At 68.1% G+C, this 115,343-nt stretch carries 94 protein-coding genes (1 of these 94 running past the window's edge); 57 read left to right on the forward strand and 37 right to left on the reverse strand.

Features of this window, described 5'->3' with window-relative positions; genetic code table 11:
* Positions 1-108 precede the first annotated feature (108 nt).
* Together BLS74_RS25955 and BLS74_RS25960 are read left to right on the forward strand one after the other, a co-directional pair.
* Positions 109-1,149, forward strand: coding sequence for an EscU/YscU/HrcU family type III secretion system export apparatus switch protein (locus tag BLS74_RS25955; protein WP_093110043.1), 1,041 nt, complete (start codon positions 109-111; stop codon positions 1,147-1,149).
* A gap of 41 nt (positions 1,150-1,190) precedes the next feature.
* Positions 1,191-12,188 (forward strand): LysM peptidoglycan-binding domain-containing protein, encoded by a 10,998-nt coding sequence (locus tag BLS74_RS25960; RefSeq protein WP_093110044.1) that lies wholly within the window; start codon positions 1,191-1,193, stop codon positions 12,186-12,188.
* A 16-nt stretch (positions 12,189-12,204) separates the two neighbouring features.
* On the opposite strand, the gene BLS74_RS25965 is transcribed toward BLS74_RS25960, so the two are convergent.
* On the reverse strand, positions 12,205-13,101 hold the full coding sequence (locus BLS74_RS25965; RefSeq protein ID WP_093110045.1) for a helix-turn-helix domain-containing protein: 897 nt from the start codon (positions 13,099-13,101) through the stop codon (positions 12,205-12,207).
* Between the two features lie 227 nt (positions 13,102-13,328).
* Here BLS74_RS25965 and BLS74_RS25970 point away from each other — a divergent pair, with 227 nt between their 5' ends.
* The 11 genes from BLS74_RS25970 (at position 13,329) to BLS74_RS26015 (ending at position 28,603) form a co-directional block, all read left to right on the forward strand.
* Positions 13,329-14,906 (forward strand): ABC transporter substrate-binding protein, encoded by a 1,578-nt coding sequence (locus BLS74_RS25970; RefSeq protein WP_093110046.1) that lies wholly within the window; start codon positions 13,329-13,331, stop codon positions 14,904-14,906.
* A 12-nt stretch (positions 14,907-14,918) separates the two neighbouring features.
* A complete protein-coding gene (locus tag BLS74_RS25975) occupies positions 14,919-15,929 on the forward strand; it encodes a M14 family metallopeptidase (RefSeq protein WP_093110047.1) in 1,011 nt (336 codons plus the stop codon).
* A gap of 19 nt (positions 15,930-15,948) precedes the next feature.
* Positions 15,949-16,926, forward strand: a complete 978-nt coding sequence (locus tag BLS74_RS25980; protein ID WP_093110048.1) for an ABC transporter permease — start codon at positions 15,949-15,951, stop codon at positions 16,924-16,926.
* A 40-nt stretch (positions 16,927-16,966) separates the two neighbouring features.
* The gene (locus BLS74_RS25985; protein ID WP_093110049.1) at positions 16,967-17,929 is read left to right on the forward strand and encodes an ABC transporter permease; all 963 of its coding nucleotides are present in this window, start codon (positions 16,967-16,969) and stop codon (positions 17,927-17,929) included.
* A 5-nt stretch (positions 17,930-17,934) separates the two neighbouring features.
* Positions 17,935-18,918, forward strand: a complete 984-nt coding sequence (locus BLS74_RS25990; protein ID WP_093110050.1) for an ABC transporter ATP-binding protein — start codon at positions 17,935-17,937, stop codon at positions 18,916-18,918.
* 3 nt (positions 18,919-18,921) lie between these two features.
* The gene (locus BLS74_RS25995; protein ID WP_093110051.1) at positions 18,922-19,995 is read left to right on the forward strand and encodes an ABC transporter ATP-binding protein; all 1,074 of its coding nucleotides are present in this window, start codon (positions 18,922-18,924) and stop codon (positions 19,993-19,995) included.
* Positions 19,992-21,779: an FAD-dependent oxidoreductase gene (locus BLS74_RS34555; protein ID WP_170855709.1), complete on the forward strand. Its 1,788-nt coding sequence runs from the start codon at positions 19,992-19,994 to the stop codon at positions 21,777-21,779. The genes BLS74_RS25995 and BLS74_RS34555 overlap by 4 nt, the downstream gene beginning before the upstream one ends.
* Positions 21,776-24,787, forward strand: a complete 3,012-nt coding sequence (locus BLS74_RS26000; protein ID WP_170855710.1) for an AMP-binding protein — start codon at positions 21,776-21,778, stop codon at positions 24,785-24,787. Before BLS74_RS34555 ends, BLS74_RS26000 begins: the two co-directional genes overlap by 4 nt.
* Entirely contained in the window at positions 24,780-25,718 is a 939-nt protein-coding gene (locus tag BLS74_RS26005) for a DMT family transporter (protein WP_093110053.1), read from the forward strand. The genes BLS74_RS26000 and BLS74_RS26005 overlap by 8 nt, the downstream gene beginning before the upstream one ends.
* On the forward strand, positions 25,715-27,520 hold the full coding sequence (locus BLS74_RS26010) for an FAD/NAD(P)-binding protein (protein ID WP_093110054.1): 1,806 nt from the start codon (positions 25,715-25,717) through the stop codon (positions 27,518-27,520). Before BLS74_RS26005 ends, BLS74_RS26010 begins: the two co-directional genes overlap by 4 nt.
* Before the next feature lie 141 nt (positions 27,521-27,661).
* Positions 27,662-28,603, forward strand: coding sequence for a helix-turn-helix transcriptional regulator (locus BLS74_RS26015; protein WP_093110055.1), 942 nt, complete (start codon positions 27,662-27,664; stop codon positions 28,601-28,603).
* A gap of 5 nt (positions 28,604-28,608) precedes the next feature.
* On the opposite strand, the gene BLS74_RS26020 is transcribed toward BLS74_RS26015, so the two are convergent.
* Positions 28,609-29,640 (reverse strand): aldo/keto reductase, encoded by a 1,032-nt coding sequence (locus tag BLS74_RS26020; RefSeq protein ID WP_093110056.1) that lies wholly within the window; start codon positions 29,638-29,640, stop codon positions 28,609-28,611.
* Positions 29,641-29,669: 29 nt separating this feature from the next.
* A complete protein-coding gene (locus BLS74_RS26025) occupies positions 29,670-30,857 on the reverse strand; it encodes an MFS transporter (protein WP_093110057.1) in 1,188 nt (395 codons plus the stop codon).
* 422 nt (positions 30,858-31,279) lie between these two features.
* Between BLS74_RS26025 and BLS74_RS26030 the strand changes: the two genes are divergently transcribed.
* The 10 genes from BLS74_RS26030 to BLS74_RS26075 all read left to right on the forward strand — a co-directional run bounded on the left by BLS74_RS26030 (position 31,280) and on the right by BLS74_RS26075 (position 41,290).
* Positions 31,280-32,200 (forward strand): LysR family transcriptional regulator, encoded by a 921-nt coding sequence (locus BLS74_RS26030; RefSeq protein WP_093110058.1) that lies wholly within the window; start codon positions 31,280-31,282, stop codon positions 32,198-32,200.
* Complete coding sequence (locus BLS74_RS26035) at positions 32,197-32,820, forward strand: paraquat-inducible protein A (RefSeq protein WP_093110059.1); 624 nt, start codon at positions 32,197-32,199, stop codon at positions 32,818-32,820. Before BLS74_RS26030 ends, BLS74_RS26035 begins: the two co-directional genes overlap by 4 nt.
* Positions 32,817-33,494: a paraquat-inducible protein A gene (locus BLS74_RS26040; RefSeq protein WP_093110060.1), complete on the forward strand. Its 678-nt coding sequence runs from the start codon at positions 32,817-32,819 to the stop codon at positions 33,492-33,494. The genes BLS74_RS26035 and BLS74_RS26040 overlap by 4 nt, the downstream gene beginning before the upstream one ends.
* Before the next feature lie 57 nt (positions 33,495-33,551).
* On the forward strand, positions 33,552-35,183 hold the full coding sequence (locus BLS74_RS26045) for a PqiB family protein (RefSeq protein WP_093110061.1): 1,632 nt from the start codon (positions 33,552-33,554) through the stop codon (positions 35,181-35,183).
* Positions 35,180-35,782: a PqiC family protein gene (locus BLS74_RS26050; protein ID WP_093110062.1), complete on the forward strand. Its 603-nt coding sequence runs from the start codon at positions 35,180-35,182 to the stop codon at positions 35,780-35,782. Before BLS74_RS26045 ends, BLS74_RS26050 begins: the two co-directional genes overlap by 4 nt.
* Position 35,783: 1 nt before the next feature.
* A complete protein-coding gene (locus tag BLS74_RS26055) occupies positions 35,784-36,326 on the forward strand; it encodes a methylated-DNA--[protein]-cysteine S-methyltransferase (RefSeq protein ID WP_093110063.1) in 543 nt (180 codons plus the stop codon).
* Between the two features lie 153 nt (positions 36,327-36,479).
* Positions 36,480-37,646: a DegT/DnrJ/EryC1/StrS family aminotransferase gene (locus BLS74_RS26060; protein ID WP_212733696.1), complete on the forward strand. Its 1,167-nt coding sequence runs from the start codon at positions 36,480-36,482 to the stop codon at positions 37,644-37,646.
* Positions 37,640-38,590 carry a glycosyltransferase family 2 protein gene (locus BLS74_RS26065; protein WP_170855711.1) on the forward strand — a complete coding sequence of 317 codons (951 nt, stop codon included), beginning with the start codon at positions 37,640-37,642 and terminating at the stop codon, positions 38,588-38,590. Before BLS74_RS26060 ends, BLS74_RS26065 begins: the two co-directional genes overlap by 7 nt.
* 74 nt (positions 38,591-38,664) lie before the next feature.
* On the forward strand, positions 38,665-39,870 hold the full coding sequence (locus BLS74_RS26070) for a multidrug effflux MFS transporter (RefSeq protein ID WP_093110066.1): 1,206 nt from the start codon (positions 38,665-38,667) through the stop codon (positions 39,868-39,870).
* A gap of 64 nt (positions 39,871-39,934) precedes the next feature.
* Positions 39,935-41,290 (forward strand): MFS transporter, encoded by a 1,356-nt coding sequence (locus tag BLS74_RS26075; RefSeq protein WP_244504006.1) that lies wholly within the window; start codon positions 39,935-39,937, stop codon positions 41,288-41,290.
* Between the two features lie 16 nt (positions 41,291-41,306).
* On the opposite strand, the gene BLS74_RS26080 is transcribed toward BLS74_RS26075, so the two are convergent.
* Entirely contained in the window at positions 41,307-42,728 is a 1,422-nt protein-coding gene (locus BLS74_RS26080; RefSeq protein WP_093110068.1) for an aminotransferase-like domain-containing protein, read from the reverse strand.
* Positions 42,729-42,797: 69 nt separating this feature from the next.
* Between BLS74_RS26080 and BLS74_RS26085 the strand changes: the two genes are divergently transcribed.
* The 8 genes from BLS74_RS26085 (at position 42,798) to BLS74_RS26120 (ending at position 54,810) form a co-directional block, all read left to right on the forward strand.
* A complete protein-coding gene (locus BLS74_RS26085; protein ID WP_093110069.1) occupies positions 42,798-44,186 on the forward strand; it encodes an FAD-containing oxidoreductase in 1,389 nt (462 codons plus the stop codon).
* Complete coding sequence (locus tag BLS74_RS26090; protein ID WP_093110070.1) at positions 44,183-45,787, forward strand: MFS transporter; 1,605 nt, start codon at positions 44,183-44,185, stop codon at positions 45,785-45,787. The genes BLS74_RS26085 and BLS74_RS26090 overlap by 4 nt, the downstream gene beginning before the upstream one ends.
* 147 nt (positions 45,788-45,934) lie before the next feature.
* Positions 45,935-48,460 (forward strand): hypothetical protein, encoded by a 2,526-nt coding sequence (locus BLS74_RS26095; protein ID WP_093110071.1) that lies wholly within the window; start codon positions 45,935-45,937, stop codon positions 48,458-48,460.
* Positions 48,461-48,480: 20 nt separating this feature from the next.
* Entirely contained in the window at positions 48,481-50,352 is a 1,872-nt protein-coding gene (locus BLS74_RS26100; RefSeq protein WP_093110072.1) for a GMC family oxidoreductase, read from the forward strand.
* A gap of 61 nt (positions 50,353-50,413) precedes the next feature.
* Complete coding sequence (locus BLS74_RS26105) at positions 50,414-50,845, forward strand: hypothetical protein (protein ID WP_093110073.1); 432 nt, start codon at positions 50,414-50,416, stop codon at positions 50,843-50,845.
* A gap of 13 nt (positions 50,846-50,858) precedes the next feature.
* Positions 50,859-52,157 carry a hypothetical protein gene (locus BLS74_RS26110; protein WP_093110074.1) on the forward strand — a complete coding sequence of 433 codons (1,299 nt, stop codon included), beginning with the start codon at positions 50,859-50,861 and terminating at the stop codon, positions 52,155-52,157.
* Positions 52,139-53,587 carry a Dyp-type peroxidase gene (locus BLS74_RS26115; protein WP_093110075.1) on the forward strand — a complete coding sequence of 483 codons (1,449 nt, stop codon included), beginning with the start codon at positions 52,139-52,141 and terminating at the stop codon, positions 53,585-53,587. The genes BLS74_RS26110 and BLS74_RS26115 overlap by 19 nt, the downstream gene beginning before the upstream one ends.
* On the forward strand, positions 53,584-54,810 hold the full coding sequence (locus BLS74_RS26120; RefSeq protein WP_212733697.1) for a catalase family protein: 1,227 nt from the start codon (positions 53,584-53,586) through the stop codon (positions 54,808-54,810). The genes BLS74_RS26115 and BLS74_RS26120 overlap by 4 nt, the downstream gene beginning before the upstream one ends.
* A gap of 4 nt (positions 54,811-54,814) precedes the next feature.
* On the opposite strand, the gene BLS74_RS26125 is transcribed toward BLS74_RS26120, so the two are convergent.
* The 5 genes from BLS74_RS26125 to BLS74_RS26145 all read right to left on the reverse strand — a co-directional run bounded on the left by BLS74_RS26125 (position 54,815) and on the right by BLS74_RS26145 (position 58,975).
* Positions 54,815-55,333 carry a nuclear transport factor 2 family protein gene (locus BLS74_RS26125; RefSeq protein ID WP_093110076.1) on the reverse strand — a complete coding sequence of 173 codons (519 nt, stop codon included), beginning with the start codon at positions 55,331-55,333 and terminating at the stop codon, positions 54,815-54,817.
* A gap of 431 nt (positions 55,334-55,764) precedes the next feature.
* The gene (locus BLS74_RS26130) at positions 55,765-56,472 is read right to left on the reverse strand and encodes a glutathione S-transferase (RefSeq protein ID WP_093110077.1); all 708 of its coding nucleotides are present in this window, start codon (positions 56,470-56,472) and stop codon (positions 55,765-55,767) included.
* Entirely contained in the window at positions 56,439-57,785 is a 1,347-nt protein-coding gene (locus tag BLS74_RS26135) for an MATE family efflux transporter (RefSeq protein ID WP_093110156.1), read from the reverse strand. Before BLS74_RS26135 ends, BLS74_RS26130 begins: the two co-directional genes overlap by 34 nt.
* A gap of 74 nt (positions 57,786-57,859) precedes the next feature.
* A complete protein-coding gene (locus tag BLS74_RS26140) occupies positions 57,860-58,420 on the reverse strand; it encodes a DUF2239 family protein (protein ID WP_093110078.1) in 561 nt (186 codons plus the stop codon).
* Between the two features lie 57 nt (positions 58,421-58,477).
* On the reverse strand, positions 58,478-58,975 hold the full coding sequence (locus tag BLS74_RS26145) for a hypothetical protein (protein ID WP_093110079.1): 498 nt from the start codon (positions 58,973-58,975) through the stop codon (positions 58,478-58,480).
* A gap of 94 nt (positions 58,976-59,069) precedes the next feature.
* Here BLS74_RS26145 and BLS74_RS26150 point away from each other — a divergent pair, with 94 nt between their 5' ends.
* From BLS74_RS26150 to BLS74_RS26165, 4 genes are read left to right on the forward strand one after another with little or no spacing between them, the layout of a single operon-like run.
* Entirely contained in the window at positions 59,070-61,424 is a 2,355-nt protein-coding gene (locus BLS74_RS26150; protein ID WP_093110080.1) for a Tex family protein, read from the forward strand.
* Positions 61,425-61,446: 22 nt separating this feature from the next.
* Positions 61,447-62,493, forward strand: coding sequence for an acyltransferase family protein (locus BLS74_RS26155; RefSeq protein ID WP_093110081.1), 1,047 nt, complete (start codon positions 61,447-61,449; stop codon positions 62,491-62,493).
* Positions 62,490-63,560 carry a patatin-like phospholipase domain-containing protein gene (locus tag BLS74_RS26160; RefSeq protein ID WP_093110082.1) on the forward strand — a complete coding sequence of 357 codons (1,071 nt, stop codon included), beginning with the start codon at positions 62,490-62,492 and terminating at the stop codon, positions 63,558-63,560. Before BLS74_RS26155 ends, BLS74_RS26160 begins: the two co-directional genes overlap by 4 nt.
* A 44-nt stretch (positions 63,561-63,604) precedes the next feature.
* A complete protein-coding gene (locus BLS74_RS26165) occupies positions 63,605-63,826 on the forward strand; it encodes a hypothetical protein (protein WP_093110083.1) in 222 nt (73 codons plus the stop codon).
* A gap of 4 nt (positions 63,827-63,830) precedes the next feature.
* Here the strand turns inward: BLS74_RS26165 and BLS74_RS26170 are convergent, their stop codons facing one another.
* From BLS74_RS26170 to nthA, 3 genes are read right to left on the reverse strand one after another with little or no spacing between them, the layout of a single operon-like run.
* Positions 63,831-64,196, reverse strand: a complete 366-nt coding sequence (locus tag BLS74_RS26170) for a nitrile hydratase accessory protein (RefSeq protein ID WP_093110084.1) — start codon at positions 64,194-64,196, stop codon at positions 63,831-63,833.
* Positions 64,193-64,855, reverse strand: coding sequence for a nitrile hydratase subunit beta (nthB, locus tag BLS74_RS26175; RefSeq protein ID WP_093110085.1), 663 nt, complete (start codon positions 64,853-64,855; stop codon positions 64,193-64,195). The genes BLS74_RS26170 and nthB overlap by 4 nt, the downstream gene beginning before the upstream one ends.
* Positions 64,852-65,463, reverse strand: a complete 612-nt coding sequence (gene nthA / locus BLS74_RS26180) for a nitrile hydratase subunit alpha (RefSeq protein ID WP_093110086.1) — start codon at positions 65,461-65,463, stop codon at positions 64,852-64,854. Before nthA ends, nthB begins: the two co-directional genes overlap by 4 nt.
* 84 nt (positions 65,464-65,547) lie before the next feature.
* On the opposite strand from nthA, the gene BLS74_RS26185 reads away from it, so the two are divergent.
* The gene (locus BLS74_RS26185) at positions 65,548-66,534 is read left to right on the forward strand and encodes a tripartite tricarboxylate transporter substrate binding protein (RefSeq protein WP_093110087.1); all 987 of its coding nucleotides are present in this window, start codon (positions 65,548-65,550) and stop codon (positions 66,532-66,534) included.
* Between the two features lie 9 nt (positions 66,535-66,543).
* On the opposite strand, the gene bla is transcribed toward BLS74_RS26185, so the two are convergent.
* Positions 66,544-67,422 carry a class A beta-lactamase gene (gene bla, locus BLS74_RS26190; protein ID WP_093110088.1) on the reverse strand — a complete coding sequence of 293 codons (879 nt, stop codon included), beginning with the start codon at positions 67,420-67,422 and terminating at the stop codon, positions 66,544-66,546.
* 85 nt (positions 67,423-67,507) lie between these two features.
* Between bla and BLS74_RS26195 the strand changes: the two genes are divergently transcribed.
* Both BLS74_RS26195 and BLS74_RS26200 read left to right on the forward strand, forming a co-directional pair.
* On the forward strand, positions 67,508-68,380 hold the full coding sequence (locus BLS74_RS26195) for a LysR family transcriptional regulator (RefSeq protein ID WP_093110089.1): 873 nt from the start codon (positions 67,508-67,510) through the stop codon (positions 68,378-68,380).
* Positions 68,381-68,439: 59 nt separating this feature from the next.
* Complete coding sequence (locus tag BLS74_RS26200; protein ID WP_170855712.1) at positions 68,440-72,705, forward strand: autotransporter outer membrane beta-barrel domain-containing protein; 4,266 nt, start codon at positions 68,440-68,442, stop codon at positions 72,703-72,705.
* 174 nt (positions 72,706-72,879) lie between these two features.
* Here BLS74_RS26200 and BLS74_RS26205 read toward each other — a convergent pair whose 3' ends face one another.
* The gene (locus BLS74_RS26205) at positions 72,880-73,665 is read right to left on the reverse strand and encodes a sulfite exporter TauE/SafE family protein (protein WP_244504000.1); all 786 of its coding nucleotides are present in this window, start codon (positions 73,663-73,665) and stop codon (positions 72,880-72,882) included.
* A 92-nt stretch (positions 73,666-73,757) separates the two neighbouring features.
* Entirely contained in the window at positions 73,758-74,894 is a 1,137-nt protein-coding gene (locus BLS74_RS26210) for an iron-containing alcohol dehydrogenase (RefSeq protein WP_093110092.1), read from the reverse strand.
* Positions 74,895-74,952: 58 nt separating this feature from the next.
* Here BLS74_RS26210 and BLS74_RS26215 point away from each other — a divergent pair, with 58 nt between their 5' ends.
* Complete coding sequence (locus BLS74_RS26215) at positions 74,953-75,903, forward strand: alpha/beta hydrolase (RefSeq protein ID WP_093110093.1); 951 nt, start codon at positions 74,953-74,955, stop codon at positions 75,901-75,903.
* A 7-nt stretch (positions 75,904-75,910) separates the two neighbouring features.
* Complete coding sequence (locus BLS74_RS26220; RefSeq protein ID WP_093110094.1) at positions 75,911-76,786, forward strand: YbgC/FadM family acyl-CoA thioesterase; 876 nt, start codon at positions 75,911-75,913, stop codon at positions 76,784-76,786.
* 10 nt (positions 76,787-76,796) lie between these two features.
* On the opposite strand, the gene BLS74_RS26225 is transcribed toward BLS74_RS26220, so the two are convergent.
* From BLS74_RS26225 to BLS74_RS26255, 7 genes are all read right to left on the reverse strand, one after another.
* A complete protein-coding gene (locus BLS74_RS26225) occupies positions 76,797-77,501 on the reverse strand; it encodes an ABC transporter ATP-binding protein (RefSeq protein ID WP_093110095.1) in 705 nt (234 codons plus the stop codon).
* Positions 77,502-77,514: 13 nt separating this feature from the next.
* Positions 77,515-78,231, reverse strand: coding sequence for an ATP-binding cassette domain-containing protein (locus tag BLS74_RS26230; protein ID WP_093110096.1), 717 nt, complete (start codon positions 78,229-78,231; stop codon positions 77,515-77,517).
* Positions 78,228-79,280 carry a branched-chain amino acid ABC transporter permease gene (locus BLS74_RS26235; protein ID WP_244504001.1) on the reverse strand — a complete coding sequence of 351 codons (1,053 nt, stop codon included), beginning with the start codon at positions 79,278-79,280 and terminating at the stop codon, positions 78,228-78,230. Before BLS74_RS26235 ends, BLS74_RS26230 begins: the two co-directional genes overlap by 4 nt.
* Positions 79,277-80,143, reverse strand: coding sequence for an ABC transporter permease subunit (locus BLS74_RS26240; protein WP_093110098.1), 867 nt, complete (start codon positions 80,141-80,143; stop codon positions 79,277-79,279). Before BLS74_RS26240 ends, BLS74_RS26235 begins: the two co-directional genes overlap by 4 nt.
* A 5-nt stretch (positions 80,144-80,148) precedes the next feature.
* The gene (locus tag BLS74_RS26245; RefSeq protein WP_093110099.1) at positions 80,149-81,375 is read right to left on the reverse strand and encodes an urea ABC transporter substrate-binding protein; all 1,227 of its coding nucleotides are present in this window, start codon (positions 81,373-81,375) and stop codon (positions 80,149-80,151) included.
* 46 nt (positions 81,376-81,421) lie between these two features.
* Positions 81,422-82,939: an amidase gene (locus tag BLS74_RS26250; protein WP_093110100.1), complete on the reverse strand. Its 1,518-nt coding sequence runs from the start codon at positions 82,937-82,939 to the stop codon at positions 81,422-81,424.
* Between the two features lie 122 nt (positions 82,940-83,061).
* A complete protein-coding gene (locus tag BLS74_RS26255) occupies positions 83,062-84,171 on the reverse strand; it encodes a substrate-binding domain-containing protein (RefSeq protein ID WP_244504002.1) in 1,110 nt (369 codons plus the stop codon).
* 128 nt (positions 84,172-84,299) lie between these two features.
* Between BLS74_RS26255 and BLS74_RS26260 the strand changes: the two genes are divergently transcribed.
* The 6 genes from BLS74_RS26260 (at position 84,300) to BLS74_RS26285 (ending at position 89,990) form a co-directional block, all read left to right on the forward strand.
* On the forward strand, positions 84,300-84,731 hold the full coding sequence (locus tag BLS74_RS26260) for a MarR family winged helix-turn-helix transcriptional regulator (RefSeq protein WP_093110101.1): 432 nt from the start codon (positions 84,300-84,302) through the stop codon (positions 84,729-84,731).
* 90 nt (positions 84,732-84,821) lie between these two features.
* Positions 84,822-85,550, forward strand: coding sequence for an alpha/beta fold hydrolase (locus BLS74_RS26265; RefSeq protein WP_093110102.1), 729 nt, complete (start codon positions 84,822-84,824; stop codon positions 85,548-85,550).
* Between the two features lie 36 nt (positions 85,551-85,586).
* Entirely contained in the window at positions 85,587-86,948 is a 1,362-nt protein-coding gene (locus tag BLS74_RS26270; RefSeq protein WP_093110103.1) for a cache domain-containing protein, read from the forward strand.
* The gene (locus BLS74_RS26275; protein ID WP_093110104.1) at positions 86,945-87,574 is read left to right on the forward strand and encodes a response regulator transcription factor; all 630 of its coding nucleotides are present in this window, start codon (positions 86,945-86,947) and stop codon (positions 87,572-87,574) included. The genes BLS74_RS26270 and BLS74_RS26275 overlap by 4 nt, the downstream gene beginning before the upstream one ends.
* A gap of 137 nt (positions 87,575-87,711) precedes the next feature.
* Positions 87,712-89,778, forward strand: coding sequence for a carbon starvation CstA family protein (locus BLS74_RS26280; protein WP_093110105.1), 2,067 nt, complete (start codon positions 87,712-87,714; stop codon positions 89,776-89,778).
* Complete coding sequence (locus BLS74_RS26285; protein WP_093110106.1) at positions 89,775-89,990, forward strand: YbdD/YjiX family protein; 216 nt, start codon at positions 89,775-89,777, stop codon at positions 89,988-89,990. Before BLS74_RS26280 ends, BLS74_RS26285 begins: the two co-directional genes overlap by 4 nt.
* Before the next feature lie 13 nt (positions 89,991-90,003).
* Here BLS74_RS26285 and BLS74_RS26290 read toward each other — a convergent pair whose 3' ends face one another.
* Positions 90,004-90,927: a CAF17-like 4Fe-4S cluster assembly/insertion protein YgfZ gene (locus BLS74_RS26290; protein ID WP_093110107.1), complete on the reverse strand. Its 924-nt coding sequence runs from the start codon at positions 90,925-90,927 to the stop codon at positions 90,004-90,006.
* 85 nt (positions 90,928-91,012) lie between these two features.
* Between BLS74_RS26290 and mltG the strand changes: the two genes are divergently transcribed.
* The 10 genes from mltG to BLS74_RS26340 all read left to right on the forward strand — a co-directional run bounded on the left by mltG (position 91,013) and on the right by BLS74_RS26340 (position 99,773).
* On the forward strand, positions 91,013-92,011 hold the full coding sequence (gene mltG, locus BLS74_RS26295; protein WP_093110108.1) for an endolytic transglycosylase MltG: 999 nt from the start codon (positions 91,013-91,015) through the stop codon (positions 92,009-92,011).
* Positions 92,008-92,631, forward strand: a complete 624-nt coding sequence (tmk, locus tag BLS74_RS26300; protein ID WP_093110109.1) for a dTMP kinase — start codon at positions 92,008-92,010, stop codon at positions 92,629-92,631. Before mltG ends, tmk begins: the two co-directional genes overlap by 4 nt.
* The gene (locus BLS74_RS26305; RefSeq protein ID WP_093110110.1) at positions 92,628-93,647 is read left to right on the forward strand and encodes a DNA polymerase III subunit delta'; all 1,020 of its coding nucleotides are present in this window, start codon (positions 92,628-92,630) and stop codon (positions 93,645-93,647) included. The genes tmk and BLS74_RS26305 overlap by 4 nt, the downstream gene beginning before the upstream one ends.
* Entirely contained in the window at positions 93,644-94,018 is a 375-nt protein-coding gene (locus BLS74_RS26310; protein ID WP_093110111.1) for a PilZ domain-containing protein, read from the forward strand. The genes BLS74_RS26305 and BLS74_RS26310 overlap by 4 nt, the downstream gene beginning before the upstream one ends.
* Positions 94,019-94,083: 65 nt before the next feature.
* Positions 94,084-94,890 (forward strand): TatD family hydrolase, encoded by an 807-nt coding sequence (locus tag BLS74_RS26315; RefSeq protein ID WP_093110112.1) that lies wholly within the window; start codon positions 94,084-94,086, stop codon positions 94,888-94,890.
* Positions 94,887-95,549, forward strand: coding sequence for an ankyrin repeat domain-containing protein (locus BLS74_RS26320; protein WP_093110113.1), 663 nt, complete (start codon positions 94,887-94,889; stop codon positions 95,547-95,549). Before BLS74_RS26315 ends, BLS74_RS26320 begins: the two co-directional genes overlap by 4 nt.
* Before the next feature lie 175 nt (positions 95,550-95,724).
* Positions 95,725-96,603: a tyrosine-type recombinase/integrase gene (locus tag BLS74_RS26325; RefSeq protein WP_093110114.1), complete on the forward strand. Its 879-nt coding sequence runs from the start codon at positions 95,725-95,727 to the stop codon at positions 96,601-96,603.
* Between the two features lie 10 nt (positions 96,604-96,613).
* Positions 96,614-97,810 carry an IS91 family transposase gene (locus tag BLS74_RS26330; RefSeq protein ID WP_093110115.1) on the forward strand — a complete coding sequence of 399 codons (1,197 nt, stop codon included), beginning with the start codon at positions 96,614-96,616 and terminating at the stop codon, positions 97,808-97,810.
* Between the two features lie 480 nt (positions 97,811-98,290).
* Positions 98,291-98,980 (forward strand): retropepsin-like aspartic protease family protein, encoded by a 690-nt coding sequence (locus BLS74_RS26335; protein WP_093110116.1) that lies wholly within the window; start codon positions 98,291-98,293, stop codon positions 98,978-98,980.
* A gap of 526 nt (positions 98,981-99,506) precedes the next feature.
* A complete protein-coding gene (locus BLS74_RS26340) occupies positions 99,507-99,773 on the forward strand; it encodes a hypothetical protein (RefSeq protein ID WP_093110117.1) in 267 nt (88 codons plus the stop codon).
* A gap of 3 nt (positions 99,774-99,776) precedes the next feature.
* On the opposite strand, the gene fba is transcribed toward BLS74_RS26340, so the two are convergent.
* The 10 genes from fba to BLS74_RS26390 all read right to left on the reverse strand — a co-directional run bounded on the left by fba (position 99,777) and on the right by BLS74_RS26390 (position 109,903).
* Positions 99,777-100,799, reverse strand: coding sequence for a class II fructose-bisphosphate aldolase (gene fba, locus BLS74_RS26345; RefSeq protein ID WP_093110118.1), 1,023 nt, complete (start codon positions 100,797-100,799; stop codon positions 99,777-99,779).
* A gap of 62 nt (positions 100,800-100,861) precedes the next feature.
* Positions 100,862-102,898, reverse strand: coding sequence for a transketolase (tkt, locus tag BLS74_RS26350; protein WP_093110119.1), 2,037 nt, complete (start codon positions 102,896-102,898; stop codon positions 100,862-100,864).
* 10 nt (positions 102,899-102,908) lie between these two features.
* A complete protein-coding gene (locus tag BLS74_RS26355; RefSeq protein WP_093110120.1) occupies positions 102,909-103,787 on the reverse strand; it encodes a phosphoribulokinase in 879 nt (292 codons plus the stop codon).
* Positions 103,788-103,820: 33 nt separating this feature from the next.
* On the reverse strand, positions 103,821-104,894 hold the full coding sequence (locus tag BLS74_RS26360; RefSeq protein ID WP_093110121.1) for a class 1 fructose-bisphosphatase: 1,074 nt from the start codon (positions 104,892-104,894) through the stop codon (positions 103,821-103,823).
* 15 nt (positions 104,895-104,909) lie between these two features.
* The gene (locus BLS74_RS26365; RefSeq protein ID WP_093110158.1) at positions 104,910-105,620 is read right to left on the reverse strand and encodes an HAD family hydrolase; all 711 of its coding nucleotides are present in this window, start codon (positions 105,618-105,620) and stop codon (positions 104,910-104,912) included.
* The gene (gene rpe, locus BLS74_RS26370) at positions 105,617-106,327 is read right to left on the reverse strand and encodes a ribulose-phosphate 3-epimerase (RefSeq protein WP_093110122.1); all 711 of its coding nucleotides are present in this window, start codon (positions 106,325-106,327) and stop codon (positions 105,617-105,619) included. The genes BLS74_RS26365 and rpe overlap by 4 nt, the downstream gene beginning before the upstream one ends.
* A gap of 1 nt (position 106,328) precedes the next feature.
* A complete protein-coding gene (locus BLS74_RS26375) occupies positions 106,329-107,081 on the reverse strand; it encodes an HAD-IA family hydrolase (protein WP_093110123.1) in 753 nt (250 codons plus the stop codon).
* The gene (gene cbbX, locus BLS74_RS26380; protein WP_093110124.1) at positions 107,078-107,986 is read right to left on the reverse strand and encodes a CbbX protein; all 909 of its coding nucleotides are present in this window, start codon (positions 107,984-107,986) and stop codon (positions 107,078-107,080) included. The genes BLS74_RS26375 and cbbX overlap by 4 nt, the downstream gene beginning before the upstream one ends.
* Positions 107,987-108,001: 15 nt before the next feature.
* The gene (locus tag BLS74_RS26385) at positions 108,002-108,421 is read right to left on the reverse strand and encodes a ribulose bisphosphate carboxylase small subunit (protein ID WP_093110125.1); all 420 of its coding nucleotides are present in this window, start codon (positions 108,419-108,421) and stop codon (positions 108,002-108,004) included.
* 24 nt (positions 108,422-108,445) lie between these two features.
* Entirely contained in the window at positions 108,446-109,903 is a 1,458-nt protein-coding gene (locus BLS74_RS26390) for a form I ribulose bisphosphate carboxylase large subunit (RefSeq protein ID WP_348272440.1), read from the reverse strand.
* 128 nt (positions 109,904-110,031) lie between these two features.
* Between BLS74_RS26390 and BLS74_RS26395 the strand changes: the two genes are divergently transcribed.
* A complete protein-coding gene (locus tag BLS74_RS26395; protein ID WP_093110127.1) occupies positions 110,032-111,006 on the forward strand; it encodes a LysR family transcriptional regulator in 975 nt (324 codons plus the stop codon).
* 14 nt (positions 111,007-111,020) lie between these two features.
* On the opposite strand, the gene BLS74_RS26400 is transcribed toward BLS74_RS26395, so the two are convergent.
* The 4 genes in view from BLS74_RS26400 to BLS74_RS26415 are tightly spaced (at most 58 nt apart) and all read right to left on the reverse strand, a layout consistent with a single transcriptional unit that may run on beyond the window.
* Positions 111,021-113,315, reverse strand: a complete 2,295-nt coding sequence (locus BLS74_RS26400) for a TonB-dependent receptor (protein WP_244504003.1) — start codon at positions 113,313-113,315, stop codon at positions 111,021-111,023.
* A 16-nt stretch (positions 113,316-113,331) separates the two neighbouring features.
* The gene (locus tag BLS74_RS26405; RefSeq protein ID WP_093110128.1) at positions 113,332-114,327 is read right to left on the reverse strand and encodes a tripartite tricarboxylate transporter substrate binding protein; all 996 of its coding nucleotides are present in this window, start codon (positions 114,325-114,327) and stop codon (positions 113,332-113,334) included.
* Positions 114,328-114,385: 58 nt separating this feature from the next.
* Entirely contained in the window at positions 114,386-115,264 is an 879-nt protein-coding gene (locus BLS74_RS26410; RefSeq protein ID WP_093110129.1) for an ABC transporter permease, read from the reverse strand.
* Positions 115,246-115,343, reverse strand: the final stretch of a protein-coding gene (locus BLS74_RS26415) for a type 1 periplasmic-binding domain-containing protein (RefSeq protein WP_093110130.1). Its footprint extends 1,081 nt past the window's final position; the window shows 98 of its 1,179 coding nt (coding positions 1,082-1,179); its start codon lies off the right edge, out of view; its stop codon occupies positions 115,246-115,248. The genes BLS74_RS26410 and BLS74_RS26415 overlap by 19 nt, the downstream gene beginning before the upstream one ends.

The raw sequence follows: 115,343 nt of genomic DNA on the forward strand, positions 1-115,343 counted from the left end.
ATCAGCTTTCGGTCTGCCTGTTCTCATCGCGGTATCTCCGTCCAAAAGATACTGCACCGGCAAGCAAGACTAATACCAGTTATTTGCAGGACAGGTCACTAGCAGGCCATGGCAGAAAAGAACCAGGACCCGACCCCGAAGCGCCTGCGCGACGCGCGCAAGCGCGGCGAGGTCGTGTTCAGCGCCGACGTCGCGTCGACGCTGGTGTTCGCGGTGGTGATCGTCGCGATGTGGATGGGCGGCGAGGCACTCTACAGCCTGCTGCGCGAACTGTGGCTGCACGCGACCAGCGCCACGCTGCTCGCCAATCCCGACCAGCGCTTCGGCGAGCTGCTGCTGCACACCGGCGAGGCGCTTTTGTGGGGCACGCTGCCAATCACGGCCATCGCCGCCTTCGCCGGCATCGTCGGCTCGCTGTTCCAGGTCGGCGGCGTGGCGGCCTGGGAGCGCATCAAGCCCGACGCCAACCGCATGAATCCGGCTGAGGGTGCGAAGCGCATCTTCTCCACGCGCAACCTCGTCAACCTCGTCAAGATGGTCGTCAAGACGATGCTGCTGGCCGCGCTGATGTACGTGGTGGTGCGCAGCTTCCTCGACACCGCGCTCAACCTCGGCTACATCCGCCCGCCGGCCATCATGAGCGTGTCGGCGCACATGGTGCTGATCGCTTTCGTCTGGGCGATGGTGATCTATGCGCTGATGGCGCTGGTCGACTATGCCCACGAGCACTACGAATTCATGAAGCAGCAGCGCATGTCGATCGACGACCTGCGGCAGGAATACAAGGAGGTCGAAGGCGACCCGATCAACCAGTCGCGGCGGCGCACGGCGCACTTCGAGGCCGTGTACGCGAGCCTCGCCGACCGCGTGCGCGGCGCCTCGGCGGTCATCCATTCGGCCCGCACGGCAATCGCGCTGCAGTACCTCGGCGAACACGACCTCCCGCGCGTCATCGCACGCGGCGAAGGCGAGGTCGCGGCGCAGATCCGCCGCTTCGCCGGCGAGGGCCTGGTGCCGACGGAGTTCGAGCCTTCGCTGGCCGATCGCCTCTACGACGAAGTGCCGGTAGACCAGCCGATCCCGCGCTCGCTCTATGCACCGGTGGCGAAGTTGCTGCGCTGGGCGCAGGGCGGGGACGCGGGCGCATGACGCCAGCGAAAACAGAACCGATCTGATAAGGAAAGCGAACGATGGCCCTCATGATGCTTCTGGACGGCGGCGCCGTATCCCGCACGGCGCAGCAGGCGGCCGCGAACCAGACCGCGCAGCAACAGCAGACGCAGCAGCCCGCGAACAGCAATAACACGGGCAGCAGTTCGGCGGCCGATGCCGCGGCGGCGCGCGCAGCGCAGCTTCAGCGGGAGCTCGAAGCCCTGCTGGAGGCGCTGCGGCGCGCCCAGGAGGCAGCCCGCGAGGCGCGCCGGCGCGAGGCCGAAGCGCAGGCCAGGCTGACGCAGGCGCGGCAGCAGCTCGAGGATGCGCAGGAGCAGGCGCGCAACAAACCGTCGGAGGCCAACAACACGGCCGCCCATTCGATGCAGCAGGGCTACGACCTCGCTGAGGCCAATGCGAAGAAGGAAACGGCGAAGCTCGCACTCGAGGACCGGGGCGTCGAGCTCGCCGAGGCGCGGGTCGCGCAGAAGGGGGAGCAACAGCAAAGCCCCGACGGTCGCACATCGGCGCAGACCGACCAGGAACTGAGGAGCGCCGAGGCTGCCTATGGCCGGGCCCAGACCACGTCCACGGCTGCGGACACCTACGCCCGGACGGAGCAGGAGGCCCAGCAGGCCGAGAACCACGCCGCATCGCTGGAACCGCCGCCCGGGCTGCCGGCCCAGGCCTACGGCAAGACGGACTGGGACGAGATCAATGCAGCCAGGAACGAGGCCACGCGCCTGCGCACCGAGGCGGACGCCGCGCGCGGCGAGTACGACGACACGCAGCAGACGGGTCAGCAGACCACGGCGCAGCAGCCGCTCCTGTTCACGACGACGACGGCCGCGACCTTCACGACCAGCTCCGGCACCGACGGCGTCACCAGCCCGACACTGCTGAGCTATGGCAACAACAACCTGCTCGCCCAGGTCTCCTACGGCGACGACGAGCCCGCGCCGCAATACCCGCTCCAGCCGCTGCTGCAGGTGTCGCCGTTCCCGCTGCCGGGTGCGCAAACCGGCTCCGAGAATCCCGTGGAGGGCCTCTATGCGCCGCCCGGCACGGAACAGGTGTCGGACACAGTCGCGGCCATCGCGCAGGGGAAGAGCGTGGAAGAGATCGCGAGGCAGCGCAATGTCAGTACCGACCAGATCATCTCCGAGGCCCGCGAGGCCGGCGTCGAGATCACGACCACCGCGGCGAACTCCGGCAACGGCGACGTACAGACCACCACCCTGAAGCAGGGCGATGTGGAGCTGAGCTACTACCGCGACTACCAGCACGATTCGCTCACCGTGCGCGGAAGCTACGACGACCCGGCCGCGCCCGGCGGCACCCGGACCATCGATGCCATGCAGGACAGCGACGGCCGCATCCATCACACGGTGGCCGACCCGCAGACCGGCGAGGACGTGTCGGTCATCACCGACTACGAGGAGGGCACCGAGACCCGCATCGACTTCGACGACCAGGGGAGGCGCGTCGAGACCACGACCGAGATGGGCGCTGGGCCGGTGACCTACGAGGTGAAGCCCGGCGACACGGTCGGCGAACTTGCCCGGGCGCAGGGCATGACCGAGGCCGAGTTCCTGGCGCTCAACCCGAACCTCGAGAATCCGAACCTGATCCATCCGGGCGACAAGCTGGTGGTCGCGACCTCGCCGACGACCGTCCGCGTCTTCAACGAAGACGGTTCCATCCTCGAGACCAGCACGACGGGCGACGGCAAGCAGCAGGTGGTCTACGTCTCGCCAGAAGGCGAGAGGGTCACCCTCGCCGGCGAAAAGAGCGAGCAGGAGACCCAGGTCGAGGACATCCGCAAGAGCATCTTCGAGGATGGCCTCACCGTCGCGCAGGTCGCGGCGAACCTGCAGATGAGCCAATCGCAGGTGCTGGCGCTCATGGAGCCGGGCACGGTGGACGTTCAGGAAGCGACTTCGGACAACGGCGACGTGCAGATTACGACGCTTTTCGATCCGTACAGCGGAGAAGTGGTGATCGAGCGCTACGACTACCAGCACGACAGCATGCAGCGCGAGACGATCGCGGGCGACACGGTCTTCGAGGTGCGCCAGTACGACCCCGAGACCGGAACGTTCTCCACCGTCGAGATGGCCGGCGGCGTCGGCTATGCGCAAAGCCTGGTCGACGACCGGCAGCAGACGGCGAATGGCATCGCGAGCGAGATCAGCGATCTGGACCAGGAGATCCGCCTCTGGCAGAAGATGGGCGAGGACGCCTCCGAGCTGTACGAACAACGCCGGGTGCTGAGCAGCCAGCTGGAAGACGCCCAGGCGGTGGTGGATATCCAGCAGGGCAAGGCAGACCAGGTGGCCACGGCCTCGGACAAGGCCACGGTGATCACGCTGGCGCGCGAGTTCTACGAGATCCAGACGAACACGCGCCCCGGCACCGAGGTGCACACCAAGTCGACCGAGCTCTTGAACGAAGCGCTCGGCCTGATCGACCAGCTCAGCGACATGAGCGTGTCGGCCGACACGAACGTGGACTTCCTAGAGGCCGACCGCGACCTGCAGAACGCCACCGCAGCCCGGGAAGAGGCCGATGCCGAGCTGGAGGCGCAGTACCAGCACTGGAAGGAGACGAGCTGGCTCTGGCCCGGCCTCGACGAAGAGCAGATCAAGGAGTGGAAGGAACAAGGCGCCGTGCCGATGGGCGGCTGGAACCGCGGCTACCGCACCGCGGAGGAAGCAGACGAGGCCGCGCGCAAGGAGTTCGCCCAGGCGCAGGAACTGTGGGACGAGGTGGACGACTCCGATTCGCGGCCGGAGCGGCTGGCCTGGCTGCGGCGCAACCAGGCGCTCGAGGACGAGGCGAATGCGCAGATCGCCTACGACGAGGCGGCGGGCGCCAAGGGCGATGCGGACATCGCGGTCCGGCAGCACGACATCGACGCGCTGCAGGAGGAGAAGGACGCCTGGGTGCGCGAGAACCCGGACGCCTACGCCGACGCCTTTCCGCGCCAGGACGAGCTCGATGCGGCCGAGGACGACGTGACGCAGCTCACCATCGGCGGCCTGCTGGGCCAGGACGACGCGAACTTCCAGCGCTACCTGCTGACCCTGCCCATCGGGCAGCGCGACACCGAGGAACGGCGGCAGGAGGCGCTGAAAACCTACCAGGAAGACAACTGGCGCGAGCAGCAGGAACTCAACAACCGGATCACCACGCTGAGCAATGCCCGCCGCCGTCGGTCGATCGACGCGTCGGCGGCCTACATCGAGCAGTGGGGCGCGAAGCATCCCGAGCTCTGGGCGCAGTACGAGGCGCTGGGCGAGCCCTCGCCGACCAGTTCGGTGCGGGCCGTCGAGCACCGTATGGAGCAGCGCGAAGACATTCTCGCGACACCGGCGGGAGAGCTGCTGCGCCCGGCCATCGAGGCGCAGCAGCAGGCCGAGTCCGAAGAGAGACGGATCAGCACCGAGGACCGGGCGCGCATGCAGACCGATCTCGATCGCATCAACAAGGGGATCGACAACCACAGCTTCGTGCGCGACGGGTGGTCGGCGATGTTCGGCGATACCGCCGACGATGCGCAGGCCTACACCGAGGACCAGATCGCGGCGGCGGAGCAGCTCGACGACGACCTGAACGCCGGCCGCATCACGCTGCAGGAGTACGTGGGCAAGCGCGACGCGCTGATGGGCGCCTACAACATCGATTCGGCCGACTGGGCCCAGCAGCTGCGGGATACCGACGAGACCTGGGGCACCATCGACACGGCAGTGCGCACGGTGCTCGCAGCGGGCGCGGCGCTCGGCGTCACGCTGGCGACGGGCAACATCTTCGCCGGCGCCGCCGCGGGCATGCTGGTCAATGAGGCCTACGACCTGGCCAATGACGTCGGCGCCATGGCGAACGGGCAGGCGCTGTCGAACGATGGCCACGTCTCGCTCATCGGGCTGGGTGCCGGCGCCATCTTCACGGACGACGTGACCGGCAAGGAAGTCCGCATGGCGCTGAAGGACAAGGTGATCGACGGCGCCACGAACCTGGTCACCGGCGGCGGCGTGGCCGCGGGCGTCAAGATGAGCGCGGCCATGACGGGCCGCGTCGTCGCGCGCGGCGGCACCTTGAACCTGGGCCAGCGCGCCGCGATCGGCGCCGGCAGCCAGGTCGTGGGGCAGGGCGTGGACGGTGCCGGGCGCGTCGGCGTCGACACGCTCCAGCTCGCGATCGAAGGCAAGCTCGGTACGCCCGAAGGCCTGGAGCGGCTTCGCAAGTCGCTCGCCAACGCCGGCATCAACGTGCTGTTCGCGCCGCTCGGCGGCAGCGTCTCGGGCGCGATCCGAATGGATGTGCTGCGGCCGGTGACGGGCGTCGCGCTGCAGGCCATGAACGACGGCGCCATGAACCTCGGCATTGCCGAGATTTCCGCGCTGATGCTCGAAGGCCGCCACATGAACACCGGCGAACTGGTAGCGGCCGGCATGGGCACGCTGCCCGGCACCATCACCAGCATCGCCTTCCATCCGCAGCGGATGGCGACGGCGCGCGGCTATGTCGGCCACCTCGGCGCGGACGACGGCGAGGGAAGCGGCGCGCAGCGCCCGTTGCGCGACGACGTCGTGAACGATGCGGCGGACGACACGGTGGTGCCGGCGAGCTTCCGCACGGATGACTCGGCCGACACGGCCGACGCGACGAACCCGGCCCGCACGGAGGATGCAGCGGACGTGGCGGACACGCCTGTGGCCACGTCGACCCCGGAGGCACCCGCTCAACCCGTGGTACCACCCGATCCGGACATCCCCGCACCTGCGAGCGTGACACCCACGGCGACGGTGCTCGTCGCCACCGCCGCCGCTTCGGCCGACAGGGTTCTGGCATCTGCAGAGGCGCCGGGCAAGCCGGATGCATCGGACGGCGCCGAGGGCGCAGATTCGGCAGATGGCGCCGACGGACGCAGCGACGCCGATGACGCGGACGGCGCGGACGGCGCAGACGGCACCGACGGCGCAGACGGCGCCGACACGGCGGGCGCCAGCCGCGACGAGCTGAGCGCGCTCGCGGCGAACCGCGGCAGGGGCTTCTGGCGCAGGTCGCGCGGCGTCGACGTCAATCTGATTCCGACCACGCCCGAGTTCAGCCGCCTGCGGCTCGCCATGGAGCGGCTCAAGGGCGTGCAGGATGTTCCGGTGGTGGCAGGCGCCAGCGTCGGCGTGCGCGTTCGCGACCCCGGCACGGGCCAGGAGAGTTCGCAGAACTGGCTGCTCGATGCCGACGGTCACACGCCGCTCGCGCCGAGCGAGGCGGCGCAGCGCATCGAGGCCGCGGGCGGCCTGCCCGAGGACGGATCGGCCGTGCTGATCCTGGGCTGCAATCTGTCGCCGGAATACCTCGGCCTCGTCGGGCAGCACCTGGGGCGCCCGGTGCTGACCAACGCGGAGATGGTGCACGTCTTCAACACCTTCCGCGGCAGCCGCATCGAGACCGGCCCCGCCTTCGAGCCCGGCAAAGCGCCGAGCCGCACGAGCGCGAAGTCCATCGACGTGCGCGCCATCCGGCAGCCGGATGGCGAGATCCTGGCCGATCCCGAACTCGTCAGCACGCACGCTCGGCACATGGCCCCAGCAGTGCTCGCCGATGCCGAAGCCGTGCTGAGGCTGTCGCCGGAGGGCGCGGGCATCTACCGCAGCCCCGACGACGGCACCACGATGTTCTGGGACGGCAAGTCGGCAGAGCCGGTCGCGCTCGACCAGGCCATGGGTAGCCAGCCGTTCCGATCGGGCTCCGGCGTCGACGCCCATGCGCTGGGCAAGGAATGGTGCGTCCTGGTCGCCAGGGGCGAGCCCGGCGCGTTGCGCGAACGTGTGGCGCTGCACGAGCAGCTGCATGCGATGTTCGAAAGCCACAGGCCCGGTTTCGGCGATGCGCACGTGGTGAAGATGCACGGGCCGATCGTGCTTCCTGACGGCCGCCCGGCGTTGGTCGCGCGGCGCGAGCCCGGCAGCACCCGCGACAGCTCCTACCGCCAGCAGGTCAGCACGCGCACCGGCCCTGATCTCGCGGAGATCATGCAGGTGCTCGATGACAGCGGCATGCAGGTCAGCGACCTGCAGTTCCTGCTGACCGCGGAAGGCAAGGTCATGGTGAACGACCCCCGCGCGATCTATCCGCGGGAAGAGGGCACGCGGCACGTGCGGGAACAGGACTACCGCTTCCTCGCGCGCGCCGTCAATGCGCACAGCGCGTCCTCCAACCCGAGCTGGCGCGTCGAGCTCGGCGAGGCGCATGGACTCGACGGCATCCATGGCCGAGTCAACACGACGGATTCGATGACGGCTTGCGTGAACATCTCGGTCACGATCGACCGCATGCTGAGCGCACCGGGCACGCGCATGTCTGCCGTGCCTTCGGATGCGAAAACGCTGGCGGATGTGCGAGGCCTCTACGGCGATCCGCCGATCAGGCGCTTCGACGACAGCGCGGCGACCATGGACCATCTGTCGCGCCTGCCGGACGGCTCGCGCGGCTTCGTGGTGCTGGGCGGCGACGCCGGCGACACCTCGCACATGATCAACTACGCGGTCCGCGACGGCGAGGTGGTGCTGATCGACGGGCTGTCGGGGCGCAACGCGTCGCGCTTCGACGCGCCGGTCGTCCACGTCATCGAGACGCAGAACGGTGCCCACCCCCGGGTGGACCACACCGTTCGCTCGCAGGACGACATTGCGCGAGCGCTCGCGCTCGCCGACGAGCCGCTGCCCGAGACCTGGCCGCAGGATCTGGTGGCCGGGCGGAAGACCCGTTTCGAATCGAACGGCGCGATGCGGCCGCCGCAGGTGGCCGGACCCGACTGGGCCGACGTCGCTGCCGAGGCGCCGCGCCTGATGGCCGACCAGGAGGCCGCAGCACAGGGCGGGCCGGCCGTGCAGCTGGCGCCGCACGAGCAGGCATGGCGGCAGTCCTTGTCCTCGGCCATGCAGAACAGCGTGTTCGTCGTGTCCCGTGTATCGGGCTACGACGGCGCGCAGGTGCGTGCCAAGCGACCCGACATCTTCGACAACTACACCGACGCGCAGGCCGCGGCGGCGCGGCTCGGCGGCGCGTATGTCCACCAGGTGCTGGCGCCGGCAGGCAGGAACCGGCTCGCGAAGGTCGGCCACGTGGAGCCTGCCGACCGCCGTGGCGCGACCTTCGTGTCGGCGGGAGGCGAAGTCCTCGGCGTCGGCATTCCGAACATCCATTTCCGGGAATGGCAAAGCGCCAATGCGCCAGCCGTTCACGGCGCACAGACAACGACCACGCCGCCGCAACAAGCCGCGACCACGCCGCCGCAACAAGCCGCGGCCACGCCGCCGCAGCCGGCCGCGGCCACGCCGCCGCAGCCGGCCGCGACCACGCCACCGCAGCCGGCCGCGACCACGCCACCGCAGCCGGCCGCGACCACGCCGCCCGCGGCCCAGCCACCATCGACCGGCCCGGCACCCGCGTTCCAGGGCTGGCAGGTGACCGCCACCTCGACAGGCTCGGTCGATTTCGACCTCATCATCGAAGGCAGCCAAAGCTTCACCGCGCCGCGGCCGGGTTACGCAGGCCCGGACAACGTGGCGAACTTCGATCCGCGGCAGCAGGCGACGCAGGCCGACGCCGACCAGACGGCGTACCTGGTCGGCGCCAACTCGCCCGACGGGCACCAGGCGCGCAGCGAGACACTGCGGTCCAGGCTCGCGAACTACCTGCGGGGCAGGGCACCGTCCGCCTTCGGCGCGCCCGACTACGTCGCGAAGCGCTACGCCATTCCGGATGACGCGAACCAGGTCCTGCAGGGCGGCGCCGAAGACAGCTTCGGCGCCAAACACGTCTTCGGCACCTTCAAGGAGGCACAGGCCGCCGCGCAGCAGATGGCGAGGGACAGGGGACGGGCGCAGGAAGTCGTTCGACTCGTGGATGCCAAGCTCGACTTGGCGGCGGGCGTGCGCAACCAGCGCTTCACCAACGGCCAGACGGACGGGATCATCTTCGTGAACGCGGACGGCTCGGTGAATCCGGTAAGCATCGCCAACCGTCACACGCCGAACCCGCACATCCCGAGGGCCGGCGACCAGTTCATCGACCCGCGCAACGACATGAGCGTCACCGCCAAGACCTACTCGTTCAAGCAGCGCTGGAAGGTCGGCCTCTTCTCCGCTGCCACGATGATCGGAACCGCCGGCGCCGCCTACACGGCGATGCGCTTCGGCGGCGCCAGCCTCGGCTGGTCGACCGCCGCGGGCGCCTCGGTCGCGACCTACGCCGGCACGCGCGACATGTTCCTGCGCTACGCCTTCGATGCCTTCCTTTACCGCGGGTTGGCCGCGGGCTTCAAGCAGGGGCTGAAGGTGCGCATGCAGAAGCATGCCTCGCCCGATCACGACAACACCTTCGCCCTGATCAAGGAGATCGCGGATCCCGACAGGCAGGAGGCCGCGCTGACCCAGCTCCGCACGCAGCTGGCCAGCGGCATCGCGCGCCGCGGCGGCATCGGCAGGAGCGACCGGGCCGCCAATCGCGCCGCGATCGAGACCTTGCGCAAGGATCCCAACGATGCCGCCGCACTGGACACCCTGACGGCCGCGGCCTACCGGCGCGCAGGCTTGCCGATGGTCGGCGCGCGCGGCAGGTTCAACCGCATACCTCCGCAGCTCAGGACCCAGTACGAGCAGGCGATGCAGGACATCCGCATCAAGCCGACCACGCCCGACGAGGTGCAGCGCGTCGCCGACGCCGCGACGCTGCTGGACACTGCCGCGCTGGTGCTGCGCGCGCAGCAGCAGGCCGGCCGGCTGCGCGGAAGCATGTTCGTGCGCAACGTGCCGCACGAGGATCGCCGGCGCTACAGGCAGGCCATCGATGCGCTCGCGCAGAACCCTGCGGACCCGCAGGCCATGCTGACGCTTCAGCTGGTCGGTCTGGACCGGGTCCAGCGGATGGCCACGCACTACCGCGGTTCGTGGCGAGGCATCCACAAGGCCGACCGCCACACGATCGAGCTGGAAGCAGAGACCTTGAGAACGAGGATGACGCAAATCCACAAGGAGCTCGGCGATGCGCTCGAGGCCAGCAGGACGGCCCACGCCAGCGATCCCGCGGCACGCGCGCGCGCCGACGACGCTGCCCACGCGGCCTATGCGCGCGACATGGACGACCTGAGAACGAACCCGCCGGCCTCGCACCAGGTGCTGGAGGGCATCGGCGACAAGCTCGCAACCTCCAACACGCCCGTGGGCCGCGCGCTGCTGTCGGCGCGCATCGCGAGCTTCGCGTGGAGCAACTCGGGCGCGACGCGCCTGGTGCTGGACCCGATCTACGACACCACCGCCTGGGTCGATGGGCTGACATCGGAGAAGGCGGTCGGGATGCCCGGGAGCATCTATTTCGCCTGGGCCAACAACACCGGCCTCGCCGCCTCGGTGGCCGCGAAGTTCGCGGAAGGCCAGAAGAACCGCCACGGCGTCGACCTGACCATCACGCACGATCCGGAAAGCCGGCAGAACCAGGTGCTGCGGACGCAGGCCCAGCAGCAGGCCCAGCAGCAGACGCCGGCGCAGGGCGCGGCAGCCACGCCGGCACCGGCGCCTTTCGTTCCCGTGGACCACAACGGCAAGCCCGTCAAGACCTACAAGAGCACCGAGAACCAGAACGTCGTCTGGCGCTGGATCAAGGGGATGGGCAGCGTCGAGGCGGCGACGCACAACGGCCTGGACATCAACGGCAACCCGCTGCTGAAGCCGACCAAGTTCGCGCGCCTCGCGCAATGGTCCTCATGGGGCGATGCCAACGGCCTGATCTACATGACGGCAGGGACCGTGATCGAGGGCGTGCAGGCTGTCTCGAACGGGCAGTATCTCCATGCGGCCCTGGTTGCGGGCAAGCTGGTTGGCGAGGTCATCTCCTTCCGCGGCTTGCAGCAGGACTACCAGGGCGAGCTGAGGAGCAGGCACGGAAAGGGCGCCGACGTCTATCACTCCGACCTCGTGCCGACTTTCAACGCGCCGCTGGGCAATGCCAAGCGTCCGGGGAGCAGCACCGCGGCACCGGCCACGAATGCAGCGCCCGGCGCGCCAGTGCCCGTGGTAGCGCCGAAGACCAAGCCTGATGCGGTGATCAGGAAAGGATTGCCTCCCATGGTCAAGCTGGCGATCGGCGTGCCGCTGATCGTCGGGTTCGAGGAGTTGTTGATGCTGTTGCGCGAGAAGGAGGACGCCGCGCGCAAGGCCGGGACGCCACCGCCGGTGCCTGCTCCCACGCCTGCACCGTCGCCAACGCCAACACCGAGTCCTACACCCACGCCGTCACCCACGCCGTCACCCACGCCGTCACCCACGCCATCACCGACGCCGTCACCGACGCCATCACCGACGCCGTCACCGACGCCATCGCCGACGCCGTCACCGACGCCATCGCCGACGCCGTCACCGACGCCATCACCGACGCCATCACCGACGCCGTCACCCACGCCGTCACCCACGCCATCACCGACGCCATCACCGACGCCATCACCCACGCCATCACCCACGCCGTCACCGACGCCGTCACCCACGCCATCACCCACGCCGTCACCCACGCCGTCACCGACGCCGTCACCCACGCCGTCACCGACGCCGTCACCCACGCCGTCACCGACGCCGTCACCCACGCCGTCACCCACGCCGTCACCCACGCCGTCACCCACGCCGTCACCGACGCCGTCACCGACGCCGTCACCCACGCCGTCACCCACGCCGTCACCCACGCCGTCACCGACGCCGTCACCGACGCCGTCACCGACGCCCCCCCTGGTCATGCCGCCTCGCTCGACAAGGCAACTGCTCGATGCGTCGTTCATGCTCTCGCCAGGCGCGCAGCCCTTGGCCGTATCGGAACTGCTTGCGACGACGCCCGAGGCGCCGACACCGCGCAGCGTCGGCTCGCCACCCCACGCCGCGCTGGCGCAGCTTTTCAACCTGGAGGGAAATCCGCGCTCGCCGGCCCCGGCCGAGCTGGCCGATCGCCAGGTCGAGCCGAGTTCGCAGACCCAGGTCGCCTGAGAGCCGCGACGGACGGCTATTCGACGATGCCGTTGCGCGCGGCCAGCGGCTGCAGCGCATCGAACGCCGAGAGCCGCCGGTACTCGCCGGGCACCACCGCGTAGGTGCTGAGGAAAGTCTTGTGCAGGTGGCTCTGGTCGCTGAAGCCGGCCGCGTGCGCCGCGTAGGTAACGCGCGCGCCGCCGGCGATCAGGTCGCGCGCGTACTCGATGCGATGGCCCACCAGCAACTCGTGCGGCGTGAAGCCCAACGCATTCCTGAAGCGGCGCTGCAGATGCACCGGATGCCAGCCGACTTCGCCCGCCAGGCCTTCCAGCGTGATGCGCTGGTGGAAGCCCGAGGCGATCGTTCGGTAGAGGCGATTCACCCGATCGTCGCCCGCATCGGTGAGCGCGAGTGGTGCGGCGCGCCCGTCGACCAGCGGTGGGTGAAGCGGGATCCATTGCGCGAGCCGGTCACGCACGAGCTGGCGGCCGGACGCAGCGGCATCGTCGCTTCCGCTGCGCTGCGCTTCGCGCAGCAGTGCATGGCACTCGATGAAGTCGCGCGCGGCCGAAGCTTGCGGAAAGAGCGCGATCTCCGCATCGCCTTCGACCGGCAGCGGCTCGCGCGATGTGTCCGGGGGATTGACGCAGCGCGCCACCGCGAAGCTGCAGTACATCGCATCTTCGCGCCAAGGCGTTGTGCGTGCCTCGACCGAGTGCCACACCTGCGGCGCGATGCGCATCAGCGTGCCCGGTGGCACGACCGTCACGCCCCGGCTGGTGCGCAGATGCAGCTCGGTGTCGGATACCGAGAGCGCGAAGCCGAAGTGCCGGTGCGGCCGGATCTGGCCCTGGCGAAAGCGGTTGGCGGTGAACTGCAGGCCCGCGAGCTCAGCGTCGCGCCAGTAGCAGGAGTCAACGAGTTCCATCGAAGGCCGAGTGCATTGCACCTTAAGAATTTACAAGGCGGAAAAGCCGCCCCTTGATAACTTCACAGGCGTCGATTGCGATGCAGTCGATACACCGATTCGAAGTGCACGAAGCATGCCAGTGCCGGACGAATCTGTGAAGCCGCGATGTCCAAAAACCCCCACGTCCGCGTGCCGGTTGCCGACGCTCGTGCGAACTGATCTTTTTTTGAGGACGGAGCAACCAGATGAGATGGAGACAAGGCGGCCTGCGCGGCCTTCTGTGCGCAGCGCTGTTCGCATTCGGCGCGGGCCTCGCGCATGGGCAGGAATTGCGCATCGGGCTGAGCAGCAACCCCAGCACGGTGGACCCGCACTTCTACAACAACGACGCGGTGAGTGCGGTGGTCAACCACGCCTACGAAACCCTGGTGGCGCTGGACCCCGACACCCGGTTGATCCCCGCGCTGGCCGCCTCGTGGCGCACGCTCGACGACACGACGTGGGAGTTCAAGCTGCGCGATGGCGTGAAGTTCCACGATGGCAGTGCATTGACGGCGGAAGACGTGATCTTCTCGCTCGACCGGCCCGCGACCATCACCAACAGTCCGAGCTCCTTCACGACCTACACGCGCAGCATCACCGGGAAGAAGGCGATCGATCGGCTGACCGTGCAGCTGACGACCGCGACGCCGTCGCCGCTGCTGCCCAACGACCTCACGCGCATCTTCATCGTGTCGAGGAAGCTGGCTGAGAAGGCGAGCACGGACGACTTCAACCAGGTCAGGCTCGACGCCGGCACCGGCCCGTTCAGGATCGTGAAGTTCACGCCGGGCTCGTCGGTGCAGTTCGCACGCTTCGACGACTACTGGGGCGCCAAGGCCGCGTGGTCCTCGCTCACGCTGCGCATGCTGCCCGCCGATTCGGCACGCATGTCTGCGCTGCTGTCGGGCGACGTGCAGCTGGTGGAGAACGTGCAGGCCAACCTGGTGCCGCAGTTTCGCCAGAACAAGGAACTCGCGGTCTTCGACAAGGTGTCGAGCCGCGTCATGTTCCTCTACACCGACCACCGCGACAGCTCGCCCTTCGTGACCGACAAGGAAGGCAAGCCGCTTCAGAAGAACCCGCTGAAGGACGCACGCGTGCGCCAGGCGATCTCGAAGCTGATCGATCGCAACGTGCTCGCCGAGCGCGTGCTCGACAAGCTCGGCGTGCCGACCGCCAACGTGGCCGCGCCCGGCATGTTCGGCTTCAATCCGGCATTGAAGCCGGAGGCGGTCGACGTCGCGGGCGCACGCAAGCTGCTGGCCGAAGCCGGCTACCCCGAGGGCTTCGGCCTCACCATCTTCGGCCCTAACGACCGCTACATCAACGACGAGCAGGTGGTGCAGACCATCGGCCAGATGCTCACGCGCGGCGGCATCGCGACCAAGGTGCAGGTGTCGCCGATGTCGACCTATATCGGGCGCGCGTCGAAGAAGGAACTGGGCTTCGGCCTGCTCGGCTGGGGCGTCGGCGGCGGCGAGCCCGCCGGCGCGATGCGCGGCCTGCTCGGCACGGCCGACAAGGACAAAGGCATGGGCGCCATCAACTGGAGCAGCTACAGCAATCCGCAATTCGACGCGCTTCTGACCGAAGCCATGCACACGGTCGACAACAAGAGGCGCGAGCAGCTGCTGCAGCAAGCCGCCGAGCTCGCGCTGAAGAAGGACTACGCGATCATCCCGCTCTACAACCAGGTGGCGACCTGGGCGGCGCGCAAGGGCATCGCTTTCGTGCCGCGCGTCGACGAGTTCACGCTCGCGTCGCAGGTCCGGCCGGACTGAGGCGGGCACGCGATGCTGCAGCAACTCGACCATCTGCCTTCCGGCTTCGCCACCGCCTCGGCGCGCGACCTGCATCGCGTGCTGCCGGGCCCGACGCTGATCCACCTGCCGGGCGAAGCGCAGTCGCCGCTCTTCGTCTCGATCCTGCTGCACGGGAACGAGGACGTGGGCCTGCATGCGCTGCAGTCCGTGCTGGCGACGCATGCGGCGAAGCCGCTGCCGCGCGCCTTGTCGATCTTCGTCGGCAACGTGGAGGCGGCCAAGGCAGGCGTACGCCGGCTCGACCACCAGCCCGACTTCAACCGCATCTGGACCTCGGCCCCGCCGGCAACGGAGTTCGAGCACATGGCCGCGGCCGTGCTGGAGGTCATGAAGCAGCGCGCGGTCTTCGCCGCGCTGGACCTGCACAACAACTCCGGCCGCAATCCGCTGTATTCCTGCTTCAGCGCGCTGGACGAGAAGCACCTGCGGCTGGCCCGCTGGTTCTCGCCGATCGGGGTGCTGATCCACGCGCAGTCGTCGCTCGGCGCTGCGTTCGCGCCACTGTGCCCGACCATCACCTGCGAGTGCGGCGAGATCGGCAGCGCGCAGGGGGTGGTGCAGGCCGCGCGCCTGATCGAACGCTGCCTGCAAGCCACGCCCGAGAGCTTCGGCGCCGAAGCCGAGGCAGCGCCGCTGGACATTTTCCAGGCCTATGCGGTGCTGAAGATCCCGGAATCGATCACGCTCTCCATCGACGGCGACGAGGCGGACATCCGGCTGCCCGCCGACATCGAGTCGATGAACTTCTGCACGCTGCAGGCCGACCGCGTGCTCGCCACCACCGCCGCACACCTGGCCATCGAGCCACTGCAGGTGCGCGGCTTCGCCGACGAGCCGATCGAAGGCCTGTTGCTGCGCGACGGCGCCGAGCTCCGGCTGAAGGAGGGCGCCATCGCCGCCATGCTGACGCGCGACGTGCGCGCCATCCGCCAGGACTGCCTGGGCTACCTGATGCAGCGCATCGCGCATCCGCCGGCCTGAACGAACCCACAGGACGCACATGCTCGCATTCGTGATCCGACGCCTGGCGCAGAGCCTGGTGGTCCTCTTCGCCATGTCGATCCTGGTCTTCGCCAGCGTCTACCTGATCGGCAATCCCGCGGACATCCTGATCAGCATGGACTCCGACCAGGCGGAGCGTGCGCGGCTCGTGGAATCCATGGGCCTGGACCGGCCGCTCCTGCTGCAGTACCAGCATTTCCTCTCGCGGGCGCTCCATGGCGATCTCGGGAAGTCCTTCGTGCACGGCGTGCCTGCCATCGCACTGGTGCTGGAGCGGCTGCCCGCCACGCTGGAACTGGCCTGCGTCGCCATGGCGATCGCGCTGCTGATCGGCATCCCGCTCGGCCTGTGGGCCGGTTTGCGGCCCGAATCGATGGCCGGCAAGGCCATCATGACCGGCTCGATCCTCGGCTTCTCTCTGCCCACCTTCTGGGTCGGCCTGATGCTGATCGTGGTGTTCTCGGTACAGCTCGGCTGGCTGCCCGCCGGCGGCCGCGGGCCGACGCGCGAGTTGCTGGGCCTGCAGTTGTCGATGTTCAGCGCCGAGGGCCTGCGGCACCTGCTGTTGCCGGCGGTGAACCTCGCGCTCTTCAAGCTCGCGCTGGTCACGCGCCTCACGCGCGCCGGCACGCGCGAGGCGCTGACGCAGGACTACGTGAGGTTCGCGCGCGCCAAGGGCCTGTCGCCCGTGCGCGTGGTCGGCGTGCACGTACTCAAGAACATCATGGTGCCGATCGTCACGGTGATGGCACTGGAGTTCGGCGCGCTGGTGGCCTTCGCGGCCGTCACCGAGACCATCTTCGCGTGGCCCGGCGCAGGCAAGCTGATCATCGAATCCATCGGCCTGCTCGACCGGCCGGTCGTGGTGGCCTACCTGCTGATCGTGGTGTCGATGTTCACCTTGCTCAACCTGCTGGTGGACATCGCCTACTCGGCGCTCGATCCGCGCGTGCGGTTGAGCGACCAGGCCGCCTGACGCGCAAGGTCCCCCCGAACTCCAACCACACACATCCACCATGAGCACTCAGTTTGCAACCCTGGGCGACGAGATCGGCGCACCCGCGCTGCCGGCCACGCGGCCCGCGAGCCCGCCGGCGGACTCGCCGTTGCGCATCTTCCTGCGCGAGTTCGCCGAGTCCAGGCTGGCGCTGGTCGGCGCGTTGGTGCTGCTGCTGCTGGTCGCGGGCGCCGCGTTCGCGCCCGTGCTCGCGCCGCAGAATCCCTACGACCTCGCGCAGCTCGACATCCTGGACGGGCGCCTGCCGCCAGGCTCGCCGAGCGCCGATGAAGCGTCGGGCCGCGTCTACCTGCTAGGCACCGACGAGCAGGGGCGCGACATGCTCTCCGCCATGCTCTACGGCCTGCGCATCTCGCTGGGCATCGGCATCGTCGCGACGCTGGCCGCGCTGTCGCTCGGCAGCATGCTCGGGCTGCTGGCCGCCTACGCCGGCGGGCGGCTCGACGCCTTCCTGATGCGCGTGGTCGACATCCAGCTGTCGTTCCCGGCCATCCTGCTCGCGCTGGTGCTGATCACGGTGCTCAAGCCGGGCATCGGCAACGTGGCGCTCGCGCTGGTGGCGGTGCAATGGGCCTACTACGCGCGCACCGTGCGCGCCGCCGCGCTGATCGAGCGCAGGAAGGAATACGTCGAGGCGGCGCACGGCCTGGGCCTCTCGGGCACACGCATCGTGTTCCGGCACCTGCTGCCCAACTGCCTGCCGCCGGTGATCGTGGTCGCCGCGCTGCAGGTGGCCAACGCGATCTCGCTGGAAGCGACCTTGTCCTTTCTCGGCATCGGTGTGCCGATCACCGAGCCCTCGCTGGGCCTGATGATCGCCAACGGCCAGCAGTACCTGCTTGCCGGCAAGTACTGGATGTCGCTGTACCCGGGCCTGATGCTGCTCGTGACCATCCTCGCCATCAACCTGGTGGCCGACCAGCTGCGCGACGTGCTGAACCCGCGCCTGCAGAAGCAATGAGTGCCATGACCTCTCCCACACTGGTCGTCGAGGGTCTCAGGACCGCGTTCTCCACCCGTGCCGGCATCGTCAAGGCGGTGGACGACGTGTCCTTCAGCGTGAAGCGCGGCGAGATCATGGGCCTGGTCGGCGAGTCCGGCTCCGGCAAGTCAATGACCGGCTATTCGATGCTGGGCCTCGTCGATCCGCCGGGTAGGGTGGTGGGCGGCAAGGTGCTGCTCACGCAGCGCAGCGGAGAACAGATCGACCTGTTGCAGCTCTCGCCGCGTGCGCTGCAGCGCGTGCGCGGCAACCGGGTGGCGATGATCTTCCAGGACCCGATGATGACGCTCAATCCGGTGCTGCGCATCGACACGCAGATGGTCGAGGCGATCCGTGCGCATCACGACGTGAGCGTCGGCGCCGCGCGTGAACGCGCGGCCGCAGCGCTCGCCGCGGTGGGCATCGCCTCGCCGCACGCGCGCCTGCTGGCCTATCCGCACCAGTTCTCGGGCGGCATGCGCCAGCGCGTGGCAATTGCGATCGCGCTGCTCAACCAGCCCGACCTCATCATTGCGGACGAGCCGACCACGGCGCTCGACGTCACGATCCAGGGCCAGATCCTGGCCGAGATGCAGGCGCTGTGCCGCGAGTCGGGCACGGCGCTGATCTGGATCACGCACGACCTCTCGGTGGTGGCAGGCCTAGCCGACACGGTCTCGGTGATGTATGCCGGCCGCATCGTGGAGCAGGGCGCCGTCGCGGACGTGCTCGAAGCTCCGAGCCACCCTTACACGCGCGGACTCATCGCGAGCGCGCCGTCGCGCAGCGTGCGCGGCCGGCCGCTCGCGCAGATCCCGGGCATGACGCCCTCGCTGCTCGCGCTACCCCCCGGCTGCGCCTTCCAGGAGCGCTGCGGCCGCCGCACCGCGGCCTGCAGCGCCGCACCGCCGCTCACGCAGCTGGGCGAGCGGCAACTGCGCTGCTTCCATCCCTTTCAGGCGGCCTGACGAATGCCAACCACTTCCTCCCTCCCTCTGCTGGAACTTCGCAAGGTCTCCAAGCGCTTCGTGAAGAAGCCCGATGCGGCGGCCCGCCTGGCGGGCCTGCTGGGCGCAAAGGTCGCCGACCAGACCGTGCACGCCGTCGACCTCGTCGACCTCGAGGTGCGCCGCGGCGAGGTGGTCGGCCTGGTGGGCGAATCCGGCTGCGGCAAGTCCACGCTGGGCCGCGTGGCGGCCGGCCTGCACGGCCTCACCGAGGGGGAGCGCTGGTGGCAGGGCGAGAACACCGCGGCGCTCAAAGACCGGCTCGGCAGCGCGGCCTGGCGGCGCCGGATGCTGGCCATCCAGATGATCTTCCAGGACCCGTACGCGAGTCTCAATCCGCGGCTGCGCGTTCAGCAGATCATCGGCGAGGCGCCGGTTGCGCACGGGATGATCGACGCTTCGAACCAGCAGGCGCTGGTGGCCGAGCTGATGCAGAAGGTCGGGCTGGACCCGCAGTTCATGCGGCGCTTTCCACACCAGTTCTCCGGCGGCCAGCGTGCACGCATCGGCATCGCGCGGGCGCTCGCGGTCGAGCCCGCGCTGCTGATCTGCGACGAGGCGGTCGCGGCGCTCGACGTCTCTGTCCAGGCGCAGGTGATCAACCTGTTCATGAAGCTGCGCGACGAGCTCGATCTCACCTATCTCTTCATCAGCCACGACCTCGGCGTGGTGCGGCACATCAGCGATCGCGTGGTCGTGATGTACCTTGGGCGGGTGGTGGAATCCTCGTCGGCAGAGGATGTGTTCGAGGAGCCGTTGCACCCCTATACGCAGGGTCTGCTGGAAGAGGCGCCGCGGCTGGAGGTGCGCAGAAAGACCTATGTCGCGATCCAGGGAGAGATCCCGTCCCCGATGAACCCGCCCCGAGGCTGCCATTTCCATCCGCGCTGCCCGCAGGCCTTGCCGCGCTGCGCGGAAGAAGTGCCGGCGCTGCGGAACGTGACGGCAGGCCGATGGGTGGCCTGCCATCGCGTGCAAGCCGACGAAAGCTGGCATGCCGTCGCCCCCCGGATGGCTGCGACCGAGAGGGCGCGGTGAAGATCGTGGTGATGTCCTGGCTCGCGCGCGAGTCGGTGGAGATCTTCCTGCGCAGCAACATCGTCTACCGGCCGGACCTCGCGGCCAGGCCGGCGCATGTGGCAGGCGATGAGCTGGCGCTGCTCGCGCCCGATGTCGTGATCGCGCGCGATGCAGACGGCGAAGCGGTCGCCGCGCTGCAGGCCTTGCTGCCGGACTGCCGCTTCATCGTCTGCCGCCTCGCAAGCGCGGCGCCGGCGCGCGACCTGCCGCAACCCGGCGCGCGCTGTGCGTGGGTTTGCGCCTCCACCTGGGAACGCGCGGAGTACGAGGCCTTCGTCCTGGCCGAAGCGCTTTGCCGCCCGCGGCACCGGCCCCGCCCGCCGGCGATCGGCGGACAGCCGGCGGACGTGATCCTCGTCGGTGCAGGCGTAGTCAATCTCGTGACGGCACTCGTGCTGTGCACGCACGGCTTCGATGTCTCGGTGGTGGAGCGCATGGCCGATCCGCTGGCCTCGGAGCACGAGCGGCCTCGCGGCGCCGGCGCCACCTTCGGCGGCAGGGATGCGCGGATCTTCTCGTTCAACGAGTCGCGGCAGCACCTCGCCTGTTCGCCGCGCTACACGCCGCAGACGCACACGCAGTTCCGCGCCAAGGTGTCGCAGGACGGCTGGCTATCGCGCGCGCCGGAACATCTTGGCGAGCGCGAGCGCCGATGGATCCGGCAGCTGGAGCAGGTGCCGCCGTGGGCCGCGCTCGCCTACGGCAACGACATCGTCGGCTTCAATCGGCAGAGCGCCGCGCGCTGGCAGGAGATCTTCAGCCTCCATCCCGAGATCCTGCAGGACGCGCACTACATCGGCCGGCTCCTGCGGGTCTATCCGGACCAGGCCTCCTTCGCCGCGGCGCGGACAGCCGAGGCGGAGATCGGCGCGCTGATCCGCACACTCGACCTGCGGCTCCTGCGCGAGGACGAGCCCGCATTGGCCGATGCCATCGACCGCGGCGCGATCGCGGGCGCGCTTGCCGTGCGCGGCTTCTCGCTCAATATCCAGCGCTTCGGCCGCAACCTGATCCGGCTGCTGCAGGAGCTGGGCGTGCGCTTCTCGTGGCAGCAGCAGCTCACGGCGATCCGGCACGACGGCGCCGGTGCGGTGAGCGGCCTGGTCATCGGCGGACGGCTCTGCCGCGCGCGGCACTACGTGATCTGTCCGGGCGCGCACGGCCGCTCCATCGAGGGGCGCAGCGCGGCGCTGGATGCGATCGGCGCGATGGTCGGCATGTGGGTCACGCTGCCGAACGACGGCATGCCCTTGTCCTCGCCGCTCAAGGTGCGGCGGCGCGGCTTCGGCAGCGGCGCGGCGGCGCAGGGTGCCAACATCGTGCCGGGGCGCGATGCGTCCGGCGCGCCGGTGCTGCATTGCAGTTCGGGCCACGGCTTCGTCGGCGTCGATGCGGCCGACGTGCGCGCAGCGGACCTCGAGGAGCTGGCGCGCTGCGTGATGCAAACGGCCGAGGACTTGTTCGGCGACAAGTTCCACCGCGCGCGCAGCACCGGCCTGATCGGCGCGACGCCGGCATACTGCATCCGTCCCTGGACGCCTTCCGGGCTGGGTCTGGTCGAAGTGCAGGACGCGGCGAGCGGCGGCCGTCTCGTCGTCAGCGGCGGCCACAACACGGGCGGCTTCGCCCAGTCGCCCGAAGTGGCGCGGGCGGTGCTGTGCGCACTGCAGGAGAGGCCGCATCCGATGCACGCGCTCTACCATCCGCGGCGCTTCGCGGACGTGTTCGAGGCGAGCGCATGATGCGTGACGCTGCGGCGCTCGCGGCACCGTCGCTGACGCAGCTGCTGGTCCACGGCTTGCGCCACGGCCATGCCGAGATGCTGGTGCAGGCCGATGCCTGTCGCGTGACGCGCAGCGAGTTCGAGCAGCGCGTCGTCGCGCAGATCGAGCGCTTGCGTGGACACGGCGCCAGGCAGGGGACGCGCGTGCTGCTGCACGGTGTCGCCACGCCGTCGCTCGTCGCGATGCTGGTGGCCTGCCTGCTCGAAGGCTTGGTGGTGGTGCCGGTCGACGCGACGCTGCCCGCGCAGCGCAAACAGGCGATGGTGCAGGCGGCAGCGCCGGCGCTCAGCTTCGACTTCACGCCGGACGAGGCCGAAGCCTCGTCCGGCACCCCCGGCCTCTGCCTGAGCGACATGGTCCTGCCGCAGGTGGCGCAGGACGCCCCGTGCTACGTCTTCTTCACCTCCGGAACCACCGGCCGGCCGAAAGGCATCGTCGGCCGGCGCGGCGGACTCGCGCACTTCCTGGCCTGGGAGGCGGGGATGCTGGGCCTCGCGCCGAGCGAGCGCGTCGGCATGCTCACGCGCCTGTCCTTCGACGTGGCGCTGCGCGACCTGCTGCTGCCCATCGTCGCGGGCGTCACGGGCTGCGTCCCGCCGCAGGGCGAGGTTCAGAGTCCCGCGCAGGTGCTGGAGTGGCTGGCAGACATGCAGGTCAGCGTGATGCACACGGTGCCCTCGCTCGCCCAGAGCTACCTGGCCGCGCGTCCTGCCGGCTTTCGCAACGATGTGCTGCGCCACACGCTCTTTGCCGGCGAGCCGCTCACCGGCGCGCTGGTCGAGCGCTGGCGCGCGGCCTTCGCGCGCAGCGCGGTGCACAACCTCTACGGTCCGACGGAGACGACGCTCGCCAAGTTCTGGGCGTTGGTCCCCCATCCCGCGCCCGAGGGCATCCAGTCCTGCGGCATGCCGCTGCCGCAGACCTCGGTGCGCATCGTCGACGAAGAGGTCGCGCCCGTGCCCGATGGGCAGCTCGGCGAGGTGCTGATCCGGACCGTCCATCGGTCGCTCGGCTACCTCGATCCGTCCGAGCCTGCCGCGCGCAACTTCGTCGAGCACGAGGGCGTGCCCGGCTACCTGAGCGGCGACCTTGGCTGGCTCGACGCGCAGGGCGCGCTGCACCTTCGGGGGCGCAAGGACCACCAGCTCAAGATCCTCGGCACGCGCGTCGAGCCGGTGGGCGTGGCAGCGGTGCTGCAAGCCCACCCGGACGTGGACGATGCCGCCGTGGTCTGCGTGACGGACGACGCCGGCGATGCTCGGCTGATCGCGTACTTCACGACCGCATGCGATGCCGAAGCCGTCCGCAGGCGCCTGCGACCCTACGTGGCCGAGCGATTGCCCGCGGCGGCGGTGCCGAGCCGGTTCATCGCGCTCGACGCGCTGCCCGTCACGGCCAACGGCAAGCTCGATCGATCGCGCCTGCCCGCGCCCGCGAGCGCCTCGCCCGACGCGCAGCCTCCCGAAGACGCGCTGGCGCAGGCAGTGGCCGACGCCATGGCGGCCGCGCTCGGCGTGGGGCAGGTCGGGGCGGCCGACGACTTCTTCGCGCTCGGCGGCGATTCGCTGGCCGCGATGCAGCTGTGCGTCGAGCTCGAAACGCGCTCGGCACTGCATCTGCAGCCCGCGGACTTGCTGCATGCACCGTCGCCGAGCGAGATCGCGAACCATCTTCGCGCGCATGGCAGCAAGGCTCCCGAGCCCATTCCGGCCGCGCCGCGCACGACCTGGTTCGAACTCAGCCCGCAGCAGCGCCGCTACTTCCGCACCTTCTGCGCAGGCGGCAATCGCAACTGGTGCAATATGGTCGCTGTCTTCGACCTGCCGCCCGCCACCGGCCGCCATGCGCTGCAGCACGCGCTCGCCGAGATCGCGCTCAAGCACAACAGCCTGCGCCTGCGCTTCGCCCAGGACGAGCGCGGCACCGTGATGCAGTCGATCGATCCGGGCTCTGACTTCGACGTGCGCGTCTGCGATCTGAGTGCCAAAGCGCACGCGCGCCTGGCCTCGACGATCGAAGCCCTGCGCATTGCCGAGGGTGAGCAGGCGATCGCGCTCTTCGGCGTCGGCCCCATGTTCCGTGCCACGCTGCTGCTGCTGCCGGACGATGCGCGCAAGCTCCTGTGGACGGTGCATCACCTCGTGAGCGACGGCACCAGCCAGGGTCTGTTCGCGCAGGAGCTCGCTGCGCAGCTGGCCGGCGACAAGATCGAGGTGCCGCCGTCCTTCAGGGACATGGCAGCATCTGCGCAGTGCAGGCCGGGCCTGGATGCGGCGCGCGCGTACTTCCGTGCGCTGATGAGTCCGCCTTACGCGCACCGCTACGTACCGCCGATGGTCGAGTGCGCCGATCCGCAGCGCTGCCTGGCGCTCGAGACATCGCTGGAGGCACCGCTGCGCGCCATGCTGCACAGCGCAGCGCGCCGGCAGCGCTGCACGCCCTACGTCTTCTTCGTCGCCGCGTATTTCCGGCTCGCGGCCTCGCTCGCGCGGCGCGAGGACATCGCCATCGTCACGCCCCTGGCGGGCCGCGCCCATCCGCAGATCGCGCGCGCCATCGGCGACTTCATCAACCTCGTGCCGCTGCGCCTGATGCAGGTTCACGGCATGCCGCCGCGCGAGCTCCTCGCTGCGGTCCGCGCGCAGATCGAAGGCGCCGCCGCGCACCAGGCCTGGCAGTTCGACGAGCTGCTGGACGACCTGGGCATCGCCTTCGACCCGGACCGCAATCCGCTGACCGGCTTCTCGCTCAACTTCATGCCGAACAAGGCCACCGGTTCAGCCGCGACGCTGCGGCATGCCGATCGCGGCTACCGGCTCAAGTACGACCTGCTGTTCCTGGTGCGCGACCACAGCGATGTCACGAACCTCGAGATCCAGTACCGTGCCGGCCTCCTGTCGCCAACCGCGGTGGAGCGCGTGGCCGAGGACTACAGCCATCACCTGGAGATGCTTTGCCATGCCTGAGGCAACGAAGCCGCCGCCGCCCGCGGAGTACGCCTTGCTGCTGGTGCTCGCCACGCTGTGGGGCGGCTCGTTCACGCTCATCAAGGTGGCGCTCGCGGATTACCCGCCGGCCTCGCTGGTCGCGCTTCGCGTCCTCATCGGCGGGCTGGTGCTCGCAGCGCTGGCGGCCGCCAACGGCCTCGCGTTCCCGCGCAGCTTGCGCCGCTGGGGCGAGCTCTTCGTGCAAGGCCTGCTGCAGGGCGCGCTGCCCTTCACGCTGATCAGCTGGGGCGAGCTGCACATCGCAAGCAGCCTGGCTGGCGTCATCAATTCGACGGTGCCGATGTTCGCGTTCATGCTGTCGGTTTTCGTGCTCGGCTCGGCGCCCTTCGTGCCGCGCAAGTTCGCGGGCGTCGTGCTGGGGCTGCTCGGCGTGCTCGTGATCGCCGGCGTGGAGGCAATCGGCGCGCTCGAAGGCGCGAACCTGCTCGCGGTGCTGGCCGTGCTCGGCGCGAGCGTGTCCTATGCCTGCGGCGCGGTTTTCGGCCACCGCTTCGACGACCAGCCGCCGCTGGTGACGGCGGCGGCCTCGCTGCTGTGCGGCAGCATGCTGATGGTTCCGATCAGCCTAGCGGTGGACCGGCCATGGACCCTCGCGCCCGGCCTCGAGACCACGTTGGCTGCGCTCGGTCTGGCGCTGCTCTCGACCGCACTGGCCAGCGTGATCTTCTTCCGGCTCATCCGCACGCTGGGCTCGGTGGCCACGACCAGCAATGCCTACCTGCGTGCGCTGGTCAGCGTGCTGCTCGGCGTCTTCTTCCTGTCGGAGCCGCTCGGCTGGAACGTCGTGCTGGCCGCGGCGCTGATCCTCGGCGGCGTGGCCTTGATCACCTGGAAGGGCGGGACAGCGCCGCCCGCCGGCGCCGCGCAAGGGCAGGGCGCGCGTTCATGACGATTGAACTCGCCATCGTCGGCGCCGGGCCCTGGGGCGTGGCCGTGCTGGACCGCCTGGTGACGACGGCGCGGCGGCGGCCGGAGCTGCAGGTCGCGGTGAATGTCATCGATCCTGCCGGGCCGGGACCGGGCGTGCACCGGCCGGAGCTGCCTTCGTTTCTGCTCCTCAACACCGTGTCGGGCCAGATCGACAGCTTCAGCGCCTCCCACTTCGGCGAGGCACCGCTGCCCGGCGCCGCGAGCTTCGTGGAATGGCTGCGGGCGGCGCGCGGCATCGATGCCGATCCCCACGGCTTCCTGCCGCGGGCGCTCTTCGGCGAATACCTGCGCCACGTGGTCGAGGTGCTGCAGAGGCAAGCGCCTTGCAACCTCGCGCTGCGCATGGTGCGCGCGTCGGTGTCGGAGCTCTCGCTCGCGGCCAAAGGCCGGGTTCGCGTCGTGCTCGACGACGCTTCTTCGCTGACCGTGGACCACGCATTCGTCTGCACCGGCCACGGGCTCGCGGATTCGCCTGACCCGCCGCCGAGCGTGGCAGCGATCGCCGCCTATCCGGTTGCCGGACTCGAGCGCATCGAGCCCGGGAGCGCCGTGGGCATTGCCGGCATCGGTCTCGTGGCCGTCGATGTCGTGGCGTCACTCACGCATGGCCGCGGCGGGCGCTTCATCGAGGGCGGCGACGGTGCGCTGCGCTACCTGCCCAGCGGCAGGGAGCCCGTGATGTACGTTCACTCGCGCACCGGCACGCCCTTCGCATGCCGACCCGCGGTGCCCTTGGATCTCTCGACCGTGTATCGCCCACTCTTCTGCACCGAAGCGCACCTCGCCGTTCGACGCGCGGTGCGGGGCAGGGCGGGCCTGCAGCTCGAAGAAGACGTGCTCGCACCGATCTGCGCCGAGATGCGGTCTGCCTACCTGTTCCGCGCGCTGGCGATCGCGCAGGGCGAGCAGGCCGCCGCGGCGTGCCACGAAGCGTTGTCCGCGCTGGCTTTCTCCGACGTGCGCGAGGCGTGCCTCCATCGATGGCCGGCGATGGCGTCGTTCTGCCCCGAGCAGCTGCTGATGCCCGACCCGCACGCCAGCTGGGATTCGGCCGCCGCCTTTGCTGCCGGCTTCGAAGAGCGCCTGGACTTCGACGTGGCAGAGGCACGCAAGGGCGAGGCGGGCAGTCCGTACAAGTACGCCTTGGAGATGCTGCGCGTGCTGCGGCCTTTCATTCGCGAGGGCGTGGAGTTCGATGCGCTCGCACCGGCCTCGCGACGCCTGTTCCACGGCCGCGTCGCGCCGCGCATTCAACAACTGGTGGTCGGCCCGCCGGTGTCGCGCGGCCGGGAGTGGCTGGCGCTGATGCGATGCGGCCTGCTGCGGCCGGAACTCGGGCCGTCGCCGGCGATCGAGCGCGATCCCGCGCGCGGCTTGTGGCGCGCGCGCAGCCGCGTTTTCGACGCGCCGCTCGTGAGCGTCCTCGAACAGTGGGTGGAAGGCCGCGCCCCGAAGCCCGTGCCGGAGCGCGATGGGCCTTCTCTTCTTTCGGCGATGTTTCGCTCGGGCCTGGTTGCCGCGACGCCCGCGTCACCGGCCTGCATCGACCGGTCGGGCCATCCGATCGATGCGACCGGCCTCTCTGTGCGCGCGATCACGCTGCTGGGCGTGCCTGTGGAAGGCAACAGCTACTTCAACCATTACCTTCCGTCGCCGCGCAGCCGCGCACGTGCTTACGAAAGCATTCAGATCGCCATCGACGAGCTGCTTTCGAGGCAGCCCGCACCCGTGGAAGGCGCGTCGCTCGGCGTCGGAAGCTAAGAATTTACAAGGCGCCGTCACGGGCGTTTGGTAATTTGCGTTGAGGAGAAGAGCTCCGGTTTCGACACGATATCTGGAAGCCCTTGCGGGCTGGATCACCATGAAATCTATTCACGCCGAACGCGCGTCGAGGTGCCACCGATGATTCTTTCGTCGTTGCTGCAGCGCGCCGCCGCTTCCTCGCTCGATCCCGATGCGGATCTCGCGCAGCCCGGGCGCGACCCGCGGCCCGAGCTCGAGGGACCGCAGCCGCATCTCTACGCGGACGAGGACCTGTCGGTGATGCCGTCGATGGTCAGGGGCCGCGCGGAGCCGTCGGGCATCGTCGGCGAGCTGGTCGAGGCGGGCGATGTGGAGGCACGCGCGCGCCTCGTGCGCGGCCTGCTGCACCAGATCGGCTTCGAGTGGCTGGGCTACGGCGCCGTCACTTTCATGGCGGGGCGCCTGTGGCCGCTGAGTTTCTTCACCAGCTATGCCAACGCCGGGTGGATGCGGCGCTACTTCGCGCACCGGCACAACCAGGTCGACACGCGGCACCAGGATGCGCCGGCCTCGAGCCTGCCGCTGGTCTGGGACGTCGACCAGCTGGAGGCACAGTTCGACCGCTCCGATCGTCCGGCCCAGTGCCGGCAGTTCATCGAGGACCTGCATGCGAGCGGCATCCGCAGCGGGCTGTTCCTTCGCCTCGCTTCGCCCACTCACGTCAACGAGCACACGCTGATCAGCCTCCTGTCCAGCACGCCCGGACGCGAGTGGATCGACGGCGGCGTGACGGGCCGTGCGCTGCTGCTCAGCCTGAGCGTGCATGAGTACCTGTCGCGCCATGCGCGCCTGCCGGCGGCGCCGGCGGCGGCACGCATCGACCTGTCGCAGCTCTCGCCCACGCAGCAGTACATCCTCGAACACCTGCTGCAGGGCCGCAGCGACAAGGAGATCGCCTACCGCATGCAGCTGTCGGCGCACACGGTGGATTACCACATGCGCCAATTGCGACGGCGCTTCTCGGCGCGCAACAGGGTTCAGCTGGTGAAGGCCGCGACGCAATCGCAGTTCGGCGAGAGCAACTTCGGCACGGTCGGATAGGCGGCTCAGACCGGCGCCGGACTGCGCTCCGCGAACTGCCCGTTCCAGTAAGGGTAGTAGGGGTAGGGCGGCGTGACCGCGCTGGCCGCATCGAGTCTCTCGACCTGCTCCGTCGTGAGCTGCCAGCCGAGCGCGCCCAGGTTCTGCTTGAGTTGTTCCTCGTCGCGCGCGCCGATCAGCACGCTGGCCACGGTGGGACGCTGCAGCAGCCAGTTGAGCGCGATCTGCGGCAAGGTCTTGCCGGTTTCCTCGGCCACCTGGTCCATCGCATCGACCACGCGGTACAGGCGCTCGTCGACCACCGGCGGCGCGAAGCCGGCGGTGTCGTGCAGCCGGCTGCCCGCGGGCAGCGGCTGGCCGCGCCGGATCTTGCCGGTCAGGCGGCCCCAGCCCAGCGGGCTCCAGACGATCGCGCCCACGCCCTGGTCGATGGCGAGCGGCATCAGCTCCCATTCGTAGTCACGTCCTACCAGCGAGTAGTAAGTCTGGTTCGCGACGTAGCGCGAAAGGCCCAACCGGTCCGACGCGGCCAGCGACTTCATCAACTGCCAGCCCGAGAAGTTGGAGACGCCGATGTAGCGCACCTTGCCCGCGCGCACGAGGTCGTCGAGCGTGCCGAGCACCTGTTCGACCGGCGTCATCGCATCGAAGGCGTGCAGCTGCAGCAGGTCGATGTAGTCGGTGCCCAGGCGCTTGAGCGCGGCGTCGGTGCCGGCGATCAGGTGATGGCGCGAGGAGCCGACGTCGTTCGGCCCGTCGCCCGCGCGCAGCGAGAGCTTGGTCGAGAGGATCACCTTGTCGCGCCGGCCCTGCACCGCGGCGCCGAGGATCGATTCGGAGGCGCCGCTCGAGTACACGTCGGCGCTGTCGAAGAGGTTGACGCCGGCCTCGAGGCAGATGTCGACAATGCGGCGCGCGCCGGCGACGTCGGTGTTGCCCCAGGCGCTGAAGAGCGGGCCCTGGCCGCCGAAGGTGCCGGCGCCGAAGCCGAGGGCCGGCACCTTGAAGCCGGAGTTGCCGAGATAGCGATGTTCCATGACGAGTCCTTGCAGTTGGAATGAATGAGTCAGGTGCGTGCGGGCGCGCAGGCTAGCGGCAGCTCGCGCCGGTCGAGCGCACGGCTCCAGAGCGCGATCGCGAGGCCTGCCAGCGTCAGCAGCGCGGCGACCCAGCCGAGTGCGCCTAGCCCCGGGCCGCGGTCGATCACCATGCCGCCGACCCAGGCGCCGAGCGCATTGCCGAGATTGAAGGCCGCGATGTTGAGGCTGGACGCCAGGTTCTGCCCGGCGCCGGATGCCTTCTCGAGCACGCGCAGCTGGAGTGGCGCGACCGTGGCGAAGGAAGCGATGCCGAGCAGGCCGACGAAGAGCGCCGCCGTCACGCCCGAGTGGAGCGCCGGCTGCATCACGGCCAGCACCACGGCGAGCGCCACCAGCGTGCCCAGCACGGCCGGCATCTGCGCGCGGTCGGCCAGCTTGCCGCCGAGGATGTTGCCCACCGCGAGGCCGCCACCGAAGAGCAGCAGGATCGGCGACACCGCCGCTTCGGACAAGCCGGTGATGCGGGTCAGCAGCGGCTGGATGTAGGTGAACACCGCGAACACGCCGGCAAAGCCGAGCACCGTCATCGCGAGCCCGAGCAGCACCTGCGGCCGGGCCAGCACCGCGAGTTCGTCGGCGAGCGAGGCGGGGGCCTGCTTGTCGGCGGCCCGATCGCGCGGCACGAAGACCGCGAGCACGGCGAGGGCGAAGACGCCGATCAGCGCCACGGCCCAGAAGGTCGAGCGCCAGCCGAACTGCAGGCCCAGCCAGGCGCCGGCCGGCACGCCGAGCATGGTCGCGGCCGTGAGGCCGGTGAACATGATTGCGATCGCCGAGGCGCGCTTTTCCGGAGCGACCAGTCCGGTGGCAACGACGGAGCCGACGCCGAAGAAGGTGCCGTGCGCGAGCGAGGTGATCACGCGCGCGGCCATCAGCATCTCGTAGCTGGGCGCCAGCGCACAGGCGATGTTGCCGAGCGTGAAGATCGCCATCAGCGCGAGCAGCACGGTCTTGCGCGGCACGCGGCGGGTGGCGATGGTGAGCAGCGGCGCGCCGACCGCCACCCCGAGCGCATAGCCCGAGATCAGCAGGCCGGCGGCCGCGATGGAGACATGAAGATCCGCCGAGACCTGCAGCAGCAGGCCCATGATGACGAATTCGGTGGTGCCTATTCCGAAGGCACCGGCGGTGAGGGCGAGGAGGGCGATGGGCATGATGCCTCGTACTGTGCGGGCATCGGCTTGCCTTGACTAGGATGGCAAATGGACAAGCATTGGTGAGTTGAAGTCACGAATGCGAAACTCGAAGGGCCGTCCTTCCGCATAATGCAAAGCCTGTATGGAAAGGAGCAGATGCCTTATCGAACCGTTGAGCTCCAAGAGGCTTGCAACACCCTGCCTGAGCTCGCATCGCGCGCACATGCAGGCGAGCCCAGTTTGCTCATCCGACACGGAAAGCCCTACGCAGCAATTGTTTCGTCTGATGTACTCATGAAGGCGCGAGCACGCCCGTGTTTCTTGCGCTTGCGCGGTAGCGGCAGGGGGTTCTGGAGCGAGTCTCCTGCGCGAGCTATCGATGCTGCCCGCGCTGAGTGGAACTGAGCGGCTGAGGCTGCTCGAAGAGGAACGCACCTGACATGCCCCGCATCGAGGTCAACCGCTCCGGCGAGATGGAAGCCTTCGTCCAGGTGGTCGACCGCGGCAGCTTCTCGGCCGGCGCGCGCGTGCTGGGCATGACGCCTTCGGCCGTCAGCAAGCTGGTCGCGCGGCTGGAGGCGCGGCTGGCCACGCAACTGGTGCACCGCTCCACGCGCAAGCTGCAGCTCACGCCCGAGGGCCAGAACTTCTACGAGCGCAGCGTCCGCGTCCTGGCCGACATGGACGAGGCCGAGCGCTGCGCCGCGGCCGGCGCCGCGCCGCGCGGGCGCGTGCGCATCAACGCCAGCATCTCCTTCGGCCACCGCCTGCTGATGCCGCTGGTGCCGCGCTTCCTCGAACTGCATCCGCAGGTGACGCTGGACATCGTGCTGACCGATCGCGTGGTCGACCTGATGGACGAGCGCACCGACATCGCGATCCGCTGGGGTCCGTTGCCGCCGTCCGACCTGGTGGCGCGCCATCTCTTCGACACGGGGCAGGCCATCGTCGCTTCGCCCGCGTACCTGGAACGCTACGGCACGCCGCGCACGCCGCAGGAGCTGGAAGCGCACAACCGCATCGGCTCCAGCTACCACCGCAGCGCGCCCGACTGGCCGCTCGTGGTCGACGGGCGCCCGCTCGACATGCCGGTCGTGGGCTCGGTGCGTGCCGGCGATGGAGAAACACTGCGCCGGCTGGTGCTGGAAGGCGTCGGGCTGGGCCGGCTCTCGCTCTATCACATCCAGCCCGACATCGACGCCGGCCGCCTGGTGCCGGTGCTGGAGGAATTCAATCCGCGCGACATGACGCCGGTGCATGCCGTCTACCTCGGCAAGCCCGGCCGGCTGCCGGCGCGGGTGCGCGCCGTGCTCGACTACCTGTCGGCGCGGCTCGCGGACAATAGCCGTTCACGACCATGAAGGAAGTTCCCGACGCCATCGTCTGCGAGGGCTGCGACGCGGTCTACCGCCGCACGCCGCTGCGCCCGCGCGAAGTCTCGCATTGCGCCCGCTGCGGCACCGAGCTCGACCGGCATGCGGGCGACCAGGGCGCGCGCGTGCTGCCGCTCACGGTGGCGAGCCTGATCCTGTTCGCGATCGCCAACCTGTTTCCGATCGTCGAGATCGAGTTGCGGGGCCTCAGCAGCGAGACCACGCTGGCCGGCGCGGTGATCGTGCTCAGCACCGAGGGCATGTCGGTGGTGGCGCTGCTGGTGCTGGGCACCACCATCCTCTTTCCCTTGCTGCAGCTGTGCATCCTGTTCTATTTGCTGGTGCCGATGGCGCGCGAGCGGCGGCCGGCCGGCTTCGGCGTGCTGGTGCGGATCCTGCAGTCGCTCAGGCCGTGGGGAATGATCGAGGTCTTTCTGCTCGGCGTGCTGGTGGCCATCGTCAAGCTCTCGAGCCTGGCGCAGGTGGTGGCCGGACCGGCGCTGTGGGCCTTCATCGGCCTCACGGTGCTGCTGACGGCGGTGCTGTCCTTCAACCCGCGCACCTTCTGGGAAATGGCCTTCGAGCCGCGGCCGGGGCAGAAGGCATGACGGCAACGGCGCCGATCAGGACGGCGGCGCAGCTCGGGCTCTTGAGCTGCCACCACTGCGGCACGGTCTGGCAGGGCGCCGCGGAGAGCGAAGCCTGCGCGCGCTGCGGCACGCACCTGCATCGCCGCAAGCCTCACAGCATCCAGTGCACCTGGGCCTTGCTGATCGCGGCCTGCATCATGTACGTGCCGGCCAACCTGCTGCCGGTGATGATCACCAAGAGTTTGCTGGGCACGCAGTACGACACCATCCTGAGCGGCGTGATCTACTTCTGGGTCTCCGGCGCCTACGGGCTGGCGGCGATCATCTTCATCGCCAGCTTCCTGGTGCCGCTGTTCAAGCTGACCGCGCTGATGCTGCTGGCTTACATGGCCCAGCGGCACCGCCCCGCCGGGCAACTCGAACGCGCGCGGCTCTATCGCATCCTCGAGGTGATCGGCCGCTGGTCGATGCTCGACGTCTTCGTGGTGTCGCTCTTGGCCGGCCTGGTGCGCATCCAGGGTTTTGCCGAAATCACCGCCGGCGTCGGCATCGCCGCCTTCGGCGCGGTGGTGGTGCTGACGATGCTGGCCTCGCTGAGCTTCGATCCGCGCCTCACCTGGGACAGCGAGGACGTCATGAACGAAACGGCGCCCGCACACGACATGCACGCAAGAAACGAAAGAACCGCATGAGCGCTGCGGCCGCTCCAAGCAAGCTCGCACCGCAGTGCGAAGCACGAAGGTACTCCAATGAGCGATGAAGACAAGACGTCGGCGCCCTCGCTGGCCGAACCGGTCGTCGTGAAGCGCCGCAACTGGCTGCCCTCGCTGATCTGGCTGATTCCCATCGTGGCGGCGCTGGTCGGCATCGCGCTGGTCGCGCGCATCCTGCTCGATCGCGGGCCCGAAGTGGTGCTGACCTTCAAGACCGCCGAGGGACTGGAGGCCGGCAAGACCGCGGTCAAGTACAAGGACGTGCAGATCGGCACGGTGCAGACCATTCGGCTGGCCGGCGACCGCTCGCATGTGCGCGTGCTGGTGCAGCTCACGAAAGAGGCCAAGAGCTTCACCGCCGAGGACACGCGCTTCTGGGTGGTGCGGCCGCGGCTCGACACCTCGGGCATCTCGGGCCTCGGCACCTTGCTGTCGGGCGCCTACATCGGTGCCGACGCCGGCAGCTCGAAAGAGACGGCCGGCGAGTTCACCGGACTCGAGGTGCCGCCGATCGTCACGCGCGATGCCTCGGGGCGGCAGTACCTGCTGCGCGCCCGCGACGTGGGCTCGCTCGACATCGGCTCGCCGGTGTATTTCAGGCGCATCAAGGTGGGCCAGCTGGCGGCCTACGAGCTCGACGGCGACGGCCGCGGCGTTACGCTGCGCGTGTTCGTCAATGCGCCCTACGACAAGCTCGTCGGCGTCAACACGCGCTTCTGGCATGCGAGCGGCTTCGACGTGGAGCTGAGCGCGAGCGGCGTCAAGCTGCGCACCCAGTCGCTGGCCACCGTGCTGCTGGGCGGCATCGCCTTCCAGGCGCCCGACGATGCGATGGGCCCGGCAGCGCAGGAGAACGCCGCGTTCACGCTGGCCGCCGACGAAACCGCGGCGATGAAGGCACCGGACGGGCCCTCGCAGACGCTGCTCTTGTACTTCAACCAGTCGCTGCGCGGCCTTTCGCCGGGCGCGGTGGTCGACTTCCGCGGCGTGGAGATCGGCGAGGTCAAGTCCATCGGCGTCGAGTTCGATCGCCAGGAGAACCAGTTCAAGATGCCGGTGCTGATCCAGGTCTACCCCGATCGCCTGCGCCGCGGCGCGGGCAACGAGCCGGACGAGTCGCGTTACGCGCAGACGGAGCGCCTGCGCTTCCTGGTCAACAAGGGGCTGCGGGCGCAGCTTCGCACGGGCAACCTGCTCACGGGCCAGGTGTACGTGGCGCTCGACTTCTTCCCGAAGGCGCCGCCGGTGAAGATCAACATCAACCAGAACCCGATCGAGATGCCGACGGTGCCCAACAGCCTGGACGAGATCCAGGCGCAGATCGGCGAGATCGCGAGCAAGCTCAACAAGGTGCCCTTCGAAGAGATCAGCGCCGATCTGCGCAAGACTCTGGCTACGCTCAACAAAACGCTCGGCAGCGCCGAGCAGCTTGCAGGCCGGCTGAACAACGATGTCGCACCCGAGATGACGGCCGCCATGAAGGATGTGCGCAAGACGCTCAACGCCGCCGACAAGACGCTGGCCGACGATTCGCCGCTGCAGCAGGACATGCGCCAGACGCTGCAGGAAGTCACGCGCGCGGCCGGGTCGCTGCGCATCCTGACCGACTACCTGGAACGCCACCCCGAATCGCTGATTCGCGGCAAGCCGGAGGACAAGAAGAAATGAGAACGACAAACACCCAGGCGGCGGCCTTGCTCGCTGCCGTGCTGCTGGCGGGCTGCGCCAGCACCGCGCCGCAGTACTACAGCCTGGCCGATGCGACGCCGGGCGCGATGCCCGCGTCGGGCGCGGCGCCTGCCTTCGTCGAGCTCGCGCCGGTGGCCATGCCCGAGCGCTTCGCGCGCCCGCAGCTGGTGGTACGGCAGAAGGCCGCCATCGACGGGCCGCAGGTCGACATCCTCGAAGAGCACCGCTGGTCCTCCTCGTTCGAGAACGAACTGCGCGACGCCTTGAGCAGCGGCATCGCGGGCCGCCTCGGCGCTGTCGATGCAACGAAGAGCGGATCGCCGCGCGGCCAGGCCGTGACGCGCATCGCGGTGCAGTTGCGGCAATTCGATGCGGTGCAAGGCAGGCGCGTCGATGCCAGCTTCAGCTGGACCGTGCGCCGCGGCGATCAAGGACCGTCGCTCGCTTGCCAGCTGTCGCTGTCGGAGCCGGTCGAGGGTGGCGGCATCGATGCGCTGGCACGCGGCGCCCAGCGCACTACGGCGAAGCTGGCCGACGCTATCGCACGCAGCGTGACGGCGAACGCCTGCCCGGGTTGAGATGAACGACACCGGTTTCGCACTGTTCGACACTGCCATCGGCGCCTGCGGCATCGCCTGGGGTCCGCGCGGCATCGTCGGCGTGCAGTTGCCCGAGGCCGGGGAGGGCGCGACGCGAGCGCGCATGCTGCGGCGTTTTGCGCAGTTGAACGAGACCGAGCCGCCGCCCGAAGTGCTGAGGGCGACGGCCTCGATTCGCGCCCTGATGGCGGGCGAGCCGCTGGACCTGGCGGAGATCGTGCTCGACTACGAGGGCGTCTCCGACTTCCATCGCCGCGTCTACGAGATCGCACGCCGCATCGTGCCGGGCTGCACGCGCAGCTACGGCGAGATCGCCGCCGAGCTCGGCGACAAGGGCCTGGCGCGCGCCGTCGGCCAGGCGCTGGGCCACAACCCTTTCGCGCCGGTGGTGCCCTGCCATCGCGTGCTCGCCGCCGGCGGAAAGCCCGGCGGCTTCTCGGCGCACGGCGGCGCGACGGCGAAGCTCAAGATGCTGATGATCGAAGGCGCAAGGCCGCAGAGCGATACCGCGTCCTTGTTCTGAAATACCGCGCAACTGCCATGGCAAGGCGAGCAGTTGTCCGACATCACATACTGTTAAGGGTGCGACATTTCGTACTAGTGTTCGACTCAAGAGCAGAAGCATTTGTCCGCGTAAGCGGGGGACTCGATGCCGATACGAAGCAAGGACAATTTCTTGGTCTTCGGTTCCCCGAAGATCGAAGAGGACGAGATTCTGGAGGTCGAGGCGGTCATGCGATCGGGCTGGCTCGGCACAGGTCCGCGGGTGGCGCAGTTCGAGCATGAGTTCGGCCTGTACCGCGGCGCCGCGCATGCCGTTGCGCTGAACTCCTGCTCCGCCGCCCTGCATCTTTCCTTGCTGGCCTCCGGCGTCGGGCCGGGCGACGAGGTCATCACCACGCCGCTGACTTTCTGCGCAACGGTCAATGCCATCATCCATACCGGAGCGACGCCGGTGCTGGCCGACATCGATCCCGACACGCTGAACATCGATCCGGCGCAGGTGCGCGCCAAGTTGAGCAAGCGCACGCGAGCCATCGTGCCGGTTCATTTTGCAGGGCGGCCCTGCGAAATGGACGAGCTGATGTCGCTGGCGCGGCAGTATGAACTCAAGGTCATTGAGGACTGCGCGCATGCCATCGAAACGCAGTACCACGGCCAGAACGTCGGCACGATCGGCGACTTCGGCTGCTTCTCGTTCTACGTGACCAAGAACGTCGTCACCGGCGAGGGCGGCATGGTCCTGGCACGCAAGGAGGAGGACGCCGCCCGCATCAAGGTGCTCGGCCTGCACGGAATGAGCAAGGACGCGTGGAAGCGCTTCGGCGACGAGGGCTACAAGCACTACTACGTCGTCGAAGCCGGGTTCAAATACAACATGATGGACCTGCAGGCGGCGATCGGCCTCAAGCAGTTGGCGCGCGTGGAGGCCTACTGGCAGCGGCGCAAGGCCATCTGGAAGCGCTACGGCGACGAACTGGCGGACCTTCCGCTGGCACTGCCCCCGAAGCCGGCGCCGGACACGCGCCACGCGCACCATCTTTTCAACGTGCAGATCGACGCGGCGCGTTGCGGCATCTCGCGCGACGACTTCCTCAACGCCATGACGGCGCAGGGCATCGGCGTCGGCGTGCACTACCTGGCGCTGACCGAGCATCCCTACTATCAGCAAAACTTCGGCTGGCGGCCCGAGGACACGCCGCATGCCACGCGCGTGGGCAGGCGGACCGTCTCGCTGCCGATCTCGGCCAAGCTGAGCGATCAGGACGTCGGCGACGTGATCTCCGCGGTGCGGCTGATTCTGGAGCAGCATGCAGCGCTGGCATCGGCTGCGCCGTGTTGATCTCCATCCTCATCCCGGCCTACGCGCGGCCGGAACAGTTGAGTGAGGCGCTGGAAAGCATCGCGCAGCAGGACCGCTCGCTGATCGGCGAGATCATCATCGGCGACGACAGTCCGCGCTCCTACTGGGCAAGCAACCAGGCGGTCATCGCTGCGAGCGGCCTGGCGGAGCTCATCGAATATCTGCCGAGCGAGCCGTCCAAGGGGACCTACCCCAACCAATGGTTCCTGGCTTCGCGGGCGAAGTTCGACCATCTGCTTTTCCTGCACAACGACGACCAGCTTTGTCCCGGTGCACTGAGCCTGCTGGCGAATGCCTGCGTCAGCGAGACCGATCCGCGCGCGAAGCTGTGGTTCGGCACGCACCTGATCATGGACGCGGCGGGCGTGGTCGACCCCGAGCGATCCGCCGCCAGCGACCAGTGGTTCGGCAGACAGGGCCCGGGCGCGACGCGGCCGGTGTGGGAGTGGTGCCTGACGGAATCCATCCCCCCCGATGCCTTCCTGGTGGAGAGGGCGACCTATCTGCAATACATGCGCGGCGAACGCGACGGCAACGTGGGGGACTGGGCTTTTTCGGTGCGTCTGGCCAACAGCGGCGGCTGGGCGCGCTTCATTGGGCAAACCGTGTCCCGCTACCGGGTGCAGGCCGGATCCGTCACGAGCGCCGGGCGCGGCGTCGACGCTCACCGGGCCTACGAGCTGGCGCGCGAGTTGCGCGTGCCCCCCGAAATGGAAGCCGCGAAGCGCAAGCGCTTCAACCGATACATGCTGGTGGTGGCCGTGCGCTATGCGCGGGATGGCGAACGCATGAACGCATGGCGAGCCTTCCTTTCGCCCGATGTTCCCTGGCGGGAGAGATTTTCGCTTCGCGCGGGCCTGGTGCTCTCGATGCTGCTGACGCCGCGGCCGCTCTGGCTCTGGGCGCTGCACTACAAGACCTGAGCGGCGCCATCGCTAGCACAGCGCGCGGCATCGTGCTGCGCAACGCCCATTGCCTCCTTGGAGACAATGAGCGCATGACTTCATCGCGCTTCTTCAAGATCGCGCTCGTGCTGGGCCTCTTGTCGGCCATCGGCCCGTTCGCGATCGACATGTACCTGCCCGCGCTGCCGGAGATCGGCGCGAGCCTCGGTGCCGGCATCGGCCCGGTGCAGATGAGCCTGACGGCCTTCTTCATCTCGCTCGGCGTCGGGCAACTGCTGTACGGGCCGGTGTCGGACATGGTGGGACGCAAGCCGCCGCTGTACTTCGGGCTCGGGCTGTTCGCGCTGGCCAGCATCGGCTGCGCGCTCGCGACCGACATCCAGACCCTGATCGCGCTGCGCTTCGTGCAGGGCCTGGGCGCCGCGGCCGGCATGGCGATTCCGCGCGCGGTGGTGCGCGACCTGCACACCGGCAACGATGCGGCGCGGCTGATGTCCTTGCTGATGCTGGTGTTCAGCGTGTCGCCGATCCTGGCGCCGCTGGCCGGCAGCGGCGTGATCGCCTTCGCCGGCTGGCGCGGCGTGTTCTGGGCCGTGATGCTGGCCGCCGTGGCCGGCCTCGCAATGATGAGCGTGATGCTGAAGGAAACGCGGCCGGCCGAAGAGCGGGTGGAAAGCAGCCTGGGCAGCGCGCTTCGCGCCTACGGTGTGCTGATGCGTGACGCGCACTACCTCGGTCTGGTCTTCATCGGCGCCTTCGCGATGGCCGGTTTCTTCACCTACCTGGCCAACTCCTCCTTCGTGATGATCGACCACTACGGCCTTTCGCCGACGCTCTACAGCCTGGCCTTCGGCATCAACGCCGCTGCGTTCTTCGGTGCCGCGCAGCTCAACGGCGCGCTGTGCGAGCGTTTCGGCATCGTGCGCGTGGTCAAGGCCAGCGTGAGCGCCTGCGGGCTCGTGATGGCGGCGATGTTCGCCTACTACCTGGCCGGCGGCGACCGCCTGGCGGTGCTGATCGTGCTGTACTTCGTTGCCAGCGGCTTCATGGGCTTGGTCATTCCCACCACCTCGGTGCTGGCGCTCGAGAAGCACGGCGCGATCGCCGGCACCGCATCGGCCCTGCTGGGCACGCTGCAGATGCTGACCGGCGCGGTGGTGATGGCGGTGATCGGCCTGTTCACCGACGGCCGGCCCTTGCCGATGGTGACGGGCATGGCCGCCGGTGCGCTGATCGCGGTGGTGTTGACATGGTTCACGCTCGGCGGTCGGCAACCGGCGCCTTATGCGGCGCGCTGAGCCGGTGACCGGCACGCCAACACCCGTGCTCGACGGCCTGCCGCTGCCGCAGCGCCGGCACGCGATGCTGGTGATCATTCTCGGCATCGCGGTCGCGGTGCTCGACGGCACCATCGTCAACCTCGCACTGCCCGGGATCGCGCGCGAGCTCCATGCCGATCCGGCGCATGCGATCTGGGTGGTCAACGCCTACCAGATCGCCACGCTGGTGATGCTGCTGCCGCTGGCCTCGCTCGGCGACCTGGTGGGCTACCGGCGCGTCTACCTGGTGGGCATGGCGCTGTTTGCCTTTGCCTCGCTCGGCGCCGTGCTGGCCGATTCGCTCGCGACGCTGATTGCGGCGCGCGCGGTGCAGGGGTTGGGTGCGGCCGGCATCATGAGCGTCAATGCGGCGCTGGTGCGGCTGATCTATCCCAGGGCGCAGCTCGGCCGCGGCATGGCGATCAACTCGATGGTGGTGGCAACCGCGTCGGTGGCGGGGCCCTCGGTGGCGGCCGCGATCCTGTCGGTGGCTTCCTGGCCCTGGCTGTTCGCGCTCAATGTGCCGCTGGGTGCGCTGGTGCTGGCGCTGGGTTTCCGCGCACTGCCGGCCAATCGCGTGGCGGCCGCGGCCGGCGCGCGCTTCTCGTTCGTCGACGTGGCGCTCAACGTGCTGATGTTTTCGCTCATCTTCATCGGCGCCGACCGGCTCGGCGTGCGCAGCAGCGACGCAGGGCAGGGCGCGCAGCCCATCGCCTGGGCGCTGCTGCTGGCGGGCGCGGCGGTGGGCTTCGTCTACCTGCGGCGCCAGCGCGCGCTGGCCGTGCCGCTGTTTCCGGTCGACCTGCTGCGCATTCCGGTGTTCGCGCTCTCGATGGGCACCTCGGTGGCGGCCTTCTGCGCGCAGATGCTGTCCTTCATCGCGCTGCCCTTCCTGCTGCTCGACACCTACGGCCGCTCGCATGTGGAGGCCGGCCTGCTGATCACCGCCTGGCCGCTGGCGATCGTGGTGATGGCGCCGATCGCGGGCCGGTTGATCGGCCGCTATCCCGACGGCCTGCTGGGCGGCATCGGCCTCGGCCTGCTTGCGGTGGGCCTGACGCTGCTCGCGGCGCTGCCCGCACAGCCAGGCAATGCCGACATCGTCTGGCGCATGGCGCTGTGCGGCCTGGGCTTCGGCCTGTTCCAGTCGCCCAACAACCACACCATCGTGACCTCGCCGCCCGCGCATCGCAGCGGCGCCGCGAGCGGCATGCTGGGCACGGCGCGGCTTACGGGCCAGACCCTGGGCGCCGTGATGCTGGCCGCCATCTTCAGCGTCTGGGGGCCGCACGACGGCAAGGGCCAGGTGATCGCGCTGGGGCTGGCCGCCTGTTGCGCGGCGGTGGCGGCGGTGTGCAGCGCGTTGCGCACGCGCGAACCCAGCGCCCGCCACGCCTGAGCGGCGCTCCCTTGCTTCAGCGCCGCGCAGCGGCCGTGACGATGCGCCCCAGCGTTGCCACCGCCTGCTCGCTGGGCGCATCCCATGGATGCCCGTAGTTGAGACGCAGGCAGTTCGCGAAAGCGCGCTGGGCCGAGAAGATCGGTCCCGGCGCAATGCTGATGCCTTGCGCGAGCGCCTCGCGGTGGACTGCCAGCGCGTCGACCTCGGGCGGCATCTCGATCCAGAGGAAATAGCCACCCGCCGGGCGCGTGGCGCGGGTGCCGGACGGAAAGTGCTGCGCGATGGCCTGGGCGTAGGCGGCCTGCTGGTCGGCCAGCGTGCGGCGCAGCTTGCGCAGGTGCTTGTCGTAGCCGCCTTTTTCGAGGTAGCTGGCCAGCGCGGCCTGCGCCGGTGCGGAGGTGCTGAGCGAAGTGCCCAGCTTCAGGCGGGCGACCGCGCGTGCCAGGCGCCCCGGTGCGGCCCAGCCGATGCGCCAGCCCGGCGCCAGGCATTTGGAGAACGACGAGCAGTGCATGACGATGCCCTGCGTGTCGAAGGCCTTCGCCGGCGGCGGCCGCTTGTCGCCGAAGTAGAGCTCGCCGTAGACATCGTCCTCGATCAGGAGCACCTCGTGACGCGCCAGCAGTTCGACCAGCGCCTTCTTCTTCGCATCCGGCATCAGGCTGCCCAGCGGGTTCTGGAAGCCGGTCATCAGCCAGCAGGCCTTGAGCCGATGGCGCAGGATCGCGCGCTCCAGCGCGTCGAGCTCGATGCCTTCGCGCGGATGGGTCGGGACCTCTATGGCCTCCAGCCCGTTGCGTTCCAGCGCCTGCAGCGCGGCATAGAAGGTCGGCGATTCGATCAGCACCGCGTCGCCCGGGCGCGTCGCGGCCTGCAGGCACAGGTTGAGGGCTTCGAGCGCGCCGTTGGTGATGACGATCTCGTCCACGGGAACGTGCACGCCGTCGGCCAGGTAGCGCCGCGCGATCTGCCGGCGCAGGCGCGCATTGCCGGGCGTGAGATCGTCCACCGCGCTCCACGGGTCGAGCTGCTGCGCGCTGGCGGCCATGACCCGGCCCAGCCGCTGCAGCGGAAAGAGCAGGGGACTCGGGAAGGCCGAGCCCAGCGGCACGACTTCGCGCACCATGGTCGATTCGAGGATCTCGAACACGCGCTCGCTGACGTCGAGCGAGACCGCATCGTCCTCGGGTTGCGACGAGGCCTCGGGTTCGGGAGGCCGCTGTCCCGCGCCCGCGGCCACGTAGTAGCCGGAGCGTTCGCGCGCGCGCACGAGCCCTTGCGCCTCCAGCAGGTAGTAGGCCTGGAACACGGTGGAAGAACTCACGCCGCGGCTGGCGCGGGCCTGGCGCACAGAAGGCAGGCGGTCGCCGGGACGCAGCACGCCGGCGCGGATGGAGTCCGCCATGTCGGCGGCCAATGATTCGTAGCGCTTCATGCCGCTTTGGTTATCTGCATTTCGCATCTATCCTGAGTGTCCTGTTTCCCTGATTGGAGCAGCATCCAAATGAGCGAGAGATACGATTCCATCGTGATCGGGACCGGGCAGTCCGGGCCTTCATTGGCCGTGCGCCTGGCGCAGGCCGGCCGCAAGACCGCCATCATCGAGCGCAAGCTGTTCGGCGGCACCTGCGTCAACACCGGCTGCATCCCCACCAAGACCTTGATCGCGAGCGCGCGGGTCGCTTACCTGGCACGCCGCGCGGCCGACTTCGGCGTGATGGTCGAGGGCTTGCGCGTCGACATGGCGCGCGTCAAGGCACGCAAGGACGCCGTGGTGCGGGCCTCCAACCAGGGTGTGGAGCAATGGCTCAAGGGCACGCCGAATCTCACGGTCTACCAGGGACATGCGCGCTTCGAAGGCCCGCGCACGGTCCGGGTCGGCGACGCGCAGCTCGAGGCCGGCGAGATCTTCATCGACGTCGGCACGCGGGCACATGTGCCGGACCTTCCCGGCCTGGGCGAGGTCGACCATCTCACGAACGGCGCCATGCTCGAGCTCGACACCTTGCCCGAGCACCTGGTGGTGGTCGGCGGCAGCTACATCGGCCTGGAGTTCGCCCAGATGTACCGGCGCTTCGGCGCCCGCGTCACCGTCGTGGAGATGGGCCCGCGGCTGATCTCGCGCGAGGACGAGGAGGTGTCGGCGGCGATCCGGGAGATTCTCGAAGGCGAGGGCATCGAGGTCCGGCTCAACGCCAAGTGCATCACGCTGGCACGGCGCGGGCGCGGCATCGGCGTCGGACTCGACTGCCAGGACGACCCGCACGAGATCGAGGGCTCGCACCTGCTGCTCGCGGTCGGACGCCGGCCGAACACCGACGATCTCGGCCTCGACCAGGCGGGCGTGAAGACGGATGCGCGCGGCTACGTCACGGTCGACGAAGAGCTGCGCACCAGCGTGCCGGGCATCTGGGCGCTGGGTGACGTCAATGGCCGCGGCGCCTTCACCCACACCTCGTACAACGACTACGAGATCGTGGCGGCCAACCTGCTCGACAACGATCGCCGCCGCGTCTCCGATCGCGTGCCCGCCTATGCGCTGTACATCGATCCGCCCCTGGGCCGGGCCGGCATGACCGAGCGCGACGTCATGCAGGACGGACGCCGCGCGCTCGTTGCCAGGATGCCGATGAGCCGCGTCGGCCGCGCGAAGGAGCGCAGCGAAACGCAGGGCTTCATGAAGGTCCTGGTGGACGCTTCGAGCCAGAAGATCCTCGGCGCCGCGATCCTCGGCATCGAGGGCGACGAAGTCATCCACTCGATCCTCGACGTGATGGTCGCCGGCGCACCGTACACCGTGCTCCAGCGGGCGATGCACATCCATCCGACCGTCTCGGAATTCATTCCCACACTGCTGGGCAAGCTGGAGCCTCTGGGAGCGCTCGCCTCATGACGCAGATCGGCAAGCCGCCGGGCGACGACACGCTGATCCGGCACGGCTGCGAAGCGGTGCCGTGCCCGAAGGCCTCCAAGCCCTGGGTGCTGGCCGCGGCGATCGTCGGATCGAGCATGGCCTTCATCGACGGCACGGTGGTGAACGTGGCGCTGCCCGCGATCCAGAACGATCTGCGCGCCACGGCCTTTCAGGCGCAATGGGTGGTGGAGTCCTATGCGCTTTTCCTCGCCGCGCTGCTGCTGGCGGGCGGCGCGCTCGGCGACCGCTTCGGACGGCGGCGCATCTTTGCCCTCGGCGTCGTGATCTTCGCGCTGGCCTCGATGGGCTGCGCGCTCGCGGGCAGCGTGCAGCAGCTCATCCTCGCGCGCGCCGTGCAGGGCATCGGCGGCGCCCTGCTGGTGCCTGGCAGCCTGGCGCTGATCAGCGCCTCCTTTCCCGAGAAGGAGCGCGGGCGTGCGATCGGCACCTGGTCGGGTTTCAGCGGCATCACGGCCGCGGTTGGGCCCGTGCTCGGCGGATTCCTGGTCGACCACTACTCGTGGATCTGGGCCTTTCTCGTCAATGTGCCGATGGCCATCGCGGTGCTCCTGATCGTATGGCGTCATGTCCCGGAAAGCCGCGGCAGCGCTGCCGATGGCGAGCTGGATTTCTGGGGTGCAGCACTCGCCACCGTCGCGCTCGGCGGCATCGTCTATGCGTTCATCGAAGCGCCCACGCAGGGCTGGAACTCGCCGGCCGTGCTGGGGGCGCTGGCCGCGGGCCTCGCGGCGAGCGCGGCCTTCGTGGTGGTCGAAGGCCGTGTCCGATCGCCGATGCTGCCGCTTTCGCTCCTGCGCATCGGCAATTTCGGCGGCGCCAACCTGCTGACGCTGCTGCTCTATGCGGCGCTGGGCGGCGGGCTCTACTTCTTTCCGCTCAACCTGATCCAGGTGCAGGGCTACTCGGCCACGGTGGCCGGCGCGGCGCTCCTGCCCTTCATCCTGATCATGTTCGCGCTCTCGGGCTGGGCCGGGCAACTGGTGGACCGCTTCGGCCCGCGGCTGCCGCTGGTGGTGGGCCCGGCCATCGCGGCGGCGGGCTTTGCGCTGTTCGCGGTGCCGGGCGTCGGCGCCAGCTACTGGACCGCCTTTCTTCCGGCCGTGGTGGTGCTCGGCTTCGGCATGACGATCACGGTCGCGCCGCTCACCACCACGGTGATGAACGCGGTCGGGCCGGATTCGGCGGGCATCGCCTCGGGCGTCAACAACGCGGTGTCGCGCGCGGCCGCGGTGCTCGCGATCGCGGTTTTCGGCGTGGTGATGGCCTGGGCCTTCGATGCGATGCTGGCCCAGGGCCTGCGCGAGGCGGGCGCGTCGGCGGAGACCCGCGCCTTCTTCGAAGACCAGCGCAGCAGGCTCGCCGGCGCAGAGATGCCGCCGGGCATCGACGCGGCCGCTGCCGCGGCGCTCAAGAAGGCGGTCGCGGAATCCTTCGTGGCCGGGTTCCGATGGGTCATGCTGCTCAGCGCCGGCCTGGCGCTGCTGAGCGCACTGAGCGCCTGGATGATGATCGGCCGCGACCCCGATCGCTCGGCTGTTCCCGCCTCTGCATCCCGATAGCGGGTTAGCGCGCGGCGTCTTCCATCGGCTTCGGCCTACGTCCTTTGCGTTAGCGCGCATGGCCGATAGGCAAAGCACTACCCCGCATCGACACTGCGCCTCGTGTTTGCCCATTCACCGACGTTGTCGGACGCAGGAGGAATGGCAATGATCCAAAGTTGCTGGGACGCCGCGAAGTTGTTGCCGCTTGTTGCCTGCATGCTGCTCGCGGCATGTTCCGACGCGCCGCGGCCCGGTGAGGTGTTCGATGAGGCGAAGCAAGCCGGCCGCGATGCGGCCTCGTTCCCGCATGCCTCGGAGCCTTACTTCCGCGACATGGACGGCGGCATCGCGCTCTCGCCCGAGGAGGAGAAGGGGCGCAACATGTGGCTGGTCTGGAGCGGCGGCAACGACCGCTTCTGGACCCAGATGACCGACTACACCTTCGGTGCCTTCGACCTGCTGAAGGTGGTCAGCACCCATCCGAGCCTCGGCTACTCGCGCGCCAGCCGCTGGGAATATTTCGGCCTGGTCAACGAGCCCTGTTTCCAGCCTGCCACCGGCCCCGACAAGAACCGCCGCGGCCTGTGGCTCGACATGCGCAGCAAGGACTGCGCGCCCGACCCCTTCGAGAACGAGAGCAAGTACCCCGGCGTTGCGATCGGTTCGCGCGGCAAGCCGCTCGGCGACGGCAGCACCCAGCCGGTGGGCTCCTTCTACGGCTGGGGCACCGGCATCGCCGGCCTGCGCCTCTTTCCCAACCCGGCCTTCGACGAGAAGGCGGCCAAGGAATGGGACGCCGAGAAGTACTACACCGACCCGAACTACTACAACCGCAAGGATCTGGTGCGGCCCTACCGCGTGGGCATGTCCTGCGGCTTCTGCCACATCGGGCCCAGCCCGGTGAAGCCGCCGGCCGATCCGAACAACCCGAAGTTCGAGAACCTCAGTTCGTCCGTCGGCGCGCAATACATGTGGGTGGACCGGCTCTTCATCTACAACGCCAACAAGCCCGAGGGCCGCAAGAATTACATGTACCAGCTGGCCCACACCTACCGGCAGGGCACCATGGACACCTCGCTGGTTTCCACCGACAGCATCAACAACCCGCGCACCATGAACGCGGTCTACGACTTCGTCGCGCGCCTGGAGATCGCCAAGCGCATCGGGCAGGAAAAGATCGACGGCGGCGAGCTCGACAACAAGCAGTTCAACGACTATGTGACGAGCGGCCCGCTGACCGAATTCTTCAACAAGTCCGAGGCCACGGTTCGCACGCCCCATGTGCTGAAGGACGGCGCCGATTCGGTGGGCCTGCTGGGCGCGCTCAACCGGGTCTATCTCAACATCGGCCTGTTCAGCGAAGAGTGGCTGCTGCACTTCAATCCGGTGGTCGGCGGCAAGACGATCAGCCCGATCCCGATCGTCACCGCGCAGAAGAATTCGAGCTACTGGCAGGCGACCGAGGCGGGCACGCCGAACACGGCGCTGTTCTTCCTGAAGGGGGCGAAGCCCGATCGCCTGAAGGACGCGCCAGGCGGAGACAAGTACCTCGCCGCCGGCGATACCACGCTGGAGCGTGGCAAGGTGGCCTTCGCCGACACCTGCGCGCGCTGCCATTCGAGCAAGGCGCCGTTGCCGCCGCCCACGCTCGAGCTCACGGCCGGGAAATGCGCCGGACCCGGCTACGTCGATTGCTTCAAGCGCTACTGGACCTGGACCCAGACCGACGACTACAAGGCGCAGATGCGCAAGATCGTCCAGGCGCCGGACTTCCTGAAAGACAACTACCTTTCCACCGAAGCCCGCGTTCCGGTGACCCTGCTGCGCACCAATATCTGCAGTCCGCTCGCGACCAACGCGATCAAGGGCAACATCTGGGACAACTTCTCCTCGCAGACCTACAAGAGCCTGCCCTCGGTCGGCACCGTCACGCTGCGCGATCCATTCACCGGCGAGCTGCGGCCCTACGCCATGCCGGGCGGCGGGCGCGGCTACACCCGCGTGCCCTCGCTGATCAGCGTCTGGTCTACCGCGCCCTTCCTGCTGAACAACACGGTCGGTCCCTTCGACAGCAGTCCTTCGGTCGAGGCTCGCCTGAAGGTGTTCGAGGCCTCCATCGAACAGATGCTGTGGCCCGAGAAGCGCGAGCGCGATTCGGAACTCGGCGGCAAGGCGGTCGGCTTCATCGACCGCACCACCGAGCGCAGCACCGTGACCGTGCCGATCGGCTTCGTGCCCGAGGCGATGCAGCCCCTGCAGGGCCGGCTGCATCGCTGGTTCCCGTGGCTGGTCGAGCAGGACGGCGACATCGTGCTCGGGCCGATTCCGAAGGGTGTTCCGGTGGCCTTGCTGGCCAACCTCAAGCTGCGTGCGGAGGGCGATGGCTTCGGCGAAAAGGCCTCGCATGTGCGCGACGTGGGCGAGCTGCTGATCAAGCTCAAGCTCGCACTCAAGAGCGCGCCGGACGGTGCCTCCGACGAGCAGCTGCGCGAACACTTCGCCAGCCTGCGCGGCCCGATGATGGAGCTGAGCAAGTGCCCCGACTTCGTGGTCAACCGCGGCCACTATTTCGGCACCGCGCAGTTCAACCGGCAAGAGGGCTTGAGCGAAGACGAAAAGGCTTTCGGCCGCGAGCCGGAGCTCGGCGACGACGACAAGCGCGCGCTGATCGCCTTCCTCAAGACTTTCTGAACATCACCTGCGCCGAGGCCATGTCCGATGCCGAATCAGCTGCCTGGGACTACGTGATCGTCGGCTCGGGTGCCGGCGGCGGCACGCTCGCGGCCCGCCTGGTCGAGGCCGGCATGCGCGTCTTCCTGCTCGAAGCTGGAGGCGATCCGCGCGCGGCTGCCGAACGCCTGCCCGAGGACTACGACGTGCCGGCCTTCCATGCCTTCGCCTGCGAGAACGCGGCAATGAGCTGGAACTTTCGCGTGCGCCACTACGCCGACGAAGGCCGGCAGGCGAAGGATTGGAAGTACGAAGCGGGGCAGGGCGTGCTGTACCCGCGCGCGGCCGCGTTGGGCGGATGCACCTCGCACAACGCGATGATCTTCATGCTGCCGCACGATGCCGACTGGAACCACGTCGCGCAGCTCACCGGCGACCGTTCCTGGCGCGCCTCGCGCATGCGCCGCTATGCGCGGCGCGTCGAGGACTGCCGCCACCGGCCGGTATGGCGAGCCCTGCGTCATGTGGGGCTCGATCCGACCGGACATGGATGGGGCGGCTGGCTGCGCACCGAAAAATCGATCCCGCTGTCGGTGCTGGGCGACGAGGGCCTGGTGCGCGTGCTGCGCGACACGGCCAGCGTCTTCACGAGCAGCCTGCCCACGCCCTTGCTCAGCACCCTGCGCTGGCTGCGCGGCGGACTGGGCGACCCCAACACGCGCCGCCTGCGGCCGGGCAGCTTCGAAGGCATCTGCTACACGCCGCTCGCCACCTCGGAGCACCGGCGGGCCGGCGTGCGCGAGCGGCTGCTCGATGTGGCGGCCAGGCATCCGGGCCGCTTGCAGCTGGAGCTCGATGCGCTGGCCACCCGCGTCCTGTTCGACGCCGACGGCGCGGCTTGCGGCGTCGAGTACCTGAAAGGCAAGCGGCTGTACCGGGCCCATGCGGCACCCAGCAGCGCAGAAGGCGTGCGGCGCGACGTGCGCGCGCGGCGCGAGGTGATCCTGTGCGGCGGCGCATTCAACACGCCGCAGCTGCTGATGCTGTCCGGTATCGGCCCGGCCGCCGAACTGGAGGCGCACGGCATTCCGCTGCAGAAGAACCTGCCCGGCGTCGGCCGCAATCTGCAGGACCGCTACGAGGTCGCCGTCACGCACCGCATGCGCGAACCCTGGGAGGTGCTGGAGGGTGCGCGCTTCGATCGCGACGACACGCTGTGGCGCCACTGGCACGAGGAGCGATCGGGCATGTATGCCTCGAACGGCGCCGCGCTCGGCGTGGTGAGCCGCTCGGCCACGGCCGATCGGACCGGACAGGAGCCCGACCTCTTCTGCATGGCGCTGCTGGCAGGCTTCGAGGGCTACTTCCCCGGCTTCTCGAAGCGGGTTCGCGATCAGCCGGACCAGCTGACCTGGGCCGTGCTGAAGGCGCATACGCTAAACCGCGCCGGCACCGTGCGCCTTCGTTCGGCCGATCCGCGCGACACGCCGCTCGTGAACTTCCACTACTTCGAGGAAGGCGACGACCAGGCGGGCGAGGACCTGCGTGCCGTGGTGCAGGCGATCCGCTTCGTGCGCCGGATGACGGCGCCGCTGCTCGCCAAGGGATGGATCGCCGAGGAGCTGGCGCCGGGGGCGGCCGTGCAGAGCGACGAGGCGCTGGCCGACTACGTGCGCAACACGGCATGGGGCCATCACGCTTCGTGCTCCTGCCCCATCGGCCCGCCTGAGAAGGGCGGCGTGCTCGACAGCGCCTTTGCCGTGCACGGCGTGCCGCGGCTGCGTGTGGTCGATGCCTCGGCCTTCCCGCGCATACCCGGTTTCTTCGTGGCGGCCGCGGTCTACATGATCGCGGAGAAAGCGGCCGATGCGGTGCTGCGCACAGCGATGCGCACACCACTTTCGGCAAGTTGACGGCCTCCCGACCCAGGGCCGACACTCTGTGAACGACGGGTCTTCAACGAGGGGAAAGACCATGGCCTATGACGTACAGCAACTGCTCGACATGTCGCAAGAGAAGCTCGACGAGCTCTTTCGCGCCAGCCCGCCGGGCGACATTCCCTCGGGCGAAGCCGAGGGCACCGCGATCATCGCGCCCGGGACCCGCTACACCGAGTCCATCGCCAAGATGATCAACTTCTTCGGATGGCAGGGGAAGGTGTTCGATGCCGAGAAGGGCGTGCTGAAGAACAAGGTCAGCCCCTTCGGCGTGCAGGCCATCGTGGCCAAGGTCTACAAGGGCGACAGCTGGCTGGACCAGAAGGAGTGCATCGTGCTCGACTACTCCGAGACCTCACTGGTGGCCCACTGGATCCGCGACGAGATCCGCCTGATCTCTCCGGGCTTCTATCTCGGCAAGGTGTACTGGGGCAAAGAGCGGCTGATCGATTTCTGCCTCAAGTTCTAGCGACGCCGATGCGGTGACTCCCCAATCACACTTCATGGTGGTCGCAGCCATCGCCCCCGGCCGCGAAGCCAGCCTCCGGAAACTGCTGGCCACCATGAACGTGAGGCCCGGTGTGGTCGACCCGGCCAATGCGCTGCTGCCTTTTGCTGCCTTCCCGCGATTGCATTTCGCGCGCTTCGCCGTGCTTGGCGATGCGACCATGGCCGACCTCGAGGTCTTCGGCCTGCCGCGGCCCAGGCTGCCCATCTATCTGGTGTTCATGGGCGACTGCGACGGGCCCGGACGGGAGCAGCTGGCCGAGCTGGTGCAGCGCGCCGGCGAGGGTCTGCGCCGCATCTTCTCGCACTGCAAGGCCCTCGATCCGCGCGACGATCTGCTCGACTGGCTCATCGAACACGACCGGCCGGTGGCTGCGCCCTACGTCAACTGGATCGGGCGCACCGTGCAGCAGACCCGCGAAGAGAGCGCATTGCAGCGCGCCTTGTCGGCGCGGGTGCCGCGCGGCGTGACCGACGCCGCCGTCGATCCGCAAACGATGCGGCGCCAGCTGCTGGCCTTCGCGCGCGCCGAGCAGGCCGCCGGACGCCTGGTGCTGACTCCGCCCGCGCAGACGCCGCTCGACTGGCAGATCCGCAATCTCCTCCATGCGATCGGCCTGCCGCTCGCCGGGCTGGTACTGCTGCCGTTGCTGATCGTGCTGCTGCCGGTCTTCCTGGTGCTGCTGCGCCGCCACGAGAAGCGCGACCCCGAATACTGTCCGCGGCCGCGCGCAGCCGCCGTGCGCGAGATGCAGGAGCTCGAAGACCACGACCTGAGCAACAGCTTCACCGCGCTCGGGCCGGTCAAGCCGGGCCTGTTCCGGCGCTGGCTGGTGCAGCTGCTGCTGGTGCTGATCGCCTACGCCTGTCGCCATGTGTTCGGCCGCGGCCACCTGGGGCGCGTGCGCACCATCCATTTCGCGCACTGGGTCTTTCTCGACGACAAGACCCGCGTGCTGTTCGCGAGCAGCTACGACGGCAGCCACGAAAGCTACATGGACGACTTCATCAACAAGGTCGCATGGGGCCTCAACCTGATCTTCAGCAACGGCTTCGGCTGGCCGCGCACCGACTGGCTCATCAAGGGCGGCGCGCGCCATGAGCTGCGCTTCAAGTACTACCAGCGCGGCCACCAGTTGCCGACCCAGGTCTGGTACAAGGCCTACCCCGGCCTCACGCTGGCCGATCTGGACCGCAACCGGCGCATCCGCGAAGGCTTCGAGCGCGTGGAGATGAGCGATGCGCAGGTGCTCGCATGGCTGAGGCTGCTATGAGCATCGAGTTCGAAGACATCCAGGGCCTGGTGCGCTTCGGCTACAAGCACCTGACGCAGGCCTGCTTTCTGCTGCTGCGCATCCGCGATGCCGGGGCCGCGCGTGCCTGGCTCGCGAACGCGCCGGTCACCAGCGCCATCACGCGCAAGCCGCCGCCCCGGACCGCCGTGCAGATCGCCTTCACTTGCGCGGGCCTGCATGCGTTGGGCGCTGCGGAGGACATCGTCGAAGGCTTCTCGGCCGAGTTCCTGGCCGGCATGAGCAGCGACGAGAGCCGCGCGCGGCGGCTCGGCGACCTCGGCGCGAACGACCCCGCGCGCTGGCAGTGGGGCGGCGCGCAGGACCGCATGCCGCACGTGCTGGTGATGCTCTATGCGGTGCCCGGCGAGCTCGACGAGTGGCTGCGGACCATCCGTGCGCAATGCGAGGCGGGCTTCGAGCAGTTGGACTGCCTGAGTACCTCCGACATGGACGGCGTCGAACCCTTCGGCTTCGTCGACGGCATCTCGCAGCCGCGCATCGACTGGGAGCGAGAACGCGCGGCGCACGACGAGGAACAGTTCGAATACACCAACCTGTCGTGCCTCGGCGAGTACCTGCTCGGCTATCCCAACGAGTACGGCGCCTATACCGATCGGCCCCTGCTGGACCGCGCGCGCGATCCCGCGGCGCTGCTGCCGCGCGCCGAGGACGACGCGGACAAGGCCGATCTCGGGCGCAACGGCAGCTACCTGGTCATGCGGCAACTGCGCCAGGACGTCGAAGGCTTCTGGCGCTTCGTCGACGGCCAGGCCGGCGGCGACGCTGCCTTGAGCGAGAAGCTGGCCGAAACGATGGTCGGCCGCACCAAGAAAGGCAAGCCGCTGGTGGAGGTGTCCGGCGAGACGGACGATCTCAATGCCTTCACCTACGACGGCGATCCCGAAGGCCTGCGTTGTCCCTTCGGTGCGCACATCCGCCGCAGCAATCCGCGCAATGCCGATCTGCCGCCCGGCTGGTCGGATCCGATCTCGCGCCTCGTGCGCAGGCTTGGCTTCGGTTCGGACGCGCTGCGCAACGACCTGATCGCCTCGACGCGCTTCCACCGGCTGTTGCGCCGGGGCCGCGAGTACGGCGGAGCCCCGGGCGAAGACGTGGGACTGCACTTCATCTGCCTGGGCGCCAACATCGCGCGCCAGTTCGAGTTCGTGCAGGGCGCCTGGCTGGCCGGCACCAAGTTCGACGCCCTGCCCGGCGAGGGCGATCCGCTGCTCGGCCATCGCCTGGCGGGGGCGGACGGCATGCCGACCGATGGCTTCTCGATACCCGCGGCCTCGGGGCCCGATCGGCGCCTGACGGGTCTTCCGCAATTCGTGACCGTGCAAGGCGGTGCCTATTTCTTCCTGCCCGGCATCCGTGCCTTGCGCTATCTGTCAAAGGTGCAGCCATGAATTCGAATGTCAGCCGTCCCGCGCCGCGGGCCAACACGGGTTCTTTGCTGAAGAATTTCATCAGCGATTCGGGCCTGGCCCTGCTGCGGCTGGAACGCAGGTTCGACCCCTTCGTTCGCCCGGCCTTCGACGCGGTGCTGCGCGATCCGCTCGCGCGCCTGACCACGGCGCTGATCAACAGCCGGCGACCCGACGAAGGACTCGCGATCGCGCAAGAGAAGCTCATGGTCGACGAAGAGAGTTTTACCGACTCGATCGTGCGGAGCTTCACCCGGCAGATGGGCGACCTCTGGAAGCCCGGCGGCTTCGAGCGCGGCGGCAACACCAAGACGCAGGGCATCGTGCGCGGCGAGTTCACCGTGCACGAGGACATCCCCGAGCACATGAAGCGCGGCATCTATGCCAGGCCCCAGACCTTCAGAGCCTGGGTGCGCTTCTCGGGGCCCGGCCCCTACATCACGCCCGACATCGACGACGTCGGCTTCATGAGCATCAGCATCAAGCTCCTGGGCGTGCCCGGCCCGAAGCTGATGGAAGAGGAGAAGCACACGCTGGACATGTTCGGCGTCTCCACGCCCACCTTCGTGACGCCCGATGCCAAGGCCAACGCGGCGCTGCAGATCGAAAGCGTGAAGAACGCGCAGATCTTCTACTTCGTCAACTTCCGCGACTCGCACGTGCTGGACCTGATCATGCAGTCGCTCTTCATCAAGACGCAGTCCAGTCCCTTCGAGGCGCCGTACTTCAGTTGCGTGCCCTACCTGATGGGCGAAGGCCAGGCGATGCAGTACTCGGTTTGGCCGAAGACGAAGAAGCGCACGCCGATCCCGCGGCTGCCGCTGCGCCCACCGGACGACTACCTGCGCCAGGCCATGGTGGCTTCGCTGGCCGAGGGCGACGTCGAGTTCGACATTCGGCTGCAGATGCAGACCGACCCGCATCGGATGCCGATCGAGAACGCCGGCGTGCTGTGGCCCGAGAAGCTGTCGCCGCGCATCACGGTGGCCACGCTGCGCCTGCCGCGCCAGACCTTCGATTCGCCGGCGCAGATGGAATTCGCGAAGAGGCTCTCATACAACCCGTGGCACACGATTGCCGAGCATCGGCCGCTGGGCAACCAGAGCCGCGCGCGCAAGAGAATGTACTGGGAGCTTTCGCAGCTGCGGCACCGGATGAATGCGGTGCCGCATTTCGAGCCTACGGGGGATGAGGTGTTCGAGTAGGCCGCTACTCCAGTCCGTCCTTCTTCATCTCGGCCAGCGCCCAGCCCTTGTGGGAGGTGAAGAAGAACAGCCGCCACTTGCCGCCCTCGAAGCGCCAGCGGCTGAAGCTCGGATCGCTGACGTCCTCGCGCTTGTATTTGCCATCGGTCTTGGGCGGAATCAGGCCGACATGGCGCAGCACGACGCTGGCGGTGCCGTCGGGCATCATGCGCACGCGTTTCACCTCCCATTTCAGGTCGGTGTTCTTGACGTCGTATTCGAAGGTGGTCTTCACCGCCTTCTTGCCTTTCATGCGCTCGTAGAAGTCCTGCGCTTGCGTGAACCAGACGTCATCGGTCATCAGCGCCAGCCAGGCTTTCACGTCGTGCCGGTTCCAGGCCTTCTCGAACTCGGCGATAGTGTCGCGCAGCGTGGCTTCGGTGCCGGCCGCCTGGGCCTTCTTCGCGGGTTGCGCGCGGGCGCCGCCACCGATCGCCAGCACCGCGGCTAGCGCCCCGATCAGGAGGGTGCGTCGCTTGTTCATGGCCGGTACCTCCTGACGCAAGCATGGGCGAGAGCGCAGTCTTTTTCAACTGGCCGGCCATTGCGGCCGCAGGGCAACGGCGCTAGCTTAGCTAGATTGCATCACGTCGACAACGCGACGTGCGACCTTCGATGAGGAGGCTCACCATGGCGATGCGCTTGGTTCTCGCCCGTTTCCGCCCTCTGGCGGGTGCCTTGCTGGGGCTGACGCTGGGTGCCCCGGCCACGGCCGCCGCGCCCCCGGAGGGTCGTGCGAAGTGCGCGGCCCGTTCGCAGGGCAAGCTTCATGCGTGGTGAACGTCCAGTTCTCGCCCAAGGCCAAAGGCGCACGGGCGGGCAAGCTCGAGTTTCTTTTTGCGCCCCCGCCGCCGGTTTGACGCCGCAGAACCGCGTCACAGCCCTGACCGGCGCAGGCGTGGCGCGCTGATCGCTTCAGGAAACCGGCAGGCTCTGGCCGGGAAAGGCGATGCCGGGCTGTCCGGCCCGCCAGGGCGCGTACTTGGCCATCACCTGCGTGAACACCGGCGCATCGAGCCGCGCGGCCAGCCAGGCCCGCAGCCGCGGCCAGGGCTGGGCCTCGAACCAGGCTGCATCGACCTGCGCGAACTGGCGCACGAACGGCGCGATCGCGATGTCGGCGAGCGCTGCATGCTCGCCGTGCAGACAGCGCGTGACGACAAGCCGGGTCTCGAGCCGCATCAGGAAGAGGGCGCCCTGCGCGCGATGCGCCTCGCCATCGGCGCCCGGATGCCGCTCGGGGTACTTGTAGCCGTCGAGATGCCGCTTGAACTCGCCGTCGCATTCGGCGACGAGCGCAAGCATCTCGTCCAGCGTGGCGCCTTCGGCTTGCAGCCAACCTTCGGGGTCGTTGCGCCGCAAGGCCCACAGCATGATGTCCAGGCTCTGGTCGATCACCATGCCGTCTACGTCGACCAGCACCGGCACCGTGCCCTTGGGCGATGCAGCCAGCAGCTCGGCCGGCTTGTCGCGCAACACGACCTCGCGCAGCTCGCAGCGCTGGCCGCTCGCGGCGATCGCCATGCGCGCGCGCATCGCATAGGGGCAGCGGCGGAACGAATAGAGCACCGGCCGCGTGCTGCCTGCGCTCAGATCAGCCTGCGGAGCGTCTTCTTGCGCCATGCGAAGCGGTAGTAGCTGGCCTGCAGCGTCAGCATCGCGATGAAGGCCACCGGGTAGGCGATCCAGATGCCGTTGAGCCCCATGCGATGGCTCAGCCACCAGGCCACCGGCACCTCGATCAGCGCGATGCAGAAGATCGAGATCGCGGTCGGCACCAATACCGAGCCGCTGGCGCGCATGATCCCCGACAGCGCCGCGCCCATGCCGAAGATCACCGTGCTCCACAGCATGATGTGCAAGAGCGTCTGCGCCACCTCGATCACCGGCTCGCTGGTGATGAAGAAGCCCATCAGCGGGCGCGAGAACAAATAGCCCAGCAGCACCAGGCCGCCGGTCAGCACCAGGTTCATCTGCAGCGCGGTGCGCGTGATGGCGCCCAGGCGCTGCGCCTGGCCGGCGCCGATGGCCTGCGCGCCGAGGATCGAGGCGGTGATCGCGATCGAGATCGCCGGGAACTGCACATAGGCCACCACCTGGTTCACCGCGCCGTAGGCCGCGGTGGCGCTCGAACCGTAGGCATTGACGAAGGACAGCAGCGCGAGCTCGGCCAGCGAGACCACGATCATCTGCACGCCGGTGGGCACACCGACCTTGAGCACCGCCTTCAGCAGTGCCGGCCGCACGCGCAGGTGCCGCACGAAGTCGGCGTCCGGCGCGAGCGGACTCTTCGTGCGCCGCAGGTGAAAGGCCAGCCAGGCGGTCGCGACCACGAAGGAAATCACCGTGGCCCAGGCGCCGCTCGCCACGCCGAGCATCGGCAGGCCGAACCAGCCGCGGATGAGCGCAGGCGTGATCATCAGGCCGAGCACCGTCGAGATCATCAGCGTGTAGAGCGGCGTCACCGTGTCGCCCACGCCGCGCAGCATGGCGGTGGAGAGCAGGAACACGAACAGGCCCGGCATCGCGATCAGGATGATCCGCGCGTAGGCCGTGGCATCGGCCAGGATGTCGGGCGGCGTGCCCAGCGCTGTCAGCATCGGCTGCGTGAAGGTGCCGCCGAAGACCGCGACGGCCAGCGCGAACAGCACGCCCACGGTGAGCGTGGTGCCGGCCACGGCGCGCGCCTTCTCGGGCTCGTGCGCACCCCAGGCCTGGCCGATCAGCACCGAGGCGCCGGCGCCGAGGCCGATGGTGAAGGCGATGAAGAAGAACATCACCGGAAAGAAGCTCGACACCGCCGCCAGCGCGCCGACGCCGATCATCTGCCCCAGGTAGACGTTGTTGAGCGTCCCCGAGAGCGACTGCAGGATGTTGCTGAGCAGCATCGGCGCGAGGAAGAACAGGAAGGTCTTCCACAGCGGGCGCGAGGCCATGGCCGCCGCACGCGGGTTGAGGTGCGGGGCCGGTGGCACCGGTTCGGCGACCGTCGTCGCGGGCGTGTCGCCGTTCATTGGGCGCTCCAGGCGTTCGCCGCCAGCTTGTGCAGATGCAGGCGCACATCCTCGGGCCAGGGCGCGACGAGCTCTTCGAAGCGCGCACGGTCGCCGGCGAACAAGGCGCGCGTCGATTCCTCGAAGCCGGGCAGGTTGCCCGCGATCGCGGTCATGAAGCGGTAGGTGGCTTCGCGCGCCGCGCGCTCCGCATCGCGGTCGGCGTGCACGCGCCGCGCCTCGTCGATCAGCCGGCGCAGCGCCACCGAGGCGCCGCCGGGCTGGCGGTTGAGCCAGTCCCAATGGCGCGGCAGCAGGGTGACTTCGCGCGCCACCACGCCCAGCTTGGGGCGGCCGACGCCGCGCGTCGCGTGTTCATCGTGTTTCGTGTTTTCGGACACGGTATTGGCGGATTCGCGCAAATCGAGATCGAGCTGCTCGCCCGTGCTGTCGTCGAACACGAAAGGCGGCGGCTCGTCGGCGCGCGCACGCAGCAGGGCGATCACCTCGGCGCGCGGGCCGGCAGCGATGCGCCTGAACCCGGCGAAGGCGGTGAGGGTGGATTCGGAAGAAGGCATGGCGGCGAATAATACCCGGACAAAACGAGTTATGCAATCTACCCGGGTGAAATATTCTCAGGCCGTTCGGCGCAGGCTGCGCCACCAGCGGCGGGCGCCGTTTTTCAAGCGCCGGGCGGCGCGCCAGGGCGCGCTCTGGCGCACGAAGCCGAGCACGCGATCCTTCCACTGCTTCCAGCGCGGATACCAGCGCGCGAACAACGGGATGCGCATCAGCGCCGGCTCGACCAGCTGGAACAGCCGGGCCACGACCGCGGTGCCGGCCAGCTTGGCGCCCACCAGCAGCAGCACGGCGCTGGTGGCATGGCCGCGGCCCAGCAGGAAGAGCGCGAGCAGCTTGAGCGGCAGCAGCATCAGCACCGGCACCAGGAACACCAGCAGCGCGCCCCAGGGCGGCAGGGCCTGCACCGCGCGTTCGAGCCGCGCCCACAACGGCAGGCGGGCCAGCCGGGCAGCCAGCGCGGCGAGCGGCTCCCAGCCCCATTCCTCGAACAGCAGCAAGGGGACGAGGAGGGCGGCAGCGAGTGCGCGCAGGAGTTTCTTCAAGATACGCATGGCCGGGGCATTGTGACCCCAGGCCCTATGGCAAACTTCCGCGCTTTACCCGCAAGGCGCCCACGGCGTCGTCAGCCAGGGACCCCCCTCAGACATGCAGAAAATCATTCGCCAGCTCGCGGCCGAGATCAAGGTCGGCGAGCACCAGGTGAAGGCCGCGATCGACTTGCTCGACGGCGGTGCCACCGTGCCTTTTATCGCGCGCTACCGCAAGGAGGCCACCGACGGCCTCGACGACATCCAGCTGCGCGAACTCGAGGCGCGTCTGTCGTACCTGCGCGAGCTCGAAGAGCGCCGCGCCGCGGTGCTGAAGAGCATCGAGGAGCAGGGCAAGCTCACGCCCGAGCTGCGCGCCGCCATCGACGCCGCGCCGACCAAGCAGGAACTGGAAGACCTCTACCTGCCCTACAAGCCCAAGCGCCGCACCAAGGGCCAGATGGCGCGCGAGGCGGGCATCGAGCCGCTGGCCGACAAGCTCTTCGCCGACCCGACGCTGAACCCCGCCGAGGAGGCCGCGGCCTTCGTCAAGCCGGCTGCGGACGGGCTGGACTTCTCGACCGTTCAGCTCGTGCTCGACGGCGTGCGCGACATCCTCTCCGAGCGCTGGGCCGAAGACGCGGCGCTGGTGCAGCGGCTGCGCGAATGGCTCTGGGCCGAGGGCCTCTTCAAGTCCAGCCTGATGGCCGGCAAGGACGAGAACAACGCCGACATCGCCAAGTTCCGCGACTACTTCGACTACGACGAGCCCATCGGCCGCGTGCCCTCGCACCGCGCGCTGGCCGTGTTCCGCGGCCGCGCGCAGGACATCCTCGATGCCAAGCTGGTGCTGCCCGTCGAGCCCGAGCCGGGCAAGCCGAGCATCGCGGAGGGCAAGATCGCATTGCACTTGGGCTGGAGCCATGCAGGCCGCCCGGCCGACGACCTGATCCGCAAGTGCGTGGCCTGGACCTGGCGCGTGAAGCTCTCGCTGTCCACCGAGCGCGACCTGTTCACCCGGCTGCGCGAAGAGGCCGAGAAGGTCGCGATCAAGGTCTTCGCCGACAACCTGCGCGACCTGCTGCTGGCCGCGCCGGCCGGCCCGCGCGTGGTGATGGGCCTGGACCCGGGCATCCGCACCGGCGTCAAGGTCGCGGTGGTCGACGCCACCGGCAAGCTGGTCGACACCGCCACCGTGTTCCCGCACGAACCGCGCCGCGACTGGGAAGGCTCGCTGCACACCCTCGGCAAGCTGTGCGCCAAGCACGGCGTGAACCTGATCGCGATCGGCAACGGCACCGCGAGCCGCGAGACCGACAAGCTGGCGGGCGACCTGATCAAGCTGCTGGCCAAGATGGCGGCTCAGGCGGGGGCGCCGGAGATGAAGGTCGAAAAGGTGGTCGTGAGCGAGGCCGGCGCTTCGGTCTACTCCGCGAGCGAATTCGCCTCGCAGGAAATGCCCGACGTCGACGTCAGCCTGCGCGGCGCGGCGAGCATCGCGCGCCGCCTGCAGGATCCGCTGGCCGAGCTGGTGAAGATCGACCCCAAGTCGATCGGCGTCGGCCAGTACCAGCACGACGTGAACCAGAGCGAGCTCGCGCGCACCCTGAGCGCGGTGGTGGAGGATTGCGTGAACTCGGTCGGCGTCGACCTCAACACCGCGAGCGTGCCGCTCTTGTCGCGCGTCTCGGGCCTGTCGGCCGGCGTGGCCAAGGCGGTGGTGCGCTGGCGCGAGGCCCACGGCGCGTTCGCAACGCGCAAGCAGCTGCTCGAAGTCAGCGGCTTCGGCGGCAAGACCTTCGAGCAGAGCGCGGGTTTCCTGCGCATCCGCGGCGGCGCCAACCCGCTCGACCTGACCGGCGTGCATCCCGAAACCTATCCGGTGGTCGAGCAGATGATCGAGAAGACCGGCAAGCCCATCACCGAACTGATGGGCCGCGCCGAGATGCTGAAGACGCTCAAGCCCGAGCTGTTCGCGAACGAGAAGTTCGGCGTCATCACGGTGAAGGACATCCTCGGCGAACTCGAGAAGCCGGGCCGCGACCCGCGCCCCGACTTCAAGGTGGCGCGCTTCAACGACGGCGTCGAGGACATCAAGGACCTGGTCGAAGGCATGGTGCTCGAAGGCACGGTGAGCAACGTGGCCCAGTTCGGCGCCTTCGTCGACCTCGGCGTGCACCAGGACGGCCTGGTGCATGTGAGCCAGCTCTCGCACAAGTTCGTCAACGATGCGCGCGAGGTCGTGAAGACCGGCGACATCGTCAAGGTCAAGGTGATGGAAGTCGACGTGGCGCGCAAGCGCATCGGCCTGTCGATGAAGCTCGATGCGGCGCCGGCGCGGCGCGACGGTCCGCGCGAGAACCGCTTCGAAGGGGCAGGGCGCGGCCAGCAGGGCCCACGCCGCGACAACGCGCTGCAGCCGGCGGGGCAGATGGCCAGCGCCTTCGCCAAGCTACAGGGGCTGCGCAAGTAGCGGGCCGAACCCGAGGAGCCTCATGCCGGACACGCACAACACGGTCGATCGCGCCGGCACGCGCCTGGATGGTGCCGCTGTCCCTGCTGCCACCGCTGCCGCCGCCGGCGTGCGCGACCTGCATGCGGACTGGCTGAAGGCCGCCGCGATCGTGGGGGTCGTCTGCATCCACGCGGGCCTGCCCTTTCACGACGTGTTCCGTTTCGGCGTGCCGGTGTTCGTCGGCCTCTGGGCCTTCTATCTGGAAAAGGCGCTTTCTCGCCGGCGCCCCGAAACGCATGCGCGCTTCCTGGTGCAGCGAATGGTCGAGCTGGCCGTTCCGTACCTCGCGTGGACCTTGCTCTACATCGAGAAGTTCTACGCCTCGCGCTGGTCGGCCACGCCGCTGCACACCATCGTCGGCGGCTGGTTTGGCGGCTATGGATGGTCGGGGCAGTACTACTTCGTCATCCTGTTCCAGCTCACGCTGCTTTTTCCACTGCTGCGGCGCTGCGTGGCGCAGGTGCCGACCCTGCCGGTGATCGTCGCAGGCGTCGCGCTCAACGTGCTCGCCGGGTACTGGCTCCTCGACCACCGGTGGATCGGGGCCGTCGGCGACCGGCTCTTCATCTACTGGATTCCCTATGTGGTCATGGGCATCGCGCTGGCGCGCGGCCAGTTCCGCCGGACGCCGGGGCTTGTCATGGCGGCCGTGCTGTTGCTGCTCGCAGCGCCCTTCGAAACCGAATCTCCCAGCGAACACTCCGCCTACCTGGCGTCGACCGTGACGATCGCTTCCCTGCTGCTTCTGGTTGCCGCCGTTGCGGCCGATCGCGCGGCGCCTGCTCGCTCGAATCCGGGCCTGCTGGCGCGGGCCGTGGCCTTCGTGGGGAGGAATACCTTCGCGATCTTCGTCGGCAACGTCGCGATGCTGGAGGTGCTGAAGAGCACCGGCTTCACCGCCTCCGCGGTGTCGCGTGCGGGCCCCTTCGGTTTGCTCGCGGTGGTCGCCGCGACGCTTGCCGGATGCCTTTGCATCGGCTGGCTGCTGAAGAGGCTGGGCCAGGGCATCCTGGTCGGCAAGCCGTGAAAGCGCTGCGCATCCATGCCGGCCCGCTCGCGCGCGAACACATCGCCCAAAACGGCCTGCATCCGCAGGATGTGCGCACCATCCCCGGCGCGGCCGGCGGTCCCAAGGGCCTGATCCTCGGGCCCATCGATCGCTTCCTGTTCGGCGAGTGGCTGCCGCAGTCGACGCAGCCCATCGATCTGGTCGGCGCCTCGATCGGCGCCTGGCGGCTCGCCAACGCCTGCCTCGACGATCCGAAGACTGCCTTCGAGCAGTTCGAGCACGGCTACATCCATCAGCATTTCGACGTGCCGCCGGGCCAGAAGCGCATGACGGCGAAGCAGGTCAGCGCGCAATTCGGCGAAGGGCTGCGCAACTTCTACGGCGGCCGCGCCGGCGAAGTGCTGCGCCATCCGCGCTACAAGCTGCACGTGATCACCTCGCGCGGGCGCCATATCCTCGGGCGCGAGGGCAGGGCACGCACGCCGGTCGGCTACCTGGGGGCGTTCATCACCAACAGCGTGCACCGCAAGAGCCTGGGCGCCTGGCTCGAGCGCGTGGTGTTCTCCAGCGCCGGTGCGGCGCTGCCTTTCGCCACGCGGGACTTTCGCACGCGGCAGGTCGAGCTCAGCGACGCCAACTTCGAACTCGCGCTGCAGGCCTCGTGCTCGATCCCCTTCATGCTGGAGGCGGTGCACGACATTCCCGGCGCGCCGCCCGGCGCCTACTGGGACGGCGGCATCACCGACTACCACCTGCACTTGAACTACAGCAACACCGACGGCGTCGTGCTGTACCCGCATTTCCAGAAGGCGGTGGTGCCGGGCTGGCTGGACAAGGGACTCAAGTGGCGTCACAAGCCCACGCGTTTTCTCGAACGCACGGTGGTGCTGGCGCCGGACCCGGAATGGGTGCGCAGCCTGCCGAACGGCAAGCTGCCCGATCGCAACGACTTCGTGCGCTACGGCAACGATGCGCCGGCACGCATGAAGGCGTGGAGCACCGCGGCGCAGGAGGCGCGCCGGCTGGCGGACGAGCTGGCCGAGTGGCTGGAGCGCGGCGACGCCGGCTGCGTGCTGCCGCTTTGAGGGCGGCTAAAGTCGGGCTAGCATCAATCCCGGAGGATCCCCCCATGAACGTAACCCGCATCGTCGGCCTCATCCTGATCGTCGCCGGCATCGCCGCCATCGGCCTGGGCGGCTTCAGCTTCACCAAGGAAACCCATCAGGCCAAGATCGGACCGATCGAGCTGACGGTGAAGGAAAAGCAGGACGTCAACTTCCCGACCTGGGCCGGCGTGGCCGCGATCGTGGTGGGCGGGGCACTGCTGGTGTTCGGCGGGAAGAAGGGCTGAGCCCTCAGCCCAGATCCTGCTCGCGCAGTTCGATCGCCTGCCCATGCGGCGTGCGATCGGCCGCGCGGTCCCAGGCTCGCTGGTAGCGCGTCAGTTCATCGGCGGAGCTTGCGCCTTTGCGAGCCACCAGCGTCTCCAGTGCGGCGAGCCAATGACGGTAGTAGGTGTCGCCGAGGTCGGCATCGCCGGCTGCCTGCGCGGCACCGATCTGCTGCGCCAGCGCGTCGGCCCATTCGGGCCAGGTGAAGAGCCCGCGCTGGTGCAGCGAGACGGCCAGCGCAAAGGCATGCGCCTCCCACGGTTCGCGAAACACCGGCTCTGCGCCGTCCACGCGCATGCCGGGCAACAGCGGTGTGGTCGAGGCGCTCATGCGGCCTCCGTCAAATAGCTTTCCCAGGCATCCACCGACACGCGCAGTCCGGGTTCGGCCTCAGCGCCCCACAACTCGGCACCGTCGAAGACCACGGTGTAGAGCCATTGCGGCTGCTCGCCCAGGCCCTGCGCGTGCGCATCGGCGAACACGTGCATGCCGTGCAGGCGTTCGATGGTGCCGAGCTTGCCCTGCACATAGCCGGGCAGGCGAGTGTGGTGGTCGACATGGCCCGCGCGCGTGCGCACCTGCTGGCCGAGGGCGAATCGCGCAGGTGCAGTCGCCGGGCGCTCGGTTGCGGAACCCTTGGCCAGCGCGGCCGGCACGTCGGCGGCATGCAGCACGCGCCGGATGGGCGCGGCCGCATGCAGCATGCGCCCGGCAGCGATTTCATCGGGCAGGACCTGCGAACGCTCGGCCATGAGCATCTCGAGCGCGGCGAGCCAGATCTGGTAGTAGCTCAGCCGTGCGTAGGCCGGCAGGGTTTCACGTGCGCTGCGGCTGGCGTCGATGTTCCAGGAGCCGGTGGCGCCCATCGCGAGCGTCAGGGCCAGCGCGCGCGGCTCCCAGCCGGCGTGGAAGAGTTCGCCTTCGGGCTCGGGCACGATGGCGCCGGGCATCTCGCGTCCGCCGAGATCGGCATGCGTGGCGTACGTCATGGCGCAGTCTCCGGGCTGCTGGCCAGACCGGTGCCGATCATCGAATCGCGCGTCACCAGATCGGCCAGTGCCTCTTCGCCCCAGCCTTCGGTGCCGGCCGGCCGCTGCGGGATCACCAGGTAGCGCACCTCGGCCGTCGAGTCCCACACGCGGATCGAGGTCGAAGCGGGCAGCTCGACGCCGAACTCGGCCAGCACGCCACGCGGATCCTTGACTGCACGCGAGCGGTAGGGCGCGCTCTTGTACCAGGTGGGCGGCAGGCCCAGCACCGGCCAGGGGTAGCAGCTGCACAGCGTGCAGACCACCATGTGGTGCTGCGTGTCGGTGTTGGCCACCGCCACCATGTGCTCGCCCTGGCGGCCGGTGTAGCCCAGCGAGGCGATCGCCGCGGTCGCGTCCTCCAGCAGCCAGTCGCGAAAGGCGGGATCGGTCCAGGCCTTGGCAACGACGCGGGCGCCGTTGCGCGGACCGATCTTGGTCTGGTAGGTGTCGATGAGCACGTCGAGCGCGGTGGGGTCGATGTAGCCCTTCTGCGTCAACACCGTTTCGAGCGCGCGCACGCGCAGGTCCATTTCGCCGAGCTCGCTGTGGTCGTGGTCGTGTGCCATGCGTGCATGCTAGCGCGGAGGGCAAACCCTGAGGGGGTTGTCGTGGCGGCCTTCCAGAATCGTCGCTCCACCGGAGACCCTTCCATGCCGCAAGCCTCGTTGTCCCGCCGTGCCTTCAATCTGTTGTCCGCTGCGGCCGCGGCGTCGGTCGCTGCGCCTTCTTTCGCGCAAACCGCCTGGCCGAACAAGCCGATCCGCATCATCGTGCCGTACACGCCCGGCGGCTTCACCGACCAGATGGCGCGGCTGGTGCAGACGGGCCTTTCGACGCGGCTCGGCCAGCCGGTGGTGATCGATAACAAGCCCGGCGCCAACAGCCTGATCGGCGTCGATGCGATCGCCAAGGCGGCGCCCGACGGCAGCACCTTCGGCGTCGTGATCGCGGCCTATGCGGCCAACACCACGCTCTATCCGAAGCTGCCCTACGACCCGAAGAAGGACCTCACCGGCGTCTCGCTGATGGGCATCTCGCCGCTGCTCGCGGCAGTCAACAACGACGCGCCCTTTAAGACCGCGAAGGAGCTGATCGACTATGCGCGCGCGAACCCGGGCAAGGTGAGCTTCGGCTCCTCGGGCAACGGCTCGGCCGCACACCTGACCACCGAGCTGTGGAAGTCGCTGACCAAGACTTACATGATCCACATCCCGTACCGCGGCGCGGTGCCGGCGCTGACCGACCTGATGGGCGGGCAGATCCAGCTCTTCTTCGATGCGCCCACCGGGCTCATCAACCAGGGCAAGGCCGGCAAGGTGAGGCTGATCGGTGTGGCCAGCGACCGACGGCTGCCCGCGGTGCCGGACGTGCCCACCTTCATCGAACAGGGCTTCGCGGGCTTCACCGGCAGCACCTGGGCCGGCATGCTGGCGCCGGCAGGCACGCCGCGCGAGATCGTCAAGCGCATGTCGGACGAGGTGGCGCGGATCATCAAGAGCGACGAGACCCGCGCCAGGCTCGATGCGATGGGCACCTTCCCGGCCGGCAGCACGCCCGAGGAGCTCGATGCCTTCATCGACGCGGAGACGGCCAAGTGGGCCCGCGTGATCAAGACGGCGGGCGTGAAGGCGGATTGAGACGCGGCCTCAGGAGCCCTTCGTCGCCCATTCCGCGGCCACCGCAGCCACGGACGCCAGTGCGCGGTTGCGCACCGCCGCCGGTGCCCTTGTCTGCGTGAGATAGACGGACAGAAGGATCGGCGCACGTCCCGGCGGCCGCAGGATGGCGACGTCGTTGGCGCCGTTCTCGCCCGAGCCCGTCTTGTCCCCCACCTTCCAGTCCGCCGGCACGCCGGCGCGTATGCGCTCGTCGCCGGTCTTGTTGGCGTCCAGCCATTGCAGCAGCTGGGCGCGCGAGGCGGGCGACAAGACATCACCCAAGAGAATCTTTTGCATGCTGCGGGTCATCGCGGCCGGCGTGGTGGTGTCGCGCGGATCGCCCGGCCGGCCTTCGTTGAGCGCGGGCTCGGTGCGGTCGAGCCGCGTGTTCGTGTCGCCGATCGAGCGCATGAACGCCGTCAGGCCCGGCGCGCCACCGAAGCTCGCGAGCAGCAGGTTGCCGGCCGTGTTGTCGCTCAGCGTCATGGTGGCTTCGCACAGTTCGGCCACCGTCATCCCGCCGGCGCCGACGTGCTTCTCAGTCACCGGCGAATAGGTCACCAAGTCGCCCGGCCGAATGACGACGCGGCGTTCCAACTGCTCCTTGCGCCGGTCCACTCGGGCCAGAACGAGCGCAGCGGCCAGGAACTTGAAGGTGCTGTTCAGCGGGAAGCGTTCGTCCTCGCGGTGCCCGGCGCGCCGGCCGTTGGCGGTGTCGAGCACGCCGACGCCGAGCCGGCCGCCGCTGGCTTTTTCGATGTCTGCCAACTGCTTCGAAAGGTTGCTGGCCCCTTCGGCCCGGACGCCGAGGGATGCGGCGGCCAGCGAGACGAAAAGGGTGCTTGTGAATTGCCGTCGATGAATCATGGGTGCTCCTGAAAGGAAGCGACTTTCGGCCATCCGATGCTGCGGCACAAACGATAGTATTTGCTGTCTCGCACAAGAAAATCTTATGGCGCGTACCCATCTCCCTCTCAACGCGCTGCGCGCTTTCGAATCCTCCGCACGCCACCTGAGCTTCACGCTCGCCGCCGCCGAGCTGAACGTGACGCAGGCGGCGGTCAGCCAGCAGGTCCGCGGCCTCGAGGCGCGGCTCGGCGTCACGCTGTTCAGGCGCCTGCCGCGCGGGCTGGCGCTCAGCGACGAAGGCCATGCGCTCTTGCCGGTGCTGGCCGATGCCTTCGGGCGCATGGAGGCAGTCGTCCAGCAGTTCGACAACGGCCATTTCTTCGAGGTGCTGACGGTGGGCGTGGTGGGCACCTTCGCGGTCGGATGGCTGCTGCCGCGGCTGCGCCTGTTCCAGCAGAGCTGTCCTTTCATCGACCTGCGCCTGATGACGCACAACAACGTGGTCGACCTGGCCGGCGAGGGGCTCGATTTCGCGATCCGCTTCGGCGATGGCACCTGGCAGGGCCTGCAGTCCGAGCACCTGCTGGCGGCGCCGCTCGCGGTGCTGTGCACGCCGGCCATCGCGGCGCGCATCGCGCGGCCGCACGACCTCGCGCACGAGACGCTGCTGCGCTCCTACCGTCCCGACGACTGGCCCGGCTGGTTCGCCGCGGCCGGCGTCGCCTGTCCGGCGATCCGCGGGCCGGTGTTCGACTCGTCGCGGCTCATGGTCGAGGCCGCGATGCAGGGCGCCGGCGTCGCGCTCGCACCGGCCTCGATGTTCGAGCGCGAGCTGGGCGAGGGCCGGCTGGTGCGGCCGCTGGCGATCGAGGTGATGACCGGAAGCTACTGGCTCACGCGGCTGCGCTCGAAGGCGCCGAGTCCCGCGATGCAGGCCTTTCGCGCCTGGCTTTCCCGCGCCGTTCTCGCTGGCTAAACGAACGCTTCGCGGCCACACTGGCGCCCGAACAAGCAAAAGAACGGAGGGGCGCCACCGTGATCAAGTCCTGCTCGGCTTTTCGCGCTTCGCGACGTGCTTCGCGCGCAGTGCTCTTCGACGCAGCCTTGCTCGTCGCCGCACTGTCTGCGACTTTCGCGCGCGCAGCCTCCTTGACCTGGGACGCCAGCGGCCTCGCGGCCACCACTTCGACGGCGACAGATGGCGGCGGAACCTGGGACACCACCACCGCCCGCTGGAACAACAACGCCACCGACCTGGTGTGGAACAACGCGGCGGGCGACCTTGCCATCATCGGCAACAACAATGGCGCCGGGGGCGTCCTGAACCTCGCCACGCCGATCACCGTCGGAGGCCTGGTCTTCAACGCACCGGCAAGCGGCAGCTACACCCTGAGCGGCAGCACGCTCACCCTGTCCGGCAACCGGACCGTCACCACCAACGCCAACGCGACGATCGGCTCGGCGCTCAGCGTGGCCGGCACGCTGACGAAGGACGGTGCAGGAACCTTGACCCTCACAGGCGGTGGCGCGGTGAGCGGAGCGACCACGGTGGCGAACGGCACGCTGGTGTTTCAAGGCCCCACCACCAGCTCGCCGTCCTATGTCATCTCTTCCGGTGCGGTTCTGGAAGCCAACGTCGCTTCTGGACTTCGCGACTGGGCGGTTACCACCTCCTTCAGCGGCACGGGTACCTTGCGCAAGACCGGCGCAGGAACGATCCGCTGGGGCTTGCTGCCGGGTACTTTTGCGCTGGGCCGAGGCGCCCTGATCGACGTTCAGCAGGGGACGTTCATTGGCGGCAGCAACGCCAACGAAAACTGGACGGCCAATCTCTCGGACCTGCGCGTCGCTTCGGGCGCCGTATTCAGCGGCGTGGAAGCCAATGTGCGCGTCAACGTCCTGTCGGGCGCCGGCACGATCATGTCCGGCCTGAACGGTGCGGGCTACAGCCAATTCACCTTCGGCGTGGACAACGGCAGCGGCACGTTCGACGGTGTGCTCTCCGACAACGCTTCTTTCCGCGGCAACTACCACAAGGTCGGCTCCGGTACCCAGGCCTTCACCCAGGCCAATACCTTCTCGGGGCAACTGCTCATTGGCGGCGGCGTGCTCTCGGTGTCTGCCGTCAATCAACTGGGCACCGGCACCGGCACCAACTACCTGGCGATCCAGAACGGCGCCACCCTGCGCTACACCGGTACCGGCGGCGAGACCTCGACGCTGCGCGACCTGTACTGGAATTCCGGGGCTGCCACCATCGAAGTCACAGCCGCCACCGGGGCCCTGACGCTCGACATCAGCGGCGGTGTGCGCAATCAGGCATTCACCAAGTCCGGAGCCGGTCAGCTCATCCTGAGGAAGACCACTGCGATCAATGAGTTCAAGAACAGCCCGCTGATCGTCAGCGGCGGGATTCTGGAGTTCAACCAGGCCAATCCGGGCGCCATCACCCGTTTCGGGGGCGTGGTGACCGGTGCCGCGGGAACGCAGATCAGGGTGTCCGGCAGCGGCTATGTCGGCAACGACGCGCTGACCTCCAACTGGAGCGCCAACCTTGCGAGCCTGGATGTGGGAAGCGGCGCCTCGTTCGACCTGCGCGGTGAGGGCATCACGGTCGATGCGTTGACCGGAGGCGGCACGGTCGCCAACAGTTTCGTCAGCGGCGTCGAGACCCTGGTGGTCGGCATCAACGGCGGGTCCGGTACCTTCGACGGCACCATCCGTCAGACCGCCCCGACAGGATTCGTGACGACGGGCAATCCGATCGTCGGGCTCACCAAGACCGGCGCGGGCACCCAAACCCTGACTGGCATCAGCAGTTACTCCGGGGGCACGTCCCTGAACGGCGGCACGCTCTCGGTGGCGCAAGACGGCAATCTGGGCGCGGCGGCCGGGGTGCTCAGGTTCAACGGCGGCACGCTCAGGACCACGGCCGATTTCTCCACGGCACGCGCGACCACCCTCAACGCCCAGGGCGGGACCATCGAAACCCAGATCGGCACGCTGACACATGCGGGCCTCATTGGAGGCGCCGGCGCCCTCGCCAAGACAGGTGCTGGAAGTCTGATCCTTACCGGCGCCAATACTTTCGCAGGCGGCACGACGATCACGTTGGGTACGCTGCAACTCGGCAACGGCGGCACCACCGGCAGCATCGTGGGCAACGTGGCGAACAACGCGAAGCTTGCCTTCAACCGTTCGGACACTTCGACCTTTGCCGGCGTGATCTCGGGTACCGGCACGGTGCTGCAGATCGGCGCCGGCACGACCGTGCTGACGTCCGCCAACGCCTACAGCGGCGGCACCACGATCGCAAGCGGCGTGCTGCAGATCTCGAGCGACGCCAATCTCGGCGCGGCGGCCGGGGTGCTCGATTTCAACGGCGGCACGCTCAGGACCACGGCCGATTTCTCCACGGCACGCGCGACCACGCTCAACACCCCAGGCGGGACCATCGAGACCCAGGTGGGCACCCTGACACACACGGGCCTCATTGGAGGCGCCGGTGCCCTTGCCAAAACAGGTCCAGGCGCTCTCATCCTGACCGGCAGCAACACCTATGCGGGCGGCACCACCATCACGGCCGGCACGCTGCAACTGGGCAATGGCGGCACCACCGGCAGCATCGTGGGCAACGTGGCCAACAACGGCGCACTGGTCTTCGACCGCTCGAACGTCCTCAGCTTCTCCGGCGTGATCTCGGGCACCGGTTCCGTCTCCCAGATCGGCACGGGCACCACGGTGCTGGCGGGGGCGAACACCTATACCGGCCCCACCACGGTGAGCACGGGCACCTTGCAAGCGGGTGCGGCCCATACCTTCAGCGCCGCCTCGGCCCACACGGTGGCCGCGGGCACAACCCTCGATACGGCCGGCTTCAACCAGCGAGTGGCTGCACTGGACAACGGCGGCACCGTGAGCCTCGTCGGCGCTGTCGCGGGCAGCACGCTCACGGTCGCCGGGGCCTACCTTGCCCATAGCCTCCTGAGACTGGGCACCGGCCTGGCCGGCGGCACCAGCGTGAGCGACAGGCTGGTGCTCGACGGTCCTGGGGCCAGCGCGAGCGGCAACACCACGATCCAGATCGCGAACCTGGCAGGGCTGGGCGCGCTCACCACGGGCAACGGCATCGAGGTGGTGAGCGGGCGCAACGGCGCGACCACCACCGCGCAGACCACGAAGAGCGCCTTCGGCCTGGCCAACGGCCATGTGGACGCCGGCGCCTACGAGTACCGGCTCTATGCGGCCGACGCGCTGGGCGCGGGCGAGAACTGGTACCTGCGCTCGACCGCACCGGCCGCGCCGCCGTTGGGTGCTGTACTGCCATCCGTGACGCCTACCTCGCCCGCGGTGCAGGTGCCGACCTACCGGGCCGAGGTTCCCCTGCTTGCGGCCCTGCCGGCTCAACTCAGGCAGGCCGATTTGGCGATGCTGGGCAACCTGCATCGGCGCATCGGCGACGAAACCAACGCCTCCATCCGGCGCGCCTGGGCCCGCGCGGTGTACGCCGACCTGGGCATTCAGCAGCCCGGTATCGCCCAGGTCCTGACCGATGGCCATGTGAGCGGCCTGCAGGCCGGCACCGACCTGTGGATGAGCGGCGACTGGCGCGCGGGTCTCTATGTGGGCTACCTCGATGGCAGCGCCGATGTCACAGGCAATGCGCGCGCTCTGATTGCGCGGGTGGGCAGCAACAGTTTGCAATCTCGCTTCCTGGGCGCCTATGCGACCTGGATGGATGCGAGCGGCCTGTACGTGGACAGCGTGCTGCAAGCCGGCAGCCAGCGCTACACCGTGCGCCCGGACATCAGCCCGAGCATCTCGGGCAAGGCCAGCAGCTTCGCCGCCTCGATCGAAACGGGCAAGCCCTTCGCGCTCAACGAGCGCTGGAGCATCGAGCCGCAGGCGCAGCTGATCTATCAACGCCTGCGCCCGGACGACACGACGCTCAGTGGTGCGCAGGTGCGCCACGATGCAGCGGACGGCTGGATCGCCCGCCTGGGCGTGCGCGTCAAGGGTGACATCGCGACCGGCGCCGGACGGCTGCAGCCCTACGCGCGACTGAACATGTACCGGGCGAGCTTCGGCGACGACGTGGTCGGCTTCATCGGCCCGGCGGGCACGACGGCGATTGCAAGCGCGGCCGGTTACAGCGCGGCCGAAGCGGCCGCAGGAGCGACGCTGGCGCTGACGCCGGCCACCAGCCTGTACGGCGAGATCGGCCACCTGTGGAACATCGGCGGCGACGCCACCGTCAAGTCCTCCGTGCAGGCCTCCCTCGGCATCAAGCTGCGCTGGTAGCGCAGAAGCCGACGCCCCCTACATCGAGGCTTCGAGCATCTGAACTTCTGATGCACCTCCTGCGACGGTCCGCATGCGCATATCCCGCATCTGTCGCTCCAACGGCACGCACTGCGGCCAAGAAGGCAGACGTCGTATCGAAATTCATTGTTCTTACTCCCTGTGCACAAAACGCTAAAGCAAGATGCGTATGCCGGCGATCGCGAGGAACACCGAGAAAACGCGTTTGAGCGTGTCTACCGGGAGTCTGTGCGAAATCAACGCTCCCAGCGGCGTGAAGGCAAGGCTGCAGATCGATATGCCCAGCCATGCCGGCCAATAGATGTAGCCGACGCTATGAGCAGGAAGATCGGCTTGCCCCCAGCCCGCGACCACGAAGCCGATCATCCCGGCCAGGGCCAGCGGAGCGCCGCAGGCGGACGCTGTGCCAACAGCGGACTTCATGTTCACGTTGCACCAGGCGAGAAAGGGCACGACCATGCTGCCGCCGCCGACGCCGACAATGGCCGATGTCCAGCCGATCAAGCTCGCGGTGGTCGTGGTTCCTAGCACACCGGGTAGCACTCGCTGGGGTGAAGGCCGCAGTGAAAAAGCCATCTGCACCGCGAGGATCAACAAGAAGACGCCGAATGAGATCCGCAAGACCCGCGCCGGGAACAGTCCCGACATGAGCCCGCCGATCACCGCGCCGATCACGATGCCGGGCGCGAGCCTGCGAACCAGATCCCAGCTGACCGACCCACGGCGGTGATGGGAAATCGCAGATGAGATTGAGGTGATGACGATCGTGGCAAGCGAAGTGCCCAACGCCATATGGACCGCAACGGCGGGAGCGAGGCCCTTGTGGTGAAAGATGTAAAGAAGCCCGGGCACCACCACTTGACCGCCCCCGACCCCGAGCATTCCCGACAGCAACCCGGCTCCTATGCCGAGCAGCACATACAGTGTCCACACATCCACTTGTCGCCCTCCCTATTTTTTGGGCGCACTATACCTTTGCGAGATCGGGGCGTAACGCGTCATCGCCTTGGCCGCTGGCTGGGCCGGGCCCCCTACATCGAGGCTTCGAGCATCTCGCGGTAGTCCTCGCGCGTCGCGACGCGCGGGTTGGTCTTGTGGCAATGGTCGGCCAGCGCGCCGTCGATCACCTGCTCGAAGATGGCAGGGGTGACACCGACCTCGGCCAGGCCCTTGGGCAGGCCGAGCCGCGCGTTCATGTCGCGGATGGCCGTGCCGAGATCGCCGGCCGAGTCGAGGTGCATGGCCTGCGCCATGCGTTGCAGGCGCTGGTCCTTCTGCACCGATTCCGCACCCGCGTTGAAATGGATCACGGCCGGCAGGAAGAGGGCGTTGAGCGTGCCATGGTGCAGGCGCGGGTCGATGCCGCCCAGGCTGTGGCTCAGCGAATGCACGCAGCCCAGTCCCTTCTGGAAGGCCAGCGCGCCCTGCATCGATGCGCTCATCATGTTGAGGCGCGCCTCGCGGTCGCTGCCGTCCTTGGTGGCGCGCTCGATGTAGGCCCAGGCGCGCTGCAGCCCGTCGAGGCCGATGCCGTCGGCCGGCGGATTGAAGGCGGCCGACATGAAGGTCTCCATGCAGTGCGCGATGGCGTCCATGCCGGTGGCGGCGGTGAGCCGCGGCGGCAGGCCCAGCGTGAGCTCGGGATCGCAGATCGCGGCCTTGGGCATCAGCGACCAGCTGTGGAAGCCGAGCTTGCGATGGTCGTCCACGATCACGATCGCGCCACGCGCCACCTCGCTGCCGGTGCCGCTGGTGGTGGGCACCGCGATGATCGGCGCCACGCGCTCGGTGATCTTCGGCGAGCCGCCTTCGACGGTGGCGTAGGTCTTGAGCGGTCCCTCGTGCGTGGCCGCGATCGCGACGCCCTTGGCGCAATCGATGGCCGAGCCGCCGCCGACGGCGATCAAGCCGTCGCAGCGCCCTTCGCGGTACATCGCGGCAGCGGCGCGCACGGCGGCCTCGGTAGGGTTGGACGGGGTCTGGTCGAACACCGTGACCGGCAGCTCGCCGAGCGCATCGAGCGCTTTCTGCAGCACGCCGGCCGCGCGCACGCCGGCGTCGGTGACGACCAGCGGCCGCGTGATGCCGACGCGCGCGCACTCGCTGCCCAGCAGCTTGACGGCGCCGAATTCGAACTGGATCTGGGTGAGGTACTGGATGAGGGCCATGGGGTGTGAACGGTACGATGCGGGCCTTCCAATTTAACAACTGCCGCCTCTCTTGCCCATGAGCCAAACCCTTGCGCCAACGCTGACTCCCAAGATGGCCGGCGTGGTCGACCGGATGGCGCGTGCCCATCAAGCGCCGTTCTACACCCTGACGCCCGTGGAGGCCCGGGCTGCCTACGAGAAGGGCGCCGGCGTGCTCGAGGTGCCGAAGCCGCAACTCGAACGCATCGAAGACTTCACGCTGCCCGCGCGCGACGGCCATGCGCTGCCGGCGCGGCTCTATGCGCCCTCGCGCGCCGTGCTGCCGGTGCTGCTGTTCTTCCACGGCGGCGGCTTCACGGTCGGCAGCGTCGCGACCCACGACACGCTGTGCCGCGTGCTGAGCCAGAAGAGCGGCTGCGCGGTGATCTCGCTCGACTACCGGCTGGCGCCCGCGCACAAGTTCCCGACGGCGTCGAATGACGCATGGGACGCGCTGCAGTTCGTCGCGAAGCAGGCTGACGAACTGGGCCTCGACGGCACGCGCATCGCGGTCGGCGGCGACAGCGCCGGCGGCACGCTGGCCGCGGTGTGCGCCATCCTTGCGCGCGACGCCGGCTTGCCGCTCGCCTTGCAGATGCTTTTCTATCCGGGCACGACTTCGCACCAGGACACGGCTTCGCACCGGCGCTTCGCGGCCGGCCCGCTGCTCGACGAGCCGCTCATCACCTGGTTTTTCGCCCAGTACCTGAACACGCAGGCCGAGCGCGAGGACTGGCGCTTCGCGCCGCTCAACGCCGAGGACGTGGACGGCGTCGCACCGGCCTGGATCGGCCTGGCCGAATGCGACCCCGTGGTCGACGAGGGCATCGCCTATGCCGACAAGCTGCGCGCGGCGGGCGTGGCGGTCGATCTGGAGATCTACCGCGGCGTGATCCACGAATTCGTCAAAATGGGCCGCGCCATCCCCGAGGCGCTGCAGGCGCACGCCGACGCGGCCCGCGCATTGAAGGAAGCCTTGCAACCATGAGCACCCCATGAGCACCGAGACCCAGCACAAGAAGACCGACTTCCGCTTTTTCCACCGCCTGCGCGTGCGCTGGGCCGAAGTCGACATGCAGAAGATCGTCTTCAACGCCCACTACCTGATGTACTTCGACACCGCCATCGCCGACTACTGGCGCGCGCTGGCGCTGCCCTACGAGGAGGCGATGAATGCGCTCGGCGGCGACCTCTACGTGCGCAAGGCCACCATCGAATTCAACGCCTCCGCACGCGTGGACGACATGCTCGAGGTCGCGATGAAGTGCGTGCGCGTGGGCAATTCGTCTATCGTGTTCCACGGCGGGCTGTTCCGCGGCGACGAGCTGCTGGTGAGCTGCGAGCTGGTCTACGTGTTCGCCGATCCGGCCACGCAGACCTCCAAGCCGGTGCCGCCGCTGCTGCGCGAGATCTTCACCGCCTACGAGGCCGGCGAGACGATGCGCGAGGTCGCGACCGGCAGCTGGGCGCAGCTGGGCGAGGGCGCCGGCGCAGTACGTCGCAGCGTCTTCATCGAGGAGCAGCGCATCCCCAAGGAACTCGAGTGGGACGAGCACGACGAGACCGCCGTGCATGCGGTGGCGCGCAACCGCATCGGCCAGGTGATCGCGACCGGGCGGTTGATCGCAGACGCCGATGGCCTGAGCCGCATCGGCCGCATGGCCGTGCACCGCACCCTGCGCAGCGGCGGCCATGGCGCCGCCGTACTGCGCGCGCTCGAAGAAGCTGCCAAGGCGCGCGGCGACCACGAGGTGGCGCTGCACGCGCAACGCAGCGCCGAAGCCTTCTACACGCGGCTCGGCTATCTGCCGCACGGCGATCCCTTCGAGGAAGCGGGCATCGCGCACATCGAGATGCGACGCAAGCTCTAAAAAAAGCTTCTCAGCCGTGTACGCCGGCGTACTGGCTCATGATCTCCAGGTCGCCCAGGTGCTCGCGCGGGATCTCGCCGCCGATCTGGCCGCGCTTGATGACCAGCACGCGCTGCGAGACCGCGGCGATGAAGTCCAGGTTTTGCTCCACCAGCACGATGGTGAGCTTCATGCGCTTGCGCAGCGAAGCCAGCGTCTCGGCGATCTCTTCGATGATGGACGGCTGGATGCCTTCGGTCGGCTCGTCCAGCAGCAGCAGGCTGGGCTTGCCGGCCAGCGCGCGCGCCAGTGCCAGCAGCTGCTGCTCGCCGCCGGAGAGCGAGCCGCCCGGCCGGTCGAGCAGCGGCTTCAGGCGCGGGAAGTGTTCGAGCAGGGATTCAACATGCGCGAGCGACTTCTCGCCGGTCTTGACCAGGCCCATGCGCAGGTTGTCCATCGCGCTCAGCGTCGGGAAGATCTGGCGGCCCTGCGGCACGTAGGCCATGCCGAGGCGCGCCCGGACGTTGGGCGCCATGCGGGTCACGTCCTCGCCGGTGAATTCGACCGTGCCCGCCGTGGCGTGAAGCGCGCCGATCAACGTGCGCAGCAGCGTGGTCTTGCCCATGCCGTTGTGGCCGAGGATGCCGATCGACTCGCCGGCTGCGATGGACAGCGTGATGTCGTGCAGCACGGGGATTGCACCGTAACCGGCGCAGAGACCGCGGGTCTTTAGCATGGGCAAACAGGTCCTAGTGCGGTTTCTTGCCGAGGTAGATCTGCTGGATCAGCGGGTCACTCATGATGCGGTCCGGCGAGTCTTCCTTGATGATCGCGCCTTGGTGCAGCACGGTCACCTTCTTCGCGATCATGCGGATGAAGTTCATGTCGTGTTCCACCACCACGAGCGCGTGGCGCTGGTTGATCTCGAGGATGAGTTCGGCCGTGCGCGCCACTTCGCCGTCGCTCATGCCGGCGGCCGGTTCGTCGAGCAGGATCAACGGCGGGTCGGCGGCGATTACCACGCCGATCTCGACCCACTGCCGCAGGCCGTGCGCGAGCACGCCGGCCAGGGCGTCCTTGTAGGCCGTCATGCCGACGCGCTCCAGCGTCTCGCGGGTCACGCACTCGGCCTGCCGCGCGCTGTTGACGCGGCGCGCCGAGAGCCAGATGTTCTCCCACACGCTCAGGCCGTTGAACAGGCTGGGCACCTGGGTCTTGATGCCGATGCCCAGGCGGCCCGGGTCGTGGGCGCGCATCCTGGAGATGTCCTGTCCGCGGAAGAAGATCTGCCCCGAGCTGGGTTTGACCTGCCCGGTCAGCAGCTTGAAGAAGGTGCTCTTGCCGGCGCCGTTGGGGCCGATCACGCAGCGCAGCTCGGTCTCCGCCAGCGTGAAGTTCACATCACGCGTGGCATGCACGCCGCCGAAGCGCACGTTCAGGTTGCGGGTTTCGATCAGCGGGGTCACGTGCGGGCTTCCTGTGCCTGCGGCAGCGCTTCTTCGCGGTGCGGGCGGCGCGGGCGGTGCTGCAGCAGCCAGTCGATGACCAGGCCGAGGCTAGGCACGATGCCCTTGGGCACCATCAGGACGAACGCCATCAGGATGGCGCCGAGCACCAGGTTGGCGTTGAAGGTCTGCTGCGTGCCGATCTGCGTGGTCAGCCACTGGATCGCGACGCAGCCGACCACCGGGCCGATCAGCGTGCCGAGGCCGCCGACGATGACCCAGATGATGATCTGCGCCGACTGTGCGAGGCCGAAGATCGTCGGGCTGGTGAACGCGCCCCAGTTGGCGAACAGGCAGCCCGCCAGCCCGGCGATGGCGCCGCCCAGCGTGAAGGCGAAGAGCTTGTAGGCGCGGGCGTCGTAGCCCAGCAGCAGCACGCGCTGCTCGTTCTCCTTGCTGGCGATGATCACGCGGCCGATCTTGGAACTGATCAGCACGCGCAGGCCGAGGTAGACCACCAGCAGCGCCGCCATCGACAGGTTGAACATGCCGCGCGGCGTGATGACTTCGTCGAGGTTGCCCGGCGCGTTGAGCGGCGGGATCGCCGGGATGCCGTTGAAGCCGCCGAGCGGCGCGCTGCCGATCTTCCATTCCGGCCCTGCGGTGGAGTTGATCAGGTTGAACAGGATCAGCGTCACGGTCAGCGTGATCACGCCCATGTAGACGTCGGACAGCCTGCCGTAGAAGATCACGTAGCCCAGCAGCGCGGCGAACAGCGCCGGCAGCACGATGGCCAGCAGAAAGGGCACGCTGCTGTCGCCCATGTTGATGACCGCGATCGCATAGACGTATGCGCCCAGGCCGAAGAAGGCCGCCTGCCCGAAGCAAAGGATACCGCCGAAGCCCCAGATGAAGCCCAGGCTCACGCCGAGGATCGACATCACGACGTAGATCGTGACCTGCAGCAGCATGAAGTCGTCCAGCACGCCGGGCAGCCCGAACAGCAGCGCGATGCCGATCAGCAGGCAGGCTGCCGCGCTCACCCACGATTGAGCGAATTTCTGGCTCACAGCGATCCCTTGAAGAAGCGTCCGGTGATGCCCTGCGGCAGCAGGCGCAGCATGACGATGGCGGCCAGCAGCAAAGCCACTTCGCCGATGACCGGCGTGGCGAGGAAGGTGCTGACCTGGTTGATGAAGCCGAACAGCGTGGAGGCGCTCACGAGGCCGGCCAAGATGGCCGGGCCGCCGCCGATCACGGTGATGAAGGCCTTGGCGACAAAGGCCGCGCCCATGGTCGGTACCACGCCGGTCAGCGGCGCCATCAGTCCGCCGGCCAAGCCGGACAGCGCCGCGCCCACCGCGAAGGTCACCGAGTAGACCTTGCTCGGGCTGATGCCCAGCGCATCGGCCATGGCGGGGTTCTGCATGGTGCCGCGCGCGATCAGGCCGAGCTGGGTGCGCGTGAGCACCCAGCGCAGCGCCGCCGCCAGCACCGCGGCCACCGCGATGATCACCAGCGTGTAGCCGCTCACCGAGTAGCTGCCGATCATGAAGCTGCCGAGCGGCGCCGACACTCCCGCCGTGGTGTTGCCGGCGATCGAGGTGACGATGCCCACCAGCAGCAGCGACAGGCCCCAGGTGGCCAGCATCGTGTCGACCATGCGGCCGTACAGGTGCCGGATGAAGAGGCGCTCCAGCACGATGCCGACCAACCCGACCGCGATCGGTGCCACCACCAGCACTGCGATCCAGAGGTTGATGCCGAGCCCGATCGACCAGATGGTGCCGTAGGCTCCCAGCATCATGAATTCGCCGTGGGCCAGATTGATCACCCGCATCATCCCGAAGATGACCGCCAGCCCGGCGGAGACGATCACCAGGCTGGCGACGGCATAGAGCACCTGTACGGCGACGACGGCGACAAGATCCATGGCACTCAGAGCTTGATCACGTACTGCTGGTTGTCCTTCGGGTTCTTCACGAGGTTGCAGACCGCGCTGGTGTCGCTTGGCTGCTGCTGCTCGAACGTCTTGACGATCTCCAGCTGCTTGTTCTTGACCTCGGCGATGCTCACGTTGAGCACGCAGTGGTGGGTGGCCGGATCGAGCGAGACCTTGCCGCTGGGCCCCTGGATCGAGATGCCGGATTCGAGCGCGTCGAGCAGCTTGTTGCGGTCCAGCGTGCCGGCCTTCCTGACGCCCTCGGCCCAGAGCTTGAAGCCCTGGTAGGTGCCCATCGCGAGCTCGGTGATGTTGGGGTAGTCCTTCCCGAAGCGCTTGTAGAAGCGCTCCTTGAAGGCCTTGTTGTCGGGCGAGTCGAGGTTCTGGAAGTAGTTGTAGGAGACCAGGAAGCCGTCGGTTTCGGCCGGCGACAGCACGATGTGCTCGTTGCCGCCGGCAAAGGTGGTGGAGGCCAGCGGAATCTTCTTCTGCAGCCCGGCCGCGGCCCATTGGCGATAGAACGAGATGTGCGCGCCGCCCACCAGCGCCGACACCACCATGTCGGGCCTGGCGGCCTCGATCTTGGAGATGGTCGGGCCGAAGTTGGTCACGTCGAGCGGAAAGAAATCGATGGAAGCCACCGAGCCGCCGTTGTCCTGCACGAACTTCTTCACCCACTGCGAGGTGATCTGGCCGTAGTTGTAGTCGGCCGCGACCACGTAGACTTTCTTGCCCCACTTGGACATCGCATAGGGCACCAGCTTGGCGACCGTCTGCGCCGGCGTCACGCCGGTGCAGAAGGTGTTGCGGTCGCACACGCCGCCTTCGTACTGCGTGTTGTAGAAGTAGACGGTGCGGTAGCGGTCCAGCACCGGGCGGATCACCTCGCGCGAGGCCGAGGTGATGCCGCCGTGCAGCACCGCGACCTTGTCCTTCAGCGCCGCCTGCTGCGCGAACTGCGCGTACATCTGCATGTTCGACTGCGGGTCGTAGCTCATCAGCTTGAGCTTCTTGCCAAGCAGGCCGCCGGCGGCGTTCTGCTCCTCAACGGCCAGCGTCAGGCAGTCCGCCATGGGCTTGCCGTAGATGTCCAGCCCGCCCGACAGGTCGTGGATGCTGCCGATCAGCATCTCGTCGGCGGCCAGCGCGGCCAGCGGAAGCAGGGGGCCGGTGGTGCCGGCCAGGGTCAGGCCGGAGGCCTTGATGAAGGAACGTCGGTCCATGGTGCTTGAACTCCAGGCAATGAGTAAAGAGTGGGAAGCAGGGGGATCAGATCGACTTCCAGTCGCCGGCTTGCTCGAAGGCATAGGCGGCGCGGTAGATCGTGGACTCGTCGTAGTGCTTCGCGACCAGCTGCATGCCGACCGGCAGGCCGTCGACCAGGCCGCAGGGCAGGCTCATCGCGGGGTGGCCGGTGATGTCGAACGCGCAGGTGTTGGGCAGGACCTCGAAGGCGCGCTGGATCACTTCCTCGATCGGCGCGCCCGGCTTCGGGATCGGCGTCGAGGTGATGGGCAGCGTCGGCATCAGCAGCAGGTCGACGTCCGCCAAGGCGGCGTCGTAGGCCTGCGCGAGCTGGCGCGACAGGTTCTGGGCCTTGGCGTAGTAGTGGCCGCGATAGTGCTTGATGAAGTATTCGCCGAGGATCATCGTGATCTTGAGCGTCTCGGACAGCTCGTCGGCACGCTCCTTCCAGCCAGCGTGATGGTCGACCATGCTGGTGACGTAGAGGCCCTTCCAGTTGAAGCCGTGGCCGTTGTCTTTCATCATCTGCTGCGTCGCGCCTTCGGCGGCGATCGGCAGCCAGATGGCCGGACCCACGCTGTGCATCGGCACCGAGATTTCCGACACGCTGGCGCCGAGGCGGGTGAACCATTGGGCGGCCTTGCGGACCTTGTCGTTGACCGCTTCGCTGGATTGCGGCCATCCGAAACCTTCGGTGACGATGCCGATCTTCAGGCCCTTCACGCCTTCCTTCATCAGTTCGGTGTAGGGCTTCGCCGTCTGGCCCGCATGCTGGCGCGGGTCGAGCCCGTCGGGGCCGGCGAGGACTTCCAGCATCAGTGCGTTGTCGCTCACGCTGGCCGTCATCGGCCCGGTGTGGTCGATCGTCAGTTCGATCGGCATCACACCGGTGTAGGGCACCAGGCCGTGCGTGGCCTTCATGCCGTAGATGCCGCAGAACGAGGCCGGCATGCGAATCGAGCCGCCCTGGTCGCCGCCGATCGCCATGTCGACCTCGCCGGCGGCCACCAGCGCGGCCGAGCCCGACGAGGAGCCGCCCGCCGAGTAGCCCGTGCGATGCGGGTTGTGCACCGGGCCGGTGGCGCTGGTGTGGGAGCCGCCGGAGAAGCAGAAGTACTCGCAGACCGCCTTGCCGACGATGGTGGCGCCGGCGTCGAGCAGCCGGGTCGCGACCGTGGCGTCCACATTCGGCACATAGCCTTCGAAGGTCGACGCGCCATTCATCATCGGCACGCCGGCCAGGCAGACGTTGTCCTTGAGCACGACCGTCCTGCCCAGCAGCTTGCCGCTGGCGGCGCCCTTGACGGTGGTCTTCACATACCACGCGCCGTACTTGTTTTCTTCGCCCGTCGGGCGGTAGCCGGGCGTGCGGGCATAGCTCACCTGCGGCAGGAAATCGGGCATCTCGTCGACTACATCGTAGGCGTCGAAGTTGCCTTGCAACAGGGTGTTGTAGGTGCTCAGTTGCTCGGGCGAGAGATGGATGCCGAGATCCAGGGCGACCTGGTCGAGCTGGGCGAGGGTGGGGCGTTTGACTGCCATGGCGGACTCCGTGAATAAGACGTCGATCGGCAGTCAGTGTGGGAGATTTTATTTTCCTGGTCAAGCATTTTGCTTGCCTTGGAAAATAAAAAAGGGATCGGAATCCCTCTGTGGCACGTTATTCAAAGGCGCGCGATCACCTTGTAGTGGTGGCCTTCGGCCTGGGCGAGATAGATCGGCACCTTGCAGGCCTGGCCGCCGGCGTACACGGCGCCGCGCGCGCTGCGGTAGTGAAAGGGCTCATCGCCCAGACGGCGGAAATCGGTCCAGGGCGCGGCCTCGCGCCCCAGCAGTTCCGCGAGGAAGTGCACCCCTTCATAGGTCGACTGGCCGAAGGTGTTCAGCGTCGGCGCGCGTTCGCCGAAATGGCCGTAGTAGCGCTCCTTGAATGCGAGGTTGTCGTCGGTGTCGAGCGTGGCGAAGTAGCCGCAGGCGACATAGAGGTTGTCGGTGTTGTCGGCGCCGATTCCCAGCAGTTCGTTCTCGCCGATGGCGCAGGACAGCCGCACCATGTCGCGCGCCAGCCCTTCGCGCCCGAAGGCCCGGTTGAACTCGATCGCGTCCTGGCCGATCAGCGAGAGCAGCACCGCATCCGCACGGCTTCGGCGCAACTGCGACAACACCTCCGCGTAGTCGCTGGTGCCCAGGGGCAGGTACCTTTCGCCCACCACCGTGCCGCCCGTCTCGGCGACGTAGTCGCGGGCCATCGCATGCGACACATGCGGCCACACGTAGTCGTTGCCGATGAACATCCAGCGCTTTGGCCGCTGGTGCCGGCCCAGCCATGCGATGGCCGGACGCAGTTGGCTCGCCGTGGTCTCGCCGATGGCAAACACCCCGGGCGTGTGTTCCCCGCCTTCGTACAAGGGCGTGTAGACGAAGGGTAGCTGTCCGCCGACTGCCGCCAGGATGCGTTGCCGCACGGCGCTGGTGTGCATGCCGATCAGCGCATCGACATCGTCGTTTTCCACCAGCTCCAGGAGCGTGCGCTCGAGGTCCGGCGCATCGTCCGCCGCGTTGATGGTCAGCAGCTGGCAGGCCTGGCCGTTGATGCCGGCGCGCTGGTTGAGCTCGGCGACGGCCAGCCGCGCCGATGCCAGGGCGGAAGGCCCCCAGATGCCCACCGTTCCGCCCAAGGGGACGCACAGGGCGATGCGCAGATCGTGCTGCGGTGGCCTGCGCGGGCGTGCGGCGAATCCCATCGGGCCCGGACTTGCGGATATTGACGCCATGAGTTGCTCCAGGGGGTGCACCAAGATGGCGCCGGATGACCAAACGCCACGCAGCATGCACCGATCCTTTCCAAGGAAATAGATCGGTCCTAAAATAAGCGCCTGCGTTCCGACTCGATGCACTAACCATGCCCACTGAAAACATCTCCAGTTACCTGGCATTCCTGCTGGCCTCGGCCAACCGGCAGATGCGCATCGGCCTGGCGCAATCCATCGCCGCCGAAGAAGTGACCGAAGAGCACTGGCGCATCCTCCAAGTCCTGTCGGACGAAAAAGGGCGTTCGATGGGCGAGCTGGCGCAGGCGGTGCTTCTGAACCATCCGGCGCTGACCAAGAACATCGACAAGCTGGTCAACCGCGGCCTGGTGCTGCGCGCCGCCGACAGTGTGGACAGCCGCAAGGTCGTTGTCTACATCAGCGATCTGGGCCTGGAGACCGTGGCGCGGCTCAAGGCCAGCGTGGATGCTCATCATGGGGCCATCGAGGAAGCACTGGGCCCGCGCAAGACACAGCAGCTCAAGCGGCTGCTGGAGCAGTTCATCGAGGATTCGGCTTCCTGAGCGGCGCAGACCACGCTGCCGGGAATACCCCGTGGCAGATGGTCCGTTCACCAACCAATATTCCGGCTTCCTTTTCTTCGAGGGTTCAGCATGGCCAATTTCGTTCTGGTTCATGGCGCCTGGCATGGCGGCTGGTGTTGGCGCGAGACGGCGCAGGCATTGCGCGCGGCCGGGCATACGGTGTTCACACCCACGCACACCGGCGTCGGCGAGCGCTTCCACCAGTCGGCGGAAAACATCACGCTCGAGACGCACATCCGCGACGTCTGCGGCTGCATCGAATGGGAAGAGCTGCAGGACGTGATCCTGGTCGGCCACTCGTACGGCGGCATGGTCATCACCGGCGTGGCCGACCGCATGAGCGACAAGGTGCGTTCGCTGGTCTACCTCGATGCCTTCGTGCCCGAGAACGGCGACTCGCTCAACGGCCTGCTGTCGAAGGCGCTCGCGCCCGAAGTGGCGGCGCAGTTCCTGAGCGCTTTTCGCGGTACGGCGCTGTCCGGCAACAGCGGCCTGATGCAGCCGATTCCGGCCGAAGTGTTCAACGTCGTGCAGGCCAACCGCGCCCGCGTCGACCGCCTGTGCCGGCCGCAGGCGCTGGCGACCTTCGAGATGCCGCTGCTGCTCACCGGCGCCGTCGACACGATCGCGAGCCGGCTCTACATCCTGGCCGATGGCTGGGATCCGAGTCCGTTCCGCTATTTCGCGGCCAAGGTCGATGGCGCGCCCGGCTGGCGTGTCCTGAAGATGCCGGTCAGCCACGACGTGATGGTCGACATGCCGAGTGAACTCGCCGCGGAGCTTCTGAAACTGGCTTGAAAGCGCGAGCGACAGGGGTGGTAGTCTTGCCGCCCCATGAATCTCCGCACCAAGATCGTTGCGCTCGCCGTCGCGCCGCTCCTGATCGCGCTGGTGCTGGTGGCGCTCGCAGTGCGCCACCAGGAGCGCGACCTGGCACAGCGTGAACGCGCCCTGATCGAGCAGACCTACATGGCACAGCGGCGCAGCGAACTGCGCAGCTATGTCGAACTGGCCGTCAGCACCGTGCGGCCGCTGTACGACGCAGGGCTGGACGACGAGGCGACGCGCACCGAGGCCCTGCGCCGGCTTGCCGCGCTCGACTACGGCGACGACGGCTACTTCTTTGTCTACGACCTGCAGGGCCGGTCGCTCATGCACTCGCGCCAGCCCGACCTGGTCGGCCGGAACCTGTGGGAGCTGCGCGATTCGCAGGGGCGCTTCACGATCCAGGACCTGCTCGCGCGGGCCCGCGCAGGCGGCGGCTACGTCGAGTACCAGTGGCGCAAGCCCTCGAGCGCGCAGACCGCGCCCAAGCTCGGCTACGTGACGGCGCTGCCGCGCTGGAACTGGATGGTCGGCACCGGCCTGTACCTCGACGACATCGAGGCGACGATGCAGACGCTGGACCGGCAGGTGAGCCTCAACGTGACCACCACCATGCTGTGGATCGCCGGCATCGCCGCGCTGTGCCTGGGTGTGGTGAGCGCCACCGGCCTGCTGCTGAACCTGAGCGAGCACCGCATTGCCGAAGCCAAGCTGCGGCTCCTGGCGCGCCAGGTCGTGCAGTCGCAGGAAGAGGAGCGTGGCCATCTCGCGCGCGAGCTGCACGACGGCACCAGCCAGACGCTGGTGTCGGCCAAGCTCTTGATCGAATCGGCCGTCGATGCGCTGGAGCGCGCGCAGCAGAACGCGCCGCCGGCGCTCGGCAAGGCCCTGCAGCGGCTCAACGAGTCGCTCGCCGAAGTGCGGCGCATCTCGCACCGGCTGCGGCCGGCCTTGCTCGACACGCTGGGGCTGCCGGCCGCGCTCGAGCGGCTTGCGGCCGAGTTCGGCGAGGAGGGCGCTGTCCATGCGGCGGTCGCCGTCGAAGGCTTGCCGCGCGAGCTGACGGAGGAAGTGAAGACCGCACTGTTCCGCGTGACGCAGGAAGCATTGACCAACGTGCGCAAGCATGCGCAGGCGCGGCAGGTGCGCATCGCGCTCGATTTCTCGGACGATCGCGTGCGGCTCGAGGTGGCCGACGACGGCGTCGGCTTCGACGTGGAAGCCATGCAACTGGACCCGAAGCGCGGCATCGGGCTGCGTAACATGCGCGAGCGCGTGGCCTCGGTCGGTGGACGGCTCGAAATGCGATCCGGCAGCGGCGGAACGACCATCGTGGCCGATGTGCCGGCGCACAGCCTGGAGCTCGCATGACGCAGCCATCCGCGGTTCGCCTGTTCCTCGTCGACGACCATCCGCTGGTGCGCGACGGCCTGCGCGCGCGCCTCGATCCGCTGCCGGGCATCGAGATCGTCGGCGAAGCCGGCAGCGCCGCCGAAGCCCTGGTGCTGATCGAGCGACTGCAGCCCGATCTCGTGCTGGCCGATGTCGGCATGAAGGACATGAACGGCATCGAGCTCGCGGCTTTGCTGCAGCAGCGGCAGCCCGCGGTGCGCGTGGTGATGCTCAGCATGTACGACAACCCCGAGTACGTGCAGCAGGCCCTGCAGGCCGGCGCGCGCGGCTATGTGCTGAAGGATGCACCGGCGGCCGAGATCGTTGCCGCCATCGATGCGGTCTCGGCCGGCGGCACTTTCCTGAGCCCGGCTGTTTCGCAGCGGCTGTTCCGCAACCAGGCGCCCAAGCCGTTGCTCACGCCGCGCGAGAGCGAGATCCTGTCGGCGCTGGGCCGCGGCCAGTCGAGCAAGCAGATCGCGCGCGAGCTGGGCTTGAGCGTGCGCACGATCGAGGCGCACCGCCAGAGCATCAAGCGCCGGCTCGGCATCGAGGGGCAGGCCGAGCTGATCAAGTACGCGGTGGAGCACGCACGCATCAAATAGCTCTCCCCAGGCTTGGTGTTCCTGGAACTAGGGTTTCCCATTACGCAATGCCACGTGGGCGATCCGCGCGGTGTGACGGATGCCGGCGCGGCCAAGGCTCGCCAAACTCCCGGGGTTCAAATCAAGGAGACATCCGCATGCACAGCATCCGCCGCCACCTGGTGTGGCTCGTCGTGGCCGTGATCGGCGCATTCGCGCTGGGAACCGTGGCACTGGCCCGCGGCGAGGCGATCAGCGCCTTGTGGGTCGTGATCGCAGCCATCTGCACCTACCTGATCGCGTACCGCTACTACAGCCTCTTCATCGCCGAGCGCGTGCTCCGTCTGGACGGCAATCGCAAGACGCCGGCACATCGCCACAACGACGGGCTCGACTACGTGCCGACCGACAAGAACGTGCTGTTCGGCCACCACTTCGCGGCCATCGCGGGTGCCGGTCCGCTGGTCGGGCCGGTGCTCGCCGCGCAGATGGGCTACCTGCCGGGCCTGCTGTGGATCTTGGCCGGCGTGGTGTTCGCCGGCGCGGTGCAGGACTTCATCGTGCTCTTCATCTCGACGCGGCGCGACGGCCGCTCGCTCGGAGACCTGATCAAGCAGGAGATGGGCACGGTGCCGGGCCTGATCGCGCTCTTCGGCACCTTCATGATCATGATCATCATCCTCGCGGTGCTGGCGCTGATCGTGGTCAAGGCGCTGGCCGAATCGCCGTGGGGCACCTTCACGGTGGCGGCCACGATTCCGGTCGCGGTCTTCATGGGCGTCTACCTGCGCTACATCCGGCCGGGGCGCATCGGCGAGATCTCGGTGATCGGCTTCGTGCTCTTGATGCTGGCGATCTTCGGCGGCCAGGCGGTGGCGCAGAGCGCGACCTGGGCGCCGCTCTTCACCTTCGACGGCAAGGCGCTGACCTGGATGTTGATCGGCTACGGCTTCATCGCCGCCAGCTTGCCGGTGTGGCTGCTGCTGGCGCCGCGCGACTACCTCTCGACCTTCCTGAAGATCGGCACCATCGTCGCACTGGCGATCGGCATCGTCTTCGTCGCGCCGACGCTGCAGATGCCTGCCATCACGCAGTTCGCTCAAGGCAATGGTCCGGTGTGGTCGGGCAGCCTGTTTCCCTTCCTCTTCATCACCATCGCCTGCGGCGCGGTGTCGGGATTCCATGCGCTGATCTCCTCGGGCACCACGCCGAAGATGCTCGACAACGAGCGCCATGCACGCTTCATCGGCTATGGCGGCATGCTGGCCGAGTCCTTCGTCGCGGTGATGGCGCTGGTGGCCGCCGCCTGCATCGAGCCGGGCGTCTACTTCGCGATGAACAGCCCGGCCGCACTGGTCGGCAACACGCCGGCGGCGGTGGCGCAGACCATTTCGAGCTGGGGCTTCGTGATCACGCCCGAGATGCTGGTCCAGACCGCGAAGGACGTGGGCGAAAGCACCATCCTCGGCCGCGCCGGCGGTGCGCCGACGCTCGCGGTGGGCATGGCGCACATCCTGCACCAGGCCATCGGCGGGCCGGCCATGATGGCCTTCTGGTACCACTTCGCCATCCTGTTCGAGGCGCTGTTCATCCTGACCGCGGTGGATGCGGGCACGCGTGCCGGCCGCTTCATGCTGCAGGACCTGCTGGGCAGCTTCGTGCCGGCGTTGAAGCGCACCGACTCGATGGTCGCCAACCTGATCGCGACCTTCCTCTGCGTCGGCGCCTGGGGCTACTTCCTCTACCAAGGCGTGGTCGATCCGCTGGGCGGCATCAACACGCTGTGGCCGCTGTTCGGTATCTCCAACCAGATGCTGGCCGCGGTGGCGCTGATGCTGGGCGTGGTGGTGCTGTTCCGCATGAAGCGCGAACGCTACGCCTGGGTCGCGATCCTGCCGGCCGCCTGGCTGCTGGTGTGCACGCTGACGGCGGGCTGGCAGAAGATCTTCTCGCCGGACCCCAAGGTCGGCTTCCTGTCCCATGCCGCGAAGTACGCCGACGGGCTGGCGCAGGGCGTGCTGATCGCGCCGGCCAAAACGCCCGAGGCGATGGCGCGCATCGTCTTCAACGACCGGCTCGACGCCGGGCTGTGCGCGCTCTTCATCTTCGTGGTGCTGAGCGTACTGTTCTACAGCGTGCGTGCCTGTCTTGCGGCGCGCGCGGCCCACAAGCCGACCGCGCGCGAGACGCCCTTCGAGCCGCTGGCGCCGTCGGCCGCCGCATGAGAACGGCGAGCGCGACCTTGCCGGAAGCCGGGCGCTATCTCGCGCGCTCGCTCGGCGCCACGCTGCGCCTGATGGTGGGCTTGCCGGACTACGACGCCTACCTGAGCCACATGGAACGCACGCATCCGGAGCAGGCGCCGATGAGCTATGAGGCCTTCTTCCGCGAACGTCAACAGGCCCGCTACGGCAGCGGCAGGGGGCGCTGTTGCTGACGAGGCCGCGGCCTCAGATGTCTTCGAGCAGCGGGTAGGGCAGGGGCTCGACTGTGAGCGCCGGTCCGTCGGGCGCGCCCGCGCGCAGGCCGCCCGCATCGAGCGCCGCGATCTGGATCGAGATCAGCGCGGCCGACCCGCCGCCCGGCGCCGGCGCGGCTTGCGCCACGGTGCCGACCGGCTGCTCCGGATCGTTGGCGGCAAAGACCTCCTGGCCCGCGGCGATCGGTGCATCGGCCTGCACGAGGTAGGTGCGGCGCTTCAGCGTGCCGCGGAACTGACTGCGCGCCACCACCTCCTGGCCCGGGTAGCAGCCCTTCTTGAAGTTCACGCCGCCGACCGATTCGTAGTTGAGCATCTGCGGCACGAAGGTTTCGACGATCGGCGTGCTCAGGGTGACGATGCCGCTGCGCACTTCGCTCCATTGCCACAGCGCGGGGTCGAGGGCAGCGCCCTCGGGCGCGGCGCTGCCGGCCGGCGCGATCCAGAACGCACGCGGAATGCCGTCGGACGGATAGAGCGAAACCACATTGGCGTCGCCGATCTGACTGCAACGGCCCGGCACCGCGCCGGCATCGACGCCATTGGCGGTCAGCGCAGTCCCGGCCAGGCCGTAGAGCGCAAACTCCTCGCTGGCATCGCTGAGCTTGACCTTGGCGCGCAGCACGAACATCGAAAGCCGCTTCAGGGTGACGGCAAGGATGTCGCGGCTCACGGCCAGCAGCACGCGCTCGGGCTCGGGCCGGATGCCGATGAAGCTCGCGATCATGCGGCCCTTGGCCGTGCAAAGCGCGGCCAAGCGCGCTTCGGAAGCGCCGAGCAGTGCGAAGTCCTGGGTCAGCTGGCCATTGAGGAAGTTGGCGGCTTCGGGGCCCGCGGCGCGAATCACGCCGAGGTGGGAGAGGGCTGTTACGCCATTCAGAACGACTGAGGTCATCGCTGAATTATCATGGTCGGCCCCGTCCCGTTCAGTCCGCAGGGCTACCCCGCGTCTCTTCCTCTCCGTCTTCTCCATCGGACCCGTGCGCCGCTTCTTCCTCACCATTTTTCTACTCGCCGCCTTCATCGTGCTGGGCGCCGGCGCGGCAGGGCTTTGGTGGTTGCAGCAGCCGCTCGAGCTGCCAGCGCCCACGGTCGATCTCTCGGTCGAGCCGGGCACCACGCCGCGCGGCGTCGCGCAGGCAGTGGCCGACACGGGCACGGACGTGTCGCCGCAACTTCTCTATTGGTGGTTCCGCTTCTCGGGTCAGGACCGGCAGATCCGCGCCGGCAGCTACGAACTGGAGCGGGGCATCACGCCGCGCACGCTGCTCAACGTGCTGGTGCGCGGTGAAGAGGCCACGCGCAGCCTGGTGCTGGTCGAGGGATGGAACTTCCGCCAGGTGCGTAGCGCGCTGGCCAAGGCCGAGCAGCTGAAGCCCGAGACCTTCGGCCTGGCGGACGAAGAACTGATGGCCAGGCTCGGCAAGCCGGGCCTGCACCCGGAGGGCCGCTTCTTCCCCGACACCTACACCTATTCCAAGGGCTCCACCGACATCGCGCTGCTGCAGCGGGCGATGCGCGCCATGGACAAGAAACTCGACGCCGCCTGGGCCGCGCGGGCCTCCGATGTACCCCTCAAGACGGCCGATGAGGCGCTTATTCTGGCCAGCATTGTCGAAAAGGAGACAGGAAAGGCCCAGGACCGGACCCAGATCTCGGCGGTGTTCGCCAACCGCCTGCGCGCGGGCATGCCGCTTCAGACCGATCCGACCGTGATCTACGGGATGGGCACGCGCTTCGACGGCAATCTGCGCAAGAAGGATCTGCAGACCGATACGCCCTGGAACACCTACACCCGTCCTGGCCTGCCACCCACCCCGATCGCGATGCCGGGCAAGGCAGCGCTGCTGGCGGCGGTCCAGCCGGCGCAAAGCAAGTCGCTGTACTTCGTTTCCAAGGGCGATGGCTCGAGCCAGTTCAGCAGCTCGCTCGAAGAGCACAACCGCGCGGTGAACCGCTATCAACGGAGCGGGCAATGAAGGGTTTGTTCCTGACGCTCGAAGGCATTGATGGCGCCGGCAAATCGAGCCACATCGATGCGCTCGAAGCGTTGTTCAAGGCCCGGGGCCGGCAGGTCACGCGCACGCGCGAGCCCGGCGGTACGCCGATCGCCGAAACGCTGCGCACGATGATCCTCACGCAACCGATGGATCCGCTGACCGAGTCGCTGCTGGTGTTCGCGGCGCGGCGCGATCACATCGTGCGCGTGATCGAGCCTGCACTGGCGCGCGGCGAAGTCGTCCTGTGCGACCGTTTTACCGATGCCACCTTCGCCTACCAGGGGGCGGGGCACGGCTTTGACACCGCGGTGCTGTCCGCGCTCGAACAATGGGTGCAGGGCCGGCCGCTGCAGCCCGACATCACCCTGTGGTTCGACCTGTCGCCCGAACTGGCGGCCGAGCGGCTGGCCGGCGCGCGCCTGCCGGACAAGTTCGAGTCGCAGCCGGTCGAGTTCTTCCGTCGCGTCGCCGCAGGCTATGCGCAGCGGGCAGCCGCGGCATCGCGCTTCGTGCGCATCGATGCCGGCCAGTCGCGCGACCAGGTCTGGCAGCAGATCGAGGCGGCCCTGGCCGCGCGCGGCCTGATGGGGTCTCGATGAGCGCGCCCGCGCTGTCGCCCTGGCTGCAGCGGCCGCTGGGCGAACTGCTGCGCCAGCGCGGCCATGCCTGGCTGCTGCAAGGGCCTTCGGGCCTGGGCCAGTACGAGCTCGGTTTGGCACTGGCCGCCGCCTGGCTCTGTGAGCAGCGCGACGAGGCAAAGGGGGAGGGCGCCTGCGGCCACTGCCCGAGCTGCCACGCGATTTCCGTGCGCACCCATGCCGATCTCTGCGTGCTGATGCCCGAGGTGGCGATGCAGGAACTCGGCTGGCCGCTCGACGAAAAAAGCCAGGCCGACATCGACGACAAGAAACGCAAGCCCAGCCGCGAGATCCGTGTCGAGGCGATGCGCGATGCGGTCGGCTTCGCCCAGCGCACCAGCGCGCGCGGGCGCGGCAAGGCGGTGCTGGTCTATCCGGCCGAGCGCATGAACACGATCACGGCCAATGCCTTGCTGAAGACCTTGGAAGAGCCGGTCGGCGACGTGCGCTTCGTGCTGGCGAGCGAAGCCGCCTGGCAACTGCTGCCCACCATCCGCAGCCGCTGCCTCGGCTTCACCTTGCCCTGGCCTGAACACGAGGACGCGCGCAACTGGCTGGTGGAGCAGGGCGTGCCCGCCAATGATGCGCCCGCCCTGCTGCGCGCGGCCGGCGGACGGCCGAGCGATGCGCTGCGGCTCGCCGCCGCGGGCCAGTCGCCCAAGGCCTGGGGATTGCTGCCCAAGGCCATGCTGCGCGGCGACGTTGCCGCGCTGGCCGACCATGCGCCGGCCCAGGCCATCAGCGCGCTGCAGAAGCTGTGTCACGACCTCATGGCCACCGGCAGCGGCGCTGCGCCGCGTTTCTTCGAGGCCGCGGACCTGCCGGCCGTGCCGCCGAAAGTCGCGTTGGCCCGCTGGTCGAAATCGCTCGCGAATGCTGCAAAAACCGCAGAACACCCGTTCAATGCGGGCCTGATGCTCGAAGCGCTTGTGAGCGAGGCGCGAAGCACCCTAAACTCGGCAGGCCGCCGCCCATGAACACACCTGCATCCACCACCCCCTCCGCACCTGCCCGGCCCAGCGTCATCCAGCTGGCCATCAAGGAAAAAGGCGCGCTCTACGCGGCGTACATCCCGCTGTTCGCCGAAGGCGGCATCTTCATTCCGACCTCGCGCGAGTACCGCCTGGGCGACGACGTCTACGTGCTGCTCACGCTGCCCGAAGATCCGCAGCGCTATCCGGTGGCCGGCAAGGTGGCCTGGATCACCCCGGCCCGCGCCGCCGGCAATCGGGCGCCGGGCGTCGGTATCCGCTTCCCGTCCGACGACAAGTCGCGCCAACTCAAGGCGCGCATCGAAGAGGCGCTCGGCGGCACCATGGCCTCCGACCGGCCAACCCAGACCATTTGAGTCCCCGTTCACGAGACGCGGACCGCAGGCAGTGCGGATGCACAGCCGTTTCTTGAAGCTCCGCGATGTTCACAGACTCCCACTGCCACCTGACATTCCCCGAGTTCGCCGGCCAGATGCCGCAGATTCGCGCGGCGATGGCCGCCGCGCAAGTCGACCGGGCACTCTGCATCTGCACCACGTTGGAAGAATTCGCCGAGGTGCAGGCCCTGGCGGCGCGTTTTGACAACTTTTGGGCCAGCGTAGGCGTCCATCCGGACAACGAGAACATTGCAGAGCCTTCGGTGGAAGACTTGGCGCAGCGTTCCGCTTTGCCCAAGGTCATCGCCATCGGCGAGACCGGCCTCGACTATTACCAGATGGAAGAACGCAAGGGCGGGCGCAGCATCGCCGACATGGAATGGCAGCGCGACCGCTTCCGCGTGCACATCCGTGCCGCACAACAGGTGCGCAAGCCGCTGGTGATCCATACGCGCGAAGCCTCGGCCGACACGCTGGCGATCCTGAAGGAGGAGGGCGAGGACGGCAGGCCCCAAGCCGCGGGCGGCGTGTTCCATTGCTTCACCGAGACCGCCGAGGTCGCACGCGCCGCGCTCGACCTGGGCTTCTACATCTCCTTCTCGGGCATCTTGACCTTCAAGAAGGCGCAGGATCTGCGCGACGTCGCGGCCTTCGTGCCGCTCGACCGCATGCTGATCGAGACCGACAGCCCCTATCTGGCGCCCGTGCCGTACCGCGGCAAGACCAACAATCCCTCGTACGTGCCCTTCGTGGCGCAACAGATCGCGCAGCTGCGCCAGTTGCCGCTGGAGACCATCGCGCAGGTCACCAGCGACAACTTCGAAACTCTTTTCGCTGCCGTGAAAGCATGAAAAACTACTTTAAGAAGATCGTATATCTATCTGTTTTTACAGCAACTTTTGTCATTCATGCCGGCTCGTTCGAGGACTTCTTCCGGGCCGTGCGCAGCGACAACGCGAGCGTCGTCAATGAGCTGCTGAACCGAGGATTCGACCCCAATACCCCCGACGAGCAAGGCCAGACCGGCTTGCTGATCGCGCTGCGCGAGCCGTCGCCGAAGGTGATCCAGGCCTTGCTGGATTCGCCCAAGACCAATGTCGAGCTGCGCAATGCCAAGGACGAGAGTCCTTTGATGATGGCTGCGCTCAGGGGCCAGCAGGATCTCGTGGCCAAGCTGATTGCGCGCGACGCCGACGTCAACAAGCCGGGCTGGGCGCCGCTGCATTACGCGGCCACCAACGGCCACGTGGCCGTCATAAAGCAGCTGCTGGACAACTACGCCTTCATCGACGCGCAGTCGCCCAACGGCACCACGCCGCTGATGATGGCCGCGATGTACGGCTCGACCGCGGCCGTACAGCTGCTGCTTGACGAAGGCGCCGACACCCAGATGAAGAACGAGCAAGGCCTGACGGCGATCGATTTCGCCCAACGAGCCAATCGACCGGATGCGGTCCGGCTGCTGAGCACGGCCGTCCGAGCCAAGAGGCCCAGCGACGGCAAGTGGTGACGGGCTTGGGGCGGTCGACTATGCGACATGTCTACTTGGACTAAACCGCTCACGCGGTAGCGCGTCTCACAGGTCGTCCACCTCCACGCCAGCATTCCCATGAGCGCCCCGATGCGAAACGATTCGGTTGCGATACCAGCAGCCAGTCCGTTCCAACTCGCAAAGGAGCTTCACCATGACCCCGCTTCGCCAGCGGATGCTCGAAGACATGAGCATCCGCAACTTCGCCACGAACACCCAGCGGTCCTATCTCCAACAGGTCAGTGCCTATGCGCAGCACTTCCGATGCTCGCCCGAGCAACTCGGTCCGGAGGACGTGCGGTCCTATCAGGCCCACTTGCTCAAGACACGGATGCTCGCACCGGGCACCATGGCTGTGACCACCTCGGCGCTGCGTTTCCTCTACATGGTGACGCTCAAGCGCGACTGGACGGTGGACGACATTCCAATGCCGAAGAAGCCGTGGAAGCTGCCAATCATCTTGAGCCCGGCGGAAGTCGCTCACTTCCTCGAATGTGTCGATAGCCTCAAGCACCGCACAATTCTCACGACGGCATACGCCGCAGGTTTGCGCGTGTCCGAAGTCATCCATTTGAAGGTGACCGACGTCGACAGCCAGCGCATGGTGCTTCGCATCGAACAGGGCAAGGGTCGCAAGGACCGCTATGTGATGCTCTCGCCGCGGTTGCTGGACGCGCTGCGAGCGTACTGGAGGACGTCTCATCCGAAGGTCTGGCTGTTCCCGGGCCAGATTCCCGGCCAGCCCATCACGCGCGCGACCGTGGAACTTGCGTGCCAGAAAGCCCATCGCGCCGCTGCGATCGGCAAGCCGGTCACCCCGCACTCCCTGCGCCATGCGTTTGCCACGCACCTGCTGGAAGCGGGCACAGATCTCAAGCGCATCCAGCTACTGTTGGGCCATCGCAGCCTTAGCACCACCTCGCGCTACCTGAAGGTGGCAGCCAACACGGTGTGCGACACGATCAGCCCGCTGGATGCGCTGCCTGAACTCGCACCGCCGCTGCCAAGACCCGCCCCGCCCGCCATGTTCTGAACGTTCGGCGATGCGAGCCACCGGGCTCGAGGTGGCGGATATCTTCCGCCAGGTCGGGCCTGCCTTCCGTCAGGGTCACGCGGCTGCACTGAGCCGCGGGGAGGGCCGTGTCATGCGCGCCATCGAGACCTGTCGAACGGCTGCGCTGGGCGGTCACGTCGAGCAGTGCGATGCCTGCGGGCATCAACGCATTGCGTTCAACAGCTGCCGAAACCGGCATTGCCCCAAGTGCCAGTCGCTGGCGCGCGCGCAGTGGCTCGAAGACCGGCAGGCAAAGCTGTTGCCGGTCGAGTACTTCCACGTCGTCTTCACTGTGCCCCAGGAGATCGCAGCCATCGCCTACCAGAATAAGGCCGTGGTCTACGACATCCTGTTCCACGCTGCGGCCGAGACCTTGCGCACCATTGCCGCCGATCCGCGCCATCTGGGCGCTTCGATCGGCTTCATCTCCATCCTGCACACGTGGGGCCAGAATCTGATGCACCACCCCCATCTGCATTGCGTAGTACCTGGGGGAGGGCTAGCACCGGACGGCCAGCGGTGGGTCGCCTGTCGGCCCGGGTTCTTCCTTCCGGTGCGGGTGCTGTCACGCCTGTTCCGGCGTCTGTTCCTGGAAAGGTTGCACCAAGCCTCCGAAGAGGGCGCGTTGCGCTTCTTCACCAGCCTTGCGCCGCTGCAGGAGCCCGCGGTTCTTGCCACCTATCTGGCGCCCATCGCCCGGACCGAATGGGTGGTCTATTCAAAGCCGCCCTTCGGTGGCGCCCATCAAGTCCTGGAGTATCTCGGCCGATACACCCACCGCGTGGCGATCTCGAACAACCGCTTGGTCGAGTTCACCGGCCGCACAGTGGCCTTTGCTTGGAAGGACTATCGCCACGAATCGCGTCGAAAGGTCATGCGGCTCGAAGCAGGGGAGTTCGTGCACCGCTTCCTGCTGCATGTGCTGCCGACAGGCTTCCAGCGCATTCGGCACTATGGACTGCTGGCCAACCGCAACCGCGACGCCCGGCTCGAACACTGTCGCGAGTTGATGGCGGCACCGGTCGTTGAGTTACCAGCGGCGCCAATCGGATATCAAGATCGATACCAGCGTCTGACCGGTGTGTCGCTACGTGACTGTCCGCACTGTGGGCATGGTCAGATGATCCTCATCGAGTCCTTCCTGCCGGGAACCTCGGCGCGCGGTCCACCGCGGGTGAACGCATGAGGCCAGCTGCGAGCGTCGTACGGGGCACTTCAGGCACCACGCCGGGCGTGTCTGGCTGGCGCTCGCTCGCCGACGCTCAAGACCTTCGAATCGCGAGCATCTCATTGCTCACGCCAAGAGTTTGGTCATCCGCACACCGACACGGAAGCGCCAGAAGTCCGGCCGTGCAGCTTGGATCATCAGGCCGCGGACGCGCGCCGCCGATTCAATCCCCATAGCGCAGCCGCTGCGCCGCCGGTTCAGTCCAAGAGGGATCTTTAGCCAACCGCCTGCGGACGAGGCGCCACGCCCTATAACGCTGGTGCGCGCCGCAGACGCTCGGCTAAAGACCTCTGCCTTTGCTCGAATGCGACATTACAACTTTGCTCCCACAGACTTGGGCAATACAATGTGCATTATGTTAAATTAACAGGAAGGCTCAGCGTAGGAGCCCTGCCGTCGATCGCTTCCGGCGAACCGCCTGGCTGACATGGAATTTGGATGACGCTGCGCCGCTACCGGATGAAGCATCGTCTGAGCCCGTTGATCAGCAAACGAGGTCGGGCCATGTCGAAGCATTCGAAATCCAAACAGGCGCTGCGCTATCTCGGAGCACAAGCGGCGATCGCCCTCGGTGTCGTCGTCGGGTACCCGGTCGCGGCCACGGCCGCGGAGCCCATCTTCAAATGCGGCAAGACCTACACGAACGTGCCGCCCAGCGCGCGCCCTGTCCAGCAGCGGTCCGAGGGCTGCGTGCTGGTCGACAACACTGCCACTCAACCCAAGACAAAGACGACGAGCATCGCGGCCGACGGTTCTCGGCAGATCACCGTTCCCGTCGGCCAGGACGGCCGCTTCTGGGTTCCAGGTACCGTCAATGGCTTTCCGGTGCGCTTCGTGATCGACAAGGCCGCCACAGTCAATGCCGGCGTCGCCGTCAGCGAGGACTTCGCCGCACGGGCGAACCTGATCGGCGGCTCGCCTGCGCACATGCAGACGGCTGGGGCCGTCATGGATGCGCGCCGCATCGAGCGGGTGCCCATGACCTTCGGGCCCTTCAGCGTGCCGCAGGCCACCGTGGTCGTGGGCTCACTCGGACGCAAATCGACGGACGCCCTCCTCGGCCAGGAACTGCTGTCGCTTTTCGACGTCACTGCAAACGACCGTGAACTGACGATCGTGGGCAGATAGGCTGAACACGCGCTCAGCGCCGTCGAGCCGCGACAGAGTTCAGCGCGTGACGCGAATGCGCGCCGCCTGTCTTCCGATGACTTGGCAGGGGACCAACTATTTTTGTGAGAAATTTGCAAAGCCGACTTGTGGCTAAGTGAGTTCTTCATCTATCCCAGGGGACACGAATTTCACTGCGAAAGTTGTCCACCGAACATGTGGGCAACTCTGTGGGAAACGTCGTCTGCCACCCGGTTTGGCGTTGTACGACGAGCGCTTCGCACCCGTGCCTCCAAAAACAAGCATTCGTAGCTCCAGGGCCACCGGGCCTTTCGACGGCCTCCAGCTTTTTGCGATTCGCACATTGTTCGAAAACCCGGCGAGCGCGTGGCACACAGTGTCATGACGGCGGCGCAGGACCGGCTCCGGCGAGCCGGCGAACGGCTGGCATGAATTGTGATTACCGAAGTACTACGCCGGTCACCCAGGCCGGTGTCGTACGTTGTGATCGGATTCACCTGAGACCTCTACAGGGAGACTGGAAAACATGGCATACATCGATCGTGTATCGGCGGCGCAAGCGCACGCGGGCGAGAGCAGCGAAGCGAGACATTCCGACCAGACCACAGGCCCGCGCTACGAATTGCGTTTTCGATCCCTGTTTCGGGAAGGCCGGGGCTGGGCCTTCCCCTGCGATGCGGCAGGTCACGTCGACATGGATTCCATGAGCGAGCGGGCGCGCAACAACTACATGTTCGCACGAGCGCTCATCGGGATCGACGTCGCCCCGCCCTGCGTCCAAGCGGCGCATTGAGCTTCAGCGCTCCGCCAGTGCCGCTGGCTTGATTCTGCCCGCCATACCGGCGCTGCCGAAGGCCTGGAAGCGATCGACGCAGAGATTGCGTGCGGCGGCGGTGGCGTCCTTCAGGAATTTCCGCGGGTCGAACTCGCTGCGATCGCGCCCCATGGCACGGCGCATGGCGCCGGTCATGGCCAGCCGGATGTCGGTGTCGATGTTGATCTTGCGCACGCCGTGGCGGATGCCCTCCTGGATCTCCTCGACCGGCACGCCATAGGTCTCCTTGATCTCGCCGCCGAATTCGCGAATGACCGCCAGCCATTCCTGCGGCACCGACGAGGAGCCGTGCATCACCAGGTGCGTCTGCGGAATGCGCGCATGGATGTCCTTGATGCGGTCGATCGCCAGGATGTCGCCGGTCGGCTTGCGGCTGAACTTGTAGGCGCCGTGCGAGGTGCCGATGGCGATCGCGAGGGCATCGACGCCGGTCCTGGCCACGAAGTCCGCCGCCTGCTGCGGGTCGGTCAGCAGCTGGTCGTGCGAGAGCACGCCGTCGGCGCCGCTGCCGTCTTCCTCGCCGGCCATGCCGGACTCCAGCGATCCGAGGCAACCCAGTTCGCCCTCGACCGAGACGCCGACCGCATGCGCCATTTCCACCACCCTGCGCGTCACGCCGACGTTGTAGTCGTAGCTGGCCGGGGTCTTGGCGTCTTCCATCAGCGAACCATCCATCATGACGCTGGTGAAGCCCGAGCGGATGGCCTGCATGCACATCGACGGACTGGCGCCGTGGTCCTGGTGCATCACGACGGGAATCTCAGGGTACATCTCCACGGCGGCCTCGACCATCTTGCGCAGAAAGGGCTCGCCGGCGTACTTGCGGGCGCCGGCCGAGGCTTGCAGGATGACCGGGCTGTCGGTCTTCCTGGCCGCCTGCATGATGGCCTGGATCTGCTCCAGGTTGTTGACATTGAAGGCCGGAACGCCGTACTGATGCTCAGCAGCGTGGTCCAGCAGTTGGCGCAGTGAAATCATGGCCATGGCAGGCTCCTGTGGAAGTGGGATGGGAATGGGAACGAAGCGTCAACGCGGGGTGTAGCGCCTCATGCGGTCTCCCTCACGCCGGCATGCGAGACGCTCGCCAGCAGGCGCCGGGCACGCTCGGCCACCGCCTCGGCAGTAATTCCGAACAGCCTGAAAAGCTCGCCGGCCGGTGCCGACTCGCCGAAGCGGTCGAGCCCGACCACGTCGCCGTGCTCGCCGACGAACTTCCACCACAGGCCGGTGCTGCCGGCCTCCACTGCCAGCCGCGGCAGGTGGCGCGGAATCACCGCGTGGCGCCAGTCCGCATGCTGGCGCTCGAACACATCCATGCACGGCACCGAAACCACGCGGGCCGCAATGCCCTCCTTGTCCAGCAAGGCCGCGGCCGCCAGTGCGACCGCGACCTCCGAGCCGCTCGCCAGCAGGGCCACGCGCTCCGCTTCCGGACGCCACAGGATGTAAGCGCCCCGCGCGATGGATTCGACGCGCTCGCCGCCGCCGGCATGCGGCAAGGCCTGACGCGTCAGCAGCAGACAGCTCGGCCCGTCCATGCGGCGCAATGCCTGCCGCCAGGCCACGGCCGTTTCGGTGGCGTCGGCAGGACGCCAGACATCCACATCCGGGATCAGGCGCAAGCTCGAGGCATGCTCGACCGGTTGGTGCGTCGGGCCATCCTCGCCGAGCCCGATCGAGTCGTGCGTGAAGACGTAGATGACCGGCAGCTTCATCAGCGCCGACATGCGCACGCCGTTGCGCGCGTAGTCGGAGAAGGTCAGGAAGGTACCGCCGAAGGGCCGCAAGCCGCCGTGCAGCGCTAGCCCGTTCATGATCGCCGCCATGCCGAACTCGCGCACGCCGTAGTGCACGTGATTGCCCGTGCCCGCACCCTTGAGCGCGCGGTGCCCTTTCCAGTCGGTCAGGTTCGAGCCGGTGAGGTCGGCCGAACCGCCGATCAGTTCCGGCATCGCCGGCCCGAGCTCGTCGAGCACCTGCTGCGAGGCCTTGCGGGTGGCGACGGCCGCCTGCCGCTGCTGCGCAGCCGCTGCCGCCGAGGCCAGCGCTGCCTCGACCTGCGCAGTGAGCGGTGCGTCGGCGCGATGGCGACGCAGCAGCTCGCGCGCGAGCGCCGGATATTCCTGCGCATAGGCGGCGAAGCGCGCCTGCCACGCCGCGTGCAGCGCGGCGCCCGACTCGCGCGCCGACCACGCCTCTGCAACATCCGGCGGCAGCTCGAAGGGCGGCGCACTCCAGCCCAGCGCCTGCCGCGTGAGGGCGACCTCGGCTTCCCCCAGTGCCTCGCCGTGCGCCTTCGCGCTACCCGCTCGATTCGGCGAGCCCTGGCCGATGCGCGTCTTGCAGCACACCAGCACCGGCCGGTCCGCGGCCGCGGCCTTGGCGATGGCCGCGTCGAGGGCCGCCGCGTCATGGCCGTCGACATCGCGCAGCACGGTCCAGCCGTAGGCTTCGAAGCGGCCCGGCGTGTCGTCGCTGAACCAGCCGCAGACCTCACCGTCGATGGAAATGCCGTTGTCGTCGTAGAAGGCCACGAGCTTGTTCAAGCGCCAGGTGCCCGCCAGCGAACAGGCCTCGTGGCTGATGCCTTCCATCAGGCAGCCGTCGCCGAGGAACACATAGGTGCGATGGTCGATCACCGCATGGCCGGGACGGTTGAACTCCTCGGCCAGCAACTTCTCCGCCAGCGCCATGCCGACCGCATTGCCGATGCCCTGCCCCAATGGCCCCGTGGTGGTCTCGACCCCGGGCGTGACGCCGACCTCGGGATGCCCGGGCGTGCGCGAATGCAGTTGGCGAAAGCGCCGGAGTTCCTCCATCGGCAGCGCGTAGCCGCTCAGGTGCAGGAGCGCATACAGCAGCATCGAGCCGTGCCCGTTGGAGACGACGAAGCGATCGCGGTCGATCCACCGCGGATGGGCCGGGTCGTGCCGCAGGCGATGCCGCCACAAGGCCTCGGCGATGTCGGCCATGCCCATCGGCATGCCTGGATGGCCCGAGTTGGCGGCCTGCACCGCGTCCATGGCCAGCGCCCGGATGGCGTTGGCGCACTGCGTGCGCAAGGCAAGGATTTCAGTTGTCATGACGAAGTTCCTAGATGGCATACGCTTTCTTGCGGCGCTCCATGAGGCGCAGGATCATCGGCGTGAAGATCAGCTGCATGGCCAGTTCCATCTTTCCGCCCGGCACCACCAGCGTGTTGGCGCGCGACATGAAGGAGTCGTGCAGCATGCTCAGCAGATAGGGAAAGTCGAAGCCCGTCGGGTTGGCGAAGCGGATCACCACCAGGCTTTCGTCCGGGCTCGGGATGGTGCGCGCGATGAACGGATCGGAGGTGTCGACCACCGGCACCCGCTGGAAATTGATGTGGGTGCGCGTGAACTGCGGGCAGATGTAGTGCACGTACTCGTGCATGCGGCGCAGGATCACGTCGGTCACGGCCTCGGTGGAGTAGCCGCGGGTGCTCTTGTCGCGGTGCAGTTTCTGGATCCACTCGAGGTTGATCACCGGCACCACGCCGATCAGCAGGTCGACATGGCGCGCGATGTCGACCTTGGCCGTCGTCACGCCGCCATGCAGGCCTTCGTAGAACAGCAGTTCGCTCGCCGGCAGCGTTTCCCACGGCGTGAAGGTACCGGGCTCCTGCTCGTAGGGCGCCGCCTCGTGCTCGTCATGCAGATACTTCCGGCTGCGGCCGACGCCCGCTTCGCCGTAGTCGCGAAACAGCGCTTCGAGCTCGGCGAACAGGTTGGCATCCTCGCCGAAATGGCTGAAGTTCCGGTTGCCGGCGGCCTCCTCCTCGGTCATTGCCGCTTTCATGGCGTTGCGGTCGTAGCGGTGAAAGCTGTCGCCCTCGACGATCGCTGCCTTGACGCTCTCGCGGCGGAAGATGTTCTCGAAGGTTCGGGTGACGGAAGTGGTGCCGGCGCCGGAGGAGCCGGTGATGGCAACGATCGGATATTTGGCTGACATGGTGGCCTCGGGAATGAAGAATTCGTGCCTGGTTCAGGCCGCGGTCGCGAACAAGCCACGCTTGCCGAACAGCGGCGCCTGGTAGGTGTCCTGCGGCTCCTCGGCGTGGTACGCCTCCACGCGCGCGACCTCTTCGGACGAGCCGAAGACCAGGCCGATGCGCTGGTGGATCGCCTCGGGCTCGACCGTCATCAGGCGCCGGCGGCCGGTGCTGGCCATGCCGCCGGCCTGCTCGATCAGGAAGGAGATCGGATTGGCCTCGTAGAGCAGGCGCAAGCGCCCCGCCCGGCCCGCCTCCTTGCTGTCGCGCGGGTACATGAACACGCCGCCGCGCATCAGGATGCGGTGCGTCTCGGCCACCAGAGAGGCGATCCAGCGCATGTTGAAGTCGATGCCGCGCGGGCCTTCCCGGCCGGCCAGGCATTCGTCGACATAGCGCTTCACCGCCGGCTCCCAGAAACGGCTGTTCGACGCGTTGATCGCAAACTCGCTGGTCCGCGCAGGAATGCGCAGGTTCGGATGGCTCAGCACCCATTCGCCCAATTGCGGATCGAGCGTGAAGGCATGCGTGCCGTTGCCCAGCGTCAGCACCAGCATCGTCGAAGGGCCGTAGATCGCATAGCCGGCGCCGACCTGCTGCGTGCCGGGCTGCAGAAAGTCCTCCGGCCTGGCGTCGCGCTCGGGCGTCGGCGCGCGCAGGATCGAGAAGATGCTGCCCACCGCCACGTTGACGTCGATGTTGGATGAGCCGTCCAGCGGGTCGAACAGCAGCAGGTACTTGCCGCGCGGATCCTGCTGCGGCGGCACGTAGGGCGCCTCCATCTCCTCGGACACCATGCCCGCCACGTGGCCGCCCCACTCGTTGGCGCGCAGGAACATGTCGTTGCTCAGCACGTCGAGCGTCTTCTGTTCCTCGCCCTGCACGTTGTGGCTGCTGGCGCTGCCGAGCATGTCCGCGAGCGCGCCCAGCGCCACCTTTCGCGATATCGCCTTGCAGGCGAGCGAAACGTCCGTGATGACGGCATTGAGCGCCCCCGTGGCGCCTGGATGGCGGCGGCGTTCCTCGATGATGTACTGGGTCAGCGTGGCCTTGCCTGCGATTGGCATGTCGATCTCCTGGTTCTAGTCATTCGTCGTTTCTTCTTCGCTGCGCATGGCGCGCGACGCGAGTGCGTTCAGCAGCAGTTGCTGCGGCGTCGCCAGGCGCCACGCCGGCACCGATGCGGTCCCGACCGCGCGCCCGCCGTAGCCCCATGCGACCAGGGCGGCCGGACATCCGGCGGCCTTCGCGGCGAGCAGGTCGGGCGGCCCGTCGCCGACCATCAGCAGGCGCGCAGGCGCCACCCCCAGCCGATGCGCCGCGGCCAGCAGCAGGTAGGGCGCAGGCTTGCGCTGGGCTTGCGCATCGGCGCCGTAGACCCCGGTCAGAAAAGGCAGCAGTCCGGCCGCATCCAGCACGGCGCGTGCCAACCGCGTCGGCTTGTTGGTGACCACCACCATCGGCAGCGTCCGGGCCAGGCCGGCGACCAGCTCGGCGATGCCGTGGAAGACGCTGCCCGATCGCAGAGGCGCCGCCAGCGTGTGCGCATCGAAGGCCTTGCGCAGCCGGGCCTGCAGCGCTTCGTCGGCGTCGATGCCGTGCCAGCACAAGGCGTGCGCGATCAGCGCGTCGGGCCCGTCGCCGATCCATGCGCGCACGGTGTCCAGCTCGAAGCCCTCCAGGTCCGCCTCTTCGAGCGCGGCATTCAAGGCATGCCGGATGTCCGGCGCGCTGTCGACCAGCGTGCCGTCGAGGTCGAAGGCGATGGCGTCGATGGCGCGCAGATCCTTCATGCCGCGCACCCCGCCAGCGCCCGAGTGCGGATGGCGTCGATGGCCTCGCGATAGCGGCCGCCGGCAAACACCGCCGAGCCGGCCACGAGCGTGTCGGCGCCCGCGGCGCCGATGCGCTGCGCGTTGTCGGCTTTCACGCCGCCATCGACCTCGAGCCAGATGTCGCGCCCGCTCGCATCGATGCGGCGGCGCGCTGCCTCGATCTTCGGTAGCACGCTCTCGATGAAGCTCTGCCCGCCGAAGCCGGGATTGACCGACATCAGCAACACCAGGTCGAGTTGGTCCAGCACATGGTCGAGCACCTGCAGCGGCGTCGCCGGGTTGAGCACCAGCCCGGCCTTGCAGCCGCTGGCCTTGATCAGACGGATGGTCCGGTCCACGTGCTCGCTGGCCTCGGGGTGGAACGAAATGATCGAGGCGCCGGCCTCGACGAACATCGGGATCAGCGCGTCGACCGGCTTGACCATCAGGTGCACATCGATGGGCACCGTGGCGTAAGCCTTGATGGCCTGGCACACCAGCGGACCGGCGGTCAGATTGGGGACGTAGTGGTTGTCCATCACGTCGAAATGGATCAGATCGGCGCCGGCTTCGATGACCGCCCTCACCTCCTCGCCCAGGCGCGCGAAGTCCGCCGACAACAGGCTGGGCGCGATCCGCATGGTCGGGGCGGACCCGGGCCGCGCGGAGATTTCTTTCTGCTGCATCTCATTCCCCCCGGTAGAGCGCTTGAACCGCATTCAGCAGCGGCACAGCAGTGGCCCTGCGCGTGAGTTCCTCAACGCTGAGCCATGCGTCTGCGAGACTGGGCAGGACCAGCCCGGCGCCGCTGAAGTCGCCGCCTTCGGTCCAGAAGGTGGGTGTGACCAGCGTCCAAAGGCCGGCAGCGACGGCCGAGCGCACTCCGTTGGGCGAGTCCTCGACGGCGATCGCCCGCTCGGGCGCCACGCCCATGGTGTCGAGCGCGAGCCGGTAGATGTCGGGCGCAGGCTTCTTCGCGCGCACCTGGTCGCCGCAGGCGATCACGTCGAACATCGACAAGCCGCCCGGGCCCAGCGTCGCCAGCAGCAAGGCGTCGATGTTGACGGCCGTCGTGGTGCTGGCGATCGCCAGGCGCAAGCCGGCGCCGAGCGCCTCGTCGAGCAGACGCGCCACGCCGGGACGCAGTTCGATGCCGCCCTGCCGCGCGATCTCGGTGTAGTGCCGCGTCTTCGCGGCGTGGAGCTCCGGCACCCGCTCGTGCAGGCGCTTCTTCTCGGAGGCGCTCGAGGCCAGGCCATCGATGTAGGCCCTCAGCCGCTCCTTGCCGCCCGTCACCGCGAGCAGGGCCCGGTACTCGGAGCGCTCCCAGCGCCAGTCCAGGCCGAGCTCTTCGAAGGCCAGGTTGAAGGCGCGGCGATGCACCTCCTCGGTGTCGGCCAGGGTGCCGTCGACGTCGAACACGAGGGCTTCGATGCTCATAAGGCAAGCTCCGTGCTCATGCGTGCGCTCGGGTCGAACACGCGGCTCGCCAGGATGTCCTGCGCTTCCAGCGTGCAGAGCTGTTCGCGCGTCAGGGTCTCTTCGCTGCCGAACAGCCGCGTGGCGTGGCGCAGCCGGATGCGGTCGAGCGCATTGCGCACCGATCGCGCGTTGGCGAAATGCGGCTGCCGCCGGCGCAGGCTCACATAGCGCGCGAAGGTGGATGCCGCGCCGTCGTCGAAGCTGTAGTTCAGCCGCTTGAGCATCAGCTGCGCGATCTGCATCAGTTCGGCCTCGCTGTAGTCCGGGAAATCGATGTGATGCGCGATGCGCGAGGCCATGCCCGGATTGCTGCCGAAGAAGGTCTCCATGCGGTCCTTGTAGCCCGCAAGAATCACCACCAGGTCATCGCGCTGGTTCTCCATCACCTGCAGCAGGATCTCGATCGACTCCTGTCCGTAGTCGCGTTCGTTCTCCGGCCGGTACAGGTAGTACGCCTCGTCGATGAACAGCACGCCGCCCATCGCCTTCTTGATCACTTCCCGGGTCTTGGGCGCCGTATGGCCGATGAACTGGCCCACCAGGTCGTCGCGCGTCACCGCCACCAGATGGCCCTTGCGAACGTAGCCCAGCTGCTTGAGCACCTCGGCCATGCGCATCGCCACCGTGGTCTTGCCGGTGCCGGGATTGCCGGTGAAGGACATGTGCAGCGAGGGCGGCTGCGATTGCAGTCCTTGCGCCTGGCGCAGCCTGTCGATCAGCAGCAGCGCGGCGACGTCGCGGATGCGGCCCTTGACCGGCGCCAGGCCGATCAGCTCGGCATCGAGCTGGTCGAGCAGGGCCTTCACGCCCGAGGACTCGAAGAGCTGCCTCGGCGCGGTGGCGGTGGACTGGGCGGTATCCATGCGGGTGGCTTCGCCTCAGTACCGCGCGCCTTCGGGCCGCGCCTGCACGGCGTAGCTCTCGATGCTGTAGCGGATGGTGCGGCCCGGCTCCTCGGTGCGGATCAGGCGGAAGCCCGGCTCGTTGGCCGGCCGGTTGACGATGAAGGACATCACCACCGACTCGGTCCCGTGGGTCGAGTCGAATGCCATGACGCGGATGTACTGCTGCGCGAAGGTCTTGCGGCAGGCCGCGAGCTCGAGCATGACGCCGGCCGGATCCTGGATGTCGAACATCGGGTTGCCGAACATTTCCCAGAAGGTGTTGCGCGGGTGCGGGTCGTCCGTGTATTCGATGCCGAGTGCCCAGCCCTTGCCGAGGCAATACTCGACCTGCCGGCGGATCTGCTCGTCGCTCAGGTCGGGCAGGAATGAAAAGGTGCCTTGCGTGATTCGCATGTCTGTCTCTCCTCGTGGACCGGTTCAGGCCACCGACGGCGTCGGCACATAGTCGGACGTGTCGGTGGAGGCGTAGTTGAAAGAGATCTCGCCCCAGGTATCGAGCGCCGCCGCCAGCGGTGTGCACCACCGGGCCGCGTCGCGCAGGATCTGCGGCCCCTCGTTGGCGATGTCGCGGCCCTCGTTGCGCGCCAGCACCATGGCTTCCAGCGCCACGCGGTTGGCGGTCGCCCCAGCCTGTATGCCTTGCGGGTGCCCGATGGTGCCGCCGCCGAACTGCAGCACCACGTCGTCGCCGAACAGGTCCAGCAGCTGGTGCATCTGGCCGGCGTGGATGCCGCCCGAGGCCACCGGCATCACCTTGCGCAGCGCGCCCCAGTCCTGGTCGAAATAGATGCCGCGCGGCAGGTCCACCTTGGTGTGCGTATCGCGGCAGACGTTGTAGTAGCCCTGCACCGTCATCGGGTCGCCCTCGAGCTTGCCGACCGCCGTGCCCGCGTGGATGTGGTCCACGCCCGCCAAGCGCATCCACTTGGCGATCACGCGGAAGCTCACGCCGTGGTTCTTCTGCCGCGTGTAGGTGCCGTGGCCGGCACGGTGCAGGTGCAGGATCATGTCGTTCTGCCGGCACCAGTTGCTCATCGACTGGATGGCCGTGTAGCCGATCACCAGGTCCACCATCACGATCACCGAGCCGAGTTCCTTGGCAAACTGCGCGCGGCGGTACATCTCTTCCATCGTCCCGGCCGTGATGTTCAGATAGCTGCCCTTGACCTCGCCCGTCGCCGCGCTCGCCTTGTTCACCGCATCCATCACGAACAGGAAGCGGTCGCGCCAGTGCATGAAGGGTTGCGAGTTGATGTTCTCGTCGTCCTTCATGAAGTCCAGGCCGCCGCGCAGGCCCTCGTACACCACCCGGCCGTAGTTGCGCCCGGACAGGCCCAGCTTCGGCTTGGTCGTGGCGCCCAGCAGGGGACGTCCGAACTTGTCGAGCCGCTCGCGTTCCACCACGATGCCGGTCGGCGGCCCGGCGAAGGTCTTGACGTAGGCGACCGGAAAGCGCATGTCCTCCAGCCGAGCGGCCTTCAGCGGCTTGAAGCTGAAGACGTTGCCGATGATGGAGGCCGTCACGTTGGTGATCGAGCCTTCCTCGAACAGCGACAGGTCGTAGGCCACGTAGCAGAAGTACTGCCCCGGATTGTTGGGCACCGGCTCGACCTTGTAGGCCTTGGCGCGGTACATGTCGCAGGCGGTGAGCCGGTCGGTCCACACCACGGTCCAGGTCGCGGTGGACGATTCGCCGGCCACCGCCGCGGCGGCCTCGATGGCGTCCACGCCTTCCTGCGGCGTGATGCGAAACAGCGCCAGGATGTCCGTGTCCTTCGGCTGGTAGTCGCCGTCCCAGTAGCCCATCTGTGCGTACTTCAGCACACCGGCCGAGTACCGCTTCTTGGCATCGGTGATCTGCGTTGCTTCGTTCATGTTGCCCATGGATTCGCCTCTAGAGATGAATGGATTCGTGCTGTCGGTGAGGAGAATGTAGGACTCGCCAACGATTAGGAAAAATTAAATCTTTTGACATTGACATGTGGCAAATCTAATATCGTCCGATGCCCCTTTCCAAGCACGCAAGCTTTCGCCAGCTCAACACCTTCCACGCGGTGGCCCGGCTCGGCAGCGTGTCGCTGGCGGCCGACGAGATGCACCTGACCCAGCCCGCGGTATCGATCCAGATCGGCACGCTCGAGGAATCGGCCGGCACGCCGCTGCTGCAGCGCACCGGCCGCGGCATCCGGCTGACCGAGGCCGGCGAGCTGCTGGCAGGCTATGCGGGGCGCATCCTCGACCTGTGGCGCGAGGCCGGCGAGGAAATGGCCACGCTGCAGGGCGTCTTCTCGGGAACGCTGCGCGTCGGCGCCATCACCACCGCCGAATACCTGCTGCCGCCCATCCTGGTGAACTTCGCCAAGGAGCACCCGAAGGTGAAGCTCAAGCTGCAGGTCGGCAATCGCGACGAAATCGTGCGCATGCTCGCGGGCCAGGAGATCGACGTCGCGATCATGGGCCGCCCGCCCGCCGAGCTGAAGACCGATTCGAGCGCCTTCGCCAAGCACCCGATGGCCTTTCTCGCGGCGCCCGGCCATCCGCTGATGTCGGCGCCCAAGCCCAGCCTCGCCCTCCTGTCGGACACGCGCATGCTGGTGCGCGAGCGCGGCTCGGGCACGCGCACCACGGTCGAGCGCTTCTTCAAGGACAACGGCCTGCCGCTGCGCATCGGCTCCGAGCTGTCGAGCAACGAGGCCATCAAGCAGATGTGCGCCGCGGGCTTCGGCATCGCCTTCCTGTCGATGCACACCTGCGTGCTCGAGATGAACGCGGGCCTGCTCGGCCTCCTGCCCGTGGCGGGCAATCCGATCGTGCGGGACTGGTACGTCATGCACCTCGCGTCGCGGCAATTGCCGCAGGTCGCGCTCGCCTTCGAGGACTATCTGCGTACGCATGGCCAGGCCCAGATCCAGCAGCAGCTCGGCCATCTGCCGGCGGCGCGCAAGCCGGCGCGCAAACGCAGCGCGCTGCGCGGCTGAGAACGAATCCGCGCTCAGGAGCCAAGCTGCATCCGCACGCCGAGCCACATCGCGCGCGGCGCGCCCGGGGCCACGAATTGCTCGTTACGCCATGCATCGGGCGGCAGCACCGCGCCGCCGGCGTCGAAGCCGTTGCGGCCGAGCTGGCCGGCGCTGGCATAGCGACGGTTGAACACGTTCGCCACCTTGGCGAAGAGTTCGACGCTGCGGCCCAGCTTCCAGCTCGTCGTGAGATCGAGCAGCGCATAGCCGCCCACGTAGCCGGTGCCGCTGAATTCGACCCCGTCGGGCGTGTGTGCGCCGTTATCGTTGCCGCGTACGGATCGCCGCGAGTAGGCGCGGTATTGGGCTCCCAGCGTCCAGGCCGGCGTCACCCGCCAGTCGACGTTGAACTTGAGATGGTGGGCGGGCAAACCAGGCAGCCGATCGCCGCGACGCACCGCGATCTCGCCTTCGCCGCCGCACGCGGAGCTGGTTTCGGCGCTGCTGTTGGATTCGGACACCAGGCACGCCGGAGAGTCGTATCTCGCCTGCAGGTAGCTGTAGGACAAGGACCATGTCAGCGGGTCCGTCCGCTGCTCGAGTCCGAGTTCCACGCCCCGGCGCAATGTGCGCCCGAAGTTTGTGAAGTAGCCGCGCGACAGCCCGCTGCTGACGAACAGCAGATCGTCTTTGTTCAGGGTGCGAAAGACCGAGGCGTTCCAGCTCAGGCCCGGCGCGAAAGTGCCTCGCAACCCGGCCTCGAGCGTCTGCGACACCACCTGCTTGAGGGGCGGGTCGGACTGCAGCGCATTCGGCAGCACGCAGGCGTTTTGCGGATCGGAGCAGCCCAGCTCGATCGGGCTCGGCGCACGGCTGCCCTGGCTCCAGCCGCCATAGGCCGTGAGCCGCGGTGTGGCCTGCCAGGTGAGGCCGGCCGCCGGATTGAACTTGCGGTAGCGGCCCTCGCCGTCGAGCTGCGTGGGAAGCCCGAGCAAGGCTCGCCCCTCGTCGCGGGTCGTCACAAGGGTGTCGTTGTAGCGGCCCGAGAGGCTGAGCTGCAGGTCGGGCCTGAGCGTCACCAGGTCGTGGAAGTAGATGCTGGCCGTGCGGCTCTTGCCCGCCAGCAGCGCGTCGACCTCGGCTTCTTCCAGCGGCACCACCGAACGCGTCGCGTCGAGGAAGCCTTCGGCCTCGGTCTGCGCGAAGCGCGTGCGCGCCCGGTCGACGGAAGCGCCGAAGGTGAAGCGATGAATGCTCGCGCTGACCGTCGACTGCAGCGCCAGGCCTTCGCCGTGCTGCCGCGTCCTCGTCCGGTTCTCCACGCCCGACTCCTCGACGTCGGGCGGATCGAAGTCGTTGTTCAAGTCGCCATTGAGCGTCGAGTAGCGCGAGCGCCGCGTGTACGCCGTCATCGAGATCGTCTGCACGTCGCTCAGCTGGTAGCTGGCATTGAGCGTCAGCATCGACATCCGGTTGTCGGTGCGGTCCGGCCGCGTGTAGACCTGCTTGCGGTTCTGCATGAGCATGGACTCGGGCAGCAGGCCGTTGCCTACCAGCTGGTTGTCGCCATGGGTGAAGCTCAGGTCCCAGGAAAGCTTTCCGCGGTCCTGCCCCACCTTGGCGAAGAGCTGGCGCACGCGCGAGGGCGAGTGGTCGCGCCAGCCGTCTTCGTTGAGGCCGGCGAGCGCCAGGAACAGATGCCCGTCATCGCCCAGCTTGCGCCCGTGCGTGAGCTCGGTGCTCACCCGGCCGAAGGAGCCGGCCTGCAGCTCGAGCTCGGTGCCGGGATGCGTGTCGCCGCGCTTGGTCTGCAGCGACAGCGCGCCGCCGAGCGTGTTGAGGCCGAACAGGGGGTTGGAGCCCGGCAGCAGCGTGATGCTGGAGATCGCCGCCTTGGGGATCAGATCCCAGTTCACCACGTCGCCGAAGGGTTCGTTGATGCGCACGCCGTCCTGGTACACCGACAGGCCCTGCGGCGTTCCGAGCAAGGGGCCCGCGGTGAAGCCTCGGTAGTTCACGTCCAGCTGGTAGGGATTGCCCTGGATCTCGTTGACGCTGACGCTCGGCAAGCGGGTGGCCATGAAGTCCGGCAGATTCAGGCTCTGCGCGCGGCGCAGCTGCGCGTCGTCGGCGGTTTGCACGTTGGACGGGATCTGGTCCTTGGGCACCTCGATGCCGGGCACGGGCGTGGTGCCCACCACTTCCACGGTGGGCAATGCGGCCACTGGCGCGGCTTGCGCCTGTGCCTGCGATTGCATCGGGCAGGCCGCCGCAGCGACGGCCAGCCCGATCAGCCGGCGGGTGGTCTTCTGGTTCGGTTGGCTCATCGGTGCGATTTCCTGTTCAGCTGCCGGCGCGGGCAAGGCCCAGCTTGTCCACCATGGCGCGCTCCTGCGCGAAGATCTCGCGGCAGGACTGCGCGTAGGCCTCGGGGCCGAGGTAATCGATCTCCTGGTCGTACTTGGCCAGCTCGTCCTTGAAGCGCTGGTCGAACATGGCCTTCTTGAAGGCCTCGTGCAGCACCGTCACCACCCCGGGCGGCAGGCCGCGCGGCCCGGCCAGGCCGAAGGGCGACTTGGCCACGATGTCGAAGCCGAGCTCGCGCAGCACCGGCACCTCGGGCCAGCGCTTCGAGCGCTCGGCGCCGAAGGTCACCAGCAGCCGCAGCGTGCCCGTATCGACCGCCGGCCCGAAGCCGGTGGAATTGACGCCGGCCATCACCTGCCCACCGGCGATCGCGTTCAACTGTTCGGCCGTGCCCTTGTACGGCACGTGGATGTAGCGCAGGCCGCGGGCAGTCAACAGCTCCTCGAGCACCATGTGCGGCGTGGTGCCGATGCCGTTGGTGGCGATGGTCAGCTCGCCGGGACGCGCGCGTGCGAATGCGAACAGATCGTCGAGCGAACGGATGCGACTGGCGGCCGCAGCCAGCACGCCGAAGGTGACGCCGGAAACCTGAATGATCGGCGTCACGTCGCGAATCGGGTCCCACAACACCTTCTGCGTGTGCGGCACGCGAAAAACCGGCTGCGGCATCTGGGCGACGGTGTAGCCGTCAGGCCGCGCCTGCTGCAGCACCGGCATCGCCAGCGTGCCGCCGGCGCCGCCGCGGTTTTCGGTGAGGACCGGCTGGCCGAGCCAGACCGAGGCCAGTTCGGCGAGCAGCCGCAGCGACACGTCGGTCGCGCCGCCGGCGGGCCAAGGCACCCACAGCGTGACGGGGCGCGAAGGAAAGATTTCGGGGGAAGCCATCGCGCCGCCCAGCGGCAGCGCGCCCAGCGCCAGTGCGGCGGCCCGCCGCAGCCAGCCGCGCCGGTCGATGCGATCGTGCAGTCTCATTGGATAACCTCCGTGCTCCGCACTGCGGTGCGAGCCCCTTCGGGCGGCCGGGCGGGGCTCATGTGCCCCCTCCCCGCTTGGTCAGGCCGCCGAAGCCGCGCTGCGGGTCGTAGCCCCAGCAAGCCAGGCCGAAGAAGACGATCAGGCAGCCCAACACGACATAGGGCGCGAGGCCCGGGTCCTTGCCATAGAGCGCGAAGCGGATCCACTCCACCGCGTAGGTGAAGGGATTGAAGCGCGCCAGCTGGTACACCCACTCGGCCCCCGACTCCTGCAACTTCCACAGCGGGTAGAGCGCGGTCGACAGGAAGTACATCGGGAAGATGACGAAGTTCATCGTGCCGGCGAAGTTTTCCAGTTGCTTGATGTGCACCGACAGCAGCAGCCCGAGCGCGCCCAGCATGAGCGCGCCGGCCGCCAGCGCCGCGAGCGCATGCAGGCCGGCGAGCGACAGCAGCGGCACTTCGGTGCCGATCAGGGCGGCCACCACCACGAACGCGAGCGCCTGCAGCACCGACAGCAGCGCGGTGGCGCACAGCTTGGAGAACAGCAGCCAGGGCCGCGGCAGCGGCGCGGTAAGCAGCAGGCGCATCAGGCCCATCTCGCGGTCGTAGACCATCGCGAGCGACGACTGCATGCCGTTGAACAGCAGCACCATGCCGACCAGCCCGGGCACGATGTACACGTCGTAGGGAATGTAGGTGTCGTAGGGCTCGACGATCGCGACGCCGAAGACGTTGCGAAAGCCCGCGGCGAAGACGGCAAGCCACAGCAACGGGCGCACCAGCGCCGACACCAGCCGCCCGGTCTGCTGCGAGAACTTGTACAGCTCGCGCAGCACGATGGCGCGCATCGCCTGCAAGGCGTGGCCCAGCCCGCGCCGCGCCAGTGGCTCGGCACTCGCGCTCTCCGGCGTTTTCAGCGCGCGCTCGGACATAGCTTCTCCGGTGCATCGGCGCCAAGCGTGTCGAGCACGTTGCGCGGATGCAGTACGCCGTCGGCCGGTGCCTGCGCGA

The sequence above is a fragment of the Variovorax sp. CF079 genome (assembly GCF_900101545.1).
In the GTDB taxonomy this organism is placed as follows: domain Bacteria; phylum Pseudomonadota; class Gammaproteobacteria; order Burkholderiales; family Burkholderiaceae_C; genus Variovorax.

Bases quoted from the DNA above. Each gene is read 5' to 3' on its own strand.
- BLS74_RS26170 (WP_093110084.1), bottom strand. From the start codon at position 64,196: ATGAGCGCCTCGACCACACCGCTGTTGCCCGGCATGCGCGTGGACGGC.
- nthB (WP_093110085.1), bottom strand. From the start codon at position 64,855: ATGACGTACGCCACGCATGCCGATCTCGGCGGACGCGAGATGCCCGGC.
- BLS74_RS26130 (WP_093110077.1), bottom strand. From the start codon at position 56,472: ATGGCGCAAGAAGACGCTCCGCAGGCTGATCTGAGCGCAGGCAGCACG.
- BLS74_RS26215 (WP_093110093.1), top strand. From the start codon at position 74,953: ATGAGCCAAACCCTTGCGCCAACGCTGACTCCCAAGATGGCCGGCGTG.
- BLS74_RS26155 (WP_093110081.1), top strand. From the start codon at position 61,447: ATGCCGGACACGCACAACACGGTCGATCGCGCCGGCACGCGCCTGGAT.
- BLS74_RS26355 (WP_093110120.1), bottom strand. From the start codon at position 103,787: ATGTCAGCCAAATATCCGATCGTTGCCATCACCGGCTCCTCCGGCGCC.
- BLS74_RS26000 (WP_170855710.1), top strand. From the start codon at position 21,776: ATGATGCGTGACGCTGCGGCGCTCGCGGCACCGTCGCTGACGCAGCTG.
- BLS74_RS26320 (WP_093110113.1), top strand. From the start codon at position 94,887: ATGAAAAACTACTTTAAGAAGATCGTATATCTATCTGTTTTTACAGCA.
- BLS74_RS26140 (WP_093110078.1), bottom strand. From the start codon at position 58,420: ATGCCTTCTTCCGAATCCACCCTCACCGCCTTCGCCGGGTTCAGGCGC.
- BLS74_RS25995 (WP_093110051.1), top strand. From the start codon at position 18,922: ATGCCAACCACTTCCTCCCTCCCTCTGCTGGAACTTCGCAAGGTCTCC.
- BLS74_RS26330 (WP_093110115.1), top strand. From the start codon at position 96,614: ATGCGAGCCACCGGGCTCGAGGTGGCGGATATCTTCCGCCAGGTCGGG.
- BLS74_RS26220 (WP_093110094.1), top strand. From the start codon at position 75,911: ATGAGCACCGAGACCCAGCACAAGAAGACCGACTTCCGCTTTTTCCAC.
- BLS74_RS26280 (WP_093110105.1), top strand. From the start codon at position 87,712: ATGCACAGCATCCGCCGCCACCTGGTGTGGCTCGTCGTGGCCGTGATC.
- BLS74_RS26120 (WP_212733697.1), top strand. From the start codon at position 53,584: ATGAATTCGAATGTCAGCCGTCCCGCGCCGCGGGCCAACACGGGTTCT.
- BLS74_RS26050 (WP_093110062.1), top strand. From the start codon at position 35,180: ATGAGAACGACAAACACCCAGGCGGCGGCCTTGCTCGCTGCCGTGCTG.
- BLS74_RS25960 (WP_093110044.1), top strand. From the start codon at position 1,191: ATGGCCCTCATGATGCTTCTGGACGGCGGCGCCGTATCCCGCACGGCG.
- BLS74_RS26150 (WP_093110080.1), top strand. From the start codon at position 59,070: ATGCAGAAAATCATTCGCCAGCTCGCGGCCGAGATCAAGGTCGGCGAG.
- BLS74_RS25975 (WP_093110047.1), top strand. From the start codon at position 14,919: ATGCTGCAGCAACTCGACCATCTGCCTTCCGGCTTCGCCACCGCCTCG.
- BLS74_RS26005 (WP_093110053.1), top strand. From the start codon at position 24,780: ATGCCTGAGGCAACGAAGCCGCCGCCGCCCGCGGAGTACGCCTTGCTG.
- BLS74_RS26260 (WP_093110101.1), top strand. From the start codon at position 84,300: ATGCCCACTGAAAACATCTCCAGTTACCTGGCATTCCTGCTGGCCTCG.
- BLS74_RS26385 (WP_093110125.1), bottom strand. From the start codon at position 108,421: ATGCGAATCACGCAAGGCACCTTTTCATTCCTGCCCGACCTGAGCGAC.
- BLS74_RS26390 (WP_348272440.1), bottom strand. From the start codon at position 109,903: ATGAACGAAGCAACGCAGATCACCGATGCCAAGAAGCGGTACTCGGCC.
- BLS74_RS26015 (WP_093110055.1), top strand. From the start codon at position 27,662: ATGATTCTTTCGTCGTTGCTGCAGCGCGCCGCCGCTTCCTCGCTCGAT.
- BLS74_RS26325 (WP_093110114.1), top strand. From the start codon at position 95,725: ATGACCCCGCTTCGCCAGCGGATGCTCGAAGACATGAGCATCCGCAAC.
- BLS74_RS26265 (WP_093110102.1), top strand. From the start codon at position 84,822: ATGGCCAATTTCGTTCTGGTTCATGGCGCCTGGCATGGCGGCTGGTGT.
- BLS74_RS26145 (WP_093110079.1), bottom strand. From the start codon at position 58,975: ATGCGTATCTTGAAGAAACTCCTGCGCGCACTCGCTGCCGCCCTCCTC.
- BLS74_RS26375 (WP_093110123.1), bottom strand. From the start codon at position 107,081: ATGAGCATCGAAGCCCTCGTGTTCGACGTCGACGGCACCCTGGCCGAC.
- BLS74_RS26165 (WP_093110083.1), top strand. From the start codon at position 63,605: ATGAACGTAACCCGCATCGTCGGCCTCATCCTGATCGTCGCCGGCATC.
- fba (WP_093110118.1), bottom strand. From the start codon at position 100,799: ATGGCCATGATTTCACTGCGCCAACTGCTGGACCACGCTGCTGAGCAT.
- BLS74_RS26410 (WP_093110129.1), bottom strand. From the start codon at position 115,264: ATGTCCGAGCGCGCGCTGAAAACGCCGGAGAGCGCGAGTGCCGAGCCA.
- BLS74_RS26195 (WP_093110089.1), top strand. From the start codon at position 67,508: ATGGCGCGTACCCATCTCCCTCTCAACGCGCTGCGCGCTTTCGAATCC.
- BLS74_RS26400 (WP_244504003.1), bottom strand. From the start codon at position 113,315: ATGAGCCAACCGAACCAGAAGACCACCCGCCGGCTGATCGGGCTGGCC.
- BLS74_RS26100 (WP_093110072.1), top strand. From the start codon at position 48,481: ATGTCCGATGCCGAATCAGCTGCCTGGGACTACGTGATCGTCGGCTCG.
- tmk (WP_093110109.1), top strand. From the start codon at position 92,008: ATGAAGGGTTTGTTCCTGACGCTCGAAGGCATTGATGGCGCCGGCAAA.
- BLS74_RS26340 (WP_093110117.1), top strand. From the start codon at position 99,507: ATGGCATACATCGATCGTGTATCGGCGGCGCAAGCGCACGCGGGCGAG.
- BLS74_RS26305 (WP_093110110.1), top strand. From the start codon at position 92,628: ATGAGCGCGCCCGCGCTGTCGCCCTGGCTGCAGCGGCCGCTGGGCGAA.
- BLS74_RS25990 (WP_093110050.1), top strand. From the start codon at position 17,935: ATGACCTCTCCCACACTGGTCGTCGAGGGTCTCAGGACCGCGTTCTCC.
- BLS74_RS26185 (WP_093110087.1), top strand. From the start codon at position 65,548: ATGCCGCAAGCCTCGTTGTCCCGCCGTGCCTTCAATCTGTTGTCCGCT.
- BLS74_RS26090 (WP_093110070.1), top strand. From the start codon at position 44,183: ATGACGCAGATCGGCAAGCCGCCGGGCGACGACACGCTGATCCGGCAC.
- BLS74_RS26040 (WP_093110060.1), top strand. From the start codon at position 32,817: ATGACGGCAACGGCGCCGATCAGGACGGCGGCGCAGCTCGGGCTCTTG.
- BLS74_RS26335 (WP_093110116.1), top strand. From the start codon at position 98,291: ATGACGCTGCGCCGCTACCGGATGAAGCATCGTCTGAGCCCGTTGATC.
- BLS74_RS26030 (WP_093110058.1), top strand. From the start codon at position 31,280: ATGCCCCGCATCGAGGTCAACCGCTCCGGCGAGATGGAAGCCTTCGTC.
- BLS74_RS26365 (WP_093110158.1), bottom strand. From the start codon at position 105,620: ATGAAGGATCTGCGCGCCATCGACGCCATCGCCTTCGACCTCGACGGC.
- BLS74_RS25985 (WP_093110049.1), top strand. From the start codon at position 16,967: ATGAGCACTCAGTTTGCAACCCTGGGCGACGAGATCGGCGCACCCGCG.
- BLS74_RS26310 (WP_093110111.1), top strand. From the start codon at position 93,644: ATGAACACACCTGCATCCACCACCCCCTCCGCACCTGCCCGGCCCAGC.
- BLS74_RS26405 (WP_093110128.1), bottom strand. From the start codon at position 114,327: ATGAGACTGCACGATCGCATCGACCGGCGCGGCTGGCTGCGGCGGGCC.
- rpe (WP_093110122.1), bottom strand. From the start codon at position 106,327: ATGCAGCAGAAAGAAATCTCCGCGCGGCCCGGGTCCGCCCCGACCATG.
- BLS74_RS26225 (WP_093110095.1), bottom strand. From the start codon at position 77,501: ATGCTAAAGACCCGCGGTCTCTGCGCCGGTTACGGTGCAATCCCCGTG.
- nthA (WP_093110086.1), bottom strand. From the start codon at position 65,463: ATGGCACACGACCACGACCACAGCGAGCTCGGCGAAATGGACCTGCGC.
- BLS74_RS26255 (WP_244504002.1), bottom strand. From the start codon at position 84,171: ATGGCGTCAATATCCGCAAGTCCGGGCCCGATGGGATTCGCCGCACGC.
- BLS74_RS26035 (WP_093110059.1), top strand. From the start codon at position 32,197: ATGAAGGAAGTTCCCGACGCCATCGTCTGCGAGGGCTGCGACGCGGTC.
- BLS74_RS26105 (WP_093110073.1), top strand. From the start codon at position 50,414: ATGGCCTATGACGTACAGCAACTGCTCGACATGTCGCAAGAGAAGCTC.
- BLS74_RS26250 (WP_093110100.1), bottom strand. From the start codon at position 82,939: ATGGCAGTCAAACGCCCCACCCTCGCCCAGCTCGACCAGGTCGCCCTG.
- BLS74_RS26125 (WP_093110076.1), bottom strand. From the start codon at position 55,333: ATGAACAAGCGACGCACCCTCCTGATCGGGGCGCTAGCCGCGGTGCTG.
- BLS74_RS25955 (WP_093110043.1), top strand. From the start codon at position 109: ATGGCAGAAAAGAACCAGGACCCGACCCCGAAGCGCCTGCGCGACGCG.
- BLS74_RS26315 (WP_093110112.1), top strand. From the start codon at position 94,084: ATGTTCACAGACTCCCACTGCCACCTGACATTCCCCGAGTTCGCCGGC.
- BLS74_RS26285 (WP_093110106.1), top strand. From the start codon at position 89,775: ATGAGAACGGCGAGCGCGACCTTGCCGGAAGCCGGGCGCTATCTCGCG.
- BLS74_RS26275 (WP_093110104.1), top strand. From the start codon at position 86,945: ATGACGCAGCCATCCGCGGTTCGCCTGTTCCTCGTCGACGACCATCCG.
- BLS74_RS26360 (WP_093110121.1), bottom strand. From the start codon at position 104,894: ATGCCAATCGCAGGCAAGGCCACGCTGACCCAGTACATCATCGAGGAA.
- BLS74_RS26020 (WP_093110056.1), bottom strand. From the start codon at position 29,640: ATGGAACATCGCTATCTCGGCAACTCCGGCTTCAAGGTGCCGGCCCTC.
- bla (WP_093110088.1), bottom strand. From the start codon at position 67,422: ATGATTCATCGACGGCAATTCACAAGCACCCTTTTCGTCTCGCTGGCC.
- BLS74_RS26070 (WP_093110066.1), top strand. From the start codon at position 38,665: ATGACTTCATCGCGCTTCTTCAAGATCGCGCTCGTGCTGGGCCTCTTG.
- BLS74_RS26290 (WP_093110107.1), bottom strand. From the start codon at position 90,927: ATGACCTCAGTCGTTCTGAATGGCGTAACAGCCCTCTCCCACCTCGGC.
- BLS74_RS26080 (WP_093110068.1), bottom strand. From the start codon at position 42,728: ATGAAGCGCTACGAATCATTGGCCGCCGACATGGCGGACTCCATCCGC.
- BLS74_RS26025 (WP_093110057.1), bottom strand. From the start codon at position 30,857: ATGCCCATCGCCCTCCTCGCCCTCACCGCCGGTGCCTTCGGAATAGGC.
- tkt (WP_093110119.1), bottom strand. From the start codon at position 102,898: ATGACAACTGAAATCCTTGCCTTGCGCACGCAGTGCGCCAACGCCATC.
- BLS74_RS26245 (WP_093110099.1), bottom strand. From the start codon at position 81,375: ATGGACCGACGTTCCTTCATCAAGGCCTCCGGCCTGACCCTGGCCGGC.
- BLS74_RS25970 (WP_093110046.1), top strand. From the start codon at position 13,329: ATGAGATGGAGACAAGGCGGCCTGCGCGGCCTTCTGTGCGCAGCGCTG.
- BLS74_RS26270 (WP_093110103.1), top strand. From the start codon at position 85,587: ATGAATCTCCGCACCAAGATCGTTGCGCTCGCCGTCGCGCCGCTCCTG.
- BLS74_RS26045 (WP_093110061.1), top strand. From the start codon at position 33,552: ATGAGCGATGAAGACAAGACGTCGGCGCCCTCGCTGGCCGAACCGGTC.
- cbbX (WP_093110124.1), bottom strand. From the start codon at position 107,986: ATGGATACCGCCCAGTCCACCGCCACCGCGCCGAGGCAGCTCTTCGAG.
- BLS74_RS26010 (WP_093110054.1), top strand. From the start codon at position 25,715: ATGACGATTGAACTCGCCATCGTCGGCGCCGGGCCCTGGGGCGTGGCC.
- BLS74_RS26115 (WP_093110075.1), top strand. From the start codon at position 52,139: ATGGCTGAGGCTGCTATGAGCATCGAGTTCGAAGACATCCAGGGCCTG.
- BLS74_RS26240 (WP_093110098.1), bottom strand. From the start codon at position 80,143: ATGGATCTTGTCGCCGTCGTCGCCGTACAGGTGCTCTATGCCGTCGCC.
- BLS74_RS26395 (WP_093110127.1), top strand. From the start codon at position 110,032: ATGCCCCTTTCCAAGCACGCAAGCTTTCGCCAGCTCAACACCTTCCAC.
- BLS74_RS26055 (WP_093110063.1), top strand. From the start codon at position 35,784: ATGAACGACACCGGTTTCGCACTGTTCGACACTGCCATCGGCGCCTGC.
- BLS74_RS25980 (WP_093110048.1), top strand. From the start codon at position 15,949: ATGCTCGCATTCGTGATCCGACGCCTGGCGCAGAGCCTGGTGGTCCTC.
- BLS74_RS26075 (WP_244504006.1), top strand. From the start codon at position 39,935: ATGCTGGTGATCATTCTCGGCATCGCGGTCGCGGTGCTCGACGGCACC.
- BLS74_RS26210 (WP_093110092.1), bottom strand. From the start codon at position 74,894: ATGGCCCTCATCCAGTACCTCACCCAGATCCAGTTCGAATTCGGCGCC.
- BLS74_RS26135 (WP_093110156.1), bottom strand. From the start codon at position 57,785: ATGGCCTCGCGCCCGCTGTGGAAGACCTTCCTGTTCTTCCTCGCGCCG.
- BLS74_RS26095 (WP_093110071.1), top strand. From the start codon at position 45,935: ATGATCCAAAGTTGCTGGGACGCCGCGAAGTTGTTGCCGCTTGTTGCC.
- BLS74_RS26085 (WP_093110069.1), top strand. From the start codon at position 42,798: ATGAGCGAGAGATACGATTCCATCGTGATCGGGACCGGGCAGTCCGGG.
- BLS74_RS25965 (WP_093110045.1), bottom strand. From the start codon at position 13,101: ATGGAACTCGTTGACTCCTGCTACTGGCGCGACGCTGAGCTCGCGGGC.